Source organism: Carboxylicivirga mesophila, from assembly GCF_018271975.1.
In the GTDB taxonomy this organism is placed as follows: Bacteria; Bacteroidota; Bacteroidia; order Bacteroidales; family Marinilabiliaceae; genus Carboxylicivirga; species Carboxylicivirga mesophila.
In genome coordinates this window covers 1-115343 of sequence record NZ_JAGUCN010000007.1, presented here as the reverse complement: position 1 = coordinate 115343, position 115343 = coordinate 1, and the positions used below count along the sequence as shown (strand labels likewise).

At 40.2% G+C, this 115343-nt stretch carries 62 protein-coding genes and 1 tRNA gene (1 of these 63 running past the window's edge); 3 read left to right on the top strand and 60 right to left on the bottom strand.

What is annotated here, in order from left to right; all coding sequences use genetic code 11:
- The 5 genes from KEM09_RS07935 to KEM09_RS07915 form a co-directional block, all read right to left on the bottom strand.
- Nucleotides 1-992: the 5' portion of an efflux RND transporter permease subunit gene (locus tag KEM09_RS07935; protein WP_212227415.1), read on the bottom strand. The gene continues 2107 nt to the left of window position 1, outside the view; 992 of the gene's 3099 nt are visible here — the first part of the coding sequence; the start codon lies at nt 990-992; the stop codon falls past the left edge of the window.
- Nucleotides 993-1070: 78 nt separating this feature from the next.
- Nucleotides 1071-2156 (bottom strand): efflux RND transporter periplasmic adaptor subunit, encoded by a 1086-nt coding sequence (locus KEM09_RS07930; RefSeq protein WP_212227414.1) that lies wholly within the window; start codon nt 2154-2156, stop codon nt 1071-1073.
- A gap of 32 nt (nt 2157-2188) precedes the next feature.
- The gene (locus KEM09_RS07925) at nt 2189-3661 is read right to left on the bottom strand and encodes a TolC family protein (protein ID WP_244824910.1); all 1473 of its coding nucleotides are present in this window, start codon (nt 3659-3661) and stop codon (nt 2189-2191) included.
- A gap of 183 nt (nt 3662-3844) precedes the next feature.
- Nucleotides 3845-7180: a golvesin C-terminal-like domain-containing protein gene (locus tag KEM09_RS07920; RefSeq protein ID WP_212227412.1), complete on the bottom strand. Its 3336-nt coding sequence runs from the start codon at nt 7178-7180 to the stop codon at nt 3845-3847.
- Complete coding sequence (locus tag KEM09_RS07915) at nt 7177-8073, bottom strand: ABC transporter ATP-binding protein (protein ID WP_212227410.1); 897 nt, start codon at nt 8071-8073, stop codon at nt 7177-7179. The genes KEM09_RS07920 and KEM09_RS07915 overlap by 4 nt, the downstream gene beginning before the upstream one ends.
- A 430-nt stretch (nt 8074-8503) precedes the next feature.
- Here KEM09_RS07915 and KEM09_RS07910 point away from each other — a divergent pair.
- Nucleotides 8504-8577, top strand: a tRNA-Arg gene (locus KEM09_RS07910).
- A gap of 286 nt (nt 8578-8863) precedes the next feature.
- Nucleotides 8864-10060 carry a site-specific integrase gene (locus KEM09_RS07905; RefSeq protein WP_212227408.1) on the top strand — a complete coding sequence of 399 codons (1197 nt, stop codon included), beginning with the start codon at nt 8864-8866 and terminating at the stop codon, nt 10058-10060.
- 764 nt (nt 10061-10824) lie between these two features.
- On the opposite strand, the gene KEM09_RS07900 is transcribed toward KEM09_RS07905, so the two are convergent.
- The 3 genes from KEM09_RS07900 to KEM09_RS07890 form a co-directional block, all read right to left on the bottom strand.
- A complete protein-coding gene (locus KEM09_RS07900; protein WP_212227406.1) occupies nt 10825-13920 on the bottom strand; it encodes a glycoside hydrolase family 2 TIM barrel-domain containing protein in 3096 nt (1031 codons plus the stop codon).
- 84 nt (nt 13921-14004) lie between these two features.
- Nucleotides 14005-16479 (bottom strand): beta-galactosidase GalB, encoded by a 2475-nt coding sequence (gene galB / locus KEM09_RS07895; protein WP_212227404.1) that lies wholly within the window; start codon nt 16477-16479, stop codon nt 14005-14007.
- A 5-nt stretch (nt 16480-16484) separates the two neighbouring features.
- Nucleotides 16485-17978: a hypothetical protein gene (locus KEM09_RS07890; RefSeq protein ID WP_212227402.1), complete on the bottom strand. Its 1494-nt coding sequence runs from the start codon at nt 17976-17978 to the stop codon at nt 16485-16487.
- Between the two features lie 384 nt (nt 17979-18362).
- On the opposite strand from KEM09_RS07890, the gene KEM09_RS07885 reads away from it, so the two are divergent.
- On the top strand, nt 18363-19802 hold the full coding sequence (locus KEM09_RS07885) for a T9SS type A sorting domain-containing protein (RefSeq protein ID WP_212227400.1): 1440 nt from the start codon (nt 18363-18365) through the stop codon (nt 19800-19802).
- A 75-nt stretch (nt 19803-19877) separates the two neighbouring features.
- Here the strand turns inward: KEM09_RS07885 and KEM09_RS07880 are convergent, their stop codons facing one another.
- The 52 genes from KEM09_RS07880 to KEM09_RS07625 all read right to left on the bottom strand — a co-directional run.
- Nucleotides 19878-23924: a hybrid sensor histidine kinase/response regulator transcription factor gene (locus KEM09_RS07880; RefSeq protein WP_212227398.1), complete on the bottom strand. Its 4047-nt coding sequence runs from the start codon at nt 23922-23924 to the stop codon at nt 19878-19880.
- A 68-nt stretch (nt 23925-23992) separates the two neighbouring features.
- Entirely contained in the window at nt 23993-26317 is a 2325-nt protein-coding gene (locus tag KEM09_RS07875; RefSeq protein ID WP_212227397.1) for a T9SS type A sorting domain-containing protein, read from the bottom strand.
- Nucleotides 26318-26678: 361 nt separating this feature from the next.
- A complete protein-coding gene (locus KEM09_RS07870; protein ID WP_212227396.1) occupies nt 26679-27134 on the bottom strand; it encodes a DUF4625 domain-containing protein in 456 nt (151 codons plus the stop codon).
- A 29-nt stretch (nt 27135-27163) separates the two neighbouring features.
- Nucleotides 27164-28558 (bottom strand): sulfatase-like hydrolase/transferase, encoded by a 1395-nt coding sequence (locus KEM09_RS07865; RefSeq protein WP_212227395.1) that lies wholly within the window; start codon nt 28556-28558, stop codon nt 27164-27166.
- Between the two features lie 5 nt (nt 28559-28563).
- Nucleotides 28564-31278 (bottom strand): sulfatase-like hydrolase/transferase, encoded by a 2715-nt coding sequence (locus KEM09_RS07860; protein ID WP_212227394.1) that lies wholly within the window; start codon nt 31276-31278, stop codon nt 28564-28566.
- A 12-nt stretch (nt 31279-31290) separates the two neighbouring features.
- On the bottom strand, nt 31291-33459 hold the full coding sequence (locus KEM09_RS07855) for a sulfatase-like hydrolase/transferase (RefSeq protein ID WP_212227393.1): 2169 nt from the start codon (nt 33457-33459) through the stop codon (nt 31291-31293).
- A gap of 88 nt (nt 33460-33547) precedes the next feature.
- Nucleotides 33548-36799 carry a T9SS type A sorting domain-containing protein gene (locus tag KEM09_RS07850; RefSeq protein ID WP_212227392.1) on the bottom strand — a complete coding sequence of 1084 codons (3252 nt, stop codon included), beginning with the start codon at nt 36797-36799 and terminating at the stop codon, nt 33548-33550.
- 1 nt (nt 36800) lies between these two features.
- A complete protein-coding gene (locus tag KEM09_RS07845) occupies nt 36801-38534 on the bottom strand; it encodes a family 43 glycosylhydrolase (protein WP_212227391.1) in 1734 nt (577 codons plus the stop codon).
- A 14-nt stretch (nt 38535-38548) separates the two neighbouring features.
- Nucleotides 38549-40543, bottom strand: coding sequence for a T9SS type A sorting domain-containing protein (locus KEM09_RS07840; protein WP_212227389.1), 1995 nt, complete (start codon nt 40541-40543; stop codon nt 38549-38551).
- Between the two features lie 88 nt (nt 40544-40631).
- Nucleotides 40632-42542: a LamG-like jellyroll fold domain-containing protein gene (locus tag KEM09_RS07835; RefSeq protein WP_212227387.1), complete on the bottom strand. Its 1911-nt coding sequence runs from the start codon at nt 42540-42542 to the stop codon at nt 40632-40634.
- Between the two features lie 571 nt (nt 42543-43113).
- A complete protein-coding gene (locus KEM09_RS07830; RefSeq protein WP_212227385.1) occupies nt 43114-44265 on the bottom strand; it encodes a glycoside hydrolase family 43 protein in 1152 nt (383 codons plus the stop codon).
- Nucleotides 44258-44830, bottom strand: a complete 573-nt coding sequence (locus tag KEM09_RS07825; protein ID WP_212227384.1) for an RbsD/FucU domain-containing protein — start codon at nt 44828-44830, stop codon at nt 44258-44260. The genes KEM09_RS07830 and KEM09_RS07825 overlap by 8 nt, the downstream gene beginning before the upstream one ends.
- Nucleotides 44831-44860: 30 nt before the next feature.
- Nucleotides 44861-46291: a sulfatase family protein gene (locus tag KEM09_RS07820; protein WP_212227383.1), complete on the bottom strand. Its 1431-nt coding sequence runs from the start codon at nt 46289-46291 to the stop codon at nt 44861-44863.
- 29 nt (nt 46292-46320) lie between these two features.
- Nucleotides 46321-48270, bottom strand: a complete 1950-nt coding sequence (locus tag KEM09_RS07815) for a sialate O-acetylesterase (protein ID WP_212227382.1) — start codon at nt 48268-48270, stop codon at nt 46321-46323.
- A 48-nt stretch (nt 48271-48318) separates the two neighbouring features.
- Nucleotides 48319-50913 carry a GH116 family glycosyl-hydrolase gene (locus tag KEM09_RS07810; protein ID WP_212227381.1) on the bottom strand — a complete coding sequence of 865 codons (2595 nt, stop codon included), beginning with the start codon at nt 50911-50913 and terminating at the stop codon, nt 48319-48321.
- Nucleotides 50914-51070: 157 nt separating this feature from the next.
- Nucleotides 51071-52468 (bottom strand): sulfatase, encoded by a 1398-nt coding sequence (locus KEM09_RS07805; protein WP_212227380.1) that lies wholly within the window; start codon nt 52466-52468, stop codon nt 51071-51073.
- Nucleotides 52469-52523: 55 nt separating this feature from the next.
- On the bottom strand, nt 52524-54992 hold the full coding sequence (locus tag KEM09_RS07800; protein ID WP_212227379.1) for a glycoside hydrolase family 2 TIM barrel-domain containing protein: 2469 nt from the start codon (nt 54990-54992) through the stop codon (nt 52524-52526).
- A 15-nt stretch (nt 54993-55007) separates the two neighbouring features.
- The gene (locus KEM09_RS07795) at nt 55008-56447 is read right to left on the bottom strand and encodes a sulfatase-like hydrolase/transferase (RefSeq protein WP_212227377.1); all 1440 of its coding nucleotides are present in this window, start codon (nt 56445-56447) and stop codon (nt 55008-55010) included.
- 32 nt (nt 56448-56479) lie between these two features.
- Complete coding sequence (locus KEM09_RS07790; protein WP_212227375.1) at nt 56480-57988, bottom strand: sulfatase family protein; 1509 nt, start codon at nt 57986-57988, stop codon at nt 56480-56482.
- Between the two features lie 392 nt (nt 57989-58380).
- Complete coding sequence (locus KEM09_RS07785; RefSeq protein ID WP_212227373.1) at nt 58381-59883, bottom strand: right-handed parallel beta-helix repeat-containing protein; 1503 nt, start codon at nt 59881-59883, stop codon at nt 58381-58383.
- A 92-nt stretch (nt 59884-59975) separates the two neighbouring features.
- Nucleotides 59976-61250: a fibronectin type III domain-containing protein gene (locus tag KEM09_RS07780; protein ID WP_212227371.1), complete on the bottom strand. Its 1275-nt coding sequence runs from the start codon at nt 61248-61250 to the stop codon at nt 59976-59978.
- A 26-nt stretch (nt 61251-61276) separates the two neighbouring features.
- Nucleotides 61277-63022 (bottom strand): RagB/SusD family nutrient uptake outer membrane protein, encoded by a 1746-nt coding sequence (locus KEM09_RS07775; protein WP_212227368.1) that lies wholly within the window; start codon nt 63020-63022, stop codon nt 61277-61279.
- A gap of 17 nt (nt 63023-63039) precedes the next feature.
- On the bottom strand, nt 63040-65844 hold the full coding sequence (locus KEM09_RS07770) for a SusC/RagA family TonB-linked outer membrane protein (RefSeq protein WP_212227366.1): 2805 nt from the start codon (nt 65842-65844) through the stop codon (nt 63040-63042).
- A 37-nt stretch (nt 65845-65881) separates the two neighbouring features.
- The gene (locus KEM09_RS07765; RefSeq protein WP_212227365.1) at nt 65882-67777 is read right to left on the bottom strand and encodes a RagB/SusD family nutrient uptake outer membrane protein; all 1896 of its coding nucleotides are present in this window, start codon (nt 67775-67777) and stop codon (nt 65882-65884) included.
- A 9-nt stretch (nt 67778-67786) separates the two neighbouring features.
- Complete coding sequence (locus tag KEM09_RS07760) at nt 67787-70822, bottom strand: SusC/RagA family TonB-linked outer membrane protein (RefSeq protein WP_212227364.1); 3036 nt, start codon at nt 70820-70822, stop codon at nt 67787-67789.
- A gap of 661 nt (nt 70823-71483) precedes the next feature.
- Nucleotides 71484-73124: a right-handed parallel beta-helix repeat-containing protein gene (locus KEM09_RS07755; protein ID WP_212227363.1), complete on the bottom strand. Its 1641-nt coding sequence runs from the start codon at nt 73122-73124 to the stop codon at nt 71484-71486.
- A gap of 52 nt (nt 73125-73176) precedes the next feature.
- Complete coding sequence (locus KEM09_RS07750; protein ID WP_212227362.1) at nt 73177-74625, bottom strand: sulfatase; 1449 nt, start codon at nt 74623-74625, stop codon at nt 73177-73179.
- A gap of 163 nt (nt 74626-74788) precedes the next feature.
- Nucleotides 74789-76249 (bottom strand): sulfatase family protein, encoded by a 1461-nt coding sequence (locus KEM09_RS07745; RefSeq protein ID WP_212227361.1) that lies wholly within the window; start codon nt 76247-76249, stop codon nt 74789-74791.
- A gap of 198 nt (nt 76250-76447) precedes the next feature.
- Nucleotides 76448-77998 (bottom strand): sulfatase family protein, encoded by a 1551-nt coding sequence (locus KEM09_RS07740; protein WP_212227360.1) that lies wholly within the window; start codon nt 77996-77998, stop codon nt 76448-76450.
- Nucleotides 77999-78041: 43 nt separating this feature from the next.
- Nucleotides 78042-79481, bottom strand: coding sequence for an arylsulfatase (locus KEM09_RS07735; protein ID WP_212227358.1), 1440 nt, complete (start codon nt 79479-79481; stop codon nt 78042-78044).
- Nucleotides 79482-79496: 15 nt separating this feature from the next.
- A complete protein-coding gene (locus KEM09_RS07730) occupies nt 79497-81407 on the bottom strand; it encodes a sulfatase family protein (RefSeq protein WP_212227356.1) in 1911 nt (636 codons plus the stop codon).
- 122 nt (nt 81408-81529) lie between these two features.
- Nucleotides 81530-84655 carry a beta-galactosidase, LacZ type gene (gene lacZ / locus KEM09_RS07725; protein ID WP_212227354.1) on the bottom strand — a complete coding sequence of 1042 codons (3126 nt, stop codon included), beginning with the start codon at nt 84653-84655 and terminating at the stop codon, nt 81530-81532.
- Between the two features lie 423 nt (nt 84656-85078).
- Nucleotides 85079-86701 (bottom strand): sulfatase, encoded by a 1623-nt coding sequence (locus KEM09_RS07720; protein WP_212227352.1) that lies wholly within the window; start codon nt 86699-86701, stop codon nt 85079-85081.
- Between the two features lie 214 nt (nt 86702-86915).
- On the bottom strand, nt 86916-89279 hold the full coding sequence (locus tag KEM09_RS07715; protein WP_212227351.1) for a right-handed parallel beta-helix repeat-containing protein: 2364 nt from the start codon (nt 89277-89279) through the stop codon (nt 86916-86918).
- Nucleotides 89280-89440: 161 nt separating this feature from the next.
- Nucleotides 89441-90847, bottom strand: a complete 1407-nt coding sequence (locus KEM09_RS07710) for a sulfatase (RefSeq protein ID WP_212227350.1) — start codon at nt 90845-90847, stop codon at nt 89441-89443.
- A gap of 11 nt (nt 90848-90858) precedes the next feature.
- Entirely contained in the window at nt 90859-92397 is a 1539-nt protein-coding gene (locus tag KEM09_RS07705) for a sulfatase (RefSeq protein WP_212227349.1), read from the bottom strand.
- A 295-nt stretch (nt 92398-92692) separates the two neighbouring features.
- The gene (locus KEM09_RS07700; RefSeq protein ID WP_212227348.1) at nt 92693-93568 is read right to left on the bottom strand and encodes a CE1 family esterase; all 876 of its coding nucleotides are present in this window, start codon (nt 93566-93568) and stop codon (nt 92693-92695) included.
- 15 nt (nt 93569-93583) lie between these two features.
- Nucleotides 93584-94444 (bottom strand): hypothetical protein, encoded by an 861-nt coding sequence (locus tag KEM09_RS07695; protein ID WP_212227347.1) that lies wholly within the window; start codon nt 94442-94444, stop codon nt 93584-93586.
- A gap of 120 nt (nt 94445-94564) precedes the next feature.
- Nucleotides 94565-95605: a prolyl oligopeptidase family serine peptidase gene (locus KEM09_RS07690; protein ID WP_212227346.1), complete on the bottom strand. Its 1041-nt coding sequence runs from the start codon at nt 95603-95605 to the stop codon at nt 94565-94567.
- A gap of 231 nt (nt 95606-95836) precedes the next feature.
- Nucleotides 95837-96925 carry a sugar kinase gene (locus KEM09_RS07685; RefSeq protein WP_212227344.1) on the bottom strand — a complete coding sequence of 363 codons (1089 nt, stop codon included), beginning with the start codon at nt 96923-96925 and terminating at the stop codon, nt 95837-95839.
- A gap of 105 nt (nt 96926-97030) precedes the next feature.
- Nucleotides 97031-97705, bottom strand: coding sequence for a bifunctional 4-hydroxy-2-oxoglutarate aldolase/2-dehydro-3-deoxy-phosphogluconate aldolase (locus tag KEM09_RS07680; RefSeq protein WP_212227342.1), 675 nt, complete (start codon nt 97703-97705; stop codon nt 97031-97033).
- Nucleotides 97706-97722: 17 nt separating this feature from the next.
- Complete coding sequence (locus KEM09_RS07675; protein ID WP_212227340.1) at nt 97723-100212, bottom strand: family 78 glycoside hydrolase catalytic domain; 2490 nt, start codon at nt 100210-100212, stop codon at nt 97723-97725.
- Nucleotides 100213-100286: 74 nt separating this feature from the next.
- A complete protein-coding gene (locus KEM09_RS07670; protein WP_212227338.1) occupies nt 100287-103220 on the bottom strand; it encodes a glycoside hydrolase family 2 protein in 2934 nt (977 codons plus the stop codon).
- 11 nt (nt 103221-103231) lie between these two features.
- Nucleotides 103232-104362, bottom strand: coding sequence for a mandelate racemase/muconate lactonizing enzyme family protein (locus tag KEM09_RS07665; protein WP_212227336.1), 1131 nt, complete (start codon nt 104360-104362; stop codon nt 103232-103234).
- A 37-nt stretch (nt 104363-104399) separates the two neighbouring features.
- Nucleotides 104400-105422: an L-rhamnose/proton symporter RhaT gene (locus KEM09_RS07660; protein WP_212227334.1), complete on the bottom strand. Its 1023-nt coding sequence runs from the start codon at nt 105420-105422 to the stop codon at nt 104400-104402.
- A gap of 42 nt (nt 105423-105464) precedes the next feature.
- Nucleotides 105465-106901 (bottom strand): NAD-dependent succinate-semialdehyde dehydrogenase, encoded by a 1437-nt coding sequence (locus tag KEM09_RS07655; protein ID WP_212227333.1) that lies wholly within the window; start codon nt 106899-106901, stop codon nt 105465-105467.
- A gap of 205 nt (nt 106902-107106) precedes the next feature.
- Nucleotides 107107-107991 (bottom strand): AraC family transcriptional regulator, encoded by an 885-nt coding sequence (locus KEM09_RS07650; protein WP_212227332.1) that lies wholly within the window; start codon nt 107989-107991, stop codon nt 107107-107109.
- Nucleotides 107992-109041: 1050 nt separating this feature from the next.
- Nucleotides 109042-110589 (bottom strand): sulfatase family protein, encoded by a 1548-nt coding sequence (locus KEM09_RS07645; RefSeq protein WP_212227331.1) that lies wholly within the window; start codon nt 110587-110589, stop codon nt 109042-109044.
- 33 nt (nt 110590-110622) lie between these two features.
- Nucleotides 110623-112533: a sulfatase family protein gene (locus KEM09_RS07640; protein WP_212227330.1), complete on the bottom strand. Its 1911-nt coding sequence runs from the start codon at nt 112531-112533 to the stop codon at nt 110623-110625.
- Between the two features lie 609 nt (nt 112534-113142).
- A complete protein-coding gene (locus KEM09_RS07635; RefSeq protein ID WP_212227329.1) occupies nt 113143-113652 on the bottom strand; it encodes a tetratricopeptide repeat protein in 510 nt (169 codons plus the stop codon).
- 378 nt (nt 113653-114030) lie between these two features.
- Nucleotides 114031-114423 carry a hypothetical protein gene (locus KEM09_RS07630; protein WP_212227327.1) on the bottom strand — a complete coding sequence of 131 codons (393 nt, stop codon included), beginning with the start codon at nt 114421-114423 and terminating at the stop codon, nt 114031-114033.
- Nucleotides 114424-114762: 339 nt separating this feature from the next.
- A partial coding sequence (locus tag KEM09_RS07625; RefSeq protein ID WP_212227325.1) for a T9SS type A sorting domain-containing protein occupies nt 114763-115343 on the bottom strand: 581 nt, incomplete at its 5' end.

Here is a 115343-nt window from a genome sequence, read left to right as displayed (position 1 = left end):
AGTTTATAACCAGGTAAACGCTGTTGAATACTAACAAAAGCTTCTTCCAGCTTTTCAACGGCCTCAACTGTATTAAAGCGTGTTTCCTTATAAATAGAAATGCCCAGACAGCGCTGTCCATTTAAGCGCACAATACTTTCGGGTTCGCGGTTCTGAAGCATCACTCTGGCTACATCTTTCAGCAAGACCGGTGAAGACTGACTGGCTGAGCCTGCTTGTTGAGCAGTATTATCAGCACTACCTGGCTGGTTCAGTTTTACAACCAGGTTTTCCACATCGTTAAGCGCAGTGAGTGCACTTAAGCCTTTAATAATATATCGTTGTCCCATCTCTTCAATGGAACCACCCGATACATTCTGATTAAAATTATTGATGGTTGTCAACACAGAAGCAGTCGTCAGACCATTGGCATCCAGCAATTGCGGATCAGCCACCACCATCACTTCAGCCTCTTCTTCACCTGAAATACGGATATCAGCAATCCCCTCTATACGAATCAGCTCATTGCGGATGTAGTTTTCAGCCACTTTTCTAAGGGCATTCATATCCTGCACATCATCATTGCTGAAAGCCGCTTTGATTACAGGTGATGCATTAGGATCGAAGCGCGAGATATTTAACTCTTCCACATCTTCATCCTGACTGATTTGGGTCAATGCTTTTTGAAGATCAAGAAATGCCTCATCAATATCTTTTCCCCAGTCATATTCAACAGTTACTACTGCTGAACCAACACGACTGACCGATGACACATTCAGCACACCACTTTGGCGCACCGCAAGGGCTTCAACCTGCTCAACAAAACGCTTTTCTATTTCTTCAGGCGACCGTTCACCGGCTACAATCTCGGCATATATTTTTGGATTTTGTAAATCGGGAAATAGATCTGTACCCAGCCGCGTTAACGAAATACCGCCCAATAAGATGATACCCAAAACTATCATTAGAACGGTAACCGGATAGTTGACAGAAAATCGAGAAATTGCTCTCATATATTTTCAAATTAGAGATTTAGGATTTGCACTTAGGTGATGTTAGTTCCGTAATGCAACTTAAATCCATTGCGTTATTTACTTAACTACTTTCACTTTAGACCGATCTTTAAGCGTCTCAAAACCTTTAACAATAAGCCTTTCATTCACTTTTAATCCTTCCGTCACCTCAATCTCTGTTAATGTTTCAATCCCGGTACGTATATATCGTTTTTCGGCAGCTGAATTTTTGGCAATAAACACCATTTTTCGGTTCCCTTCTGTCAACACCACGTCTTTGGGTATTACCAATGCACTATCGCGCTGTTCAACAACAATCTCGGCCTTAACAAACATTCCAGGTTTTAACAATTCCTGCTTATTAATCACCCTGATACGCCCTTTAAATGTGCGGGCCTCCATATCAATTGCAGGTGATAGCTCTGTAATTCTACCTTTAAGTGTATCATCGGGCAGAGCATAATTCATGATGTTGGCTGGCTGATTAATCTGCACTTGCCCCATCAGGTTTTCGGGCATGCTTAAATCCAACAGCATGGTAGAATAGTTCATCATGCTTAACACTTCCTGCCCGTTTTCGATGCGTATACCTGGCGAGTAATAAGGCAAGTCAGTGATTATACCTGAAAAAGGAGCCCTGATACTCAACTTGGCAATGCTAAGCTCAGCATTTTCATAGGTCTGTTTGGACGTTAGCAAGGTTTTTTCTGAATTGACCAATTCGCGTTTGGTAACACCACCTTTCTCATACAGAGCCTGCTGCTTCTCATATTCCATTTCTGAAATTTCCATATCGAGCTCGGCCCCTTCAATATTGGCGTTGTTACTGTATTCCTTGTCTTCCAACAGAATTATCAACTGGCCTTTATTTACAAAATCACCCATTTTATAAGGTTGACCGGTTTTTGGGTTTTTCTGCAAATAGTAATTAGCTGCCAGCTCTGTTTTTACGGCAATTTCCAGCTCAGGCTTGATAGAACCAGTGGTTATTAAAGTCTGCTCAATTGGCTTTTTCTCCACCTCTTGTACAGAAACGTTTACAGCCACATCAGTATTGAAATTAGTGGCTTCATTCTTACAAGCTGACATTAACAGGCCAGATAGTACCACCAGAAAAACGGCCTTGTACATGTTTGCTACGGGAAAGTATTTAGTTGTTATCATGATTATATTCTTTCAATAGTTAGTAGTTGGTATTACTGAATCATTTCATATTTCATTACATCATCAATGATGCTGCGCTGCTGTTCAAAGTCGTAAAGCGTTTGTAGCTTCATATTCAACAGCTCCAGCTTATAACTTATCAGTTCGGCTGTAAGCGCATTTTTCTTTTGGGTTAACTGGTTTTGAAACAGGTTCAGATCCATACTGGTCAAGTCACCATTGCGATATTTCTCCAGGTTGATTTCGTAGGTTAACTGGGCATTTTCTTCGTTCTTGCGGGCAATATCAATCTGTATCAATGCATTTTTGATACTGCGATCTATTTTACGGATATCCAGTCGGATGGTCTTTTGTTCGTCCTGCAAATTATATTCACTGGTTTGCAGTGATGCTTCGGCTGCCCGCATACGAGCTTTTTTCTCACCCCAGTCAAATAGCGGTATTTCCAGACTAAAGCGGATATCCTCATTATCGTTGGGATTATCATAAATACCTTTTATCTTTTCATTCTCACCAAACAGACCCACCGACACATTCAGGTTACCTTTGAACTCATTGGTGGCATTGGTTTTTATCAGCTCAAACTGCCCGGTTTCAATATCAATCTGTCGTTGACGAATCTCCATGCGGTTGGCCAGCGCAAAATTGGTGGCCATACTTAAATCAATATCCACTGGCAACACAGATACTTCGGCTATCACCATTAGCTCTTCCGAAAGCGGCAAGCCCAACATCTGCTTAAAATTATCTTTGATATTCTCCAACTCAACCTCATTATTCTGAACCGTTGATTGACTGGTCATCATATCTAGTTCGGCCTGTAACATTTCCTCTTTGGCGGTAAGCCCGGCTTCCACCTTGTTACTGATTATCTCAAAACTTTTCTTGCGATTGGCATATTCCTCACGTGATGTGATCATTTCCATCTGCTTTTGATAGATTTGATAAAAGTATTGCGTAATCTGTCTCTCTACATTTAATGCTTCAAGTGCGTAGTTTAGTTTTGCATTTTCATGATCAAACTCCAATTCTTTCAGCGTCATCTTAGTACGATTATAGGTAAAAAGAGGCTGATCGATACTCAGGCGCAGGTTATTGCTAAACCCTTCAAAAGAGTTGGCTGATGAAGTACTGTAGTTATCCCGGTATCCAAAAGTATTTTCCAAAGAAATAGTACCATCGGTCCATATCACTGGCTGCCTCACACTAAATGTTCCGTTACTTTGGGTACTCTCAGAAGTAAACCATTGCTGGTTGAACTCGTCATACTGCCGGTTATTGGAATATATATAAGGATTGAGATTAAGCCGGAAGTTAGAACGTAATGCGGCACGCTGGGCAGTCAGTAATTCACGTGTTCGTTCCAAACCGAGTCTCATCCGCACAATCTGCGGGCTATTTTTTAAGGCCTCGTCAACCGATTGTTGCAGAGTCATCAGGCGTTGCGCATTGCCCGATAGCGAGCTCAGCAACACCAGACATAATGCAATTAAGACTTTTTTCATCTGTTTAAAATTTATCTTCATTTGTCAGATGGAACTCACGATGAATTTTAGTCATGCTCAAGTGTGTAGTTTAGCATACTAAAATTCATATTCGTTTCATGTGACTTTATTATTATTCGTTCTTTAGTTTCTTAGTTGTATTTATTTCATATCCAAACATGGCCGTAATCAACTCTTCATTAATTACTTTCTAACCCACTTTACAGCATCGCCTATTACAAACTCATTACTGGTGTCATCTGATAATAAGACTTGAGCATTGCCTGCTGAAAAATAGTATTCGCCCAGGTATTGCCAGCCATCGTTATTGCTACCAACCGTAATGGTCACTTCATCCTGACCGTCATCGTGCGACACGGTAAACTTGTAATCGGCTTCTCTGTTGTCATTACCCCCTCTTCTTCGACCAAAACGGAAGCCAATGTTAGGCACATAGGCATATACTGCATACGAACCTGGTTGTGGTATTTTTGCATTCCAGCTCACATACCCTTCACCCGAACCTTTGCGCTTATATACACCTGATTTGAGGTATTCTCCAAAGAATTTATCACCAGCTACTGGTTCCCATTTCACAGGTGGATTCCAGAAACGCACCATCCCGTATGTTCCACTATCCTCCTCTTCATTTTGCATACTGGCCCACCAATCTTTAACAGTGCGGCTTTCACCTGTATTTACCAGCGAGAACCCATCATCCTCATTATCTACAATAATTTCGTTGGACAACTGAAAGTTAAGCCCCTTAGTTGTTTCCCTGGCTCCTTCGAAAAAGTCAATGCGTTTATTATTTCTATTCACCTCTCTAATGATGAGTGTTTGATTAGATGGAATATTTTCAGCCAGGAAGGTATTAACACTAACGTCCCTTGGTTCTTCATCCAACAAAAATCCTATCTCATAAGATTTACCGGCTTCAACCAGGTAACTTTGCTCATTATCCTGCTCGGCATCCATTTGGAAGCGACCACGAAAACGTCCTCGTCCACCCCCTTGCATGCCTTCCCTAACGGTAAAAGCAATAATTCCGTCGGCGTCACCTTTATTGGTAACCGTTACTTTTAAAAAGTAGCGAACACGATTGCCGTCCTTTACCTCATTAACATCCACAGAACTGAATAAAAAGGCCGGATTATAGGCCGCATTTAGCCAATTGTCATAGATAGGTTTGAAGTCAACTTTTGTAATATGGTTAATATCTGTCGTAAAATCGCTCACTGATTGATTCTCAAACCTTGTCGACTCAAGTAGTTTATCCAGCTGCTTATCAAAGTTGCTCTGTCCCACATTTACTTTCAGGTTAGAAAACAGCTGATGACCTTTTGATGCAAATACATTCCCAAGGGTATTCACATCCTCTTTGTTAATTAACTCCCTCAGACTGTTCTCACGCAATTTCAGAATAACCTCGTCGTTGCTGGATAGACCGCCCAGATCGCGTCTTCGGCTTGTACTCAAGCGCTGATGCAGGTAGTTCTCAAGCGCTATGGTCAACAATGGATATTCTGACTCGCTAATCCGGTTATTATATGTAAAATACATCGGAAATACCTGGTAACGTCCCCAGTTTTCAACATGACGCTCTCCTTCTTGCCGTCGACCAAAGAAGAAGCGCGATGGACTAATAAAGTTGTCGCCCAAATAGCTTTTTAGTACCTCTATTTGCATTTCCTTATCAGATCGTTCCTCATTTGAAAACTCTGTTCGACGCTTTACTCTGTTCTTAATATTGGCTAAATCGTTCTGCCACACTCCACCACCATTTTCTGGGAACAACACCATCTCAGGCATGATATTTTCTGTAGCCAGGGTCCAGTTCCGCAAATACGAATGCATATTAACAGGCACCTCTACCACTGAAAACCGTTTGTAAGGATAGCTTAGACCAAGTTTACGCTCAAAATCACCTTTGACGTTTTTAATCACATGGGAGATTGTATCATTGAGTTCGGTGAAATACTCTTTATAGAAGGTGTGCTTTTTGTGGTGGTATAGACTAAATTCGATGCTATCAATGGTTGTAGTGTATTTTTCAAAATCGCCAATAATGACACTATATGCATTTAATGGTTGCTCAGAACGAAAGCGATATTGACCATTCGACAGGCTGTCGCACATCCCTTGAGACACTACCGTGAGCATAGGCTTAGTACTCACCTCCAGTTCCATATTGGTAAACGGATAGCTGGTCCAGTACTGTTTATCAGCCACTACCGGATACCAGTTTGATTCGCGTGTAAGCAACACATAATCCGACTGAACAAAACTATATTGCTTACCTGCCAGCAAGGGATCCTTTCGATTGTCCGCCGCTTTCACTTCCTCACTTATATCTGCATATACCGCATCATCAGTTGTTGTTCCCGAATATTCTAATGCTAAACGGATGGTATCATCTGACAATGGCGGCAATTGTATAGTTATCAGATGAGCTTCCTGCTTATAGTCAAGCTTTTGACCATTTAAATGACAAGTAGTCACTTTCAATCCCGGATTAAGAGCCAATATCACTTCTGTATCAGTGCTATTCGCTAAACTCAGGTCCAATTGAGCTTTGCACGCTATTGTTTCCCCTTTATGGTTCAATTGCAGGTGATATTCATCTATTTGATAGTGTGCTTTTTTCAATCCTTTATTTAAGGTTTGAACATGACTCAAGAGCTTATTGGCCTGGTAGGAATTATTGATAACCTGCCAGGCGCTTCCAGTACTTATTACTAAAAACACAAATATACCACTCAGCAGAAATGGTTTATTAAATCGTTGTTGTTCAAGGCGTGGCAAACGCCATACGGTTGACATTATTAAAACAACACCCATACATAAATACATAGCGCGCTGGGCGAACGTTATAGAAAGGTTCGGAAATCCCGTAAAATCGGAGCGCATAAACGGCGTGTAGAAGCCCAATACATCGAACAAACCGTAGTACTTATTGCGCAAATAGAACAAGGATAGCGCCAGAAAACCTAGTAACAAAACAAAGGTAACAGCCTGGTTGCGTATCAGCGTCATGGTAAAAAAGGACAGGCCAAGAATAAAAATCAATGTTGGCAATGCCACCAATAGCGGGTAAATGAAATAGGATGACAATGGTATGCTCACTTCATTGGCAATAAGTGTAAATAAGAAGCTACTTAACATGACCAGGAAATTGAGCAACAGAAACACCTTTAATACACCAATGGTTTTGCCCAATACATAATCTGAGTTTGACATACTGCGCACATAAAAAGCCTCTGTGGTATCCAGCTTTTTATCCCTTCCCAGGAAATCGGCCGATAAAAAAACAGCAATAACGGCCTGTGCAATATTCAGCAGCCACATGTTAAAGTATGGTGCGCCCGAAGGCAATAAACGCCCGGGCCAGCCACCATCAGCTATACCTGTTAAACCAAAAAGGTTAAACATGATAATGAATCCCAGAATAATCAATGCAAATATGCGAAAGAACCAGCTCCTGAAGAGTGTTTTGGACTCAAAGCGAGCCACTGTTTTAATATTAAATAAGGACATCATTGGTACTGGAATTTTTCATTAGCAACATATTCCATAAAATACACGTAGGCATGCTCTAGATTGGGTTCAATGAGTGTGGTTTCCCAACCATTCACTTCATCTGCCACAAACTCGATTTCATAGCCTCCGGCACCTGGCACCGAAGTAATAACCGGGTATTGCTCACTTATCAGCTTCATCTGCTCAAAGGAAACACTGGTTTTAAAAACATGACCTGATGACTGTTTCACAAATGCTTCAGGTGAGCCTTGGAAATGCACTTCTCCCCGGTTAAGTAAAGCCATTTGCCGGCAAGTAGAAGAGATATCTCCCACGATATGAGTGGATAATATGATGATAACCTCCTTTTGACTTAGATTAGACAAAATGTTCCGGAAACGGATGCGCTCTTCCGGATCCAGACCCGTAGTAGGCTCATCCACAATAATTATTTTGGGATCACCAATTAAAGCCTGAGCGATACCTAATCGTCGCTTCATCCCACCAGATAGCTTATTGGCATAACGGTTTCGTACATCAAATAAGCCTACTTGCTCCAATAGCTCATCAACAGCAGCCAAGCGCTCCTTTTTCTTTTTTATACCCGCCAATGAAGCAGCATAATCAAGGAACTCCCAAGTACGTAACTTTGAGAAAAAGCGGAAATCCTGTGGCAGATAACCCAGATATGATCGCACCTCGGCACGATTCTTTGATAATGGCATACCATTAACAAATACCTCTCCATGCGTTGGTTTCAGCAGTGTCACCAATATTCGCATGAGGGTTGATTTACCTGCTCCATTTGGCCCTAATAAGCCAAACATCCCAGATTCAATATCCAGATTTACCTTATTAAGTGCCCGAAAGTCATTTTTATATACCTGACTAAGGTCTTGTATTTGAATATTCAAAACTATTGAGTTTAGGTTAACTGCCTTATTAACTAAAATTATACCATCACTACTAGTATCTTATCTTTAAGTCAGTTATGCATAACCAGCCTGTCCAATAATGTCCGCTTACGTTACATTTTGTACGTAATCGTACACCCTCAACTGCTTTCTTACGGTTTTGACTAAAGATACGAACTAACATTAACAAATGCGTGCGATAACGTACATCCCTGAATAATGGGGTCATTTCGCAGCATCATTTAATCAGACGCTATAAAAAAACTAACCCTGCGAAAAAAAGCGATTCTTTTTTACTACTGAAACATTGGCAATTAGCCAAGCAGCACAGCATTCAGGACAATTAATCTCGCAAAAACATGTTGTTTTATTTGATTAGAAGAGTGGAATAACTATCTTTGCATCGCTTTTGAGAAAAAGCACTAAGGATGGTCCCGTAGCTCAGCTGGATAGAGCAACAGCCTTCTAAGCTGTGGGTCGTGGGTTCGAATCCCGCCGGGATCACTTTTAAGATATTCAAAAACAGTAAAAAGCGCTTAAAATCAATATTTTAAGCGCTTTTTGTTTTTATCTAAATGTCAAAAAATAGCATAAAATAAGGTATCAATCGAGACTAAATCGAGACCCATTCCAAAACCGACAAAATAGGTCTCGACATATTGTAACATTCTGATATTTTGAAATTTAAATTGGTGTGTTTTGATACTCTTTAGGTTTTGAAATAGTAATTCACCTACATAACTTAGAGACCATCAGGACACAGAATCTTTAACTTTTAAAACTGTGTGTTATGAGAATTACGACAAACTTCCTTTTTAAGGCATCCAAACAAAAGAAAGATGGCTCTCACCCATTGTATATAAGAGCCACCTTATCAGGTCAAAGAATTGAACTTTCAACAGGCATTTTTATTAAGGCTGAATTTTGGGATAAAGATGGACAGCTTGTAATTAGTAAACATCCCGATGCGAGATTATTGAATAAGCAGCTCAATAGAATAACCTCAAAAATTCATGAGGTATATTATAAGCTAGAAGCTCTCGGCGATGATTATGACATTTCTACTATAAAAGAGCATCTAATTGGTGCTAGTTATTACTATCTATTAGATGTATTTAAGTTGGTTATACAAACAATTGAAAAGAAAGTTGGTTTTGGCTATGCAAACGGTACATATAAACACTATAAAACGACCTTAAAAAGACTACAATTGTTTCTCAAAGAAACCAAGTATAAAGATGACATCCCTTTGCACAAAATTGACTACAATTTTTTGAACGCTTTTGATACATACCTAAAAGTTAAGCATCACGTAAGCGATCATTCTGTTAGCAAATACCACAAGCAATTACGAAAAATCTTAAACGATGCAGTGGCTATGAATCAATTGGATAAGAATCCCTATTCAAACTTTAAAATTAAATATTATAAAGGCAAACGAGACTATCTTTCCCTACAAGAGATTAATACCTTAGAAACAAAAACATTTGATATTGAGCGCGTTAGTGTCGTCCGAGATATTTTTATATTCGCTTGTTACACTGGGCTTTCATATTCTGATATTGCGAGCTTGTCAAAGAACAACCTAATTTCAGGTGATGATGGTGAATTATGGATAGTTGTTGACAGAATTAAAACAGGTACACGTTGTCGCATCCCAATACTGCCAAAAGCTAAAGCTATTATAGATAAATATCAAAATCATCCAGTAAGCAATCAGAAAGGTAAATTATTGCCAATCAACTCTAATCAAAAGATGAATTCATATCTAAAAGAAATTGCTGATATCTGCCAAATAAAGAAACAATTAACTATGCATGTGGCTCGACATACATTTGCTACTTCGATTACGTTAGCCAATGGAGTACCTATTGAAACCGTAAGTAAGATGTTAGGTCACACCTCATTAAAAACTACTCAGATATATGGGAAAATTATTGATTCTAAAATCAGTCAGGATATGAAAAAACTGAGAACACTGCTTTAAAAATTGATTGGATTTTCACCTCGTTATTAGGGTAACAAATGGTGAGGTTTTTCATTGACTCTCGTAGAGCAAGCATTTCGTTTTTAGGTACCTAAAAGCACATCTTGCATCCACTTCGTAAGAGTTTAATTTAACCATTGTATTAGCACAGTTTCAATGTCTGAAATAAAACTTAAATCGAACTCGACTAAGCTTCGTAATAACTTTTTTTCTGATATAAATTGAGGCTTTTGATATCGCGTAAGCCACCTATTAAACAGGGTTGGTGTCATTTGCAAAAGGAAGCGACTGGCAGCGTAATACAATGGATGGGCATGCCCTCTAAAGGTGGAAAACTTGGCTGTATTTCCACAAATCGTCAAAGAATAATCAAATGGCTTATAGACAATAGGAAATACAGCTGTATTTTACCCGTGTGCTTAGGACATCATGCTCATCCATTGAGCAATCAGGCGTCGCTTTTGCTAATCACACCGCCCGTCATACCTTTGCGATTGCGATATCAAAGGCTATGGCTTAAAAACTTTATTAGGCCTCAGCCACCTAATCCGTCTTTCTGTTGAATTGGCAAGAACAGCTTGGCTATTTAGAATGAACGGTAGTGGTGCGCTCCATCTAAAACCAAGCATTTAAATGTTTAAGACCTTAGCTTTAAAACGCCATGAAAATTATCTCAATAGCAATAGATGTTCAAAACTTACTTAGATACAAATTTTAAAAGCAACGAAATTCATCGCTCCTTCGAATCCTTGAGAACTAACAGGCTAATCCAACGGCTCTAAACGCAAATAAAAGTTTCCACCATCCACATTTGTAAAGTATTTTTTCATTGGGATTGGTCCACAACTTCCATTACCGAGTGCTCCGTGTTCAAAATCGATATTTAAAATAGTAAACGGATTACTTTTAAGCTCGTATGGATGTGAAGCATCATCTAACTCTTTTGTCGTATACCTGCGCATTGAAAAATTAAATGGCATTTTTGATTTGACTGCTAATCCTTCAGAAGTTTTGGTTTTGGCTTCAACCCACCTTATACCTGATTTATTACCATTTTCCTGCGGACGAGCGTAATTAACAAAGTGCTCATCTACATTGGCTGAATAAATACCCAACTGCATTCCGGCATTTCGGTCCTTATATGAGCTGCCAGGCCCTTTTCCATACCACGTACTTTCGGTGATATTGGCAGGTAATTTTACCTCATAGCCAATACGAGGTAAAGTAAAAGGCTTAATCTCACCAAAATAGTCTACTTCAAGATTGATATCAACTGTTCCATTAGAATACACAGTTATCTTTTCAATAGTGTGAAATCCACTATGATTATTCTTCGCCTTGTGCCTTTTGGCTACCTCAATCAAAACCATAGTTTTGGTATGTCTCACATCACATGATATGACTTCAGTTTTAAGATTCAGGAGATCAATGGCATCCCACTGCGAACGCATTTTGTTAATCTTATCATTATCAATGTATGCCCGTGCGAATGAGATGGCACAAGCTCCATCAATTATAACATTCTTATTTTTAGTTAACTGAATAATTTCTCCTTTCGCTTTATCAAAGACCAATTGACCATCCTGAAAGAAAATATCAATATAATGCTCATTGCGCTTCTTCAGCTTGAGCTTTTGACTGAGCTGAGGTACAGGTAAGTTCAATTTTGCTGGCTGAATAACGAACTCTTCCCAAGCTACCAGATGCCCGGCATTAGCCCATAGTGAGTTATTTTTAGTAAAGGCTTTAACCTGTAGTACGTATTCAGCATCAGCATCTTCGATATTATTCCAATTGTGCATCTTAAACACCCCCTTTTCTAAACCAGCCAAATTCACATCCATGTTTCCATTATTCACGGGATAACCATTCCTTAATAACTGCCATTCAAAGGAAAAATTTGATAAGTCCGTCACATGAAATTTATTACATAGTTCCAGGAAGCCTTTTTTACTGTCTAATAATTTGAATGCAATGTTCTGATATGCCTTTTTTACTTCTATTGTTTTAGGAGTAGGCGTTAGATCTGACATCATAATGCCATTCATACAGAAGTTACCATCATTAGGTGTATCGCCAAAATCGCCTCCATAAGCCCAATAGTAGTCGCTTTCTGCTTGCAAACAGGCCTTGTGCGCTTCCTCCACATCTTTGATTTGATTACCATAAGTACCATCAATATGTTTTGTTATGCCCTGATCTGCCCAATCCCAAATGCATCCACCGATTATATGGGGATACTTTTCAAATACATCAATATATTCTGGCAAATTGCCAACACTATTGCCCATTGCATGGGCATACTCATTCAGTAAAAATGGCTTATCCAATTCCATTTCACCAATACGAATCATATCCTCAACAGACTGATAGCGACCAAAGCTATGTTTCTTACCTCCTTTCCAGATGCCTCCTCCATAGGTGTCATAAGAAATAGGTTCTTCACTCGAATGGTAATGAGTTGGACGTGATATATCTATTTCTTTGGTACGTTTTTGCATGGCTACCATGTTAACACCATTACCGGCCTCATTACCAAAAGACCACATAATTACGCACGGGTGATTTTTATCGCGATGCACCATGGCTTCCATACGCTCAACATGAGCTTTTTCCCAATTAGCATGTTTAGCCGGCGAATTGGCTCCATATTTCATCCCATGTGATTCTACGTTAGCTTCATCAATCACCAATATACCATACTCATCGCAAAGTTTATAAAAATATGGTGAAGCCGGATAATGTGCCGTACGAACGGTGTTTATATTATTTTGCTTTAGAAGCTTAACGGTTTTTTCGATGCGTTCCTTAGGAATATACTTGCCGTAAACAGGATCATGTTCAACAATATTTACTCCTTTTATGATTAGTGGCTTTCCATTGAGTAACAGTTCATTTTTATCCGAGAAATCTATTTGACGGAAACCTACCTCTGTAGAGATCCGATCAATTTCCAGATTATTCTTTTTCAGCTGTAAATGCAGTGTATACAGATAAGGTGACTCATGCGACCATTGGCTTACATGCTTAATTGTTTCCTGAATTGATACATTCCACTTATTATTGTTTAAGCCTACTGATCGATCAGCATCTATCAGAACATTTCCTGCGGCATCCTTAAGTACATAACTAAGTGTATAACTCTTCAAGTTTTCCTTGTCTCTGTTCGCTACTTCTACCTGAATATCAATTGCAGTTTCACCATTTTCAAGTTGTGGTGTAGTAACAAAATAATCATACAGATGGACCTTTGGCTTTGTTATCAGGTAGACATCTCTGAAGATACCAGACATACGCCACCCATCCTGATCCTCCAGGTAACTGCCGTCGCACCAACGAAACACTTGCATGCGGATGGTGTTATTACCTTCCTTCAGATAGGAGGTAATATCAAATTCAGCTGGAGACCAGCTATCCTGGCTGTAACCAACTTTCTGATCATTAACCCACAGATAAAAAGCCGAAGACACACTCTCAAAACGGATGGTGTAAACCTTATTTTCATTAAATTGCTTAATGGCAATCTCACGTTGGTAAATTCCCACCGGATTTCCGTTCGCACCACTGATATACGGTGGATTTGCATCAAAAGGATAGGTAATATTGGTATAAATCGGCTTGCCATATCCTTGCATCTGCCAGGCTCCAGGAACTTCAATTGAATTCCATTTATCGGGAATCGCATTGCTCGGTACTTGCGAAACATCACTATACCATGCAAAATCCCATTGTCCGTTTAAGGATTCTACATCATCTGATGTTGCGTCGTAAAACAAAGAAGCTCGCGGAGCCATTTTATTTATTTGGGTAATCTGTTCATTTTCCCAATCGTTCTGTGCGCTTACTGCACAGCAACTCATACAAAACGAAACTATTATAAGATAGACCTTATTCATTGTAGTTTTTCTATTCTTATTAAGGCTGTTAATGATTCTGTCTTCATTTTACTTTACGACAACTACGGTAATTACAGAGTTTAATCCTTCTGAAGTGGCTTTAATTTTTATGACACCTCTCTGACCTGATTCACTTTTAATAACAAGCATACATAAACCATTAAACGCTTTGCGATAATCAGCCTGAAACGGTTCTGTCGTGGCAGCATTTCCATTTCCTACCGCAGCAATACTTGCTGGACCTTCCACATCAAATTTAACCATATTATCAGCTAAAGAGCATAAATTACCATTCTCATCTTCTATTCGCACTGTGACAAAAGACAAATCATAACCATCTGCACTAATTACTTCTCTATCTGGCAAGAGCCTTATTTGATACGGTTTTCCAGCAGTAACAATCGTTTTTTCAGCTACTGCTTTCCCATTAATGTATGCCACAACTTTTAGTTCGCCCGGCTCATAGGCAACATTCCAATTCAAACGGTAAGGCGAATCCCATGTTGTTTCCGGCTTTTTCCACCACACGAAATCCGCAGGGATGGTTGTTTTATCCTCTCCCATCACTTTTTTACCAAGTGACTTACCATTTAAAAACAGTTCAGCTTCATCACAATTGGTATAACAGTACACCGGTATTGTTTTGTGAGGTGAACCTTCCCAGTTCCAGTGTGGCAGAATATGCACCATTGGTTTCTCAGTCCAGATACTTTGGTAGTAATAGTAGCGATCCTTTGGAAAGCCACATAGGTCAACAATACCAAAGTAAGAACTGCGCGATGGCCAATCTCCAGTCCATTTGCCGTGTGTCATATTGTCTTTGCCATTATATGGAGTTGGCTCGCCCAGGTAATCAAATCCTGTCCATACAAATTCCCCCAATGAGTTTGACATCGTTTCCTGAGCATAAGTCTCAAAATCTGGCGGGTATGCCCACGGCGGACTTACAATATCGTAGCTGGTTACCTGCAGTGATTCATGCTTTTCATAGGCTTCATTTGGCAAATGGTAAACACCTCTCGAACTCACTACAGAGGAAGTCTCAGAGCCATACACAATATAGTCCGGGTTATACTGGAGGATATTCGTATACTGAGTGGGCTTATAATTTAAGCCAACCACATCAACAGCATCGGCCAATCCGTTTGAAATGCATTGCGGATACTGACTAAGACCTGCGGTCACAGGACGCGTAGGATCTTCATCATGACAGATATCAACCAGATGTTTAGCCAATTTTCCGCCGTTCTTTTTTCGCTGCTCCTTTATCTCGTTTCCAATGCTCCACATCACTACTGAAGGATGGTTACGATCGCGTTTAATCATATCTCGTAAGTCTCTTTCATGCCATTCATCCCAGTGTTTATTATATCCATTCTCTACTTTTGCCAGCTTCCATTCATCAAAAGCTTCTACCTGCACTAAAACCCCCATCTTATCACACAACTCCAATTGTTCAGGAGATGGGGGGTTATGGGCAGTGCGAATAGCATTGACGCCTATCTCTTTCATAATCTCCAACTGACGTTCTGTGGCCCTGTAGTTAACCGCTGCTCCCAAAGGGCCCAAATCGTGATGCAGGCAAACACCTTTAAAGCGTACTTGCTTACCATTTAACAAGAAGCCTTTATCTTTTTTGAAGGCAATTGTCCGAATTCCGAACGAGTTATTGTAATTATCAATGCATTCGCCGTCCTTCATCAATTGAAATTGTGCCTTATACAAATAGGGATTACTCAAATCCCACAGGATTGGCTTCTTAACAGATAGTGTTTGCTCAACTGTAGTTTTCTTCCCCTCTTTGAATAAGACCATACTTTTTGCATAAGCCACCTTATTTCCTAAAGTATCCACCAAAAAGGTTTCCAACGCAAAATCGCCTTTCTGCATCTGGCAATTCTCAATGGTTGTTTCAATTAGAACAATGGCTTCCTCCCCATCAACTACAGGAGTCGTTATATATGTTCCCCAATGCGCGATATGCACCGGATGTTTTATCTCGAGCCAAGTATTCCGGTAGATGCCAGCTCCTGGATACCAGCGTGCCGATAACTCTTCTGGATTAACACGCACTGACAATATATTTTCTTCTCCGAACTTGATGTGGGGTGTCAAATCGACTTCAAATCCAATATATCCAAATGGCCGTTCGCCAACTTTGTTTCCATTTAAATACACTTCTGCATTGTTCATAACGCCATCAAATTCGATGGTTATACAGTTACCTTGCTCCGCTTTGTCTACAATGAAATGCTTGCGATACCAAGCAGTTCCGTATACGGGTAATCCCCCGGTACGTGCATCATTTGACTCATCAAAAGGCCCTTCTATGGCCCAATCATGAGGTAAACTCAGCTTTCGCCAATCGGCATCATTAAATTTACACTGATGCTCCTGACCTGTTTCGCCTTTGCAAAACAACCAATCTTCATTAAACGATTCTCTCGAACGAACCTGAGGTGATGAGCACGAATGGAATATGGTGATCAGCAAACATATTATGAATAAACTTATATAACGCATGTTTATTATCTTTTTACAACGATTTTAGTTAGGGAGTTTTTAGGCAAATGTAGAATCAAACGATCGTCTTCCACTTTGACATCGATTCCTGCCAGATGACTTTCTGACATCATCGTATCTACAAAAGATATCGCATTGACTGTTCCTATCTCATAGCCCTTTATTTTAATCCCTGTCGACAGCGATTCCCCTGAATCCTTTTTGTTCAGTACATAAATGATCAATTGGTCATTGACATCATCACGAATTGCGATGTCATAAACATCACTGATCATTGAACGGCATTCAACCTGTTCCGTTCCCATGGCATCGGCAAACAATTCAAACATGGTAACTGAAGGATTCTGACTATAATCATCAGTTGGGTCAAGCAAATATCGATTCACAGTATTTGTTCCTTGTTCTGCAAGTGGCCAGTATGCACCCCAAAAGCAAGCCATGTGCATACCTGCATCTATGTATTGCGAAAACATTTCTGATTGCATTAACGCGGATTCAAATTTAGATGGATGTGAGGCTTCGGATGCTGAAGGACCAATATTCCATTCATTACTTGCCAGCTTGATGTGAGGATATCCCAATGAGTTCATTAATGGTTTAAATGCCATTATTTCATCAGCATAAGAACCACCATTATACCATTTGTTTTTAGTACTCATAGGGCTGTTATCTTTCCATAGATTAAAACTTGATTCACCCCATTGCCAGTACCAGTGAACTTCTACTATATCGATATGTATGCCGGCTGCTTCAACTAAAGTAATCAGCGAATTATTCTCACTTGTAATATTATGTTTCCAGTTTACTATAATTTCAATATCCGGATTTATTGCTTTCATTGCAGGCACATACAAATTGATCTGTTCGGCATATTCTGCGGCCGTCATCTTATAGTTGGCTCCATCATGATAAGGTTCATTATCCAGATACCAGTACCTGACAGCATAGCCATGTTCTTCACAATACTTTACTAAAGCCACAGCTTCATCAATTCCATCCTGCACACGGTCATATTTCAAACCTGATCCCATATTGATTCCGAGCATTGGTTCTGCATCAATTGCCTGCACATTCATCATGTACTCATCAACATCCATATACTCGCGCGGATCCTTATCATTGGCGGTATCGTAGTTTGGATTCCAGTTATCTTTCCATCCTTCTCCGTTTAAGTTATTCCAGTGATAACGGTTAACCAGGGCCCCACCAGGATAACGTAGGATTCCGGTATTAAAACGCTTTAACATGCTTGGCATCAGACCTTGTCCATTCTGCCACATCTCATCCTTCTCAAATGAATAGATCGTTCCAAATCCCATGAGGAGTGGGCTGACTCTTCCTTTTGGTGAATTGGCATCCACCAGAATATCGTAAATCGTTTCTGTTGAGTCAGGTGGTAAGCTCACATTATTATTACCTTCCCTACAAGCCACAAAAGCTAATATGAGTATCAACATGACACGAATGTAGATGAAAGAATATTTCTTATTATCATTCATAATAACAATTTAGACGGTTATAAATACACCTTGAATAAGATGCGCAGCAAAAAAATCATGCCTCCGATTAGCAGGATGACAATCAATGCCTCAATCCAATGTTTATTCACTAAGGTCTTCTTCATTTTTTTTCAATTCTGTAGAAACAAACATACAGACTTGCTATTGTTTAGCTTTTCATATAAAGGTCTATTAATAACACATAGGCATCATGCTATATATGTGTTACATCTTGTCGTATTTGTGTTACTTAATTGCGTTATGCGCTAATTATATGTAACATACAAAACACCCACCTTCTGATAGTTAGTTATTTTTAAAGTGAACGATCGCATATTTACGATCACTCAAAAAATTCAATTAGTTTAACTTAATTCAATCTTTATGAAACAATTTCAACTTCTACTCCTATCTCTTTTTTTTGCAGTAAGCACCGTTTCACTTGCCCAGACAACATGGTATGTTAATGGTGCAAGTGGAGACAATGGTAATGACGGTCAAAGCGAATCCTCAGCTTTTGCCACTATCTACCACGCAGTTGATCAGTCATCGGATAATGATATGATAAAAGTGGCTGCCGGTACATATACACAACCTAATATCTTGATTGATAAAAGCATTACCATTAAAGGTGTGGATGACGATGCCAATGCTGTGATCATTCAGGCTCAGGCTAACGAACCTGATTATATTGGTACAGGTGCAGAATCAAATAAGCGAATAATAAGTCTTGGATCATCAGCCGAAGTAACTATTAAAAACATGACTCTCAGATATGGAAACAGTACCACGGCAGGTGGAGCTATTGCTGTATATGCAGGGCAATCGATCACCATTGATCACTGTAACCTATTAAATTGTTATTCGGGTGCAAATGGTGGAGCTATTATATCATGGGGCAGCATAAACATCACCAACAGTTGCATTGCCAATAACGTATCTGGTGGTTTAAAAGGTGCTGCTATATTTGGACAATCCTCTAATGATACCCAGCTTAATGATATCACGATCAATAATTCTGTTATTTACAACAATTCTGTAACTGGTTCAAACAAGGATCAGGGAGCAGCAATCTTTTCTGAAAATGCAGATGCTACTAAAGGCACAATTACAATGAATAGCTCAACGTTGGCTTATACAAAAATTATTAATCCGGCAAATAATCCAATGGCTGTAGGTATTCGTTTTATAAAAGGGAAATCCCTTACCCTCACCAACTCTATCCTGTTTAATTCACTAGAAAATAAATGGGGCACAGGTCTTGATATTGGTGGAACAGATCCACAAGTGTTTGATATTATAGAAGGAAGAGGCATCAATCATCACAATATCATCTCTAATGCCTATGCAAATGCAATTGGAACAGACTGCATCGCCGGAGAAAGCGCCACAGAAGCCGCCATTAGCTTTGGCACATTTACAAAAGGCGCAAATGGCGTTTACACCTTACCGTTGCTAGCAGGTAGTGTTGCCATTGATGCTGCTGATGCCACAACTGCTGTATCAACTGATATACTGGGCACAAGCCGTGGTAGCGCACCTGATATGGGTTCCTTTGAATATACTACTGCAACAACTATTCAAAGAGAAGCAATGGAAGTATCGATAACTCCTAATCCAAATAATGGTGCATTTAAAGTAAAAATCGCCAATTCAGACAACAGTCTGCTTGAAGTGTTTGCATTAAGTGGCCAAAAACTCTATTCGAGCCAGCTGGTTGCCGGAACAAACAGCATTGTATTACCATCTGATATAAAAGGCATCGTATTGGTTAAGCTTATTGCCAATGGACAAACCTGCACTCGTAAAATGCTTATTAGATAAAAGCCTGAAAAGTTAAAACAAGAAAGTTCTGGATGTAATACATTCAGGACTTTCTTTTGGCACTAATAGTTGTGTTTACTTATATTCTTTTGGCGATACGCCATACATGGCTTTGAAGCTTTGTGTAAAATAGGAACGGTGCGAAAAACCAACCATATACATCACTTCACTCACATTTAACTGACCTGCTTTAAGAAGCTGGGCTGCTCTTTTCAGTCTGATGGTACGAATAAATTCTGTAGCAGTTTGTCCTGTCAGCGCCTTGATTTTACGATAAAGATTTGTGTGACTCATTCCCATCATTTCACTCATTGTTTTAACATTGAGTTCAGGGTTATCCATATCTTTCTCAAGCAAGTTCATCAGATCAGACAGGAATTTTTCATCCAATGATGTTACTGTTACCTCTGAAGGCTCCAGGTTGGTTTGCTTTTGATAGACCTTCTTAAGTCGTTCTCGCTGTTGCCACAGATTCTTGATACGTACCTGCAAATAGGCCATACTGAATGGCTTTTGAATATAGTCATCTGCACCTGTTTCAATACCTTCAGTTTTACTTTCCAATCCACCTTTTGCTGTTAACAAGATAAGGGGAATATGGCAAGTTCTGAGGTCATTTTTAACCTTATTGCACAATTCAATGCCGTTCATTTGGGGCATCATCCAGTCGGAAATAATAATGTCAGGCACTTCTTTGACAGCCAACTTTTGCCCCTGAACACCATTTTCGGCCGAGATTACCTTATATTGCTTCTTTAAACCGGAAATAATATACTCACGCATATCATTATCATCCTCAACCACAAGGATAAGTATTTTTCCACTTTCCTGCTCCAGGTTAACTTTAGCGATCTCTTCGGAGGCGCTCTGTTTAGCTTCAACCTCTTCTGCTTCTGCTTCTATTAAGTCAATTTGCTCTTCATACTTATCAAACTTATTTCTATCGAGAGGAATGGAAAAAGAAAAACAACTACCACTATCCAGTTCACTTTCAAGCTTGATTTGTCCACCGTGCATAGTAACATACTCTTTTACCAGTGACAAGCCAATACCTGTACCTTGTTGATTACTGTAATTAGGGGAAGCCTGAGTATTGAATCGATCAAAAACATCAGATTGAGCATGTTTACTGATGCCACAGCCATCATCGGTGATGGCGATCTGCACTTCATTCAATTTGCCTGCCAGCTTCCTTGCATCCTTCACTTCAATTCGGATAAATCCGCCATCAGGCGTAAACTTAAAGGCATTGGAAAGTAAATTGACCAATACTTTTTCCAGTTTCTCCATATCGAACCACATCATTAATGATGATTCGCTGGTATTGTATTGCAGTAGCATATTACGCCGCTCAGCTTCCTCTTTAAACTGACCAATAACACGATCGCAAAAACGAATAATATCGTACTCCTGAACGGATAACTTCTCTCCACCCCTTTCTATCTTACGAATATCAAGTATTTGGTTGACAAGATTCTTAAGCCTGTCGGTATTTCGCTTAACCAACATTAATGACGATTTAATCGGTTCATCAGGCTCCGATGCTAACAAGTCATCTACCGGGCTACTGATAAGTGTTAGTGGCGTTTTTAGTTCATGTGAGATATTGGTAAAAAATCGTGTTTTTATTTCTACCAGTTCTTCACTTTTTTGGCGCTGCATCGTTTGGAATCGAATATCACTGTTCGCTTTCTCCCTAGCTATAAGCAACTTTCTGGATATGACAAACAACATAACTAGAACAACAACATAGAATATTATTGCCCACAAAGACAAGTATAAAGGAGGTTTAATCCTAATAGCTATTTCACGCCATTCATCATTGAATAATCCATATTTATTCGATGCTTTTACTTTCAAAGTGTATTTACCTGGGCGCACCTGTGTATATGACACATAGGCCTGGTTTGGCAAGGTCGTTCGCCATTCTTTATCATAACCATCTAGCAAGAACATATAACTGCAATCTTTACCATGGCTATATTGCAATGAAGAAAAATCTAAACGGAATGTATTCTCACTGTATTTCAGCTCTATATTCTCCATTTCATTGATACGACGATTGATCACATATCGGTCATCACGCATTCTGAAAGGTTTAATATCTTCACTTAGTATTGAGAAGTTGGTCCAGTTGACTTTAGGGATATTTGTATCAATTTCAACATCATTCATATTGAAAGTCACAAATCCCTCTTTCCCATAAAGGACAAGTTTATCATCCTCGAGGATTTCTACATTTAAAATTGATCTAAGGCCTAAATCTGCATTGGGAATGCGCAAAAGTTCGCGACTTGATAGATCAAAGAAGTAGAAGACATTATTTGAAACCAAGTACACTCCTGATCCCACAACTGCTACAGATTGAATATCAAAGGTAATCTCTTCAACTTTTTTGAACCTTACCTCATCGGTGTCAGTATAAAACAAACCGTGATATGTAGCAATCCAGAGTGTATTACTTTTATCAATAAACAAATCACCTACATACTGATTATTCGCATTAGGGATAACATTTAAACGTTCCACTACACCTCTTAATTCATCTATTTTATTAAGTCCCTTACTGGTTGATATCCATATATTATCTTTTTGATCGGCAATTACATCAGTTACCCTGTCCGAATTGATCGAATTTCTGTTATTAGGCTGGTGACGGAAATTATGAAATTTAAGCTGTCCTTTTTCATCTTTTACTACTTTATGCAGACCTTTATCGTATGAACCGATCCATATTGCGTAACTACTTTGAGCAAGAACATGAATATAATTTGTTTTTAGCGCATTAGCATTATGAACATCAGCCTCATAACTTTTAAAGTCAGCTATTCGACTATCATAAGTATTTAAACCTCCTGGAGTCGATATCCAAAACATCCCGTTATTGTCACAAAGCACATCACTAATTTTATTGTGCAGTAATTTGGGAGGCAAGTATCTTTGATATTCATTATGTTTTTTATTATACTGAATCAAACCTTCCCTGGTGGCTAACCATACATCTCCATTAATTGTGCCACATAAGCCTGTGACATTTAATTCTCCTTCCAGCACTTTCGACGACTCATAAAACCTATTGAGCAATACCTTACTACTGCGCAAGTACATCTTATCAATTCCATTGTCAGTTGCCAGCCATAGGTTTTTCTGTCGATCGACAAATACCTGGTGAATGACGTTATTTGCTATTGAAAAGGTATTTCTATAGTCGTGGAAATAATTATAAAACCGCTCTTCAGTTGTATTAAACAGATTCAGGCCCAGATCAGTTCCCATCCACACATTAGCTCCATCTACGCAGATTGACTTGATCACATCATTACTAAGGGAATTTTTGCCTTTAACATGCCGGAAGTTTGAATACTCACCAGTTACAGTATTGAAAACACATAAACCTGTTTCAGTTCCAACCAATAATATACTATCCGAATCCTGATAACGCGGTTGAATACTTAGGATCAAGTTGTTATTTTTTAAACTTGATTCAGGCTGCAATCTGTATTTCTTTACTTCTTTCTTCTTCCTGTCCAGGCAATTCAATCCATCAAAGGTTCCGATCCATATACGCTGACCTTTATCTTCATAAAAGCAACGTACCATATTATGACTTAAACCACTTCCCATTTCGGCCTGGTGAAGATAACGCTCCTGATACCTCCCTTCGTGATCGTAAATAAAAAAACCAACTGCCGTGCCGATAAAAATCTCATCATTCGATCCAATATGGATAGTGCGACACTGAACTCCCCTTAGGTATTCATCATCAATTCGTTTTGAAGTTTCTGTGGTTTTATTGTATATAAAAACACCATTTTCAGTACCAATCCATATTTGTTGCATCTTATCTTCAGCCAGAGCATTTATGGAGCCAAATGACCCTGGTATTCCATCAGATACTAAATCAACCTGCCTTAGGTAATAGGCATCATACATGGCCAATCCGTTGGAAGTGCCAAACCACATAAAACCTTCTGAATCTTCTATCAGGCATTTTACGGTAGAATTAATGCCAGGTGGCAAAGCCAGGTGTTCGAAGCGAACATTTTCATTGGCTTTAGATAAAAAACCTATAAGTAATAAGCTTAAACTTACTATGTAAAAACACTTTTTCCCTTTACTCATAATTCAAAAATACCATTTTTAAAAGATAATTGAACTTAAAAAGTCAGGTTGGCGGCTATTGGGTCATCTTATCGGTAGATCACTACTTTTTTACTGACATACTTACCTTTTTCCTCGATACTTAAGATATAAATTCCGTTGCGCAAATCAGGATCAATAGTCATCTTCAGTTGGTTAAAATTAGGGTTTATATCCATTTCTTTTTGCTGTAACAAAGTTCCTTTTATATCAGACAAAACAAGCGATACTTTTCCTTTTTTTACGCCATGCACAGTTACTATCACCTGATCTTCTACAGGGTTGGGATAGATAGTCATCGACTCTTCTAGAACTAACTCAAGATCATGTATGCCCACATAGGAATTATTTCGATTATCGGCACCTATATTTGGGACTGAATCTGATACGCCAACCGGATTGCCAAACATATCTACATTGGGTGTGATTGCAATATCCTTGAAAATTCCCTTACCGGCCATTGGAAAAACAGGTTCAGGAAATTGTTTTCCTGCATTAATAGCCGGACTATCATCAGTAACTCTATAGTCTTCACTTGTTAAACCACCTCCATTCACATATAAGGGATTGCCATTTACAGGACTACTATCATAATTTTTAAATGTACTAGTAATGTTGCCGTAATATAGGTTATTTGACATGTACAACTGGCTGCCTGGCTCAATTTCCATTGTTACCTCCTGTCCGATAGTAGCAGCTCCGGTAGCTTGAAAAATATTATTATAAACGAAAATATTTTTTCCTACAAAGGAGATATCCGGTGTAATGGCCGCATCCACATATACCGAATTATTATAGATAAAGCTACTATCAGATAAAATGTCACGATCTTTACCAGCATAAGCCGATACCCATAAGGTATTCCCTTTAAAATCTCTAAAACCATCATTCACACTCACATTAAAACGGTAGGTTGAATTCACATTTTCTCCCAATATTTCCACAAAACCACCTTCACTATCCTCGCTATAATTGTACTGCATAATAATATTGCGATTTCCAAAATCAATATGCTGACTGTATGAGTCGGCATATCCGCGAACACTATAGCACTTGTTATATTGTGAGATGCCATTGCGGCTGCTGAAAAACCAAACACTACTCCCCCGGTTGGCCATGCGTGGATCGGCATCTGACCCTGGCTCTTCAAAAATATTGTGTTCGATCAGACAGTTGTAGGTTTTAGTAGGAAGAATACAAGTTCCGCCGGTTTGGTAGAAATGATTGTTGCGAAACACTAGGTTCATATTTCGGTTGATGGAATCATTCCCTACACCTTCATCTCCTCCGGCATGACCGGTTTTTATGCCTAAACGGGTAGTGCGGGCGATATAACAATTCTCAACCAAAACATCCTGAATATTACGTTCTTTACCTACTTCCGTATTTTTGCTTGTGAAAAAGTTAATAGCCGAAACTTTTATAGCGTTAAAATCCTGATTTTCTGTAGTTGGCGCAAAAATATCACGAACGGTCAGATCATGAAAATGATAATTTCGCAGCGTATCAGGACCTGTATTCTGAACATCAATACCATAGGCCAGGTTATCAGACACGCCGGCACGAGAGGTCTGACGATTATTGGTAATTTCGAGAAACGCCAATTCAATATTATCCTGATTGGTGATTGCAACCGTCGTTAAATGTGCACCACCTTCGGCTAATGCACCGTCCAGGACAGGCAAATCTCCTTCACCATATTTTCCAAAATACAATGGCATATCTTTTGTTCCGGAGCGATTGATTTGCAACTGACCAATAAAAGTATCGCCGGATTTAAACAGAACCGAATCACCCGGGTTTAAGAGTTGATCACTGGCACGTGCCAGACTGGCCCATGGATTTTCCGAAGATGTTCCTGCATTAGTGTCGTTTCCGAAAGAGCTACTAACATAGTACTTCTGTGGCTTAAGGTCGCCTGACTGATCAATAAGCACCAACCTGTCAAGCAATGGCGAGCCAAGACCTTCCTCGGGCCTGAGCAATATGGAATTTGTACCCACTGAAAGCTCCACATCAAAAACTGTTTCGATGGCACTCCCCTGATAACACCAGACACCCGCCGGAAACTCTTTTGTTCCCAGCGAATTACCATTCACCTCTATTACTAGATCCACAGGACTAGCATTAAAATGATAAACCGATAGTTTGTAGTTACCTGCTTTGCTTAGCTCAATATTATTAAAGCTAAGGGTATTACTGGCTTTATTGGATAACTTAACAAAGAAACCACCCGACGCATTGGCACAGCCTTCAACAACCTCAGTTGCTCCGCTCAATGTTCCATCTTCGGCTTGGGCTTGCCATACCACTGTTTGGGCTGTTAAGGCTAAACAAAAAGTTAAGCCTGCCAATATGAATATACCTTTCATCATCTTATATGTTTTGTCACAAAAATATCCATCTCCAACAATACACATTAACACATATCTGACAACGATTAGCAAATTTATGCAAACATCAAGCCCACTACACAAACCCAATCATCACATTTACAAACACTAAGGCACAAACACACATTATTATTCAGAAGTTATATTCAATCATATTCGATTCATATTGCAATTTCCGTTGGGTATAAAAACAGAATTAGTATTCGATAGTTACAAGGAGAATTGATCAGGTAGATGAATTATTTTACAGGGGACTTTAAGCGCTATTTCAATTAAAAACAACTCTAAAATAAAACTGGCAACCAAGTTTCCCCAGTTGCCAGTTTACCCTGTTATGTTACAATTATCCTTCAATAACAATATTGATTTGCTTGCTTATTGACTTTCCTGCCTTATCTTTTAATTCAAGAGTCAAAAGGTATTGACCGCCTTTACAATCGGCAGGAATATATTCTTCAAACAATTGGTGGTTGGTTACTTCGTCTTCCTTTCCAGTTAAAGCAATTAGCTCCGGATTGTTGATTGGTTCCCATGGATCTGTTATACCATTTGATGATTTAGTCTGATTAAAGCTCAAAGTTATGGTTAGACCTTCTAGTTCCATATCATCAGTAAAAGTACCAGATAAATCCAGACTATTTCCCTTTAATACAGTGGCCCCTTCCACAGGTTTTGTTATTGTCATTTCAGGATTCATAACATCCTTTGGCTCCGGTTCCACTTCGCTACCGCTGCCACCGCATCCTACTGCAATAAACATTACTAATAAGAATACACTGACTTCCAAAATCTTTTTCATAATAGTAGGTTCTAATATTTATTTTTGCGTTAATCTATCCACCATTCATCACCCCCAAGTGTCGTAAAAACACGATCTTTCAATTGTGCATTCCACTTTTCCCATTCTTCCAGAAGATGATTTGATAATTCTTCATTTTCGGCTTTTATATTCGTCTGCTCATTTATTTCATTCTCTATATTGTACAATTCCGGCGCACTGCTATCCTGATTATTATTAGCTACCAGCTTATTCATACCGTGGCGAATAGCCATGGCATTTTGCTCCCACTTGCGCCAGAATAGATAATCATGCGGTTCTTCTTTTGATTCACCCGTCAAATAGGGAACTAAATCAACACCATCCAAAGGGCGCTCAGCACTTATTTCAATGCTGTTTTGTGCAACAATGGTTGCCATAACATCCATTGAAGAAATGGCTTTATCATAAGTTTGCCCAGCTGGAATAACTGCAGGCCAACACATGGCAAAAGGCACCCGTATGCCACCTTCAAACAAGTCGCCTTTTAATCCTCGCAAAGGTCCGTTATCAGATGCATTATTGTGTGCGCCACCATTATCTGACAGAAATACAACAATGGTATTATCATTAATGCCTCCGTCTTGCAATGCTTTTAAAACCCTACCAACGCCATCGTCAACGGCACTGACCATTGCAGCGTATGTTTTTCGCTTTTTATCCTCGATATTTGGAAAGCGTGACAGGTACTTTTCTGTGGCTTGCAAAGGAGTATGCGGTGCATTATAGGCCAGGTAAAGCATAAAGTGCTCGCTTTTATCTACTTTTTGATTGATAAAGTTTACAGCTGCATCGCTCAACTCATCCGTCAGGTAATCGTCCGTTTCAACCTTTTCTCTGTTTTCAATGATCTTAGTTCGATACCACTCCCATTTTTTTGTCACTTCCGAGAGGTCATTCAGATACAGTTCATCGTGGAAGTAATTGTGCCCACCCGATAGAAAACCATAGAAATAATCAAAGCCACGTTCCAGAGGATGAAAATTTGGATGTGTACCCATATGCCACTTACCTACTATGGCGTTTTTATAACCGGCTTTGCGCAATACCTGAGCCATGGTTTCTTCTTCCACAGGCAAGCCGGAAATAGGATTATTTGGATCAATTGATGGATTTGTTGTGAATCCAAATCGATCTTGATAACGCCCTGTTAAGAAACCGGCACGACTTGGTCCGCAAACAGGAAAAGTCACATAGCCCTGAGTGAAACGAACGCCTTGATCAGCTATTTTATCTATATTGGGCGTTGGAATATCGGTACAACCATTAAAGCCAACATCGGCATAACCCATATCATCGGTCATAATCACAATTAGATTGGGTTGCTTAGGTGCATTTTTATCTGCCGACATATTGCATGAAATAGCTATAAGTGGCATTAATAGTAAAAGTAGATGTTTAAACATGAGTTTTATTTTAATACGATTTTCTCAACATTATCTTTATCAATTACCAGGTAATACATACCCTTAGTATACCCTTGTAAGTTTAATAACGGACCTTTGGTATCTTTAATAAGCCTTCCCATTGAATCATACACCTTATAGCATGGCTCAATGCCATCTCCATCAATGTAAAAAGTACCATTGGATGGATTGGGATAGATTTTAAAATAGGATGCCTTAAGATCCTCAACGGAAGTATTTTCTTTAATATCTAATTGTACAGTAGTAAATACATCCTGATGTTTGTATAAGCTTGCTGTAATAGTAATAGTCCCATAATCAATAGGTATTAACAAACCCGTTGTTTGGCTAATAATGGCCTTGCTCTCATCGTCAACACTCCATAATACGGGGATATCTACTTCAGGATTAAGAGTGGCTGTTAATTGAGTTGGCTCATCAACCTTTAAAGCCTTCTCAATATCAGAAATTGTAAGTATTGAAGTAACTGCCTCATCCCAAATAAACACATCTGTTGTGCAATTTACCGACGGGTAATTTTCCATTGTAGTCACCACCTGAACACTTCCTTCAGAAATAGCATTTAATAGTCCATTTGTATTAATAGTAGCTGAACCGCTGCCTTCAATAACCGACCATTTACAGGCTTCCCTTGCAGGAGTAGCCATCGCTTCAAACTGATAATCATTACCTGCTATCAGCACATTTTCATTAAAGCCCTGTGCAGTTATCTTAAGGTCAGCAGCATAAAATGTAAAACTATCAACTGCCAAGGGTTTATTCTGTGCCGAAGCAATAAATAAATTCATGGCCACACCTTCTGCCCAGGAATCCTTGTTGGGCCTTAACGGCACTGAAAAAGTGTGCCAATCAACACACTGATGCCCGGTAATGGTATTTGGCGTAACGGCTTCCCACGAACCGGCTGTTACACTGCTTTCCGTTCGTGTTGATGCTTCAAAAAAATAAACTTTGCCAGGTGTCAGATCTTTAACGTTTTTTCGCATACTGATGGCACTCCCGTTAACCGACACATTTAATGCAAATTGGTTTTCTTCTTCAAGCGTCAAAGTTGTTGTGGTAGCTTCTCCGTTTTTCTGTTTATAACCTTTGCTTAATAAATCATCTCCTTCCTGGTAACTTTCAAAGTCATCGTAAAAGAGATATGGTATCGCACTTGTTTTCTCAAAGCTTATTTCAGGCACCATGTATTTGAGCTGATCGCGCAAATCCTGAGCTATCAATGCATAATGTTCATCAAAAATCACATTGGTCCATTCATTCTTATCGGTCGACAGATCATACAGCTCCTCTTCTCCTGATGGATAAAGGATGTAACGAAAATTTTCGGACCGCACTGCATAATTTTGTTTTCCAATTTCTTTGCTTGCAGGGTTAACAACCGATTCTAAAGCCACCTGTGGTCCGGCCCAGCTATTAGTATTCGGATCTTCCAGAAAAGCACGAAGACTAAAGCCATCCAATTCGGCCCCTTGTGCATTTTTTGGGGTTGCTCCGGTCCATTGGCAAAGATCTTTAAAGGTTGGATAAATATCAATCAAGCCTACGGGATGAGTAACGACCGAACCTGCCGAAGAATTAAAACCCGGTGCTTTAAGAATAAATGGAATGCGTGTACTTTCTTCCCACAAAGTATTTTTTGCCAATCGAAATTTTTCACCCATATGAAAACCATTGTCACCACACAATATAATGGCTGTATTATTGGCAAAGGAGCTGTTCTTTATGGCATTATGAACCACTCCAACCAAACTGTCGGCAAAAGTGATACAGGCTAATTTGCTTTGCACATAACGACGTAGTCCCTCTTCTGCTGTAGTGTAAGATACCAGCAGGGAATCATAGTCGTTAAAGCCGGAAGCACTAAAATGATGACCGTAAGTATCCTTTAAATCATTCTTTAATATCTCCGGTATCATCACTTTATCCAAGGGATACATGTCGAAAAAACGTTGCGGGACCACGTGGGGTGTATGCGGTTTCACACCTCCATAGGCAATAAAAAAAGGTTTATCACTGCCCTGAGCTTTTAATGTTTCATGATCATCAATCCATTGCTTTACAAAATCAGCACTCTTTTCATCACACATCTTATCGCGTTCATCAGCCGATATATAATTAAAAGCAGAGTTGGCCGTTGTATTATTACGCCATCCTCCCGGGGGCACATCCGAGAGCGGAGCAAACGATCCGTTTAATAAACCTACATTCCGAAATGGCTCCGGTACTGACGGGTGGCCAATGGCATTGGTTCCATCCCACGCATAGGGTCCCTGGTCTTGCTTCTCTCCCTTTACTTTTGATGGATCATCCCCGCTTCGATGAAATATTTTGCCGGTACTATAAGTTTCATAGCCGTTTTCCGCTGCATATTCCATAATAAACTTGGAATTACTCAACACATTATTTTCAGCTATATGATCAAATCCAAAATTTCCGGTGGTTGATGGATATAAACCGGATAAGAAGCTGGCCCTGGATGGGGCACAAATTGGAGCATTGGCATGTGCATTCGAAAAGAACACACCCTCATTGGCCAATTGGTCGATATTGGGTGTTTTGGCCTGGGGATGACCTCCCATTACGCCAATGTAGTCGTTCATATCGTCCAGAACAATTAGCACGGCATTCATCCTTTCCTGTGCATTACCGCCCAGACAAATCAGTCCCAATAAAAGTATAAATACGCCTCTTAACATCTTATATCAATTTTAGTTCCTGACCAGTATTTTTTTTGTCTGCACCATTTTATCTGTATTCATATTGATAAAGTACAAGCCATTCGCTAAGCCGCTCACATTCAAAATATACTGACGAACTCCTTCCAGAGCCTTTTCCTTAACCAACTGTCCGGAAACATCATAAAGCTGCATATAGACTTTGGGCTCATTCATTTTAAGTAAAATAGTGGCCTGTCCGTTCACCAGTGGATTTGGATAAACCGAAAAGAAATCAGCCTGTACCAAATCATTATCAAAAATTCCGGTATCTTCCTGGTAGTCTTCTACATTAATTTCACACTCAGCAGATATGTTTGGACTGCCAATTACCCAAGCTGTTATAACTGCCTGCCCCTGATGATGTGTTAGAATCTGTCCATGCTCATTAACCGTTGCAACAGCCATATTATTGCTGCTCCATTCAATGGCATAACTGCTGCTGGAATTAACTTCTGCTGTTAGGCTGGCAGGCTTGCCTGTGGTTAATGTCAGCACATTATCTGAAAGTGTGATGGTACTGGCTTCATCCGGACTGCCAACTTTAACAACACATTGCTTAAATACTTGTCGACGATCTACAACCCGAGCCGTAACAATGGCATACCCCTCACTAAGAGCTGTGACCATACCGCTTTCATTCACCGATGCCACAGAAGGGTTATTGCTGTTCCATTCTATCACATCATTAAAGGCATCATTGGGCAAGATGGAAGCCTCTAGCTGGTATGTATCATTGCTATTAAGTTCAATATTCTCACGAGACAAGGTCACTTCCGTTGCCCACACCAGCTCATCATGTACCAAACCTAAAAATCGTGGATGAAGTAAACCCTCTTCCCATTCGGCTTGAATGGCTTGTAATTCATCTCGCTGGGGCTTATAATCAGCATTCCAGTATAGATTCTGTCCATCTGCATCGCTTTCACTGATATTTGTATTCAAATTGTATAACCTTGGATTAGGACTCTCAGCCATAAACCGTATGTATTTCATATCGCCGTAACGCACGGCATGACGATCCTGATCAAACTTACGGATATGAATTGTTTCGTGCGGCCGCTTACCATTCTCACCCACCAGGTATGGGATTAGATTCACTCCATCCAATGGCTTCTCCAGATTAATGGGAGAATCAGAAAGGGCAGATAAAGTAGCAAAGATATCAAGTGAAGAAACCGGGTAATCATAAGTTACACCACCATCAATCTCACCTGTCCATTGCATGGCAAAGGGCACCCGGTATCCGCCTTCAAACACATCGCTTTTGCCACCGCGAAGAATGCCGTTATCAGAGGCATTTTTACTTTCTGGACCACCATTGTCAGACAAGAAAAAGATAATGGTATTCTCCTCAATATTTAGCTCCTGTAATTTATCAAGCACTTTACCAACACCTCTGTCTACCGCATTTACCATAGCCGCATAAATTTTCCGTTTATCAGTTAACGACGGAAATAAAGCCAGATCTGCATCTGTAGCCTGCATAGGCGAATGTGGTGCATTGTATGAAAGAAACAGAAAAAAGGGATGCTCTTTATGACGACTGACAAAATTTACAGCCTCATTGGAAAATTCATCGGTGATATATTCGTCTGTTTTTTCAGGTTTATGGTTTCTTAAAATCCATGTCAGGTAGCTTTCTTCCTCATTGGTTGCTGCATAACTATCTTCAATAGTCAGGTCTTCCGGGAAATATCGATGCCCCCCACCCAGATGACCATAAAACTCATCGAATCCACGATTTAACGGATGGTTGGAAATATGGGCTCCCAAGTGCCATTTGCCTATAATACCGGTTTTATAGCCTACCTGTGATACGGATTCAGCAATGGTCATTTCATCGAGTGGCAAGCCCATATACGGATCATCAACCCGATACAAGGGATTACGCTCAAAACCGAAGCGCTGTTGGTAGCGCCCTGTAATAAAACCAGCCCGACTCGGACCACAAACGGAATAAGTGGTATAAGCACTGGTGAATTTAATACCATTGTCGGCAATGCGGTCGATGTTGGGCGTAGGAATTTCAGTAGAGCCATTAAAGCCCACATCGGCATAACCCAAGTCATCGGCCATAATCACAATAACATTGGGTTTTTCCTGACCACTTGCCATCAAATTAACCAGCAATAAAACAATCAATACAAGACACTTATTCATATAACTTAGATTCATTTTACTAATCATCAATAAAGCATTCAAATAAAGTCAAAGACTCATCATTACACTGTAGGTTTATTACCAACTATCAATCACATATTACCAATTTGGCCAGCTGGAATTTGTTGCCTTGCATAATGTGCATAACATATACTCCCGGTGACCAGCTATTTACCGGAATCTGCTGATGCGCGCTCACTAGCTGTAATTGCTGTATCTTAGATCCAGTTGCATTATAAATGGCCACATCCGCCTTACTCCCGGCAAAGTCTTTCATTTCCACATTTACCAATTTATTGGCAGGATTTGGATACACCTTTATTAACTCTGCTTCCACCCTGTTAATGCCAACATCCTTGGTGGGTAATTCGCTTAATTCGATCTTTAAGAATCGGGCTAATCCGGCCGGGATTGTGATACGCAGCTCATCTGTAGTTGATGATAAAGTTCCAATAGCTTCAGAACCTCCCACCTGATCGAAGACCTGACAATCGCCATTGATGGATGTGCCTGCCTTTAATTTCACAGTGCGCTCCACAGGCGATAATTCGTTATTATCCATTAGAAAGGCAAAGTAAGTATAAGGATCATCCTTTTGTTGCGTGAACTGCCAAAAGCAATCTCCCTCCACATAAAAATCAAGGTTATTACGCTGAGACAGCACCTCAGTACTTATCGTTTCTTTGGCTTCATACAGTGACATATCGTTCCAGGTATCACCATTGGTTTGATAAGCAGCATTACACCATGAATTGGCTTCAATATCAGAGGCCTGAGTGGAAGGTATAATGGTTACAAATCCTCCGGGTGTAGAAGGAAACAGATTTTCCCAGCGACGTTTTGTTCCATACAGGTAGGCGGTTGCATCGGTTTCCGGAATATCAGTATAGGCATTCCAGCAGGCCAATCGATTGAAAACATGGTTATCTGTTTCGGGCTGATAAGGGTAATGATCGTGATTAATGCTTTGCTCGGTGAGACGGTTACTTCGATTATAAATGCCTACCGATACCGGAGAAATGCCTTTTATTTGGTCAACATCAGGTGAATTCGGATAAATCCCTTTGTCTACCAGCTTCAGAAAATTTAAAATTCCTTTCTGAAAGACCTGTGTCCATTGCTGGTCTGCGTCGCTGACATCACCACGTTCGTATAACGGATTATTGAGTGCCGTGATTGATGTTGTACGGAATACTTTTGCTCCGAGGCTATATTGCGATAACATTTGACGCAAAACGATGTGGGCATTTCGCATACCACCCCATTCAGCTACACGGTTAGCCGACAGGTTGTCGCCAATCACGTTACACCCCCAGCCCTCTACATCGCCATTCATCCATAAACCAACGCGCTCGGCCAGACTAATGTCCAATTCGGTCACATTTGAATTTTCGACACCAGGAACTAAAATATCTTTATACTTTGGAAAATAGCTATCAGCCAGATTTTGTGTTAAAGCGGTAAACGTTGCGCCCTTGGCACATAGCATCACCATTGGTGGCTCTGCACCAATTTGTTCAGCACGAGCCAATAAAGCATCAAGGTGAGGAATATAAGATTCAAAATCAACATGTTCGTTTAATTCACGAGTGCGCGCCATCATGTAACATTCGCCATCAACAACTGATGCCTCATAACAATCTGCTAAGTCTTCTGGGGTGATAAAAATATGAGGTCCATGCCCTATTTTCAGACAGAAATAAGCCCCTTTTTGAGCCAGGGCTGCACAAAAATTCTTAACCCCTTCAGCAGTGACACTTGCTTTATCACATTCGGTAGCCATTCCGTAAATACAGGAATTGACACTGGCTGCCAGGCGTATTTTTGTTGAACGATAGTTTTCCTGCCCCCCAATTTTATCGTACCACTCTTGCTGTGCATCATACACCTTTTGTGCCTGTACAGCGCTATTTTCTGGCGTCATCTCCCACCATAAGCCACTGGCAAAATAATCGAGGTACCAGATGGGTTCATCACCTGTGGCTAGGGTTCCTGTAAACTGATCAATCTGATCTGTCAGTTGGTCTAAATTCCGGTCTACCTCACCTAATTTACCTAAACCGTTTATTGTTCGTGCTTGAATTTTCCAATTCGGGTTTGAGAAATCCACCACGTAAAAATGATCATCTCCATTGATAGGGCCGGACAAAACCATTTTATCAGCCCCACCATTTCTATTCTCCAAACAAGCACCATCTGAAAAATGATACATACTATGGGCCCAGGTGTAAGCTGAAATAGTTAGTGTTTTTGTGGAGGAGTCATACTGAGAAAGAAACAAATCATCGCCATAAATAGTAAACAGCTCGGCTTGCCTATCGCCATCAAAATCACCAGGCACCCCATGTTGCATCAGGTATTTACCTGTTGCAGTTAGATCTACCTTATCTGATTTTTGAAAGCCATGGTTTTGAATTAAGAAGTTCTTTGCAAAAGTTCTGTAGGCACTGAGCGGCATTTTTTCATTATCCGCCAACATCGTTGAAAATGTTTTGGTTCGGGGACCATCCTCTGGATGAAAAACACCCCAATGCGCTACCAGCTCCGGACTGCCATCACCATCCACATCAAATACGCGAGGCAACTGTTTATCGGTAAAGCCTAGGCCTGACACCACATTATCAGCTACAGGATCGGCATCACCATTCCAGTATGCCGGTCGTTCATATGTAGCCAGGTCGATGATGTCAATAAAATTATTGCCTTCAAAACTCTTGCGATTGACAAAAGCAACTACTTCATCGGTTCCGTTTCCATCAAAATCACCGGCCACCACATGGCGCACCAGGCCCGACACACCTGCTGCTTTACCAGTTTCCGGACGAAAACTTTTCAACAAAACTCCTGCATCATTGAGTATATAAACCAGCCCATCAACCCCGGAAGTTACAATGACTTTTTGTCCACCCACTCCTGTGGCAACGGTTGCTGAATACAAGGCACCGGTGCTGATTTCTTTATCCAGCAGCAATTCGCCTGCTGATGATAGTATACGTAGATGTCCGTCGGTACCTGGCAAGAGAATTTCATCGCCGGTATTTTCTGAATACACCTCATCAGCAACAACTCTCAATCCCATGGTTGGAAGAGCTGTATATTCCCACAAACGATTATCGGTTGAAGGATCCGTAATTAGGTCCGGACGATTGAAAGCGATTACCTTTCCCTCTACCGTCATAGCCACCACATAATCTTTTGCACCAACGCCATCGAAATCAGCAGTAGCAATATGAATCAAATTATCACCTTGTGTATTGTATGGCTGAAAAGCACTTTGGGCATTTAATATACCATTAAATGCTACAGCAGTCCAAACCAAAACATAACGTAATCGCTTCATCCTAAAGTTTTAGTTTGTTAATCCTCCCATTTTCATCAAAAGTGAGTTCATCAAAACAGATGGAACGTCGGTAGTTATTGTTCGATAAATCCATGTTGTGATAGAACACGTACCATTTGTCCTTAAATTGAACAATAGAGCCATGCGAGGTCCAGGAACTCACTACATCCATTACCTCTCCTTGAAAGTTAAAAGGACCCATTGGTTTTTTACTGGTGGCATACACCAAAGTGCTGGTTTTACCCCAACCATTAGAATATAACAGGTAATAGGTATCCTTGCGTTTAAATACCCAGGGCGCTTCACCATAAAAACCCCCAAAATGCTCATTATCGCCTTCTATCCCTTTTATTTTTAATTCCTGTACATCTCCTTTTAAGGCCATCATGTTCTTTTTCAACTTTACCACTTTGGGTTCGCGGCAGCCAAAGTACATATAAGCTTGTCCTTTTTCGATTAAGACAGAAGGATCAATAGGTTCCTTGCCTATGTGTTCAACCTGACCTGTATTATCAATCAAAGGCTTTCCCAACACATCTTTAAATGGTCCAATGGGCGAATCACTGACTGCTACTCCTATTTTAGCTCGTTCAACAGGATAATAGAAGTAATACTTTCCATCACGTTCAACACAATCCGGTGCCCAGGCCCACTTATCAGCCCAATTAATATCATCAAGACTAAAAACAGCTCCATGGTCGGTCCAGTCCACCATATTTTCAGTTGAAAAAACGTGCCAGTCTATCATATTAAAATAAGAGGCAGTATCTTCATCATGTGAGGTGTACACATACATTTTATCGTTGAATACATGTGCTGAAGGATCTGCTGAATAAATGTGCTTCACAAAAGGATTGTCCTTTTTTTTGAAATGTACTTCCCTAAATGACTGTAAGGTTGACGGCTCTCCTGCTAAGTACCCAAGCGAAATTAAAAAACGATCTACATCAATCATGGTCTGATAATACATCTCTTCACTTTGCCCCTTGTTAAAGAAAGCATGTCCATAACCTTGGTAGAATATCAAATCACAGCGCAGCCCCATGTTTTCCATTTTCTTTTTATAAGCCTTGGCCATTGGGGGCGTAAATAATTTATCCTCAGTGCCCACCATAATAAGCGTTGGTGGTGTATTGATGTGCAGATTATGGTGTGGGGAAAATTGCTTATAAAAGTCGCCTACTCTTTCGTAGCCATAACCGTCAGGGCCGTTATTTAGAACTGGATTAAACAACACAAGGGCTTTAGGTACACAAGAAACAGAAGTATCTTCATCCGCTTCATTAAATCCGGAGAGCACAGCTGTAGAGGCTGCAATATGGCCTCCTGCCGAGCCGCCACCTGCCACTATTTGCCCTTTGTCAATACCAAAAACTGTCGCATGTGAATATACCCAACGTATGGCTGACTTACCGTCTTTGATGCATTCTATTGGTGATGTTCCATTGGCTTTTTCAGTTCTGTACTGGGCACTAATAGCCACCATGCCTCTAGAGGCAAGATATTGACACTGGCCGTAAAAATGCTCAGGACTGCCTGACTTAAAGCCACCACCATGAAAAAAAACAATAGCAGGTTTTGAATCATGGCTGGTATGTCCGTCAGGAAAGAACACGTGCAGACTTAAGTCGACATCATCAACGGTTTTATACACAATGATTGTATCTGGTTTTATAACAGCGGTAATGGCAGAAGAAAAAACAAACAACAGACTAATAATCAGACTCATTTTCATAATCGAGGTAATTTTTAACGGTACAATACAAAACGCTCTGTCTGAAACACATCTGCATTGGCCATTCTGATAAAGTAAATGCCATTTTTTGCATTTCCAGGTAGATTTAATTTCAAGATATTCAATCCGGCTTTCAAATAACCTGCAGTTACTAGCTGACCCTGAATTGAGTAGACTTCATAGCTTAGCTGTTTACCTATTTCGCTTAAATTTACATTTAGTAGGTTACGCACCGGATTAGGATAAATGCTAAATAAATCACTCACTTGTTTCAGATCTTCAATACCCACCTGATCACCGGAATTATGAGCATTACTGGCACCTATATTCGGTATAAGGTTTTCGATGTCTATCGCATTTCCAAAAACATCCTTCGAAGGAACAAGCTGCACATCTGCAAAGATACCCTGACCAGCCATTGGAAATGTTGGTTCCGGAAATGACAAACCTTTATCGATAGCAGCACTGGTCGATTGAATATCAAAATTATCGTAACTTCCATTAGACGAAACAGGCATACTAAAAAGAGGGTCTCCACTAACTTTTCTTGTATCCAGATTAGAGAAAGCTGTTGCAATATTGCCATAAAAAAGGTTGTTGGATACTTTCAGTTCTCCACCATTCTGCATTTCTATCTCCACACCACCTGAGCCTATCTGGGCACCATTCATGGCGTAGAATATATTGTTGTATATATAGGTATCCTCAGCAAAAATAGAAATATCGGGTTTACACTTTGGATCATCCAGATATACAGTATTGTTGTGGATGTAGTTTTCATCCGAAGGAACCGGTGTTATATCTTTTCCGACCCAGCCCGATAACCAAATGGAGTAGCGATGATGACCATTTGCCCGATGCCCATCGTTTACACTGACGTTGTAGCGGAACGTACTGTTTTCACAATCACCCAATATCTCCACAAAGCCTCCTTCGGTATCTTCGCTATAGTTATATTGAAAAATAGAATTCTTACAAAAGAAATCAATATGTCCTGCGGCACCGTATGTATCGCCAAAACCTCTTGCTCTGTACTGTCTGTTGTATTGTACAATAATGTTATGCGAATCCCAAATCCAGCACCCTTCACCTCTTCCGTAATAACGGTCGGTTGACGACGTATGATCGCCCCATCCTAAATCAATAAATTCGTTATTCTCAACCAGTCCGTTGCACACCGAAGCAAACACAACGCCATCGCCACCCAATTGTTCGAAGGTATTGTTTCGGATTACAAAATTGCAATTCCTCCCTTCTTCACTAACCGGATTATTTGGAGGATTCAGGTTTCTGGCACTAATTGCTGTACTTCCCAGATTATAGAAATAGCAATCTTCAATTAACACATCTTCGAATCGTACTTCCTTAACGGGCATTACGGTGTCATCATTTTTATCCGAATCAAAAAAGATACCCTTGGCATTGTAGTAATCCAGGGTGAACTTTCCTTCCCAGTCTATCATATCATAGCCAAACACATCCGTTATTTTCAGATTTCGAAAGGTCAGATCTTTACTGATGCCTCCCCATTTATTGGCAATAACCTTTATACCATAAGATGAATTGGTTCCCCATGTAATATCGCCCTGGTACTTACGATCGTTTTTAATCCATATCCCATCCATTACAATATGGCTGGTATTGACCAGTTTCACCGCTTCAATAAAATCGCCGGATGGTATATCACCTGAACCACTTAATATTGGCAGCTCACCATCTCCATACTTACTAATTACAATGGGGTTATCGTGTGTACCTGAACGGTTAATCACCAATTGTCCTTCGAAAGTATCACCTGATCTGAACAGTATCTGATCACCAGGTTGAATAAACCCGCCATTTTTATCATTGGCACCCGCTTCTGATACCTTTGCTAAAGTTTGCCATGGTGTAGATTCCGTTAATCCATCATTATTATCATTGCCCTCAGCACTTATATAATAATTGGTTGCTAATAGTCCCGGAGTAATCATCAGGACAAACAAGAGAAATATAAAACGTGTTTGCATAGTTTACATCAATTTCTGAACGATGTAAAAATAGAGGCAGACAAATAAATAAAAGGGCATATAATGAACAATGCTTAGCGCAAATTTGCTATTTATGGATTATTGATTCCACCTCCATTGCGCCTGTCCCATTCATTCCTTCTCCATAAAGCTTACTAACATCACTTTCACTTAGTGCACTGGTCCAGATTGCCACATCATCGAGCAAGCCAATATAATTGTGCATTCCCATTTCTTTGATGTAATCTATTGTATATTTGCCTCCTTGAGTTGCTATAGCCACCCAATTGGCTTGTGAGGTGGAGATTTTGGCTGTAGGCTTTTTCATTTGCACATCTTCAATACGCCTACCATCCACATATAACATCAAATCCTGCAACCTGGCATCTTCGGGCATAACCACGGTCAGGTGATGCCATTGATCATCATTAACTATCTGCTTATTTGTTGTTATGTATGCATCCGGTCGAATAGCCACCTGCAAATTCCCATTATCGAGTGCCAGATTAAAAAACTGCCCTGATTTGCCCCAGAACGAACCGCTATTAAGAATCAAGCGCTTACCATCAGCATTGGTTTTTACCCAGCACGAAACAGTGCGCGCATAAGATGAATGAAATGGCCCCATAGGTAAAACAAACAGTTTGCTGGACTCTGAAATGGCAATGGCATTTCCAATAATACCTTTTACTATTTTGGCATCGGTTCCAATAAGGGAGTAATCCTTATTAAATCCACCACCATTAGAATAGACATTAGGATTACTTATTTCAGACAAAAACACATTGTGCTTACTCTTTTGGGGAAAAGTACCATCAACACTACTTTTATATTGCTGCTCATTCAATTGTTCATCAAAGCTCCAATGAATCTGTAATCCCTCAGGATGAATGGGCTTTAACAATCCATTTCCTTCTATAGAAGTTTGGTCCCTTGACTTATCAATGGTTAAACTGCCCAAACGATCGTGATTCCAATGAAAAGTATTAATCGATAGTTTATCCGACTCCACATCCACCAAAGTCATATTGCTTAAATTATTGCCTCGGGCCACTAACTGGATTAAATCGGATTCAGGATCTTTGGTTACCGTATTCATGTGCACTTCACCGGCCAGGTATAAATCCACCTTATATTTTCGAAGCACATTTAAAATCTTTTCACTCTCCTTTTTATCGACCAGCATACCACTACTCGCATATTTACGTACCGGATAAATAATGGGTAAATGCGATTGCACCACAATGTGTTTAATGGAGGCGATATTTTGAGCTTCTGATAATACCGACTCGAACCATTGCAGATGCTTTCCATCTATATCGCCCGTAACAACGCCTTCACTTCCTAATACAATATCATCGGCATCGTAACGAAACATATCAAGCGTCACAAACAGCAAGTTTTTATACTGAACCGCATTGGAGGTGTGTTCATATTTTGTTCCCACAGGCCTCGGGAGTGCCTTACCGATTTTCTCTGTAAAGCGTGACTGTCCATCATCTTTTAAGGTAAATGTATTGACAAATCCTTGTCGGAAAGTTGAGATATGCTTAACTACCTCAGTGCTTTTCTGCCATGGGTTATCGCCTAATTCATGGTCGCCCACAGCCATTAAAAAATGCTCATAACCACCATCGTGAACCATATCCCACAACCCACTGTAACATAAGCGTGAGGCTTCTAAAATAACCTCCTTGGTGCTATAATTGGTATAATCAGGATGAGTTCTGAATGGCTTCAGGTATTTTGGTCTGTACCAATGTCCGCCGTTACAATCGCCCGGCATAATGATTAATTCACCGCCATAGCGCTTTTTCATCTCTTTGAACAGCTCTGTTTGCTCAGTCAATCTTTGCTCACGCTCGGGTATATTTCTGGATAAGCCTTCAGCATTGTGATAATCGGGGATATTGATAAAACGCCAGGTATCAAATTCTTGAGCAACACTGTAACGACTAATGACAAGGATACTTATAACTATTACAAGATAATGTTTCATATTTCTGATTTTACTTCTAATAACCATCTTTACTTAATATCAGGATAACCAATCAAACCTTGGAATGAAACCTGGGTAATCGTTGTCTTTCCAAATTCCGAAATGCATTCACAATACTGTTCTATCAACTTATTTTGCGCTACAGATACAGGTCTAATAAGTTGAAGTAAAAAAACCGTGAGATTTTTACAAGTGTTCATATTCTGCTATATTAACAGATTTAAACTACGCTAAAAGTACATATTCATCGAAGCATTAATGGGCATAAACTAGACAATGCTTAGCGCAAATATGCCTATGGACTGAATCAAATCACTTAAGGATGAATATATCCTTCCTATTGGCAGGTTATAATTCCGATTGAATTCATAAAACAAATACAGGGAAGGCACAAATTGCCAGTTGACAGCCTCTAACTAACAGGGGAATATATAAAAGTTTCGAGGGAAGGGTGTGACCAGCCTCAGATCTAGTAGAATAAAGGGTTACAGCATTTTTTATTAAACCATTCATCCTGTGAAACCAAACGGCTGAACAAATACGCAAAGGCTTATTTCAAGCATATCAAAGCCTAAAACTGACCAGGTAATTCTTTCAAACGCCATTCGTCAAACCAACTAATCACCGGCTTGTCGTGTTCAAATTCAATGGGCAACCAAATGTACCTGCCATCGATGGCATTTTCAGGTGTCCATCTGTCACCCATATAAATAAAGGCATCTTCCTTACCCTTCACTGGCAATACATAAGTACTTTGTGAGTGAAAAGTTGTTTTAACTTCTTCATCGGTTCCTCGACACGGATTACCCAACTCTGTCCATGGGCCAAATGGATGATCAGCCACTGCTGAACGGGCAGCATTTGGTTTCCAGCCGGTACAACCGGAGGTGATCATGTAATACTTGTCGCCTCGTTTAAATACAGCTGGTGCTTCATTCATCTTACCCTCTAAAGCACGTGCAAAGTATCCTGTAAAACTCAGGTAATCGTCGGCAAGTTGAGTAATATGAAGTGTGGCATTCTCTTCAGATGAATGGATATGATAGGCTTTACCATCATCATCCACGAACAAGGTCATGTCGCGGGCCATTTGACCTTTTTCCTTATCTCGCCTTAGCCATGCTCCATCAACCACCTCTTTTTGCCATGCCGCTGACCATTGCTTTATGGTGTCCATATCCACCGTTTTACGCTTTAATGAATCGGCAAAATTAACAGGCCAATACTCCTTGTTTGGGTTAACACTTTTGAGGTAGGTATAAGGACCAGTTACCTTATCGCTCACAGCCACACCTGTCATAGCCGCTTTATAGCCCATCCCTTTTAACTCATGGTGAAACCACATGACGAACTGCTTGTTTTTGGCATTGTAAATCACTTTAGGGCGCTCGATAATGCATTCCTTTACCAGCAGACTTGTTGTATCATCAACAACTGACAACGCAATGCCTTCATCATGCCAGTTGTATAAATCACCGGATGAGTAACAGTGCACACCCACATAGGCCTTATTACCAGCCTTGCCTTCAATTTTATGCTCCCCAAACCAGTAGTATCTGTTACTGTGGTACAATACTCCTCCACCGTGAGCGTTGATGTGCACACCCTTATTGTCGGGCCATAATTCGCCGGGCGTAAATACCTTATTCGATTGCGTGCATGCCATTAAAACACATCCAACTATGGCAATAATGCTTCCATGTTGTTTTATCGAATTACTCATTACTACTCATTTTATTTCTAAGTTCCTTTTCTGCTTTACCATTCCAATAACCACATTCCAACTGAAAAAAGACGGAAGAATAAGGAACTGCAAAATTAGTTTTAAGAATGAGCACATTGAATAAGGCTGCTGAGTTATCTAACTCTCGGATAATATCTTCGTGCAATTTGACATTAATACTCTTTCCGTCCAGTAATTGCATTAATCTGGTTCGATAAAACCCAATTGCTTTTGAATCTGCCTCCGAAACAAATGCTAATTCTTCATCTATAAACACATTTGCATCCACATGACCCGCCTTGTCTATTAAGCGATTCACCAATTCAACTGCCTCTAACTGTGTAGCGTTAATGTTAATTGTTTTTATGGCCGGATTGCTTTGTTTGGGATAGGCAGCATCAGCAATCACTATCCAGTTACGATGACCAAAAACTTTTATGGTTTGCTCAAGCTCTGTTTTCCAATCTTTTACTTGCGTATTATTCTTAATGCATGTCTTTTGATTACTATCTATAGAACATGACACGACAAGGAGTAAGACGAAGGCAAAGACAATTATTTTCATATTTAGGCTTTATTAGTTGTTGAATTATTCTTAATTATTTCTTTCCCATTCATGATATATTTGAATCCGTTCAGTCTTTGGTTCATCATCAAAGAAACGAGCACCTTGACCGATTTGGTTGTTATCACCTAATTCTTTGCGACCTTCTTCAATCATTTTCATTAACTTCTTGACCTTCTCAGGATATTTATCTGCAAGGTTGTGCTGTTCTTCCTTGTCTGTTGACAAATGATACAACTGAATTTCGTCTACCTGATCAATCTTCCTGCCTCTCCACTTCATATAACCCGGTTTCTCTGCACGTGGTAATACTAATTTCCACTCTCTGTCTCTTACGGCCTGTAAATGAGTATAGGCATAATAGTAGAATCGATCGTGTTGACTTTTTTCTCCTTTCAGAATAACATCCCTGAAACTTTTTCCGTCAATCGACAAAGCATGGGGTAACTCAACATTGGAGAGTTCAGAAAAAGTGGGCAGGAAATCCATGGTAGTTAACAATTCATCATTAGTGATTCCTTCAGCAATATGCCCTTTCCATTTCATGATACAAGGCACACGTACGCCCCCTTCCCATGTCTGTGCCTTGGCTCCTTTTAGAGGATAAGCACACCCGCCATGATCGCCAATCTTTTCTTCAATCCAGGGGCCGTTATCCGAAACAAAAACGACTAATGTATTTTTTTCCAATTCTTCTTCTTTCAGAACATTGAGAATCTGACCCATACTCCAATCCAGCTCTTCAATTACATCGCCATAAAAACCACCTTTCGACTTTCCTCTGAAATTTTCAGAAGCGCCCAATGGCACATGTGGCATATTGTGGGAAAGGTATAAAAAGAAGGGGTTGTCTTTGTTTTGCCGTATAAAGTCAGACGCCTCATTGGTATACATCGTAGTGAGTTGCCCCATTTCTTCCACTGTATTGATAATCTTTAGCGTATCATGATATCTTAATATGCGGCATCGGTGTTTCGACTGGTCTATCAGTTTTGAATTACCATTATACTGTGGCGTACCAAAATAATAATCGAAACCCTGGCTTAGCGGCATTTGTTCGGGTTCCTCACCCACATGCCACTTTCCAATACAGGCAGTCTGGTAACCCTGAGTTTTTAGAACTTCTGCAATGGTTATTTCCTTTGGATGCAGCTTAGTATGAAAATTTTTATTGTTTTGAGGCTCTGCGATACGAATAGGGTAACTCCCTGTGAGCAAAGCTGCCCTGGAAGGCCCACACAATGGCTGGGCATAGAAGTTCGTAAATTTCATACCTTCATTTGCCATCGCATCAAGGTGGGGCGTCTTAATTGTTGGTGAACCAAAACATCCAACATCATTGTAGCCCTGATCGTCGGTCAGGAAGATGATAAAGTTAGGTTTAGCTGGTCTTTTGCTGGTCGAGCAGGAGGATATAGCAATAATCAGCAGGCTAAATATTAGTAGATGTTTTTTTTTCATTTTATAAGGCACTTGAAGTTAAACTCCTATCAATCATCAAACGACTTACCATCTGTCACTCCCTCCCAATCATCGGTTCTGAAAGGAGAAGCCGGTAAGCCCTCTTTATTGTATAGGTTGAATTTAGACGGATTGCGTGACCATGCAAAGCGCACAGCTACTGGTTGGTCGACATTATCGGACCAGACAATCACCTTATTGCCTTCTATTTGTGCTTGAGCCCAATGGAATTGTTTATCCTCACCTGCCATTTCAAACTCGTTAACGTAACCATGCTTGCTCTTCACCAACAAACCTGAACCGACATGATCAAAGCTAATAATGGCTTTATCGCCATCTATCTGCATGGATTTAAATAAAGGACCAGAGTAAACTACATCCTTAGCATAAGCCACATTAAGAGCTGATAGCATCAAACGGTGACCAACATCCTGCTTGTTTTTGGGATGGATATCATGAGCCTCTCCAATATCTATAGCAACAGCCATACCTGTATTTTTTACACCAAGTGTTTTAGTCTGGCTTTCGCGCAGTTCAGCCCAGGCATCGTCTTTGGCCATCTTTTGAGCTTGTTGATAGTTAGCCAACTGCACAAATAAGAAGGGAAAATCACCCTGTTGCCAATCCGCGCGCCAATTGTTAATCATGTTTGGAAAAGTAAGGGCATACTCTTTCGCCCGAGGTGTATTAGACTCGCCCTGGTACCAGATAACACCTTTGATACCATAAGGAATTAGGGGATGAATCATGGCATTGTACAACAAGCTAGGAGCATCATTTGGAAACGGGTTAAAATCAGGTATAACAGTATCAACTTTAAATTGCCAGTCTCCACTTAAAGGTATTTTCTTTTCCCCAAGTTGGAAGAACATCTTGTCAGCCTTACTGGCAAAACCGCCTTTGTAATACTTGTCTTCTACACGAACTGTAATATTGTTTTGACCCGTTTTTAATAATTGCACTGGAACAGGGTAAACACGTTCAACTTCGTTGGCCCAATTCATTCCTCCCACTTTTACACCATTCACCCATATAATATCCGAATCATGAATTTGTCCCAAATGCAATTGGGCAATGCTGTCTAATTCTAGTTCTGTTAAACTACAATCAAAGCTAAACCACACGCGGCCATTCAGGCGATTATACCCCGCATTTTCCCATAAAGTTGGTAGAGTCATACTCAACCATTCGCTTCTGTCCGTATCGGGCTTCATCCATTGTTCGGCCATGCCCACTTCCTTTTCAGGAAATCCACCTAACGCTTTCTTTAGGTCATCTTCATATTTTTGAGCTACCGTGTTTACATCATAATTATCAATCCTTTCTCCAAATTCCTCATATTTTGGCAGCTTTGTGATGAATGCTCTGGATGTCCATGTCTCTGCACAAGTACCACCCCAGGATGTATGTATCAGACCAATGGGTAGATCTATCTCCTTTTGTAAATCCCTGCCAAAATAATAGCCAACAGCAGAGAAGTTCTTAATCATTTCAGGGCTACATTCCTTCCATTTGGCATTGGGAATAGAATCAACAGGAACATTGCTGACACTGCGCGGCACATCAAACAAGCGGATACTTGGGTAGTTGGCCGCTTTGATCTCCTCTTCTGCATTAATTGATTTTGACACCGGCCATTGCATATTGGATTGCCCGGAACATACCCACACATCGCCAATCAAAATATTTTTGAGAACCAATTCATTTTTTCCTTTGATGATCATTATAAATGGTCCGCCAGCTTTCATTGGCTCTAAAACCACTTGCCATTCTCCCGTTTTATCAGCTTTTGCTCTCAGCTTTTGTCCGTTGAAACTCAGCATCACTTTTTCACCAGGCTCAGCACTGCCCCAAACGTTCACATGCAGGTTCCGCTGTAGTACCATGTTATCCGAAAACACATCAGCCAGCTTCACATCAGCTTTTCCAGGAAAATTACTGAATACGATGGCTATAAGGATTGTAATTACTTTGTTCATATCATTAGATTAAAAAGGCTTCAACACAGAAGCACAAAGACACTGAGTTTAATAATTAAACTCAAGCTTTTCGTTTGTACTGATTACATTCGCTGACTTAAAATTGTGAACTTTGTATTCCTCCAACTGGAAACTCTGCAGCTCAACGCTGCCATAAAGCACTTCTAAAGTAACCCTATAATCTTTCCCCTCCTTTGTTATTTCACACATCCCCCATGCCGAACCATTCGACCAAAAATATTTTCCAGGCTTATCGGTAAATTTGAATGACTTGTCAACAGCTGAATACTGAAATCCACTTTCGGCCAACAGGCTTGCCCACGATGCCATAGCTCGCGCATAATGATGCCCACATTCGGCTTCATCAAAGGGGTTTCTCTTCTGTCCATCGTAACGATCACGGATGTTCTTAATGCATTCCAAACCTTCCTCTTCCATGCCTTCATATAGCATTCCGATGGCAGCCGTATATTCAAAACCAGTCATTACTTCCGCCCAATAGGGGAAAGGTACGGTTGGCCGTCCTCCATTGGGCCAGCTGGCCATTAATAAGGCTTTTTCATCCCCCATAGCATACGAACGCATGTTGTTGAAATGCTCAAACATATTTTCCCGCCCGTTATACTTCAGGATGCTTTCTAATGCAGTCTTTACATTCTCTTCTTTCACCAGGTAACCTAGACCCAATACGTGCGCCATATATTGTCCCACCAGTTGATCAACCAAACAACCTGTTTCTAACTGAAAATCCGGATTCACTATATCTTTACTTCCCATACTAGACATTAAGCCTTTGGCAATGTGCTCTTTGCTGACAGGAATTTGAATTTTATGGAAATAATACTCGCCATTAAACAGGTGTTCATCCGCCCAGGCTGATCCGTATTTATAAAGTTTATCACATTTCTTTGCAAAAGCTTTATCCTCTTGATGAAGTGCCATTTTTTCGGCGGCTTTCAATGCTCCCAAGTACCATATTTGCATTTGTGGATTAGGACCAAAATACTCGACATCCATGGTATTGTGTTGCACACCTTCCATTACACCATCCACATCACCATCCCAGCCATTCTCTACCCAGGCAAAGGCTAAAGCCGTTTTTACTTTTGGCCAGTAGGTATTCAGGAATTTATCATCACCTGACAATTGCCAGTCGCGATAAAACTTCATGATAGTACCCATTTGCCCATCGGCAGCCGCCACATCAATTCCTGAAGCTCCTTCTTTTAAAGGCAATTTGGTTCTGAATCCCATATGACCATTTTTTTTCATGGCATATTTAAACTCCACTTCGCGCATGCCTTTGGCCAAATCGTTAAATAAAAAGGCAGTGGCCTGCTCGTAATTCCATACATGTGTACAGGACCCCATACACGAACCAAAGCGGTCCATCACGCCTTCCCAGCCAAACAGATAGCCATCGGCTGTACGAAAGACCGTTTGAGAACGCAAAGTACTAAGGTTGAAAAGAGCTGCTTCTTTTATAACTTCCGGGTAAGAACTTTCTTGTAAGGCATTTACAAAAGTCAATGTCTGCTCTGTTAATTCGGGTAAGCGCTCAATCTCTTCTTCTACTACGTTCCAGGCATCAGCGTATTGCGTTGCATAATGGTTTGTCAATTTCTCTGATGACCAGGCATAACGATTGGGAAAGTGCCAGCTTAGGTAAAAGGTAAAGGTTTTAGTTTCTCCGGCTTTTAAGGTCTTTTTTACCGCCAAGGACGCCAGAGGGTCAATATCTGCAGCTTTTTCTTTTTCTGTTAAGAGACCATCGGCACTAAAATCATCCCATAAATCTAGTGTACTGTTGTACCATTTATTCTCAACAGAACTGGTTCGATAAGAAGTTATTCCCTCATTTGCAGGTGTTGAAATGGCAAAAGTACCCCAGGCCGCATCTTCCTTATCCACGCCCTCGGAATACATGTAAATGCCTTGAAGCTTATTAGTCGATTTGTATTCATTTTTATTCTCCTTAGCTCCTATTGGTATAAAGTCACCTTTCCAGTCTGATTTGTGCTTGCTTCCATCCTTACCAATAAAATTGCGTATATTACCAGAAACAGCTACTTCTAGTTCTGCGTTGCTGGTGTTGGTTACCTCGTATTTTAATATTGCCATTGGAATACCTGAGGCATCAGCGTCCGCAGGAACCAATGGATTATAACCTACGATTTTCACATCCAACGGCATGGTTTTATCCGCCAGATTGACGATACCAAAGGGATAAGTGGTTTCGAACGAAGCTTCACAGAAACGGGGAAAACCATGGTGATCAACCGAGCGTCCTTCGTAATGCTGATAATCGGCATAATGAATAGGGCCTAACAGAGCTTTTGTATTCGGCTTCTCATCTTTCTTTTTAGTATAAATGGCAAAGAACGGTGCATCATTACCGGTAGTAACGGTACTGTAGCCTTTTGCCGGTACGTTCATTACTTCCCAGTCTTGCAGTTGACCTGTACCTCCCAACGAAACGGTTCCTGTACCAATGCCACCCATTGGCAAAGCGATGCGGTATAGGTGGTCTTTATCGTATTTTTTTAAGGGGGTTATCTTATTGCTTAATAATTCTGTTTGAGCTGATGCATTCACCACGCAAAGAATTGAGGTGAGTAACAGCAAAGCGTTAAATAATTTCATTGTTTGATTGTTTTATTGCAGAGATCATACATAGACGTCACCCCAATATCATAAAGCTTATATAAAAGACAATGCCAGATTGCCAACTCTGTTTGTGTTTTGATAATGCTTATCAAAGTGAGCTGGCAATCTTGCATATGTTGCGCTATTTATGATTCTACGGCTGTACCAACTGATATTTCCTGTCGTACAAATCCACCTGCTCACGTCTCCATTTGTTTCCTTCCAGGTACAATACCTGTGGACGTGAAATATCCCAATCACCCAGCTTTTTTAGCATCAATTCAACTAACTCCCGGTTTTCATCAGCTACATTGTTTTGCTCAGCAATATCTTTTGACAGATCATAAAGCATTGGTAAACGATCCGGCAATCGTACCAGTTTCCAGTTTCCTTCACGAATACTGGCACTGATGGTGAAACGCCAGAGCATTTCGTCATGCGGACGTCCCGCCTCTTCTCCATTAACATACGGGAAGATATTTACGCCATCCAGTTTGGCTTTGGCATCAATGCTACCACCGGCTAAAGCAACAAAAGTGGGTGTTAAATCAAGACTTGATATAGGATGATTAAACTCAGTACCTGCCTTTAAGTGCTTAGGCCAAGTCATCGTAAATGGCACACGGATACCACCTTCTAACAAGGTACCTTTTGCACCACGTAAGGGCATATTTAAGGATGCATTATGGTGGCAAGGACCGCCATTGTCACTAAAAAAGACAACGACGGTATTCTCATCTATCTTTTGCTTTTTAAGCTCCTTCATGATGCGGCCAACATTTACATCCAGACGATGAGTCATGGCACAGTAGGTACGGCGCTTTTCATCTTTTATATGTGCATACAATTTTAAATCTTCTTTAGTAGCTTGCATGGGTGCATGCGGTGCATTAAACGAAGCATACAAAAAGAACGGTTCATCTTTATGACGACGGATAAAATCCACACATTCATCACCCTTATCATCGGTAATATAAGTGATGGGTTGAGGCTCTTTATAGTTGCACAGAATCTTATACGGGTATGGTTCACCTTTCGGATTCGTTGGCACATAATTGTGACCACCGCCCAGGTAACCCCAAAACTCGTGAAAACCTCGCTTTAAGGGATGAAAATGCTCTGCTTCCCCCAAATGCCATTTACCAATCAAACCATTGACATAACCCAATTCAGCTAAGCGATCGGCAATAGTGGTTTCGTTAACAGGTAAACCAACGAAATTTTCATCAAACTGAGGCAGGTCAACGATTGGGTTGTTATCAAAACCAAAATTCACCTGGTTACGACCTGTCATTAAACCTGCTCTTGATGGTCCGCAAACAGGTGCCGATACGTAGCCCTGCGTAAAGGTTACGCCGGCGTTGGCTAACGCATCAATATTTGGCGTTCTAATTTGGGTACTGCCAGTAAAACCAACATCACCGTATCCTAAATCATCAGCCAGAATAATAATGAAGTTGGGTTTATCTGTTTTTCCTTTTGCATTAATATTCAAATTCAGGCAAACCAGTAAGAAGACACTGGAGATAATTGACAACTTGTTGCGTACCATATTTTTGTTTTAAATTAATCTTCTTATACTTATCTCTTTCTTCCGTATGTCTTTGTTATTTCGTTTTAATTGTAATGCTTGCTGTTTTCAGACCTTCGCTCTTAACTTTCAGCTGAATATCTCCTGTCTCGTTCATTGATTGAACTGTCACTACCAACTGACCATTAAAAGCTTTCATGGTTGGCTTATGAAACATTTCCAATGAGGTGGCATCGCCATTACAAACGGCTTTAAATTGACCGGCTCCTGACACTTCAAATTCCAATTGATGATTGGCATACGGACACAGATTGCCATCTATATCAACCACCGAGACCGTCACATAGGCAAGGTCTTGCCCATCGGCATGAATGTTCCTCCTGTCTGCACTTAATTCGATGTGATGGGGTTTGCCTGCTGTATGCACTTCTTTTTCAGCTACAACTTTGCCATTATCATCAAAAGCCACCACTTTAATGGTTCCCGGTTCGTATTTCACATCCATCCACATTAAACGATAACGATGTTGCAAAGTCTTCCCCTTGCCTTTCGTTTGAATACCCTGACTAACACCATTGACAAATAGCTCAGCACTGTTATAATTAGTATAGACAAATACTGGTGTTGTTTCGCCTTCGCGGCCTTCCCAATTCCAATGTGGTAGGATATGTAAGGTTTCATCCTCGGTATTCCAACGACTACGATATAGATAATAACGATCTTTGGGTATGCCTGCTAAATCGCAAATGCCAAAATAGGAACTGCGCGATGGCCAAAACTGGTCGAAAGGTGTTGGTTCACCAAGGTAATCAAACCCTGTCCATACAAACTCACCAATTACCCAAGGCTTATCATCCTGCAACACGAAGTCATCCTCCGGTAAATTAGACCAGCCACAATACTCCAGGTCGTATGACGAACATTGATAGGTATCTCCATAAATAGCTTCTTTCTGTGCTATAGAGGCATTGTAATCGTCCTTAATTGGTTTTACCGGAAAGCGGTAAAAACCTCTGGAGCTGACAGTCGAAGCTGTTTCAGAACCCAATAGCATGCCTTGTGGAAATTTCTCATAAGCTTCATCATAAAGGTGAACGCGGTAATTCAAGCCAGGTATATCCATCACAGCTCCAAAGCCACTTTTCATGGTTGCTTCTACCTGATCCATCCCCACCGTCACCGGGCGCGTCGGATCTTCGCGATGAAAAATATCCTGTAACCATCTTGCTCGCTCCACACCTTCTTTGCCCCATTGGTCTGGCACTTCATTACCTGCACTCCACATTACAATACAGGGGTGATTGCGTGTTGCGTGCACCAAGTTCACCACATCTTTTTCAGCCCACTCATCAAAAAACAAGTTATAGCCGTTTTGCATCTTTGGCTTTTTCCATTCATCAAAACTCTCTGCCAGAAACAGGAAGCCCATCTCATCGCATAATTCCAATTGCTCAAGTGATGGCATGTTATGGGATGAACGAATGGCATTACAGCCCATATCTTTCAGGATAGTCAATTGGCGTTTTAAGGCCGCCTTATTGACTGCTGCACCCAAGGGCCCTAAATCATGATGCAAGCACACCCCTTTAAATTTGGTGACCTTATCATTCAATAAAAACCCACCTTTATCAGCATTGTATTCTATTTTACGGATACCAAAACGAACCGTCTCCTGGTCCTTCAGCACACCATTTTTATATAAGTTTAGCTCGGCGTAGTAAAGGTTTGGCGTATCCACATCCCAGATAGCTGGATACTGCACCACTATCGTTTGCTCTACTTCATTACCATCGGATACCTCGGATTGATGCCTGGCAACTATATTTCCGTCTGCATCTTTAATAAGCGTTTTTACATAAACACCTTTGCCGTTCAGGTTGCTTCTGATATTGACGGTCGCACTTTCGTTAGAGACTTGTGGCGTGGTTATAAAATGCCCCCAATGCTTAAACGACACCTCATCTTTTACAATCAATTGCACTTTTCGGTATAAACCAGCGCCCGGGTACCAGCGCGATGAATAGGGCTGGTTCTCCAATCGCACAGCTAAGAGATTATCACCCGCCTGAACAAATTGACTGATGTCGAAATAGAAATAGTTATAACCATTTTTCCATTCTCCAGCCTTTTTCCCATTAATAAAAACCTGAGGCTGACTCATGGCTCCGTCAAAGGTTAAGAGCACTCTCTTGCTTGCTGTATAGTCCGGCACGGTAAAGGTCTTGCGATACCACCCCACTCCAACATGTGGCAGAGCCCCTGTTCTACCTGTCTTTTGAGTGGCTATCTTTTCATTATTCTGTCTGATAATTCCACTTTGCTTATCAATGTCTTCATCAAAAGGCCCTTTAATAGCCCAATCGTGTGGAATCGTAACGATTTCCCAATTATCCGTATTACAATCTAACAGTTCAGCTCCGTCAATATCCTCATTGATAAACTGCCAGTTGTTATCTAATAACTCCACCCTTCGTCCTCCTGCCTGCTCCATGCAACTGGTACTTATCAATCCCAGAAAAATTAGTTGAATGATAAAATGCTTCATAATTCTTCTGTATTATTATTTATCCGTCGATTTATACCGGTCTGAAGGTTTATAATCCTGTATAACACCCCCATTAGGAAAAACCGGGTTTTCTGTTCGGTTTTTAAAGACTTCTTCCATTTGTTTCACCAAGTCAGGATGTTCATTGGCGACATTGTGCTTTTCTTCGGCATCGGTCTCCAAATTATACAACTCAGTCTTGCTATCAATGCCATAGCGTACACCTTTCCAGTTGCCAATACGAGCCGACTGACGGAATCCTCCCGTAGGCATGATTCGATACCAGCCATCCAGTTGTATTTCCCAATTAAGGAATTCATGTTCCGTTTGCCCCTTTCCGGTTAGTACTGGTAGAAGTGAAAGACCATTTGAACTTTCAGGAAGAGAAGCCCCTGCCAATTCAGCAAATGTTGGCATCAAATCCTGCGCACTTCCAATATGACCTGATAGGCTGGAGGGTTGGATTTTACCTTTCCAGCAGGCTATCATCGGCACACGGATGCCCCCTTCATACAAATCGCGTTTAATACCTTTAAACCGGCCATTACTTTTAAAGAATTGAGGACTGTGACCCCGTCCCTCTTTGTGCGCACCATTATCGCTGGTGAATACTATCAATGTATTATCCAGTTCTCCCATCTCTTCCAGCTTGGCCAACATACGTCCAACCTGCTTGTCCAAAAGCGTGATTTTAGATGCATGTAAGCGCTCTGCTTCCGGCCAGTCCTTATCCTGATAAAGGGTGTTATTACCAATGGTATATTCATGCCCATGCGGTGCACGGTACGACATAAATAAGAAAAATGGTTGATCAGTATTGATAGTATCCAGCCAGTTAAAAGCCAGTTTAGTTCTGAAATCATCCTTACATTCCCACTCATTAACATGATAATAAATCGAATCTTTCTTCCCATTAACCCAATGCATCTGCTCGTCATAAGGTTCTCCCCCAAATCGAGAGCTCCACTGCTCTTGCACAGCATAATCAAATCCACGATTAAAAGCCCAGGTTGATAAATCGTTAGGTGCACACAAATGCCACTTACCTACAAATCCGGTTTGGTAACCTGCTTCACGCAGCATCTCGGCCATGGTTACATCGCTATTTTTAAGTGCTACCCGCATCCATTGGTCATCACCATAATATCCGCTATTGCCACGTATGGTGTTATAGGATGAGGACTGACCAGTCATCAATACAGCCCGTGATGGCGAACAGACTGCGTTACCCGCATAAAAATCGGTAAAACGCATGCCTTGTTCCGCCAAACTATCCAAAACAGGTGTTTGTATCTTCTCCTGACCGTAGCAACCCAATTCGCCATAGCCCATATCATCCGCCAGCAATAAAAGTATGTTGGGTCGTTTATTTTCTTGTTGAGTTTGTGTCTGACTACCACATGAGGCAAGCAGGCTAAGTATCAAGATTGACAATAGTAATTGCAGATTCTTCATTGATGTGATGTTTTATACAGTTTTAAACACGCTTAACGTGTTACTTCGTTGTTTTTAATTCGAGCTATTTCGGCCTGCATCATTTTAACCAGCTTTTTATTCTTTGCCGCTATATTCACCTGCTCACCCACATCGCTTGATAAATCAAATAATTGAGGTTCGGTGGATGTACCTGCTTCAATGTTTTTTTCTTCTTTTATCCAGGCTGCTTTTTTATTGGTTGGATGGATGTACTTGTAATGACCATGACGCAAAGAAAGAGTAACTGATTCCTCCAGTAGAAAATCACGTCCTTTATCCGATTGGCCCGTAAAAGTTGACCACATGGCTTCACTGTCGGGCGCTTCTGTGGCTGCTAGTTCATGTCCGATTAATTCAGCGAAGGATGCATACAAATCTGTCTGAGTAACCAAAGCATCACTTTCTTTTGCTTCAATGGTTCCTGGCCAATACACGATGGTTGGCACGCGTGTACCAGCTTCATAGGCACTGTATTTATTGCCTCTGTATGGACCTGCCGGTTGATGTTTTCCCTGTAAATCAACCGCTTCATCGGAATAGCCATCATCAAGCACCGGTCCGTTATCGCTTGAGAAAACAATGATGGTATTATCACTCAGACCACGCTTGTCCAGATGTTTCACCAACTCACCGGTGATATAGTCCATCTGTACAATGGCATCGCCCCTTACGCCCATACTGGTAATCCCCAGAAAGCGAGCATCCGGTAAGCGAGGAACATGAATATCGTGAAAGGCAAAATATAGAAAAAAAGGTTGATCCTGATTGTCATCGATAAACGTACGTGCTTTATGAAGCATTTGATAAGGCACCGTTTCATCTTTGAATCGAGCGGCATTTCCTCCTGACATATAGCCTATACGGCTTACTCCATTAACAATGGTTTTACCATGAAATTGATCTGAAGGATAGCGCAATAATTCAGGATTTTCTATCCCTGTAGGGTCGGTTCCCACCTTTTTTTTGTAATTGATTTCAATGGGATCTTCCGGATCAAGGCCCACCACGTGATGATTCTCAAGCATAACAGACGGCACACGGTCGCCGGTTGATGGTATCAGGTAGCTGTAATCAAAGCCGATTTCAAACGGGCCCGGAGCCACCTTGCCATTCCAATCTACATTTCCATTACCCAACCCCAGGTGCCATTTACCAATAACGGCTGTGCGATAACCGTTCTGTTTTAGCATACCTGGCAGAGTTGGTCTGCCGGTACTAATCAATAAGGGGGCATCACCGGGTAATACTGCTGCATCCTTCCGGAAAGCATAACGTCCGGTTAGCAATGAATAACGAGATGGTGTGCAGGTAGCAGCCGAGCAGTGTCCATCCGTAAACATAACACCTCCCTTGGCTAATTTATCTACGTTGGGTGTTTGCACCTCGGTAGCACCGTAGCTGCTTAAGTCGCCATACCCTAAATCATCCACGTAAATGATAACGATATTGGGTTTAGTATTCTGAGCTCTAACAAGACTAATAAGCAGCAGGCTCAATATGATTAAAGATAGTTTCTTCATCTCCGGTTCTAAAAATTTGACATTTTATCAATTTTAAAACTAGCTATAAAGCATGTTAAATATGTCCACAGATTAATCAATGGCTATCTGATATATGGCAAAGACTGTTTTGTGTTAGTTTTAGTGTTAATTTGTGCACCTTTTTCGATAAGCCTTATGGCCTTTTTATTGATTTACAACACAATAATTCGTTTTGACTGTTGCTTACCTAATGTGACAACCTGCAAAGTAAACATTCCACTTCTATGATTAGTACGCTTGATCTCAACTCGTTTACCCGACAGCATTTTGTTAATTTCTTTGATTCAGCTAATGAACCATTTAATGATATTAGCCTTAATCAGATAAAATAGCTTGATAATCACACATATTTTATCTGATTATATTATTAATTATCTATTTAGAATGCTCTTCATCTCCTCATCATTCTTAAAAAAAACTTCAATCATCTTCTCTTTCCAATTTTCATCATAATCGTTCATGTAATCCTTTGCCCAAAAAGGAATTTCAGTACTGCTGTTTAAATCCATCATACTAGTTTCAAAAGTATTATCGATACAATAAGTTTGTTTACTTTCGCCATAGAACATACGATACGGCTCAATGAATTTCATATGGTTATTGGCAACTAATGTTTTATTGGCCCAGGGACCGCCCCAATTATCCATTTGTATAAATGTTCGGTCAATATCAGCACTTTCTTTCTTTGTGAATACAAACACATTATGGTGGATGTAATTGTTCTCAACTGGACCTGAAATGTGCATACAAGGCGAGAACCAACCACGACGCTCTGTCTGATATGGGCGGATGCCATCGTTGACACTTATATTATAGCGTACAATGGTGTTCTTCGTCCCCACATTGGATGGGGTATTGATCGTATTGCCTTTGTTACAAATCAATAGGAAACCACCGTAATTATCGTGACTGTAATTGTATTGAATAGTCGTATTAATGCAATTCCAGTCTGAATCAAAACCTTGTCCATCCCATTTGGCAGTATGGCCTGATACTTCATTAAACTGTATTAAAGTATTATCAGCACTCCATGGCCAAATACCTGCAGCTGCTTCTGCATGTGATAGTATATCCGGGCAATCGCGTATTACATTATATTCAATTAGCGCGCCATCGGTTCCTATAGGTACAATGCCATCGCCAGGGATACCTTCAAGGAGATTATTTCTAATGATTACATTGGTAGATGGATGCCAATTATCTCGCCGCGTATAACCACGGGCATTAATCCCGTTACGGGCACAATCCTTTAAATGGCAATTTTGAATTATGAGGCTATCAAACTTGGTAAGATATTTATCGCCATGGTTGCGCCACAGGATGGCAGAACCGCCACCTTTACTTTTAACCAAACTGCCATTTACATCGTGAATAAAAAGGTTATCGAGGATGATATGTTTGCATTCACCACAGTTCTCCGCTTCAACAATTACTCCTCGTCTTCCATTCTCACGCTCTGCTCCGCTATTGGTAATCTCAAGATCACGCAATTCTACATAAGCCATATTGTAAAGATGCACGGCTGCTTTATGTTTGCCCTCACCGTTTATTTTAGGCCTGTCTTCACCGCCGTATTTTGAGATAATAATCGGATTACCAGCCTTCCCAAGCCCTTTAGGTTTTAATTGTCCACTATAAGACGTACCACTTTTAAATAGCACATGTGTACCCGCTGATAAGGTAAGTGAATTGACTTTTTTAATTGAAGCAAAGGCCTGATCAGGTCCGGTACCTCTGTTAGAATCATCACCGGCGTTGGCATCAACATAATAAGTAATGAAAGCCTTTTCTGCTTGTTTGACATTATCTTTTGTATAACAACCAAGACAAAGAATGGCAATCACTAATAATGATATATAATATGAAATCTTCATAATCTTAATAGTCAAAATGTTTAAGAAAAGAATGGCAGATCTTTTTGAGATCTGCCATTCAAATGTCAATTAACTATAATTGAATAAATCCATTACTTAATCAATTCAATTTTTAAATCATCGATATAGATTGGAGGATTTTCTCCATTTGGAGCACCCCCTTTAGCAACCCAATATTTAATCGCTATAATTGGATTTTCCTGACCTTCCTGAATGGTTGTTGGTGTCCAACCTGAAGTGTCCGGATCTACATCTTCATTACCAACACCAGTAGCTGGGAATTCGTAAGAAACCGTTTTCCAATCGTCTGAACCTCCTACAAAAATACCTTGAGGTGCCTTACCATTTTTAATGAAACAAGGTGTTAGATATCCATCTTTATCAGGATTTTTAAGCATTCCGTCACCATCTTGATCAACTGCAATGTGCAACCTGGTTTGTAACGGACATTTAATCTTATAAGAAATACGGTAACGTTCTCCAACTAGCAGATTGAAGTTTGTAATACCAAATGTTACAGCACCAGCCTGATTTAGATTATTAGCCGGGTTATCATATGCCAGTTTAGCACATTTTGCACCACTCACTGAAACATCTTCAGAAACATTCAGATAACCAGGACCTGGATTAGAATACTGAATTTCCTGATAAAATAAAACCATTGCACTTAGACTTGTTCCTGTAGCATACCCATCAAAATTCTCATTAACAGGGAAACGGAAAGCAATTAATGGATCGCAATAGCCAGTAGTTGTTACTGGCGTTGACTCTCCACAAACGCTCACTGCAATCAAACTATAATCTGTTGCTTCAGTAGGTGCATTATCTGAATCAGAAAAAGTTGTACCAATCACTGCATCGCTTAATACCACATCACCACGTTTAACAATGTAATGCTGAGCAAAATCAACAGCATCCCATGATAAATCAACTTTCGATTCATACGCTCCGTCGGTAGCTTGAAAGTTGGTTGGTGCAGCAGGTGTTGCTGCCATTCTACCAACCGTCATTGCCGATGTTTCAGAATCACCATTGGCATTTACAGAATAAACGGTGTACTCGGTATCAACAGTCATAGCTTCTGTATCAACATAAAATGTATCCGTTAATCCTGCAGCTAGTACTTCACCATCTTTGTAAACATCATAAGCTGTTGTACGAACTGTTGGCATCCAGTTGATTTCAACTTTGTCACAAAAGTCATCGTACGAAGCCACAATTGCAGCTGGTGCTATTGGACCATCTGTTCGTGGTCCAGGTGTTAGCGTCACATCTGTTTCAAAATCTCCAATTGTATACTGTTCTTCACAACCTGCAAAAACCATTGTGGCAGTCAGCAGGGTAAGAAATATATTTTTGCGTATCATATTCAAAAATTTTAAATGTTCATATCCTACCAACCCGGGTTTTGTCCAAGGTTTGTATTAATTGTCGTTTCATTGTAAGGAATCGGGTATAGATACATCTTGTCATCCCACAAGCGATCATCCACCAACTTTTTGCTATAGCTTAATGTACCACCATTGTTGGTAATATCTATACCATAAATATCTTCCGTCACATTGTCCGAATTACTACTATCAAATAATCTCCAACGACGTACATCCCAGAATCGGTGATCTTCAAATGCTAATTCCACCTGACGCTCACGGATGATTGCTGCACGTAATTCGGCTTGTGTTAAACCTGACAAAGCAGGTAAACCTACCGCAGCACGTGTACGTACCATGTTTAAAGCCGTTGTTGCATCCATGGCAAAACCAGCAGGTGCACCTGTTGGGCCATAAGCTTCATTTAAAGCTTCTGCCAGGTTTAAATACATCTCCGACAGGCGGAAAATCACCCATGCATGTTCTTTGGTATTTGTATTACTACCAGCAATTGTAATATCCTCACGTACATATTTTTTCAGATAATAACCTGTAGGTGTGGCATCGGCTAATGGTAAACCATTGGCTCCATCAGTAAATGTTTCAACTGTGGTTGATTTCCATGTACTACCATTCACAATAATCGTTTGTTTTAAACGAGGATCACGGTTATCATACGGATTAGCAGGATCAAATACTGAACTACCCGGTGCCGACCAAACGCCATTGTCTAAAATAACATCATAACCATCTGCAGTTTGATAGGCATCCACCAGATTCTGACTTGGACAGGTGGCATTACCATTGGCACCTTCAAAACCCATTGGGAAATTAGCTTTCTCAAAAGCATTTGAATTGGCTTCCCTTCTTTCGAAAATCAGTTCAGCACTGGTACGGTTATTAAATGAACCCTTTGCCATATCACTACTGTTGTAATATTGCGGATCAAAGCCATATGCAAAATCCGGGTTAATCAAAAAAGCATTGGCAGCAGTTGCTGCCGCTTCCCACTTTGTCACATCGCCAGAGGTATTATGCAGAGGACTCGCCGCATATATTAAAGCCCTTGCTTTAAGAGCATATACAGCACCCCTTGTAACACGACCAGTTTCTACAAATACCTGGTTGCTCCAGGTAACAGGCAGTTCTTCTCCAATCGCATCACATTCCGAAACAATGTAATCAATTACATCCTCAAAGCTTGAACGCTGAATGTTATTGATTGCGTCCACATCGTTTACGACACCATCAGGCATTGGAATATCTCCATAACGCTTAGCCAATTCGAAGTAAAAGAAAGCTCTCAGGAAACGAGCCTCGTATTGAAACTTGTCATAACGCTCCTGCTCTTCTTCATAATCTTCATTGTACTTGTAATCGTCGAAGGTACGTCCATCAATCTGGTCCAAAAATAAGTTAACTGAACGAATACCGGTATAGTATTTAGACCAGTTGTTGTCCAAAGCGTTAAACGCAGACCACTGACCGTTAGTGAATTTCTGGACATCATGATTCTGCTTAACATACTCAGCTTCGTCTGTCGCAGCCGATCGCATAGCCTGATTGGCCTCATCCTTTTTAATGCCGTCATAATCATAATCCGATGGCAAAGTGCTATAAATATCAGCAAGAAATTGTCGGGTACGGTTATAGGTACTAAAGATGGTTTCCGGATCATCGTAAAACGAGTGTTCTGTGTAGTCCAGGAAATCATCACACCCAGTGAAGAGTGTTACCAGAAAAATTGATAATATAATATTTCTAATCATGTCTACCTTTTTTAAAATTAAAATCCTACGCTTAAACCAATATTATACGATGTGAGCGTTGGGTAAACGGCTCCTATTTCCTCAGGATCCATAATCTCAATATTATCTACAGAGAATAAGTTCATGCCTCTGAAGAATACTTTCGCTCTTTTCAACTTCACTTTTTCGACCAATGTCTGTGGTAAGTGATAGTATACTTCTAAAGTACGCAACTTAAGATAGGAAGCATCGCGCTGCCAAACGGTACTGGCACGGTAGTTATTCTCATTCTTCTCAGGTGTTAAACGTGGTAATGTGGCTGTTGAAGCTGTTGCCGGTGTCCAACGGTCATTTGAGAATTCAGAGATGTTGTTGTTATTATACAATGGCCAGAATATACTTGGTGTATTCAGCATAACAGAGACATTGCTGGCTCCCTGAAAAATGGCACTAAAACCCGCACCTTTATATTCTGCACCCAATGTTAAGGCATAATTCACTTCAGGTAACCAGTTCTTACCAATGGCTACAACATCAAACTCGTCAATTCTGTTGTCACCATTCTGATCGACATACTTCACATCACCCGGTCTTAATACCTGTGTAAAGGTATATTCAACGCCGTTATAGATATTGTCAACCTCATTTACTTCTCCTTCATTAAAGAAACCAGCATCCTGCAAACCAAATACTTGATCAACTGAATGACCTGTTCTGCTCAGATAATCCCATTCACGGAATACTTCATTCTGTTCAATAATCTCGTTCTGTGCCATTGAGTATTGCGCACCAATGCTATAACTAAAGTCACCTATCTGATCATGCCATAAAGCACCTACTTCAAAGCCTTTGTTCTCTACAATACCATCTGAAACCATAGTGGCACCAACACCTATGACATTAGATGTTGAATTGGCTTCAGAAATCAGAATCTGACTTCGTTCTTCATAGAATACATCTGCATTAAGGCTTAAGCCTCCAAAGAAACGGGCATCCAAACCTACGTTGACTTGTGTGCTTTTTTCTGGTAATACATTAGGGTTGGCACGACGACTCTCCTGTAATCCTCCTAATTGATTATTATTATCACCATACCAGTATTTACCACCACCGCTGAACTTCTGACGGTGCAAATGCTGTTCATTCTGTTCTAAGCCAACTAACCCAGCTGAAGCTCTTAACTTTAATAAGTTAATCGCATCAACACCACTTAAGAAGCTTTCTTCTGATACTACCCAACCTAATGAAACAGCCGGATAGAATTGGAACCGATTTTCCTCAGAAAGGATGTTGTTTCCACTGTAAGATGCTGTTAACCCTGCTAGATACTTTTTGTTATAGGCATAATTAACCTGCGCTGCATAATTTACGCGGTGGAATGTGTTGTTTTGACCAAAGGTTGTTTCACTATCAACATGAAATAAACCAAACGCATTGACTTTATGCTTACCCCATTGTTTGTCGTAGTTTAACTTTACAATTCCGTTAGCATGGCGCGCTTGCCCACCAACACTTGTTGTAAAATCTAATGCGGTATTCTCACCACCTGATGTTGATGTAAAATCATATAATTCACCATTTACTTCATCAATTTTTGCCGTTTTATAAGCGTAGGCATAGAACTTTGATTTGTTGTCCCAATAAGAAACATTGTTATCAAAAGATACGGATGCTGAAATTGATAAACCTTCTGTTAATGCACTTAAATCCTGCTCAAGCGTAATATCACCATAGAAAGTACGTTCATGTGAAATAGCATAACCAGTTTCATTCACATCTGCAATTGGGTTATATGGGTAGGTTGGGGAACCTCCATATACTCCATTGATATACTGAACCGGGTAGGCATTGGCCGGTGTCCCATACAAACGTCCGAATAACTTTTCAGAAGTTGCTTTACCTGGTCGATTTGTACCAGAAATACGTCCGGCCAGGTTAATTTTCATCAAGGTACTTTTGGTTAATTCAATATCCAAATTAGTTCTCAAATTAGCACGACGATAATTTAACTGTGTTGAGAAGCTGTTCTCATTCCGATCCTGCTTTAACAGACCGTTACCGTCCATGTAGTTCAAACTAACAAAGTAGCGCGTACGTCCTTTTCCTCCCTGGAATGTTGAATTAAAATCATGTACAAAACCGGTGTTCTGCAATACTTCATCCATCCAGTTGACATTAGGAAAATACTCAGGGTAAGTACCGTATTTATAGGCATCCAATTCTTCAGCAGAATACAGGTAGTCCTGTCCATCCAAAGCAAGCGCTTCATTCATAGCACTGGCGTAACCATAGGCATCCAGCATCTTCGGCATTCGGAAAGCTTTATTGGTACTGTACTCATAAGAGAAATCCACCTTCATGCCTTCATCTTTTCCACGTTTGGTTGTCACCAGAATTACGCCATTGGCACCTCTTTGTCCATAAATGGCAGTAGCTCCTGCATCTTTTAATACAGTTACGCTTTCAATCTCGGCAACAGTTATTGTGGCCAGATTACGTTCAAATCCGTCAACCAATACCAATGGTGCAGAGGTGTTATCTAAATTTGCCTGACCACGAACAAACAGAGTTGCACCCTGGCCCCACCAGTCGCCTCCATTCTGCATAACGGTTAAACCAGGAATTTGTCCATACAAAGCATTAGTCGGGTTAATAGCAAAATACTTTGATAAGTTTTCAGTGGTCGCTACGCCAGTGGCTGAAGTTATTTCATTAGCCGCCCGCGTCACGCCATATCCAAGATTCACAAGCGTTGAATCTGATTCTTGTGCAGATATTTGCCCAATGGTCAGCAAGCTGGTGCAGGATACGAAAAGAGCTCTTATTATATTTTTTATATTCATATTCTAACTTTTTTCTGTTTTACATTCTTCCCATTGGTTACCATCCAGGATTTTGTACCAGTCCATATCCTTTTTGAATTTCATTCATAGGGAATGGTAACAAGTACCATTTAGATTCGAAGAATGTCCACCACAGTCGGCTATTGACATTAATTTCAGGATAAGAATAACTAAATGTGCCATCGGCATTCTTAGTAATCCATACATTATGCAATGTCTGGTTAAATGCACTTTCTAATTTATGACGGGTCATATCAAACCAACGCACCTGCTCAAAACCGAATTCACAAGCTCGTTCTGTCAATATCTGTTGAACTAATTCATCGGGTCCCCATGCTTTAACGTCTTCAATATTTTTTAAACCTACACGGTTACGTACCTTATTAATGTAGGTATAAGCTTCCCCCATATTACCAAGGTGCGCCATGGCCTCTGCATATGACAAATAAATTTCGGGTAAGCGAATGTATGGGAAATGATGATCATTTATAGGATAAAAACTTCCGGCCCAACCCGGGATAAATTTACGAATAACAGTACTTCCTGAACCATTAGTACGACGTGGCCCTGCAACATGCTTCGCCCATCCGCCCTGGTTGTTTTTCCAGTTCTGGACTTTTTCTCCACCCCAGTCATCATTTAAACACTGCATAGTTTCATATAAACGAGGATCACGGCTAAACGTGCGGTTTTCACTTCCCAATGGATCGACTGATTCATCCCAACCTGAAGAAGGATCAGTAATAGGTGTACCATCAGCCATTGGGAACATACGCATAAACTCGTTGGTACAGGTACCACCACCATAGTTAAGCATGGAGTCGTACATACCACCCCCCCAGCGCTTTTGACTTTCGTAGCCATCTCTGATGCTAATCAACACCTCCGTACTACGACGTGAAGCACTGGTACTAAAGTTACCAGCAAAATAATACCCACGGCGATACGCATCGCGGTAACCCCAAACATCTTCTGTTTCGGGCATCTCAAGAGCATAACCACCTTCTATATCAATTTTATCAATTAACGCTTTGGCTGCATCAGCAGCTCTCTGCCAACGGCTGTCGTCGTAGTTGCCATACCACCATAACAATTCTTCTTCAGAATTAGCACCTGGCATATATGGTTCTGAACTGTTAAACAGCGGACTAGCAGCAAATAATAATAAACGTGTTTTAAGTGCCATAGCACCGGCCTGTGTAAAACGACCTGCCAATGAGCTCATATCTGCCTCACTGAATTGCCATGGTAAATTAGGTATAGCCTTATCCAATAAGCTAACAATTGAATCTACAGTCGCTTCTACTGTCATGCGCGGATTTGTAAAATCGTCATCGGGCGTATATACCTTGCCAATCATTGGAACTCCACCATAGTTGCGGAATAGCTCCGTCATATTATAGGCAATAATCACTCTTGCTTCCGCCTTTAGTTGCTCACGGTAACCTTCTGACATATCGGGCACTTTGTGAACATGGTCCAAGAAAATATGACAATTACGTATTGCTTTAAACGTCGTAATCCCTTTATTAGGTGTGTCTCCGTATGGCAAAATACACATAGGTGCTAACCATGCATCCGGGTGATTAGAAGATACATACGAGTTGGCTGAGTTTAAGCCACCTGCATAATAAGTAGTCATCGCCGTTCCCCATGATTTAAAGGTATGCGATAAATCAGTAATGTCTTCCTGAAGATCTTGTCCGATAGCATGACTTCGTCCATTTTTTAGGATTCCTGATCGTAATGAACGGTAGGAATTAAATAATACCCGTTCAGCATATTCAGTTGACGAAAAGATGGTATCAATGGTCACATCCTGTCCTTCAGGCTTCTCTAATGCACCCGGCCCAATATCTTCGCATGATGCTGAAAAGATGCCAATTACAATCGCCAGCAAAGCGAATTTTAAATATGTTATATGTTTCATCATCGCTCCTATTTAGAAATTAAACTTAACACCCATGTTATACATTTTAACCATAGGGTAGAGACCATTTGATCCCGGATTTGACTCAGGATCATAGATGTCAAAATCACTAAATGTCAAGAGGTTAAATCCATTTGCATATACTCTAACATCACGCAGTCCAGCGCGTTTAAAAAAGTTTGCTTTAATAGTATAACCTAGCTCTACACTCTTCAATCGAATAAAAGAAGCATCCTGGTAATATAAATCGGATACCTGGTAATTATTATCCTTGCTTGCCAATGATAAACGCGGATACTCAATGTGCGCGCCTGCATCAGCTTTTTCCTGTGTCCATCTACCATCATACAAGTGATCGTATAAAGCTCGGTTTTGTCCTGCAAATGGTTGGCGCAATACATTAGGTAATAAACGATAGGTATTGGCCACTCCCGACCACGTCATCGAGAAATCAAAATTCTTCCAATTAAATCCTGTATTCAGACCAAAGTTATACTCTGGCACATTAGGTGAGTATCCGATTGCTTTCTGATCCAAATCATCAATCTTTCCATCTCCATTTAAATCCTTATACTTCACATCACCAGGAAAACGATAGCCTTGATTTGGATAATTCGGATCAATATCTGTATTCACCTCTTCGGTAAAGAAGCCATCACTGATGTATGCAAAAGGCTGTCCCTCAGGCTTACCTGTTCTTTCCAGGTATGCATATGGCTGAGGCACCTCGTCCATATAAATAATCTTATTACGTGCGAATGAAAGGTTGGCATTAATGTAATATCTAAAACCACCGGCATTATCATCCCAGCCTAATTCAATTTCGTAACCTTTGTTTTCACGCTCTTTGAGGTTTACTGCTGGTAATACGGCAGCTACATAGTTGGGTACTGTTTGACGTGTTACCAACATGTCTTCTCTACTCTCATGGAATAAATCAAGACTGGCACTTAAACGCGCATCCAGGAATTTGGCATCCAAACCAATATTCTTTTGAGTGATTGTTTCCCACGTTACATTTGGGTTACCAATACGCATTTCAAGAGCACCCTGATCGATATAATCAGATTCATATCCAAAACTATAACCGTCAGCATCATAATTCCATGCATCAGGCTGATATAGAAAACGACCACCACCAATACGGTCATTACCCACCAGACCATAGGACGCACGTAATTTCAAATAATCAAAAACGCCTATATTATCCATGAAACTTTCCTCTGTAATAATGTAACCTAATGATACTGCAGGGAAGTAGTCAAAACGTTTTCCTTCAGGAAAGTTTTCGGAACCGTTATACCCAAGGTTAAAGTCTACCAGGTATTTGGTCTTATAGTTATATGTCATACGTGCCACCAAACCTAATGTTCTGTTAGGAATATCAGTGAATTGTGAAGGATAATAGACCGTACGTTGGTTATATAATAATAAACCGCTAACATCGTGATTACCAAATTTACGATTGTAGTTTAATCCACCTTCCACATACCAGTTACGTGCTTTGGTTGGATCCGGCTCGTTATAGCCCAGAGTACCTTCATCATTGATCTTTCTGAATACAATATTATCAGGATCCATTGGATCTTTAATGGCTTCATAACGGTCAGGGGAAGAACTGCGCGTTTTAGAATGCGTATATGTTGTATTGTACGATCCTTTTAATCGTAATTTCAAACCACGTGTCACGAAGTCTAACTTTTGAATAACATCCAGGTCCATATTTAACACAGCCCTTGTCTGATTTTCGTTACCACGACCATAAAAGGCATTCAATGGATCTTTCATTTCAATAGATACATTGTCAGCAGAAGTGGTGACCCACTTTCCCTCAACAATACCTGAACCCGACATTGGTTGCGCCCAGCTGGCCTCTTTCCAGATACCCTCTTCTGCATCTTTAGCTCTTGGTTGATTGCGCACTTCTGTACGACCACCCAAACTCAATTTTAGCAAGGTTGATTTTGTTACATCAATGTCCAGGTTAGTTCGATAGTTGTATCGATCGAAGGTAAAGTTCTCATCAAATCGTGGGTCCAGGTTTTTCAATAAACCATCCTGTGTTAAATAACCTAAAGCCACAAAGTACCGAACACGGTCAGTTCCACCTCTCATGGTGAAGTTTGTTTTGCTCTGAAATGCCTTGTCTCTAAATAAGTATTCATTCCAATCCATATCAGGATATAAGAGATTTCCCCCATTGGCAAAAGCCTCAAGAGCCTCAGGCCCAAAGACAAAATTCTCCTCAGGTGTACCATCATTGGCAGCTCGTTCGTTATGCGCCATGGCGTAGGTATAACTATTCGATTTCTCAGCTAACATGGTTGGCTGCTGAAAACCTATTGATGAAGAAACCGAAATCTTTGCACGACCTTTTTCACCACGTTTTGTAGTAACAATTAAAACACCATTACCCCCACGTATACCATAAACGGCCGTTGCGGATGCATCTTTGAGTACAGATATACTTTCAATTTCTTCAGGATCTATCTGCGAAAATGGTCTTTCAACACCATCCACAATCGTTAAAATATTTCGGTTACCACGAATGGCCAATGCTGCTTCGTCCGCTCCCGGCTGACCAGTATTCTGTACTGCCGAAATACCAGAAATTTTACCAGCCAGCGCATTCGTCACGTTAGCTGTTGGTGATTTTAGTAATTCCTCACTGTTGATTGTCGATACGGACCCTGTTACTGTCACTTTCTTTTTCTCTCCAAAACCAATAACTACAACCTCGTCCAAACCTATATCCTCACTGACCAGTTGAACATTAATTGTGGTTTCACTCCCAACCTGAACCTGCTGGGTTGTAAATCCAATAAAGCTAATGCTTAATGTTTGTCCCGTTTCAACCCGCAGGTTGTACACTCCGTTAAAGTCTGTAATGGTTCCAGTTGTTGTTCCGTCGATTACAACCGTGGCCCCGACTATGGGATCACCTTTATCATCGGTCACAACACCAGTTACATTTTGCTGAGCAGAAGCCGATATGGCTATTGACAGCAAGGTGCAGACAAAAATGAATGTTTTAAAGAATCTTTTCATACACTTTGAATTAATATTACTATTTACTCTCTCTTCGTTATTTTGTTCTCCCTTTCTGAGAAAAATTACACTCAAAACTACCTCTACAACACATATTACATTAACACATTTTCACATTTACATTGACAGTAATTAAGACATGTCCATTATTTGTTATTATTTGTTGTTTTTGCGTCAAAAACCAACTCCAACCACTGCTTTTCAGTCTATTAGAAAATTTAAAACCCTGTGGTACAATGCTAATTTTATATATATAATTGTCGGTATACTATCTATAAAACTGATGTTTTAGGATGAGTTTTTAACAGTTATTTACATTTCAAATATAGGAGGAAGCCAATACTAAAATTCTTCATTAATTATCCAATACTGACCACATATTGCCACATTAACTATCAGGGACAAATCGGGAAGAATACTCACTTTAAAATTTAATTGATCGGATTGTAATACTATCGGGTTTATTCTTAAACACCTCGTCATTTTTCAAATCACGCAATAAGCAAGTTTACGGGCACAAACAATATATTTGATTAACCATCATTCATATCCCTTAAACCGCAGATAGTCATAATAAAAAAAGTGAATCCATTAAGAGGTATACTTTCTATTTATTACCTTCTTAAGAATTCACTTTTTCAATTGTTGAAGTTGTAGACCGTTATTCTATTTCAATTGCACCTATATCTGGCCGTCCATTAATTTTATTACCAAGAATATCTTTTTCAACTTTTAATCCTACGAATAAACCCTCTTTATCATCAGGTATATTAACAATCTGAATTCCTTTATCCTTTATTAAAAGCACATGCTTAGGAACAAAATCTTCAGCTGTATTACCATTAACGTTTGTGAACATAGGATTACCTATTATCGGTGCCTCATCCTGAATTAATACATCTACAGGCCAGTTATCCGCTTTCAGAAACAGGTTATTCTTAAAAAATACATTCTTAATGAGGGATTTGCCAGTGGTAGCAGGTTTATACTGATCGCCCAATACCAGTTCACTCTCCCCTTCGATGTAAAAGATATTATTGGCCAATAAAGCGCCTTGCGCAGTTCGCGTTACGGCCATTTTTGCCACAATATCATTTTTCACGTATATAGTATTATTATAAAAATACGAGTTAAATGGCCCATTATGTTCTTTTCCCTTACCATTGAAACCACTCAGCCAAAATATTTTACCTTCCTGAAAAGCACCGTTTACCTTTTTAACCCGGTGTCCATCATTAATACTAATATTATAACGGTAGGCACAATTATAATTATTTCCCAAAATTTCGCAGAAACCACCAGCGTTTCCTTCACTCACATTATATTGAACGATAACATTGTCACAGTTAAAATCAATGTGACAACCTGCAGAATCGGCAGGACCGTTAGCGAATCGAAATGAGTTGTGCTCAATCAATACGCGTGAACATCCCCAGGTCCACAAACCGCTACCTCTGCCCCATTTGCGTGTATCGGTTGTGCTACCAGAGTAAGTGATGGTATTGCCTTTGACGTGTCCATCTAATATACCACTCATCTGCATACCAGGTCCTCCGGTATGTTTAACCGTATTATCATACAACTTTAAACCCTTTATGCTGTGCTTTCCTCCTGTGGCTTTAATACCGGTATGCCCAACATTCTCAACATGACAATTTTCTACCATCATATCTTTCAAAAGCGCTCCTTTGGTACGATTAATCAACCGGATGCCCCAACCATAAGCCTGCGTTCCGTTGGCCGAATTGGTTTCTTTCTTACTGCGAACCACACTTTTATCGGCGTAGAATATATCTATAACATTTAACAGTGATAATCTGACATTTTCGTATTCTGCGGCATTATCACAAGTAATCAGTACGCCACAGCGCATATCGTCCTTTATAGATGTTCCGCCAGGTACTCCACCTGCATCAGCGGTTATCTGCAGATTACTCACATGGATATGGCTACAGTTCATCAATAACAGTCCGTTACGATAACCTTTTGCATCAATAATTGGTAAGTTGTCCAGGTCATTTTTACTGAGTGAATAATTGGACACGATAATTGGGTGACTTTTGCTACCGCTAACATTCTTTAGTTCCAAGCTTCCCAAAAAGACCTGCCCATTAGCCAACAATAGATTATCACCCGCTTTTAAAGGCAATGCACTGGCACGTTTTAGGCTTTTAATGGCTGCATCTTTTGATAATCCATTATTGGAATCACTTCCATTATTGGCGTCAACATAATACGTACTGGCCCAAAGAGGTAAGCTTATTAATAAAGCTATGAGAACTATGCTTAGTTTTTTAATCATCCTATTCTATTTATACCATTATAAATAACGGTTAAGTACTTACTATCTAATACTATTTCTTCTTTGTTTTCCCTTTTTCTTTATCAACGCCATATACACTCCAGGGAGAAATATACTCCTGGATAGTTTCAGCATCTTGTTTGGGCAGCCTGGCAGCCAACATTTCTTTAACCTTTTGGTATTGACTATCATTGGCCAGGTTATGCCACTCATTGGCATCTGACTGGTGATTATATAACTCCTCAGTGCCATCGAAGTAACGGATATAACGCCATTCTCCAGTTCTAATAGCATAGTTGCCTCTACCCCACGATGTAATAGTCGGTTTAGTCAATTCAGTATCTGTATTTTCCAAAACTGACACTAAACTTTCACCATCGACATAAGCGGGAGCTTCTATTCCTGCCATGTCGGCCAGGGTACGATAGATATTTATTAATGAAACAGCCGGTGTGTAGATTTGACCACCTTGATGTGTTTTATTTCGCGCATCGTATATAATAAAAGGCACACGAGTGGCTTCTTCCCAAAGGGTAAACTTTTTAAAGCTCATCTTCTCACCCAAATGAAAACCATGGTCAGACCACAGCACCACAATGGTATTATCAGCGTAAGGACTTTGCTCCAAAGCATCTAATACACGGCCAACATTGTAATCGGTCCAGGAAATACAGGCTAAGTAAGCACGTCGAACCTCTTCCCAGGCTTTATCCTTTTTAAAACGCGTGTCATCACCCGCTCTTCTGAAACTATTACCCTCGACAGGTATATCTTTCAAATCGTCTGCCCAAAGCGCTGGGGCCACTATCTCATCAGGCAATGCATTGAAGAATCGCTCAGGACAATCAAAAGGTAAATGAGGTTTTACAATTCCAACAGCCAGAAAAAATGGCTTATCATGTTCGCTTTGTAGAATATCAACTCCGTAGGATGCCACCTGGTAATCAACATGTTCATCATCAGCATTCACTGTTGGCCGAAAGGAATTCTTTTTACTATTCCCAACCTGATAGCCTGCTCCTGCTTTAAATTCTTTGTTGGAATATTTCAATTCAAAGTAGCCTGTCCACTCGCGCTTATCATTCTTCAAACCATGGTGTATCTTACCGGCACCATAGGTATTGTAGCCATTTTCTTTTAACAGACGTGGCAATGTGATGTAGCGATCCATCAACTGCTCATGAATATCATGTTCATAAAAGGGATATAAACCAGAGTTAAAAGGCTCCACTCCATATAACAATGCATTACGACTAGGTGAACAACCTGGTGCTGAACAATGGGCATTTGTAAAATTAACACCTTTAGCGGCAAGTTTATCCATGTTAGGTGTTATGGCCTGAGGGTGTCCGCCAAGGAAGCCTGTCCAGTCATTCATATCATCAATGGCGATGAAAAGAATATTGGGTGCTTTTTCGGCCGATTTCTTTTTATTAGATGCAGTAACACATGCTGATGAAGTGATTAGCAGCAGTAGCGATATTGTTATTATTAGCTTCATAACTACAGTTGAATAGCTTTTCATAAATGACTAAGGCAGTTATATTCTTAAAATAACCACCTACCAACGTCGTGGTATTTCTCCTTCAAAATAAATAAAATGTTGCAAAACCTTCCCCTTATGAACTTTAGTCTGAGTGGTATAATATATTATTATTCAATTACTATCGAATAATGGTCCCTTCATTTAATAATGGCTCATCAAAGTCCTCCATTTGCTTGTATAATTCATTCTTCAATCGCTCCCCAATCTCCTTATATTCGGGCTGATCATAAAAATTAACTAACTCATCCGGATCTTTTTCCAAATCAAATAACCAAGGTTTATCAACAGGTGATAATACCAATTTATAACGATTATCAACCGCTGCCACCCAACGAGCAAATGCATTGGTAATATAAACGATACGATCATCATTTACCAATATAGATTTATTCGTGAAACCCTGTGATAAATCCTCACCATGAAAATTATAGGCAGAATGATCCACATTCATTAAACCAAGAATTGTTGGTGTAAAATCTGCCATTGTGAATGCTTTTTGAATGGTTTTACCAGGTTTGACTGTTCCTGGGTATTTAAGGATAAAAGGCACACGAGCCGACATCTCATATGGTAAGCCTTTATTATGCTTACCGTGCTCGCCCATCAGGTCGCCATGATCGGATGTAAAAACAACGATGGTATTTTCACTCAATCCTTCCATTTCCAAAAAATTGAGGATGCGTCCTACATTGTCATCAATGCATTTTACCATGCCGAAGTAATCAGCCATTTGGTCTTGCTTTAATGACAATGCCCGATTCTTTTTCCCTTGTAAATTCAACCATTTGGGCGACATTTCCGGATCGGGATGCATGGTTCGTGGATCTTCGAAGTGCATATGATCAAACATAGTGTCATAGGGAGCTCTTACCTGATTAGGTCCATGCGGATCTGGGATGGATAGCATCAAAGCAAAGGGTTGATCCATATCTCGTTTGATAATTTCCAAGGAGCGATCAACAAGGAAATCAGTTGTGAAAGACTCTTCAGTAACCTTTTCTACATCGAAAGCCACTCCCTTTTTTGTAATAGCCTGGTCTACGCGTAATCCTTTGTCATCTTCTGCCAATGCCTTCCAGTGTCCCCGGTTAAACATGTATCGATTATCTGAAAAGCCAAACTGACGCTTTGGTGCAAAACCAGGTTTATCATCACCATCGAGATGCCACTTACCGACGTAGGATGTGGCATACCCATTGTCTTTTAATATTTGTGCAAAAGTAACCAGCTCATCTTTTAAGGGCAAATCATTACGGTACGAACCCGTTGCAATGGGATACAAACCACTAATCATTGAGGCACGAGAAGGTGTACAAACTGGTGAGGTGGCATACCAATTTTTGCATAAAACACCCTCGCTGGCAATTTTATCCAAATTTGGTGTTTCAACAATGGTCTTTTGGCCCCACATCAAAGCTTGTTCATCACTCATGGTTTCGCGGTAACAACCTAATGTACGCAGGTTATGCTCATCGGTGTGGATGATTACCAGATTTGGTCGTTGCTTATTATTACTCTTGGCATACACTTGACAGGTACATGCCACTACTAAGGTGAATATTAATACTAAATTCTTCATTTGTATCGATAATTAATTGTTCGAAGATACACTCGTCTTATCACGTAGCTGACCACATATCGAACGATTATTAACAGATTTTTATTTTTCTACTCATCAACGATTACGAATGAGTGCTAAACTGCCATATCCATTCTATTTCAAATAAAAAGTCTGATCAAATCAATTGATCAGACTTTTTATTAAACTAATTGTCGCTTACTTCAACTCTAACTTCTGGGTCTTAGAGTAGTTTTCGCCACGTATAGCTTTAAAGGCATCTACCATTTCAGCTAATTTTTCCGGGTTACTATCAGCCACATTATTTTGCTGACCGATATCCTCCTTCAAATTATACAGCTGGAACACTTCGTCGTTACCCAACTCAATATTCACATGATTATTCTTTTTAGCTCCTTTGTATGGCGGGATCATTAACCAGTCACCTTTTCGCAATGCGGTGCGGGTGGTGGCTTCAATCACTAATTCTTCACGGCCATCAGCACTTTTGCCCATCAACACATCCATTAGCTCTTCACTATCGGTACTTGTTTCCTCAGTTCCGGTTAACTTAGCCAATGAGGCCAATAAATCCATCTGGCAAACTAAGGCGTCTGATACACCTGGCTGAATGGTACCTTTCCAATATGTAATAAATGGTACACGTGTACCAGCTTCAAACAGGCTGTATTTGCCGCCACGTAATGGACCGGCCGGAGTGTGCTTACCTAGTTTCTCAACCGCGTCGTCGTAATAACCATCGTTTAGTACTGGGCCGTTATCACTTGAGAACACGATTAATGTATTTTCAAGGATGCCTTCTTCTTTAAGTGTTTTCATGAACTCACCGATACACCAATCAGCCTCCAGGATGACATCGCCACGAGGTCCCATGCCTGATTTGCCTTCGAATCGAGGGTGAGGCGTACGTGGCACATGCGGTTGTTGCATGGCATAGTATAAGAAGAACGGTTGGTCCTTATGCGTCTTCACATAGTCCTGCGCTTTATCCAGAAAATGGTCGGCCATATCAATATCGCTCCACTTGGCTGCTTCGCCCCCTTTCATATAGCCAATGCGCGGTACCCCATTCACAATGGTTGCATTGTGCCCATGGTGCCACATCATGTCGCATAGCTCCGGATTGTCCTTGCCTGTTGGCTGACCTTCAAAGTTGTTATTGTAATCCACTTCAATCGGATCATTGGGATCCAGTCCTTCAACCATGCCATTTTCAAGATAGACAGTTGGCACACGATCCTGTGTGGCTGCCATATAATAGGCATAATCGAAACCTACTTCGTTTGGACCTGGTGATACGGCTTCGTTCCAGTTAACATGACCTGTGCCCAAACCTAAGTGCCACTTTCCAACCAGTGCTGTTCGGTAACCTTGTGTCTTTAGCATTTTAGGCAAAGTAACCTGTGCCGTATCAATAATTAAAGGAGCTGTACCGGGTAGTATCTTTGCATTTTTATTTTTCCATGGGTAAACACCCGTTAACAAAGCGTAGCGACTTGGCGTACATGTGGCCGACGATGCATAACCATTGGTGAACTTAACTCCTCCGTTTGCCAAAGCATCAATGTTAGGCGTTTGCAATTCTGTAGCACCATATGAACTTAAATCGCCGTAACCCAGATCATCGAGGTAAACAACCACAATATTTGGTTTTGGAGATTCACTTTTTGTTGCTTTTTTTTCTGGTTGACAAGCTGTAAAAAATATGGTTAGCACCATGAACAAGCTTGCTAGTTTTGTTCTTATCATCACTTATAATTTATATTAGCTTATGTTTCACTGTTTTCTTAATCTATTTCTTCTTTTTGTATGGATTGGAACGTTTTGTTAATGGAAATTGAGGATGGGTTGTACGCGCCTCTTTCAATATAACCAGTAGCTCCTTGCACTTAGCCGGGTATTGTTCAGCTACGTTTTGTATTTCAGACATATCAGTTGTGATTTTATACAATTCCACCTTGTTTTGAGCTACAAAACGAAGCAGTTTCCAATCACCTTTTCTAAGCGCCTGTACCGGTCCTTTGCTTTCGTTAAACTCCCAATACAAATAATTGTGTTGCTCTTGCTCTTTAGCGTTACCTGTTAAAGCTGGCAAAAACGATAGACCATCAATACTCTTATCACTAGGTTCCAGACCGGTAATTTCGCATACCGTTGGCAAAAAATCCCAAAAGGCACTCACATGGCTCGAAGTTGTGTTTGGCGCAATGTGCTTTGGCCAACGGGCTGCAAACGGCACTTTAATGCCTCCTTCGTATAAATCGCGCTTTCGTCCTCTGCCATCCCCATTTGAGTTAAAAAACTCATCCGTTAAAAGGTCGTATTCGTGTCCGTTATCACTGGTAAAAACCACCAATGTATTCTCAGCAATCTTTAATTCATCCAATACATCCAATACTTCACCAATCTGACGATCGACATCACTCACCATGGATGCATAGGTAACATGACCATTTTTATCATTCAGGTAATGTCCTGCTTTCATTTCGCGCAGAGGCCAGTCTTTATCCTGATACAACGCTTTGCGTTCTGCTGGAATCGTCAACTCATAGTGAGGGGTTGTATAGGCCAGATGCAGATAAAATGGTTGTTCCTGTTTAGCGACCTGACGAATATACTGTTTGGCTTCCTGAGTAAATAAATCGGTAATGTACTGCCCTTTCTTTTCGACCGTAACATTGCCCTCAATGCTTATTAACTCTTCGTTACGATAGACTTGGTCGGGATAATAATGATGTGCAGGCAGATGACGATTAAACCCATAGAAATAATCAAATCCTTGCTGGTTTGGTCTGCCATGACTTAAGTTCTCGGCCAGCCCCCATTTGCCGATAATTGCTGTTGCGTAACCAGCTCTCTTTAACTCCTCGGCAATGGTTACATCCGACAAATCGATATCAACGGGATTTCCAGATAAGGACCAACGTGGATTGCCACGGACAGTGCAATGGCCCAAATGTTTACCGGTCATCAGTACAGCACGTGAAGGCCCACAAACAGGGGCACCGGCATAATGATTGGTAAAGACGATGCCTTCCTTTGCTAGCTGATCGATGCGCGGCGTTAATATCTTATCCTGACCATTAAAGCCCACATCGCCATATCCTAAATCGTCGAGAATAATATAGAGAATATTGGGTTTGTCGATTTCCCTTTTCTTCGTTTTCGCATATGACTGACAGCCAATTGAGGTTGCAAATGTGATGATTATTAATAATGGAACCAGCTTCATAAATACCAATTTAATTTATTGACGGTACGATGGATTATTAGGAACTAAACCTAAACTACCTAAAAAATCAACAGCGGCTGCCTTAGGATTATAGGTTCTGCCTTTCATCTCGCGCGAAGCTCTTACTGTTTCTGCAAAAGGCTGCTTATTATCCACATACATTAAGTAATGAATCGTCAATAAGGCCAGCATATCATTTTCGTGAAGCAAATAGCTCTTTAATACTGATTGTGCTTCACTACTATCAAACTGATTATAAGCCATGGCTGCAGCTGTAATGGCCACCGGTGCATATTCATCAGACATCGCTTGTTTTATCTCTTTTTCAAAAGGCTGCAATTGTTCTTTTGATTGAGACCGCAAACCTACTGCCGCCCAATAACGAACAATTTTATCAGGATGTGATAAATTCTGCACTTGCTTTGTTGCTGCTTCTTTGCTTCTATCGCCGGATAACCAGGCACTCGCCAAAATATCATTGATGGCATAACTATCACTTAATCGATATTCGTAAGGAGCCTGTTCTTGAGCAAGAATCTCCAGCTCATATTCGGGCAACAGCATCACATCTTTTGCATCCAGCATTTCCTGTTTAAGCAGTTGTCTCATCTCATTGAGTAACTCCTGATGCTTTTCATCGTCAACCAGATTGTTCAACTCCCACACATCATCTTCAATGTTGTAAAGATACTCGGCAGGACGTGCTTCAAACAGTCGTTTTTGTACAGGATTAAGCAGATTTTGTTCATAATCGCGACGCATCTGCTGCTTGATATCGCTTATCTCCATGTAACGTATGTACCTGGCTTCAGGGATAAAAGGCATAAAATTACGCGAATAAATGTACTTTCCATTGGTTACTGTTCGAACCAGGTCAATGCCATTATCCGCTCTATCGGACGACAACACCAAATATTCGGCTCTTTTAGATCGATTATCGCCCATCATAATACGACCTGTCATGTGCTCAGGAATTTCACCACCCGCCAAACTAATAACAGTTGGTGCTAAATCTTCAAAACTAACCAACTCATCGGTAACCACACCATTGGTTCCCCAGGGAGATAAATGTTTATATTTTTCAGGAAACCAAATAATAAACGGCACCCGATAGCCCAGGTTGATACCATTGGTTTTACCTCGTGGAATACCTTCACCATGATCGGCATAGAAAATGATAATGGTATTTTCCTTTAATCCATCAGCTTCCAATCGTTGCAATAAGGCGCCAATTTTATTATCAGTCAGCTTGAGGGAGTTATAAACCCGGGCAAACTGCTTACGCATAGCAGGCGTATCGTTATAAAATGGAGGCATATCAAAGTCATTCTCACCTATACGTTCTTCAGCAGCCAACTCATTTAGTACCTGTTTCTTATACCAAGAATAAGTATGCGTCATGGTGCGCGACTGGTGTGAATCCATAAAATTGAAGACTGCAAAGAATGGTTGCCCCTCTGCCCTGTTCCACCAACCTGCTGTATCAGCACTCTCGTGCCAGGCTTCAGCGGTATAGGCTTTTTCGTCGCCTACATTATAATCAGTCTTTTTATTGTTGGAAGTATAATACCCTTGTTGTTGAAGGTAGTATGGAAAACCTTTCATATAATTTGGTACCGCAATAGCACTGCGATGATTTCCAGTTCCTGTTTTGTAAGTTTTCACGCCTGTAATGATGGCCGTGCGGCTTGGCGAACAAACGGTTCCGGTTGAAAAGGCATTGTTAAAACGAACACCATCCATGGCCAGATGATCAATAACTGGTGTTCGGGCATCATCATTACCATAACAGCCGATAAAATGTGGCGAAGTATCTTCAATGGTTATCCAAAGGATATTGGGTTGTTCTAATGGCTTAGTCTGGCATGATGTAAACATCCCAAAAAGCATTATGAGCATTAAAGGCAAAGAACTTTTTAATAGCATCTGGTGGTGTTTTGGGTTAAATGTAAAAGTATAAATAACCACTCCTTATAATGGTTATTTATACTTAATACAAATCTAAAATATATGAAAAAAGGTACTCTAACTATCTTTATTAAATATGATTATTTAATTGGTGAAAGACGGTAGATAAAACTATAGTCTTCACTTTTTAAGCGATATTCTTTACGTGGAAAAGCATTATCCATCCAGCTTGTTGTGCCACCAACACCCATTTGTTTATGGTCAATATTCAGGAATACTTCAGCATGCTTTGTTAGCTCAAACGAGTATTCGGCACGGTGCATTTCGGCTTTAGGATAATGAGTGGCACCAAAACCAATGACCTCATCACCTGTAATTTTAAGTCCTTTACCAGATGCATTCGTCATTGTTACCCAACGAGTATTAGAGCGATAGCCATTTTCCTGAGGACTTGAGTACTCCACCCAAAGTTTATCTACCGTTGATTGATAAACACCTACTAATTCATTGTTGCGGTCGTTGTATGTTGGTCCTTCCGTTCCAAACCACTCAACATTATCGTAACCAGCTGCCAATACCAACTCTGTTCCCTGACGAATCATCATCGGCAACCTGGTTTCGCCAGCGGTGTAACTGCAAGCTACATCCACTTCACCATTGCCATACACTGTATAAGTTTGAGAATATTCAGCATCAATGACCGGTAAGTTACCTTTGGCCGTAATCACAATGGTATTGCCTACTTCTTGCTCGGTAAACTCATTAATTAACCATGCATTGGCTTTCTCCCAGGTATATAACTTAGGCACTTTGGCAGATGCGCCTTTAATACCGCCACGGTCATTATCGGTTAAAGCTCTCCAGAAATCAGGATGTGCACCTTGCCTAATAATCTGTTCATCGTTGATGTAATATTTCTCTAGTCGTCCGGTTAATTTATCAAATACAATAGAAAACTCATCGCCCCAAACATAAACCTTACGTCCGTTAACACGCATTTTCGGTTTTGAAGTTGTTTTCAGCTCTGATAGGTTTGCCAATTGACTCTGTTCCAATTCAAACTGGTCCCAGGCTAATAAATGACCGGCGGCAGCATAAGGTGAAGCATGTTTTGCCTCAAACTTAAAACTCACATGGTACTCCGCATTTTGCTTCGCGTTGAAATTAACCAACTCCAAAGTAAATTCTTTACTGCTCCGAGCTTCAATATCTAGCTCCTGAATCAGACCAGATTTAATCACAACACCATTCTCAAGTAACTCCCAGGCTCCGGTCACCAGGTCCTTGGTGTTTGAAAAGTCGAACCAGTTAGTGATTTTAAAAGTGTTATTCTTTTTATCAATTACTTCAACATGGATGTTGCGGTAATGATACTTAATGGCATTTAAACCCGGATGCGGCGTCCAATTGGCTGCTAATAAACCATTCATACAGAAGGTTTCATCGTGATAGATACCACGTGCTGTTTCCCACCATCCACCATAAGCATAGAAATGGTCATCTTGAGCAGTGGCTCTGTAGTTAGCCGGCACAGGCTGCTTCAAGCCCTGATCCATCCAGTCCCACACAAAGGCGCCCTGAAAATTATTATCGGCATAAATCTGATCCCAGTATTCTTTTAAGTTACCGTTACTATTTCCCATCGCGTGTGTGTACTCGCATAGGATAAATGGCATATCGGCATGTTTCTTTATTATCTGGGCACAACGCTCAGGCGTTCCGTACATTAATGAGAAGATATCAGCTGTATTGTAACCATGAGCTGATGTTCCCTCGTAATGGAAAGGACGAGTAGGGTCGGCCTTTTGCACCCACTTGTAAACATGCTCTACATTTGGTCCGTCGCCACTTTCGTTACCAAACGACCAGATAATAACAGATGGGTGATTACGATCCCGATATACCATTCGCTTCACACGGTCGAGATGTACTTCTCTCCATTCTGGATCATTCGACAAACGGTTTTTCTTATTGTTGTCGAAAGCATGGGTTTCAATGTTTCCTTCATCGATAAGATAAAGGCCATGCTCATCACATAAGTCGTACCACTCAGGTACATTTGGATAATGACTTGTACGCACGGCATTGATGTTATTTTGTTTCATCAACACAATGTCGCGCATCATATCATCGGTAGTAACATAATGCCCCGTTTCAGGTGAATGCTCGTGACGGTTTACACCCTTAAATAATACCTGAACACCGTTAACCAATAACTTGCCATCTTTAATTTCAATGCGACGAAAACCAACTTTCTGTGGAATTACTTCCAACACATTCCCGCTTTTATCTTTCAATGACATTAAAAGCATGTATAAAGTTGGCGACTCAGCGTTCCAGCTAGTAATATTCTTTAGCGTGTGCTCGTCGGCCTTAAAAGTGGTTATTCCATTATCTGCAACTACATCAATAGAATGTTTTAGTAGCTCCTGACCTTCAGAGTCTAATAATTGATATTCAACAACTACTGCATTTGCTACGGTTGAAACAAGTTCGCCCTCTAATTGCAAAATACCATTCGTATTTGATTCATCCAGAGTGGCTGTTATATTAAAATCGCGGATGTGTGATGATGGTGTTGACCACAAATACACATCGCGGAAAATACCACTTAAGCGCCAAAAATCCTGATCTTCTAAATAAGAACCATCGCTCCAGCGATACACTTCAACAGCCAATTGATTATCACCTACCTTTAAGTATTGAGTGATATTAAACTCGCCTGGCGTACGACTGCCCTGACTGTAGCCAACCTTTTTGCCATTGACCCAAACGTAAAATGCCGATTGAACACCATCAAAATTGATGTAAACCTGCCGGCCATCCCAATTAGTTGGTAATGTGAAGTTACGACGATATGAACCAACCGGATTCCATTCTTTAGGAGCTTCCAGATTTTCTTTATCAAAAGGATATTCAATGTTGGTGTAAATTGGTACACCGTGGCCTTCCAGTTCCCAGTTTGACGGCACAGGAATGGTTCCCCACTCTGCATCATTAAATGTGCTTTTATAAAAATCAACCGGGCGCGATGATGGGTTCTCCGACCACTTAAACTTCCATTGACCATTTAAACACTGGTGATAGGCCGATTGCTTTTTATCGAAACTAAGAGCCGCCTGTTCCGAACCATACACCATCATGGTAGCATGCGGTTTTTCTCGGTTAATCTGTAATACTTTTACATTGTCCCAATCTGCTTTCTTTGCAGAAAATGCACTTAAACTGACAAGTAATAATAAGTGCGCAATGATTAACTTCTTCATCTATATGATTGATTTTTCAATGAGTATTAAATGCTTAATGCACGCCTAAATATGCAATGGCAAGATGTAGTTTTTATAGGAAAAAGAGGTGCCTATTTTATCCAAAGAATAGCACATTTTTGCTTAATTCTGTGTTTTTTCATTTTTACCAATAAGTGCATTATCATGCACTCATAAAGTACAGAATCCTGATTACCTGATACATATAAAAAGTTAAAAGTCTACAGGAAATAGTCATTAATATGCTCATCAAGATGCAATGACGGTATATTACTTTTATTATTAGCTACCTCATAGGTTTTGATTTAGAAATAAAGGATGGTAGTTTTTTATCCAATACTTTTTTTGTTAGTTGGTCATTCCATGTGCTTCATCTTCGTGTTTCCCAAAGAACAATACACTCGTACATGATGGTTGATTTATCTACCGGCCATTGATAATCTCATTCACTTGCTTTTTTAGTTCGCTCAATGATGGTGCATATGCTGGATCGTTTGCCAGATTATGCCATTCAAACGGATCATTATTTAAATCATACAATTCCTCTGAACCATCAGGATAAGTAATATACCGAAACTCTTGGGTACGATAAGTAAATGTTTGTGCCTCTATGTTGTAATCAACAACATCGGTAGCAATGGCCGTGAGTGCACCTTTCGGTCCATTCCAATCATCAGAAGTTGGATCATTTAACAAAGCCTTAAAACTATATCCACCCAATGGCAGACCCTCTTCATTCTTTCTATTGTGATTGCCCAGATTACAAATATCAATCAAGCTCGGGTAAATATCGACCAATGAAACAGGTTGTTCCACTAATGTTCCTGGTTTAACTCCTGGCATATTCACAACCAGAGGAATACGGGTGCTGTTTTCCCATGGTGAGTTCTTAAACAAGTATTGCTTTTGCCCCATCTGCCAGCCATGATCACTGGTTAAAACAACAATCGTATTTTTAGCAAACTGACTATCGTTCAAAGCATCCAGAACAACGCCTACCTGCTCATCAACAAAGGCAACACATGCCAGGTAAGCCTGCAGAAAGTGTTTTAAGCCTTCCTCCTCATTATTACCGTACGACTGAGTAAGCATCTTTGAGTACACCTGCCCTTTTGAAGTGTTGGTATACCACTTATCATCCTTGGTTCTTTCAACCGGATAATTGCATTTGTAATAGGTATCATCTGCATCACCTTCTTTAATAACCGGCAATTTCAGCTCTTCAATGGGGAACATGTCGAAGAAGCGCTTGGGCGCATATAGTGGTGTGTGGGGACGAACAAAACCAATTCCCATGAAAAAAGGCTGATCATTTTCTTGCACATCCATTTCTTTGATTCGTTTGGCCGCCCATTGTGCATGCAGTTCATCAGGCAATAAGTCACGGTTTGTTTCATCAATGTAGTTAAACACTTTTCCGTCTTTACCGGAATAAGTCCATCCTACGTTCTCCCCTTTTACTTCATCGTCTTTAAACTTGGGTATATCAGATAACGGTGCATAAGAACCATCGATATCACCAATGCTGCGGAATGGTTGCGGAACCGATGGATGACCGACCTGTTTCTCGCCATCATAAGCGAAAGGGCCATAATTATTAATTTGAACACCCCACTCATCCCAAAGATGTTTTTGATTGGAATGCAATAGTTTACCGCTCCCCATGACGTAATAGCCCTTTTCTGAGAATTGCTCCATGATGGTTTTATTATTCTTAAATAGCTGTTTGGTCGATTTAGTATCTAAGCCAAAATTACGTGATTGATGTGGATAGACACCTGTAAATAAGCTATTGCGTGAAGGGTTACACAAGCCAATATTGGTTTGAGCATTGATAAAGCGCACACCTGATGCTGCCAGTTTATCAATATTGGGAGTGTGGGCTTGCGGATGACCACCAAAAGCGCCCTGGTAGTCGTTCAGGTCGTCACACATGATTAGGATAACATTTGGATGCTTTGTTAATGATACCGTATCTGCCTGTTTACATGTAACGATTAACAAGGCTAATATTATTATGGAGAAACACCTTTGAAATAAATTCATATCCATTTGTAATTTTACACTTTACATGAAAAGTAAAAATACATGATTAACAAATGCAATAAAGCGCTAATATTATCTGATAATGGGCAATAATTATCAGGTCCAGCTCCAAGGCATATTAACTCAGGATGCATTTACTTGGAAATTCATAAGCCTTGGGTGTAAAAAAGGGAAGTCATTAGACCTCCCCATAAAAATTGGTGTAGTGTAGTATTTATTTAATCATTAATTTCATTGGTTGATAACCGTCAAGCAATAGCACATACAAGCCAGAATCAATGTGTCCGACATTCATTTGTTTTATCACATTTTGTTCCAACACTTTCCTTCCTCTTAAGTCGAATACCCTTGCACAACTTTCCTTTTCAATCCCGTTTATGAACACCAATCCAGTAGATGGGTTAGGTGAGATATTTAATTTGGGTAAATGGGCATAGTCGCCAATATCCGATATTGTTTCCTTTACATTACAGGCTCCTATGTTTGGTGTTTCGTTATTAAAATCGATAGGATTACCATAAAAATCTACTGTAGGATATTCTGGTATATCCTTAAAAATACCTTCACCAGCTCCGGGAATTGGCGGGCCTAGTTTAGCGACCCCGGCATTAATGGCAGGACTATTAGATTTTACCTGGTATTTGTCAGAAGCTTCGTCTTCTTCCGTTGTGAATAAAGGGTCACCTGTAACTGGGGCAGCATCCAAACTCATAAAGTTTTGCGCCACACCTCCAAAGAACAGATTGTTCGCCATAAACAGCTCTGTGCCATTATTATTCATGACCATCTGTTTGGTGCCAATGCCCGAACCATTACTTGAGTAGAATATATTATTAAAGATGTGCGTGTTTTTTGCATTCACATCAATTGCAGTTGCGTATGGTTGGTCGATAACAACTGTATTATTGTAAATGTAGCTATAGTCGCAATAGTGTGTGCCCGATGGTGCATTTTGATTAATCCAAATGGTATGATTGCTGTTCTTCCAATTGGGGTTATCGCGCCACCCATCGTTCACACTCACATTAAAACGATAGACAGCATTAACGTTTCCGCCCAGAATCTCAACAAAACCACCTTCACAATCTTCCATATAGTTGTACTGTACAAAGGTGTTGTGGTTTTCATGATCGATATGAATACCGTGTGAATCAAGGTAACCTCTGGTGCTAATGCAACGGTTACGCTGAATAACAGTATTGTAACAACGCCAGGTCCAAACCGAGCTGCCACGGTTAGGCATGCGCGGATCAACATCGGAACCTGGGTGATTAAACAGGTTGTCCTCAATTAAGCAATTGTATGTTTTTGTAGGTAATATGCATGTTCCACCTGTATAATGAAATTCATTATTACGAAAGACCAGGTTCATATTTCGATTAATTATTTCATCACCAATTCCGTCGGTTCCACCAGCATGCTTCATATGAACACCTAAGCGCTGTAAGTCGGTGAAATAACAGTCTTCCATCAGAACGTCCTGGATATTCTTTTCCTGACCAGCAACGGTGTTTTTGGCTGTATAGAATCGAACAGCAGCCACCTCTAATCCATTAAAAGCATCTTCACCCTCACCTTGTAAAATGGGCTTTGGCGCATATACATTCTGGAAAGTCATGTTTCGGAAGACAAAATTACGCATGATTTCTGCTCCGGTATTTAAGACATAAATACCATAGGCATCGGTTTCATCCACGCCTGTTCGGTTGACTGTTCGTTCATTATTAATCTCCAAACCATCAAAAATAAGGTTATCGTGATTCTCCACTAAAATAGCTTCCTGATAATCGCCACCGGCTGCAGATCCTACTTCCCCGGTAATAATTGGTTTATTACCTTCTCCGTATGAAGTTATGGTAATGGGATTTTCCAATGTACCTGAACCATTTACAACAAAATGACCATCGAAACGATCCCCACATTTAAAATTAACGGTATTACCGGGCTTTAGTGGTGCCTGACTAATTCTTTCTAAAGATTGGAAAGGTGCATCTATGGTGCCATCGTTGGCATCGTCACCTTCTGAACTACTGATGTAATAATCGCTTAACTCGGTAAATGCTACTTCCTCAACTTTTATTTCATCCACTAATAGCGTGCCCGACCAATTGTGGAAGACACCGACGTACACCGTATTCATACCGGCTCCTGCTGTAAATGTCATCTCATGATCTATCCATTGCGTCTTCTGTTCTTCTGTTGGCGTAAAATCCTCACCTTGATTTAATAATGTGATGCCATCGGATTGATAAACGCGTAAATGACGTTTAAATGGACTGGTTGTTTTAATGCTCAGCTTGTATTGTTTGCCTGCAGTAACATCAACTTCCTTACGCAGCTGCATGAGGGTCTGACCGTTTTCGCTGGCTACACAGGCAGCGTAATGATTGCCATTGTTGCTCTGAACAGAGGTGCTAATAGTTCCTGGATAATCTGCCTTTTTAATAAAGACATATCCAAGTGTTGCTAACTCATCATTAAGAGCATATGATTCAAAATCATCAGAAAAAACAACTGTCTGTGCCATAACGCCGCTAGTCATTACAGCCATGTATATTAACAAAACAACTCGCCTCATATTAAATTACTTTTTTAACGGTTAAAAGCCCGGTTTGAGCAATATTCAAAAGTACTGGTTTACTGATGATTGGTTTGAGCGTTTATTATCCAAAAATAACCAGGTTTTAACCAAACTCCTTATTGATTCTTCAGGAGAATTTGTTAATTCCTAGTTTAATTTCACTTAGCCTTACGCCCTTGCTTCTTCCAGGCTTCAGAATGTATCAGGCCAAGAAAAGTAGGATCTATCAATTCAGAGGTCCACTCATTTAGTATTAATTCCAATTCTTTCACTTTCTCAGGCATTTGGTCAGCTAAATTATTTTGCTCTCCAATATCCTCACTGAGGTTATACAATTCCTTTGTTTTCCCATTATTATGCATAACTAATTTGTAATCACCATCTCGTACACAATAACGTTGCTGATCAAACTTTCTTAAATAGATATTTTGATGTGGTGCTTTATTGCTATTTCCAGTAACATACGGAATGAGGTTAACGCCATCCAAGGGTTTATCCTTATTAATGGGCGATTTAGCCAATGCCGAGATAGTAGCAAAAATATCGAGTGATGATATTGGAAAATCATAAACCGTTGCATCAACCTGACTTTTCCAGCGCATAGCAAATGGCACACGGTATCCACCCTCATAATGTGAGCTTTTTCCTTCACGCAGAGGCCCATTATCGGATGCATTCTTTGTCTCAGGGCCGCCATTATCCGATAAGAAAAAGATGATTGTATTATCATCAATGGCTAATTCTTCTAATGTTTCAAGCACGCGACCAACACCATCGTCCAGAGCACTAACCATGGCGGCATAGGTTTTACGCTTGGTATCTTTAATATCAGGAAAGCGCTGAAGGTATTCATCCGTAGCTTGCAATGGTCCGTGGGGTGCATTGTAGGATAGAAACAGGAAGAAAGGTTCATTAGCATGACGTTTAATAAAGCTGACCGCTTCATCAGAAAACTCATCCGTCAGGTATTTACTTGTTTTTACAGGCGTATGATTTCGCATTATCCAGGTGCGATAGCTATCATGTTCACCTGATATGGCATAACTATCTTTGATGGTTAATTCCTCAGGAAAATAACGGTGTCCTCCGCCCAGGTGCCCGAAGAATTCGGCAAAACCTCTGTTAAGGGGATGATGTGTTGCCTTATGAGCTCCCATGTGCCATTTTCCAATGACAGTAGATTGATAACCTACCTGAGCCAATGATTCCGCTATGGTCATTTCATCGGTGGTCAGTCCCATATCAGGATCATCAGGACGATATTGCGGGTTACGTTCAAAACCAAAACGCTGCTGGTAACGACCTGTTAAAAAACCAGCACGACTAGGACTACATACCGAATAAGAAGTATAACCATTAGTGAACTTCACGCCTTCGCTGGCTATTCGGTCAATGTTAGGTGTTGGAATATCTTTACAACCATTAAAGCCCACATCAGCATAGCCAAGGTCATCGGCCATGATAACAATTAAATTGGGTTTAAGCTTTTTTACTTTTGCGTAAGTATCTATGGCTGATGAATAAACTACAGCAAGAACAATAGCTACAATATTAATAATTTTCATAATCTCTGTTTCTATAGTTTTACACCTAATATTTCGCAAACCTCTTTATACAAGCTAAGTTTTACCATCTTGTACTTATTATCATCAACTAAGTTCTTCCACTCATGAGGATCATTTTTATGGTGGTACAACTCTTCCGTACCATCTGCATAACGAATATATCGCCAATCTTTTGTACGGTACGAATAATGTTGTTCTTCAATAGCAGTCGAAGACCCGATATTTCCAACAATAGTTAATGCTCCCCTCGGTCCACGCCAAATTGTTTCCTCATCATTATCTAACAAGGGCACCATGCTATAGCCTCCTAATTTCCCACCTTCTTCATTAATTGTGTTACTTCCTGATAAATTACAGTAATCCAATAAGGTTGGATATATATCTACCAAAGAAACAGGCTGCTCAACCTTTGCTCCAACATGGGCATCAGGTGCCATTATCACCATTGGCACACGGGCACTTTCATCCCATGGCGAATTCTTAAACAGGTAATTTTTCTCTCCCATCTGCCAACCATGGTCAGCTGTCAGAATCACTATAGTGTTATCCTTAAATTTGGTTTTTTCCAAGGTATCCAACACCTTTCCAATCTGTTCATCAACAAAAGCCACACAAGCCAGGTAAGCCTGTAAGAAATGCTTTAATGCTAACTCACGGTCGCCATTATAAGACTCAAGCATTGAACGATAGTATCTAAAGCCTTTGTTATTAGGATTGATATTATCCTTCAGGAAGGTATCTTCAGCATCATTTTCTAACCAGGGAGCCAGCTCCAGTTCCTCAATTGGGAACATATCAAAGAAACGATCAGGTGCATGTATGGGAGTATGCGGATTGACAAATCCAACACCCATAAAAAAAGGCTGAGAACTATCTTTCGCCTCCAGTTCTTTCAGCTTATTACTCGCCCATTGCGCATGCAACTCATCCTGCATCAGGTCACGCTTATCATCACTCTCATAATTAAATGGCTTCTTATCCCTTCCATATACCCATGAATCACAGGTTGATAAACGGCCATATGAGCCATCAACAGGTCCAATTGACTGATAGGGCTGTGGCACTTTCGGGTGGGCCACCATTTTCTCACCATCAAAAGGAAACGGTCCATAATTGTGCTTGGTATTCATTCCCCACTCATCCCATGATTTTGGTTCGTTATTACCGTGTAGCAATTTACCGGTTCCAAGCGTGTAATAGCCATTCTCCTGAAAAAGCTGCATTAACGTCTTATTATGCTTTAATACCGGCTGTTTAGTTCGACCTGTCCAGCCAAAATCGTTTGATTCATGAGGATAAACACCTGTGAAGAGGCTGTTGCGTGACGGTTGGCAAACCGGCACATTGGATTGCGCATTGATAAATTGCACACCGGTAGCTGCCATGGCATCAATATTGGGTGTTTGCGCCTGCGGATGACCACCAAAAACACCTTGGTAATCGTTCAGGTCATCGCACATAATAAGTATGACATTGGGCTTATCAGTCTGGCTATAGCTCTTACTGAAAAAGCATAAAAGAAGAAATAGTAATGGTATTTGATATCTCATAATGCTTAATTAAAAAAGTAAAATTAGGCTTAACATTTCTGAAGCATGGTCAAATATCGGTCTGGTAATGACACTTAATTAACATTTTTCTTCATCTTACAAAAAAACTAAATCGATTGCGAAGAGGCTATACAGAGATTACCTGGTATTGGTTGAATATAAACATTGGTAAAGAAAGTGTAGACTAACTTTGCAATGAACAAAATTACATAAGGATTAACCTGCCCCACCTCAGATATTCAAAAAATGCCGGACATTTGCCCGGCATAATTCTAAAAAAAATGATTAATATGATTTATTCGATTTTACCATCAAGATCAAAGATTTTTAAAAAATTCCAAACCTCTTCAGAAGCATTAATATCCATATTTCCTTGATATCCCGGCCATTGATGACCGCCACCAGTAACTTTCAGGTGGTGAATTTCTACGCCATTATCACCATTCAAATACTCAAATCGTTCCACTGTACTGCCGTCTTCTGTATCGATATCCGGAATAGCGGATACAGTGGGAATGTTGTCGGTATTGTTATGCTCGATCCAAAAATCCAGACCTCTTTGCACAAATGCATAATTCGCTATTGGATCTTCCGTGCCATGTATATGAAATATAGACAAAGGTCTTGTTGGAATGCAATCACCAATAGCAGTTTGAAGCATTAGTCCTGTTACTGAGGCAATGGCGGCAATTCTATTACTGAGTCCACAAGCCAAAGTAAAACTAAAATTACCCCCGTTTGACATTCCGGTACTGTATATTCGCTTAGATTCTATTTTATAATCCTTCTCCAAATGGTCTAATATAGCTTCAATAAAATCAATGTCCGGGTTATTGTTTTCGCTTAGTGTCCATTTATTATCAATACCATTCGGATGAACAACAATAAAATTTTCATTTTCTGCAAGTTCATTAAACTTTGTGTATGCATAATTAAACTCCATATTGCTCGTCAGGCCATGAAACGACAGCAATAGCGGAAGTGAGCTTGTACCCATATAACTTTCAGGAACGTAAATAATATACTCTCTGGTGGTTCCGTTTACAACAAGTTCTTTGGTCATTTTTCCTGTCTGAACTTCATCTGCAGGAACATCTGGTGTTGCTTGCTGCTCATCTTTTGAGCAACAAGCAAATAGTATTACCAATAAAAATATGCTGATTCTGTGCATTATAGTTTTAATAATTTACTGTTTGTAATTGGGGTCATGGCTGTCCATTATTTGTTTCGCAATTTCATGTAAGTCAGTATTAAATCCGGTTTCATAGGTATTGGTACTTAGATCTACATTATAGATACTATTCAGCCACAATAGCGTACCTGTTTCAATTACTATTTGTCCCTGGTGCCCTTTATAATCCGTAAATATGGATGTTGCTTTGGGACCTGACATTGTAATATCATCTGACAATAAATCATGTTGCTGCATTTGTGCTAAATTAATTGCAGCCCATCCTGTAGGAATGGTAAAAATATTGGTTGAAGGAAATTCAATACGTAACCGATCTACCATCTCATGATGAACCATCTCATTGACAAAATAACCATAAAACTCTTGTATCGAATTGTATCCATGTTCTTGAACGAAAACATCCCATTCTGAAGGATAATCAACTGTCGGTATAGCTATAAAAACGCTTATGTCAGGATTGTTCCGTAATGCATATTCAATCCATGCACGGTGTCCCTCAATACGATCATCCGGGTTTTCATAATCATGCCCGGAAGTCATCCCGAAAAGTTCAACATCGCCTTGATCAAGAACAGCTTTTATTTCTTTATGTTCATTGCTTTCTAAATCGTTCCAAAGATTTATTGGTTGTCCATTTGCACCTCCCCTGAAAACTATAGTAGCATTGTGATTCTCAATACCGGCATCCAACGCTAACACTTCTAAATTATTCGCATAAGGTTTAAAAAAACTATTGCCTATCAGTAGCATATTATAACCTTCAGGTGGTGAAGGGTCTTGTATTGTATTATCATTTTTACTGCATGATAAAAACATAATCATCACAGCGACTATCAAAAAATTTAACTGAATCATTCTATTCCCTTATTTATTCTTTCGGACTATTCTTACTTAATATTCTTCGAAGAGTTTCTATACCTGTCATATCAGAAAATGTGCTGAATCTGTATCAGGTATAATTGGTATTGTAGTTTTTTACTCAACCCTCAAACTTTGCCTCTCAACTATAAAATCATACGACAATTCGAATAGGCCTTTTCCGTTTACTGTAGCATCCCAGGCTCCATGACCAAAGCCTTCTAAAGTAACAAGCTTACTATAAATACCTAAATTGTCATATATACCCTGCAATTCTATTGCTTCTTCAAAAGGCGTAACAGCATCATACTGATCGCCATGTGCCATAAATAATTCTGGGTCGTTGGCATCATATCTGTTCAATCCATATACCGATTCAAACACATCTAATTTTATATTCGATCCCCAGAAATAAACCATACTTCTTACAGTGTAAGTCTCATTTAGGTTTGTAGTAGAAAGTGTAGGGTCGTCAGTAATAGAAATTTCGTCTCTAAAGTCTTCCTGATTTGAAATTCCTAAAGCTATGGTAGTAATTGATCCAGCTGAAGCACCACCAACCGTAATAAAGTCAGCATTTATGTTATAAGTGTTCGAATTGGCCACAATCCAGCGAAGGGCCGCTTTAGCATCTCTTTGGGTGGTGTACATAGCAATGCTTTGTTGAAGCTGCTCTATCGTTTCTGCTCCCTGAAAGGCATTCTCCATCCATTCTTGCGGTGCAATTCCTTTATAAAACATTAATACTTCTTCCCTTGACATTCCATTTATTGAACCTAATTCCTCAACAGTTCTATAATCTATCGAAACAAACACCCATCCTCTTGAAGCGTAGTACTTCCCCATCTCTACAATTTCAGGCTTAGTCTTTGTTCCGCCTTTAAATCCACCACCATGAATAAACATAAAAACAGGTCTGTTGTCGGAATTATTATCGGGGTAGTACACATCTAGTTTTTGAGGTATTGCCATAGGAGAAGTACTTGTGCTATTATGACCAAGCCCATCTGCATAAGTAATATCTTCATCTGTCAAAACTGTATATGAAGATTCAGATTTAACCACAGGTATTACATTATCCGGCTTAATTGATTCTTCTTTATCACAAGCTGTAAACAGTAAGACAGTCAAAATCGTTACGTAAACTATTTTATTCATATCAATCAATTTATTATCTCTATTACTGTGTTTTCGTATACATTCATAACTTACTATGATAACCCCATTTACCCCTTAACCGCATAAGTTTAAGTTTACCCTACCCATTTCTTAGTTTTTTTTATGTCTTTTACGTAACTATTGAGTATTAAGGATCAAGGCAGTAATATTAATAAAAGCAAAAGCCACTTTCAGTGAGTGAAAATGGCTTTAAACTATTATTCTTAAATCTTATCGTACCACCCTACCGGAAGCACTACCGCCCATCAAGGCTTCCACTTCTGATCTGGTTAAAAAATTAAAGTCTCCTTTGATTGAATGCTTTAAACAGGATGCAGCAACAGCATATTTAATGGCTTCTTGTGGCTCAGACAATTCAGGTGTTGTTAATGCAAAGATCAATCCACCTGCAAAGGAATCACCACCGCCTACCCGATCAACGATATTCTTTATTTCATATGATTGATAATTTCCATCAGCATCTACAGGTGCAAAGAATGAAGTATCTGACTTGGCATCGTAAAGCATAGCACCCCAGTTGTTGTGCGTAGCAGACAGGCTCTCGCGCAATGTAATGGCCACCTTGCTCACATTTGGGAACTGTTGAACCACCTGGCGTGCCACATCCGGATAACGAGAAGTATCCAATGATCCTGAGTGTACATCAGTATCACCAGCCTGAATACTTAACACATCGTGGCAGTCTTCCTCATTGGCAATCACCACATCGATAAATGGTAATATCTCACGCATGGTAAGCTGAGCCAGTTCTCGTGCTGATTTGGCAGCATCCCACTTCCACAATTTGCCACGGAAATTCAAATCAACAGACACAATAGCGCCTGCTTCTTTGGCTTTTTGAGCTGCTACCAACGTGGCTTCTGCAGCATTTTTTGATAGTGCAGGCGTGATGCCACTTAGATGTAACCATTGTGCTCCATCGAAAATACCGTCCCAGTCATATTGGTCAGCTGCTGTAATAGCCAACGCTGAATCCTCTCGATCGTATATAACATTGCTTGGACGCTGATTGGCACCGGTTTCCAAAAAATAGAGTCCTAAACGTCCATTGTCGGTACGCAACACATAGCTTACGTCAACACCAACGGCTCTAACTGAATCCATTGTTGCTTCAGCTAATGCATGCTTAGGTAAAGCCGTCACATAACGTGCTTTTCCACCAAAATTACATATCGAAGCAGCCACACTGGCTTCAGCACCCGCATAGGTAACTTCAAACTCTCGAGTCTGACGTAATCTTAAATTATCTGGTGAGGCCATGCGCCCCATTATCTCGCCAAATGTTACTATTGTTTTCATAATTCTAGCATGAGTAGTGAGAATTAATGAAATGAGTACGAGATAAAACAATTTCATATTCCTGTCATTTCACTCATTGCTCACCTCTCAATTATCTCTTAATCTTTAAAATCTTCTAATATCTTTAATCAACTGACTTATTTCATGTGCATTTTGAGTTATGGCTGCCCATTGTTCGCCCCTAATCAAATCCTGTTTGGCAATCCATGAACCACCAATTGCAGTTATCAATGGCGATTTAAGGTATTCAGCAGCATTATTAATACTTAAACCTCCAAGGGGAATAAACTTGAGATTCAAATAATTGTATGGAGCGACCATGTTAGTCAAGTGCTTCATACCTCCTGAAGTTTCTGCCGGGAAGTACTTTAATATACGGCATCCCTGCTCCAGTGCCATTTCAATATCACTAGGTGTTACAATTCCGGGAGCAAAGGATAAACCGTAATCCTGTGCTGCGGCAATCACTTTGGGGTTACAGCCCGGTGCCACGGCAAAATCAGCTCCTACTTTTGCGGCATTTTGGACTTGTTCAACCGTTAGTACCGTACCAAAACCAAGGGTAATCTCAGGCAGCTCATCTTTAATAGCATTGGCAGCCTCCCAGGCTACTGGCGTTCGAAGGGTTAGTTCAATGGCTGACACCCCACCTGCCAATAAGGCTTTGGCAACAGGCATCGCATGCTTCACTTCATCAATTACCAGTACGGCAATAACGCCGGCATCGTCTACTTTTTTTATGATATCAGGCGCCATGGCCTTTTGTGCAATTGGCTGCATCTTTGTAATTGTAATGATTAGAATGTAATGTTATACTCTCCTTCTGTCAGGTTCATTGTTGTTGCATCTCCTCGTAACTCCTGCTTATTTACCCATACAGTCCCCTTTGCATCCAAGCTTTTTATATCCACATCAATTTGAATACCCTGAGGAATGACCAACTTGAGACTTTGCTTCTTGCCAACCTTCCACTCAATTTGCATTTGAGCATTTCCAACCGGTATAACCCCCTTCAGATTTTCGACACCCGAATCGATGTATTTTAATGCCCATCTCTTCAGTCCTGGCTCAACAGGTTCCAAGCCAAATAAATACCCGGCAAACAAGGCTGGCGGAAAGGCACTCTCAGTTTGGGCATCACTGCGGGTTTTACCAGGCATAAACTTGCCTGTTCGACCTGAGCCATGCAACCACCACTCTTCCCAAAGTGTTTGGTTGGTATTCTCAGCCAGCATGTGGTTAAAGCGCTTATTTAACAGCTCAAACGATGCTTTCACAGAGCCATATTCACATAGACCTTTGTGTAAATAATAGGACATGGCCGGTGTTACCGTGGTCATGCCGGAATTTCGCTTCACAAAATCATTGTCCTCCTCTACTATGTTTTGTGAAATCTTATTGCCTTGTTCCTGTGTGGCGATGTGCAATGCAAGAGCCATAGCATTGGCGTGTTCGCTGACTTGCATTGATTGTTTTCCGTCGACAACTGCATCCACGAACAAACCGGATTCTTCATTCCAAAACAGCTTTTGAAGACTACCTCGTAAAGTCTTAGCTTTTGACATATAGCCATCGTAACTTTCCTCTTTTAGCCAATTCAATAGCTCTGAATAATTCTCCAGGGCTTCGAGGTAGTGAGCATTCAAAGTGAAATTAGCGCCACTACGATCATTGACTGCATGATCGAGCCAATAGGCATAGGGCGGATTATCAATCAAACCATGTTCATTCGTAAAACCATGTAAGAGTTCTAAAAGACGTTCTGCTGCTGGCAGTAACTGCCTAACAGTTTTTTCATCACCACTATACAAATAATAGTTCCATAAGCTTTTTAGCCAAAAACAATTAGAATCCAATATTACCATATAGTCGCTTGTTGCCAGTGGGGCATACGCCGGCATAATACCATCGGCCATTTGCTCCTGAGCAATCTGTATCAAATAACGGCGCTGCAAAGCCATGCCACCAAAGATGTAATAATTGCCCAAGGCACCATAATACCCTGTTTGGGCATACTGGCGACGCTCGCGATAGTTATCAGTAATGGCATCCGTGGTGCAAATCTCAATCGTTTTGGCTGAAGCTGTAAAGAAATCTTTTACCCATGGGGCATCTGCTGATTCCATGAGTCCTTTCTGTTCAAAAGGGTATGAAATATGTCGCAATGCTATTTGATTTATTGTGACCGGATATCCGGAATTCTCTACCCAGACGGCCATATAACGACATGGTTTGAAATAAGACGCCTCCCATAAGTCCCTCTTCCCTGATAGTGTGATGCGGTCTTCGTATTTTGCATCCACCAGACTGGCACAAAAATGGTTATTCAACACATATGGTGCACATAATACACGTATTTGTGTTCCGGATATCCCCTCAATGTTAATTAAGGGAAAGCCATTCATTACTTTCCCAAAATCAAAGAGTAGCAGGCGGCCTTTCTCATCTTCCTGAAAAACCAATTCAAATCGTTCTTTTTTGCTAATGCCTCTGCTAATGGCTTTATCAACTGTCCCATCCAAAAGGACTTTTTCACTAACCAATCCTTGAGGATATTCTAAGTAGTTTTTTGTAAGAATAAGTGTTGGCTTCAACAGCAACTCTTCCTTTAACATAGGAATATCGCGCTTGACCAACTTAATCCATGGATTTATTGAAGCAGTAGCTCGTACACCTTTCTGATGCGCTGGCCAACCTGCATTACGCATCAGTTCATGGGCGAAAGACCAAGAAGAGTCATCAAAGTCTCCAGTAAACCAAGCATGGCTGTAGGATCGCATATCTACATTATCACATACATCACGCTGAAAACGGCTGATGACAGGAGACTCCTTATCCCAGCTACTATCTTCCATCAATCGCCATGAATCATCGGAAACAATCACCTGATTGTCCACCTCCATCTGCACCAATAAGCCGGCCCGTGCTTCAAACTGATAGGATTGAGCGCCAGGTTCAAACACCACTCTAACAGCTATCAGGTTTTTTCCTTCCCGTAAAAAACCTTTAACATCAATACAATCATAGGACTGATGATGAGCGGCACTGCGCGCAGCTCCCCGATTGACATATTGACCATTGATGTATAGTTGATAAAAATCTGAAGCTGTAATTTTCACTATTGCCTGCTTAGGAGAGGTACCCAGCTCAAAACTCTTGCGAGCCATAACAGCTTCAGCCTGCAGCTCCTCCTCAGCCCAAATCCATTTAGCTGCCCAATGCTTTTCAATAGCTGATGCCTTGAAAAAAAGAAGGCTAAATAGAATATTAATAAAAAAATATCTCACTATTAATTTATTTTTTTAACATCAATGCTGCACCATAGCCACAGCCATATACAGCATTGTGTTATTATTAGTAATTATTGCTGCGCTTCACCTGCTGCATAATTCATGATATTAAACAGTAGCTTTTCGGCCACCGGGTCTTTGTCCAGAAAATCGATAATGCGTAAGGTTGACATCAGCATTTGTCCTTTTCCAATGTTGGCCTCCATTACATCTGCTGCCCACCATACTTCGCCCGGCCCGTTATAATGGCGCACCATTATGTCATTGTTGGGAAAATGGTCGTAACCAATCATACCCGCAATATATTGCCCTTTAATTTTCGACATGGATTCAACAGGATGTACATTCTCATACACACCATGCATAATCATATTGGTGGACAGTCCATCAAACACCGGATGCTCAGTTACGATATGTGATTTAGCTGCCCAGCCGCCACGTGTGGCCCACTTGGCATGCAGTTCAGCACTAAGCGGTAAAGCATCCACCTCCACTTCGTGCAGTTCCCGGTCGAACCCAGGTATTTTATTGCCAACGGTTTCTAAAAACACAGCATATCCCCCTTTCTCAACAAAGGCTTTTACATCCATGGCAGCTTTCTGATAGCGCTTATCCTTCTTTTGACCTTTACCTACCAAGACCGGAATAGATTTATCCAAGTTTTCTGTAAACTCAAGGTATTGAACTCCTTTAGCATCCAGGAATGCCTTCAGACTTCCTTCAAAATCGACCACCGCCACATTAGCTACAGGTGTTGCTAACTGAACTTCAGTAAAGACATCAAAAGGCTGTGCATTTTTGGTAATCACCTCTCCATCTTCATTAATTACGTTTACTTCTACCGTATAGGTGCCAGAGTAATATTTGGTTTCCAGTTTAACATCCATAAAAGTCGAAATACCGGATGTGAAAGTGATATTCAGCTTCTCTGACAACACCACCTTTTTACTGGTATCCAGAATCTGTACTTCGACAACAGCCTTTTCATCTACTAACTCACTTACACCAAATACCTGCAACTGCGCTCCTTTTTGTGCATAAACATTACGCGGTAAAATGCGTATTGGAGCTATCTGTGGCTGATTAGCTGCTTTGGTCATATCATAAACCAGAGTCTTTGGATTTCGCCATAAATCAAGCAAACCGGCGCCTAACACCCAGTCACCTCCCACTAGTGCATGCACACAATAGCCCTTAACGATTGAATTTAAGCGGATAGCTTCTAACATGCGCTTATTAGCTATTCCATGTATTTTTTGTTCTTCCAAATAAAGGTCGTGTACATTTGAATAAATCTTATCAAACCCAACCTTCTTTAATGCTGTCACATAGCCATCATTCAGTGCTTTATGGTAGACCGGTGGTGCAACTATGGGATTACCTTTCTTATTAAACTCCTCACTATTGCTAATCAAATCCGGCGTGCTGCCATAACCTACCTCTGACAGATAAGTCATCATGCCAGGTACCACATGTTTCCCGTAGCCTTTAGCATCAATTATTCCAGAATTTTCCTTCTCCTCTTTTGTTTTAGCGGTAGCCAGGTATCCATTAAACTCTTCCTCGCACACCTGTGAGCCACTGTAATGGTGAATATCGTTGAATTTCTTTGGTATACATTCATAAGGCAGATAAATATTGGCACCTTCACCCCAGCCTCCTGACTCATCGAGAATCATACGGGTAGGATCCAGCTCCCTCGCCAAAACCGACATTGAATTGAGCATCTGCGTTAAAATAGGGCGGTTAATCTCGTTAAACAACTCCCATTGCACAATACAGGTGCGGTTACGATTATTGAGAATGGTTTCTCTTAGCTCATTTTCAACCACATGAGATAAACGCGGTGTTGATATTGGCCTGAGCATACACTCAGTCACTAAACTTCCTACAGTCAGAACACCAAGCGAGTCACACAAGTCCAACCACATAGGTGGGGCCGGCTTTCGCCAGGGACGAATCATATTAAACCCAGCTTCTTTGGCGAGAGTAATTTCCTTAATGGCCATCTCGCGGCTATCCGGATAGGCCAATTTGACAGGATAAAGTCCCTCAAAAAAGGTGGCTTTCAGATATAGTGGATTACCGTTTAAAGTGAACTGATCATCTTTGACAGAAAACTCGCGCATCCCAAATTTAACCGACCACTTATCTTCAAGTACTTTGTCATCCAATACGCTAACATTGGCCTTATATAAGTAAGGATTATCCATTGACCAATATTTGGCATCCTCAATTTTCATTGACCAGCTCAATTTGTTTTTACCGGGTAAAGCCACGATGCTCTCTTTCCTGTAAGCAACAACGTTTCCTTCTGAATCTTCTATGCTAACCTCAACTAATTTGTTGTTTGTAAAGGCATCTGCATTATTAACGGTCATATTCAATACTGCCTCATTAGATGCAATACGCGGCTCAATAAACACATCGGCCAAATGCGTATGTCCCTTGGCGCTCAGGTTTACGCCTTGCCAGATTCCACCAGTGATGGCACCACGCCACATGGGCACTTCCTGACGGCCCATGCCATCAATGCGCTTATCGGTGAGAATGATGGGACTCACCACCCTGACCATAATGGTATTTTCCACACCGAACTTGAGGAGTTTATCAATACGGAAGCTGAAAGGCGTGTAACCACCTTCGTGAAAACCTACCACCTGTTCGTTTATCCATACTTCTGAATAATAATTCACAGCATCGAAATCAATCTCCACAATTTTACCTTCCCAGTTGGCCGGAATGGTAAAGTTTCTGGTATAAAACCCAACTCCTTCGTAGTTTTCCTCTGTCTCCTCCCAACAAGAGGGAACCTCAATGTGCTTACTTTCCAGCTTGCTGAATTCTTCATTCAGAAACCACTTCTTCACTACTCCTTCATTTGCATCATCAAAAACGATGTTCCAGGTTCCATTTAAAGAAATGGTATTGCTGTTGTTTTGAGCGCATGCCGCTGATGAAATTAATAACAGCAAGGCAACAATATTTGTAAAGTACTTTATCATCAGTCATTTAATTAATCAACTACGTATTTGGCTAATGCATCCGCATTCACATCCACCCCTAAACCTGGTCGGTCAGGCACCTGCAGATAGCCATTTTCGGGCACAATCAAGGGTTCAATCAATACATCGCGCAACTCATTTTCTGTTCTGTCCAATTCCATCCATGGGGTTGAATCGAACATACGACCAGGAATTACATCCAGATTGGCAATTAAATGCATAGCAGCATGCAAAGCAATGCCAGTACCCCAGCTGTGAGGCACTACTTCAACACCAAAGGTATTGGCCATGGCAGCAATTTTTTTCACCTCTGTCAACCCTCCGGCCGCTGCAATATCAGGCTGTGCGATGTCCACAGAATCATTCTGAAATAACTGTAAAAAACCGTATCGTAAGTATTCACATTCGCCACCTGCTATTGGGATATGGGTTTTGTCGCGCAACTGCTTATAACAGTTATAGTGCTCAGGAGAAACCGGTTCCTCAAACCAGGCAATATCCAGGTGCTCAATTTTTCGTGCCAATAACGTGGCTTCTTTCAATGAATAGGCATGATTGGAATCAATCATCAGCTCCATATCCTCTCCAATTGCTTGACGAATGGCTGTCACATACGCCACATCTCTGGCAATGCCCAAACCAACCTTCATTTTGAGTCCTTTAAAACCTTGCCGCTTGTACTCAATCGCCTCATCCACCAATTCCTGCATTTGATTATTACATTGGGTGAAATACAGACCTGTAGCATATGGCTTTATCTTTTCGCGCTTTCTGCCACCCAACAAGCTTGAAATGGGCATATTAAAATGCTTTCCTTTAATATCCCACAACGCAATATCTATTGCACTTAAAGCTGCCAGGATAACACCACGTCTTGCATAATCCAGTGAACGACGGTACATCGTTTGCCACACTGTTTCATGTTCCAGTGCATTCATTCCTGTAATAAACGGTTTAAAGAACTCTATTCCGGCTTTTACCAAATGAGCAGGACCATACCCTTCCCCCCAGCCATAGGTACCATCTTCGGCAGTTACTTTAACCAAACAGATAGTGCGTGTTTTGTATTCCCATTGAGAGAAGTAAAACGGTTTATTTAGTTCCTGACTAACGACATAGGGTTCTATTTCAACTATCTTCATCAACTTATTTTCTTGTTATTTTCAGGTGAGTTCCTTCTTACACCATATTGGCATATCCAAGGATTATACTTGCAATAATTAGTACTGCAAGTCCTATTAATAATAATCGGAATGGCTTAGCCGCCCCATTCCACTCTCCGGCCCTATAGGCCCAGAAATTACTTACAATTAAGGACAATCCAAGTAACATGGGCCATCCTATTACACCGCCAATAGGACCAATTAATGCGGCTCCCTGGCCATATATCCCCAGCGCTCCAAACCAAAAAACACTTGCTAATATGGCCCAGCGATAGGCTTTGCCTGAACCCTCAACCTTGAAAGATCTCCATGATTTATTTTTGACCAGCAAAAAGATGGCATATCCCGCGTTCATAATAAAGGCCCCCATTAATACAACTACCCAAGCTGCCAAACTGGCATTTCTGTCGATGGCCCCCATGCTTTCTGCAAGCTTTGCGATGGGAGCAGCTTCAACGAAACCGACATTTAATAAGGCCGATAGAACACCACAGCTAACAGCAATCAGTATTCCTTTCAGAATATTGGATTTATCACCGGATGCTTCCGAAGTCAACTTATCTTTATCAATACCTGCTTTGGCGGTAATAGTTACGCCTACGAGGGTAATAAGCAATCCGGCTATAACATAAGGGAATTGAGGTAAAGAAGTGGAATTTTCCATTCGTAACAATGGAATTAAGGCTCCAACAGAACCGGCTAGCCCCATAACAATGCCCATGGTTAGTGATAACCCAATGTAAGGCACACTAACACCGAATAAGATTCCGCCAATTCCCCACAGAAAACCAAACAACATGGCAATAAATACAACACCTTGCATATCAGGATTTGAAAATGAGTTACCTAAAACATCAAATAAATCCGGCACAGCGATGCAGGCCCATCCCATAGGTAAAATAATCATGGCAATAATCACGTGAACCAGCCACCACGACTCCCATTTTAAGGGAGCCATGTATTTCATCCCCAAACCAAATGATCCCTGAAAAATACTGGCAAATACTATTAATAAAAAAGGTAAGAACATTGCTTCCATAAGGTAATTCTTTAACGGTAGATTTTATGAGTTGAATAAGTTTTATTTGGCAACAGACACTCGTTTTTTCACGAGGTAATCATCCAATGCCAGGTGAGAGCAATCATGACCAATTCCACTATTTTTAATACCTCCATGTGGCAGATAAATAGAGTATTTAACACCGTTAACCTGTACCTCTCCAAACTCCAATTCGGCACTGAATCGTTCGATACGTGCATGGTTATTGGTGAAAATGTAAGATGCCAAACCGTATTCGGTATCGTTAGCCATTTCAAGCACCTCATCGTCTGTAGAGAATTTATACAGAGCTGCAACCGGACCAAAAATCTCTTCCTTCGCCACACGCATCTTTGTGTTCACATTTGATAGAACCGTTGGCTCAATCCAGTTCCCTTTCTCTTTACCTTCCGGTATTTTAGCACCTGTTTCAACCACAGCACCCTTCGAAACAGCCTCATGAATCAAGTCGAACATCCTGTCACGATCTTTGAGCGTTACTACAGGTCCCATATCTGGTTTCTCATCTTTTCCAAAACCAAGTTTTAGTGCTTTTGCCTGTTCAACATAAGCAGATAGAAACTTATCGTAAATGTCTTCATGCACAAATATGCGATTGGCTGCCACACATATTTGTCCGCTATTACCAAATTTTAGCCCTATCGCCAAATCCAATGCTTTATCAAAGTCAGCATCTTCAAAAACAATAAATGGTGAATTTCCTCCCAACTCCATGCTTAACTTCTTGATGGATGTTGTGCTATCGGCAATCACTCGTAGACCTGTTTGCGTGGATCCAATCATCGTCAACACATTCGTTTGTTTACTTTTAGTTAATATATCTGCTACATTATCAATGCTTCCGGCAATAATATTTACAACCCCAGCCGGGAAGTTGATGTCATGCATAATCTTGCCTAACAAATAAGCCGACAATGGTGACAAGGAAGAAGGTTTAATAATCAAACTGCATCCGGCGGCTAAAGCCGGCCCTAGTTTAAAACCGACATTTAATAAAGGGAAGTTCCATGCCAGGTAAGCCACCGCCACACCAGCAGGTTGATGCACCATCTTATGCGTATGTGTCCCTTCGTAATCCGGAATCTGCTCATCCCGCAAGTTTTTCATGGCGTTTGGATACCATTCTAATCCATTAACCACCGCCTCAATATCCTCCCAGGCACCTTCATAGGTTTTTCCCATTTCGTGAACCATAGCCTGACGCAGCAGTTCTTCATTCTCCAATACAGCCTGACGCAACTTCATCATCCAATTGGTGCGTTCTGTCAATGGTAACTTTGACCAGTAAGAAAAGCCTTTACGGGCGGCTTCAATAGCTCTTTCGGTATCTTCTTTAGCTGCTTCTGCGATTACCGCAACCGATTCTCCTGTAGCCGGACAAATTACATCCGTTTTAAACTGTTTACTGGAGTCGATTAGCTCGCCTCCTATGTATAATTTCTGGTATCCAAAATTCATTATCCCTAACTTTTATATGTTTTCTCCGTTTTTACCACGAAACAAATGTACACTGTAGTCCAGGTCGATACTTTGCATTTTTTATCCAACAATAACCAGTTATTAACCAGATAAAATAAATCAGACTGGCGGATTCATTAGAACTCGCCAAAAAATCTAATTTGCAATCCAAACAAAACAACTCTTCTAAAAAACATCCTGTTTATCAAGCAGAACAGGCTTTAGTTTGACATTCCTTATTGATCGGATAGTATCTGCTTCGAAAATCCCTTGGCGTAGTTTTCTTGATTTCCTTAAAAACACGGTTAAAGCTGGTTAACGAATGAAAACCTGATTCGTAACAGACCTCAGAGATAGTCATGTTTCCATTTATAAGTAATTCACATGCCTTACCTACTCTAAATTCATTAATAAACTGAAAAATCGTTTTATTTGTCCGATCCTTAAAAAACCGACATAACGAATTTGGTGTCATGGCAGCTTCTCTAGAAATTTCATCTAATGACACCTGCTGTAAATAGTTATTTACAACATAATCAATTACCTTACTGAGACGTTGGTCATCAGATTTTGAATCCGATATTATAAAGTGAGTAGATGCCAATAATTCTTTATCAATCCCATCGGCCAGTATCGATAAAATCTTTAACAAGGTTATGATACGTATGGCTCCACCGCATGAAGAAATTGCAACCAGCAATTCACGTACTTTGGAAAGCGTCACATTTCCAAATCTGATTCCTCGTTGAGCTAAATCCAAGAGCCGCCTTATATTGTCAAATTCTGGTATCGATAAATATGCACCTTTACTGAATTCTTTACCAAATTTAAGAACAACGACATCCACATCATCAGAATCATCCTGCATTTTCCACAGATGAGGAAGACCAGAACCAACAAGAACCAAATCGCCATCATTAAATTTTTCCAAATGGTCACCAACCATTCGGATTCCTTTCCCTTTTAAATGATAAATCAACTCAAATTCTGCATGAAAATGCCAGTTTTGTTCACTATGAGGCAGTTTGATACGCTCAATAGAAACTGATTGATTGATAACACAATTAGTCGATTTATATTTTAGCTTCATGTTGAATTGATTAAAAAGAATTGCTAATAAAATTACCTCTTCCCATAACCAATCGATGTTAAATTTACATTAGAATATAACACAAAACATACAAATTCAATTTGTGCTATCGTTTGTTAATTTTCTGTTCATTCTTTTTTTATTGAATGGGTAAGACGATAACTTCATTCTATTAGCATTAACTTTCTTATTTAAACAATCTTATAAATCTTATTATAACAGGATTATTAGTTATTTCTGCCTCACACAACCTTTAGATTACCTGAGATAAATTAACACTGATATACTACTAAATTACTTAAATTATAAATAGGAAACTCAAGACTTCATCGCATCAGAAACTAGACAGAATAGCCATTTATTTAAAGTATCAATATCTCTTTTTACGCGATAGTCAGCAGGTAACGTTTGGGCATGTTTTGAATAGATTTCAACTTTATTAAACAAAAATCATATTGTTCCTGCTCAATCAAGTATCCTTGATTGTGCGATAAACCATCTTCAACAAATAAAAAGCTTAACTGATAATTATAAGATGCGGAATAAATTAACAAATAATAAAACAAGATGATTCCAAAGAGTAGTACCCTTATCTTTAGCATCATATTTTCTTTCGGCAGTGGTTAATTTCGTTTAGAAGGTTAAGTAAGCAGTGTACCATTAATATGAATATATTCAAATGTATTAAGTATATGGTCTTATTACCTTCTTACGACTAAACCTATTAAATAAAACAGCTATTTGCATTACTCACTATAATTATTGACATTTGTTTTTATTTAATAAATATCAGAAGAGACGATATCGAGACCCTTATTTTTAAGTGCTTTATAAAAGACTGATTTAGAATATTATATCAATTAAGATACGATCCCGCCGGGATCACAAAAAAGCCTGTAAATCGTTTGATTTACAGGCTTTTTCTTTTTATTCATTGTGCAATTAATCAACTAAAATAAGCTAATCTTCAAATACGCCTAATTGAAAACATAAAAAAAGCCTGACCACAAAAAGATCAGGCTAAATAGGAAATATCCCCTATACAGTATTTTATTTCAACTCCAGCTTCTGTGTCTTAGAGTAGTTTTCACCACGTATAGCTTTAAAAGCTTCTAGCATCTCGGCTAGTTTATCCGGATGAGATTCTGCCACATTATGTTGTTGACTGATATCCTCTTTCAGATTATACAACTGAAATACTTCATCGTTACCCAATTCAATATTAACATGGTGATTCTTTTTAGCTCCTTTGTATGGCGGAATCATTAACCAGTCACCTTTTCGCAATGCGGTGCGGGTGGTAGCTTCAATAACAAGTGATTCGCGACCTTGTGCACTTTTGCCTAATAGCACATCCAGCATATCCTCACTATCGGTAGTTGTTTCCTCTGTTCCGGTTAACTTAGCCAATGAGGCCAGTAAATCCATCTGGCAAACTAAGGCGTCAGACACACCTGGCTGAATGGTACCTTTCCAGTAAGTAATGAATGGTACACGTGTGCCGGCTTCAAACAGGCTGTATTTGCCACCACGCAACGGACCGGCTGGCATATGCTTACCTAACTTCTCAACTGCATCGTCATAGTATCCGTCGTTTAATACTGGTCCATTATCACTTGAGAATATAATGAGCGTATTCTCAAGAATGCCTTCTTCATCTAAAGTCTTAATAAATTCACCAATACACCAATCAGCCTCCAGAATAACATCACCACGGGGCCCCATGCCTGATTTGCCTTCAAATCGCGGATGTGGTGTACGCGGCACGTGCGGCTGCTGCATGGCATAGTACAAGAAGAACGGTTGGTTCTTATGCGTCTTCACATAGTCCTGTGCTTTACCCAGAAAATGGTCGGCCATATCTACGTCGCTCCACTTAGCCGCTTCGCCCCCTTTCATATAGCCAATGCGAGGTACTCCATTCACAATAGTTGCATTGTGTCCATGGTGCCACATCATCTCGCACAACTCAGGATTGTCCTTGCCTGTTGGCTGACCTTCAAAGTTTTTATTGTAATCCACTTCAATCGGATCATTGGGGTCCAGTCCTTCAACCAAACCATCCTTTAAATAAACAGTAGGTACACGATCCTGTGTAGCCGCCATGTAATAGGCATAATCAAAACCTACTTCGTTTGGACCTGGTGATACCGCTTTATTCCAATCTACATGGCCGGTGCCTAAACCAAGGTGCCATTTACCCACCAATGCTGTTTGATAGCCTTGCGCTTTCAGCATCTTAGGCAACGTTACCTGGGCCGCATCAATAATCAATGGTGCTGTGCCAGGCAGTATTTTGGCATTCTTATTTTTCCAGGGATAAACACCTGTTAGCAGGGCGTATCTACTTGGTGTGCAGGTAGCCGATGACGCATAGCCATTGGTAAATTTAATTCCTCCATTGGCTAGGGCATCTATATTTGGGGTCTGTAATTCAGTAGCTCCATAGCTGCTCAAGTCACCATAGCCCAAATCATCGAGGTAGATCACTACCACATTGGGCTTTTTAGCTCCCTCATCACTAATCTCTTTACTAGTTGGTTTGCATGCTATTAAACCAGCAATAACAATTAGCAAAAATCCTTTTAGATAGTTCATTTGAATCTTTTTTATTATTGATAATTAAATACTTTATTGTCTGTATGATGGATTGTTAGGCATTAAACCCAAACTACCCAGAAAATCAACTGCAGCAGCTTTTGCATTGTAATTGCGTCCTTCAAGCTCACGCGATGCTCTAACCGTTTCGATAAAAGGTGTTTTATCATTGATATACATCAGGTAGTGAATGGCCATTAGTGCCAGGTTATTATCCGGATGGAAACAAAACTCCTTGAGCAATCCTTCGGCCTTTTTGTCGGCCCATTGATTCCAGGCCATGGCGGCAGCTGTTATGGCTACAGGTGCATATGTATCATCCATAGCCTTTCTGATAGCCTCAGCGTGCTTCAACAATATATCTGCAGGTTGTGACCTAAGTCCCACAGCAGCCCAATAGCGAACTATCTGATTGCTATCTGATAAATTTACCACTTGTTCTCCGGCTATCATATCCCCCCTGTTACCGGCCAGCCATGCGCTATTCAGTATATCTTCAATGGCGAATGCAGTACCCATACGATACTCATAAGGCGACTGTTCTTTCGCAATCCTCTCCAGCTCATATTCGGGCAACAGCATCACATCTCTTGCATTCAGCATTTCCTGTTTAAGCAGTTGTCTCATCTTATTGAGTACCTCCTGATGCTTTTCATCGTTAACCAGGTTATTCAACTCCCATTGATCATCATCGATGTTGTAAAGATACTCGGCAGGACGTGCTTCAAACAGTCGTTTTTGTACAGGATTAAGCAAATTTTGTTCATAATCTCTACGCATCTGTTGCTTGATGTCACTAATCTCCATATAACGGATATACCTTGCCTCGGGGATGAACGGCATAAAATTTCGGGAGTACAGGTATTTGCCATTGGTAACAGTGCGTACCATATCAATGCCGTTATCTGCCCGATCGGATGATAATACCAGGTAATTAGTTTCATCGGAGCGGTTCTCCCCCATCAACACGCGCCCGGTCAGATGCTCAGGTACTGCACCCCTGGCCAGGCTAATCATCGTTGGCGCCAGGTCTTCAAAACTTACCAACTCATTGCTTGTCACTCCACCTGTTCCCCATGGCGACAAATGCTTATATTTTTCAGGAAACCACATAATGAAAGGCACCCTATAGCCCAGGTTGATACCATTGGTTTTACCTCGTGGAATGCCTTCGCCATGATCGGCATAAAAAATGATAATGGTATTTTCCTTTAATCCATCAGCTTCCAATCGTTGCAATAAGGCACCAATTTTATTATCGGTCAGCTTAAGGGAGTTATAAACACGGGCAAACTGCTTACGCATAGCAGGCGTATCGTTATAAAACGGAGGTATTTCGAATTCATTCTCCGCAATGCGCTCATCTACATCCAGCTTATTTAACACTTGTTTTTTATACCAATCATAGGTATGAGTCATGGTACGCGATTGGTGCGAATCCATAAAATTGAAAATCGCAAAGAATGGCTGTCCGTCAGCCCTGTTCCACCAACCAGCGCTATCCGAACTTTCATGCCAGGCTTCAGCAGTGTAAGCCTTTTCATCACTTACATTATAGTCTGTTTTCTTATTATTGGTAGTGTAATAGCCCTTCTGCTGAAGGTAATAAGGAAATCCTTTTATATAATCAGGTATCGTTATCGTACTGCGGTGATTGCCGGTTCCGGTTTTATAGGTTTTAACACCAGTTATAATAGCTGTGCGGCTAGGCGAACAAACTGTACCCGTTGAAAAGGCATTATTAAAATGCACTCCTTCACCGGCCAGCTGATCGATAACAGGCGTGTTAGCGTCTTTATTACCATAGCACCCAATAAAGTGAGGCGACGTATCTTCAATGGTTATCCAAAGGATATTGGGTGGTTCAACAGACTTTACCTGACAAGCAGCAGCAAGTGCCAGAATAACTATGCTAAACCAGTGCAATCGGAGGTTTTTTTTCATTATGTTGCTTTATCGTGATAGATTTTGAGTTTACTACCGCAAGTTGCAACATCTCTTTTAAAAGTACGAGCCAATTTTAATCAGAAAATGGTACATTATCATTCTTTGATAACGTACCACAATTATCATATAGGAGTGCATAGAGAACCATATCGGTTATTATCCTAACTGTATATCTGCATTTTATAACATCCCTGTTGCAAAGCTACTCAACTCATTCACTCAACAGAGGATTTAATCAATTATATGGTCATTCTCATAATCCTGTTGAATGTACTTCGCCACTCAATTATAGAACAAGATTAAAGATTGCCAACTTCCAGATTTTGTTTTAAGAATAATAATAAGTCAGAAACCTTGAAAAGAAGCACTACAGACAATGATAATATAACCAACTTCATATATGTCAATTTTACAGAGAGAAAAGTAGTCAGTCATACAGAATAACTGATTAACCTGTGAGAAGCTTGAGAGGAATTGAATCTGGAATTGATATAAAACAAAAGCGAAGCAGACTGCTTCGCCTTCTTAAGAAATTATATTTCCTATCTAATTATTTTTTAGAAAAAATAGTTCACATCTTCTTATAATAAAGATGCCAAGTTATCGCTATATTCTTTTCATCATGTGTTCAACCTCACGAATCTGAGCAGTCAATAGGTTTTGCTTATCCAATTTCTTAGCATCCAGCAAATAGATTTTTGCCAGCTTTTTATTTCTCTTCGACAGGTAAAATCCCGATAGATTCAACTTTGCCATCGCCTGATCACTTTTGAGGCGTAGCCCGGTTGAAAGTGCTTTCTTGAAGCTTTTTTCAGCTTTGGATGGCTGATTGGTTTGTGCTTGCGTTAGGCCTAAAAGGTAATAGTAATAAGCCTCCTGAGTCTTAATCATATTTTCAGGTTGCTTCACTCTTGAAAGAATGCGTTCTACTGTCTGAAATTTGCTTTTTCGAATAAAATAAAACGCCAACAGGTTCATTTCATTCTTAAAATGAAACAAAACAAAAAACAATGAGATAATAACTGTAAGTACTCCCCATCCAACAATGCCATTAACAAAAAGAAAAACCGATAAAATAGTTAGAATGACGGCCGCGATTAATCGTATATATTTCATGATGCTTTTTAATGATTTAAGGGCACAAAACAATGCATTTTATGCAATAAAACAAGCGTTTCATCACTATCATTTTCTTTGGTATCGTTATTACATTGTAAAACAACGCAGTAAAAAATGCATTTTTTAGTATATAATTAGAACTGCGCCTTATCACATGTCAACCTTCAAAATGAATTTGCTGACTGTTTAGTTTGCCGCATAACTTTTATACCTGTAACAAAGTCTTGAACTCTACTATTTCAAAGCATTTCTTTTGATATGCTTTGCTTGTTGTGAGCGCAGTTTGAATTATCTCTGACAAAATGAGCAACGATTTTCGCCAGCATATCAACATTTAACCTTTAATTCAAGGTGATTCTTTCCGTAGGATAAAACCTATTTCTTCTTTTTATATGGATTTCTTTTGGTCAAAGGAAACTGAGGGTGCCCGGTTCTGGCATTATTCATTAAATTCAGCAGCTCCTGGCATTTTTCAGGATGATTATCAGATACCTCAACACACTCCGACACATCAGAATACATATGGTACAATTCAATCTTATTATTCAGCACAAACCTAAGCAGTTTCCAATCTCCTTTTCTGATTAACTGCACAGGTCCTTTACCTTCATTAAATTCCCAATACATATAATCATGTCGCTTTTGATTAATGGAATCACCCAATAAAGCAGATAAGAATGAGATACCATCAATTTCATTATAAGTACATGTTTGACGCGTCATTAATACTTTCAGGGTCACAATTCCAATAAAACTTCCAAGTTTCATTTTTGTCGTTAAATTAGTACCTATATTGAATTATAAAGAATCAAATCAGCTGCAACATAGCAATATGTAATTATACAATAACCAGCACATTTTTGGTCTTTTGTGTTCCGACAATTAATCAGCCATGCGGGTGTTTACATTCACACATCTTACCATATTCATTGGGCTGCAGTGCTTTAATAGCTGCCTAAAGCATCAGAAATACCGAATAACAACATTCAATTGAATTATGAATAGTACAAAGCATTAGGCCATAATAAAAGGAGCCCTCAATTGAAAGCTCCTTGTGAAATCAAGTAATTATTGTAAATGATTATTTCACAAAACCTGTAATACTGGTTAGTTTTTAATGAACTTTATTGTGTGATTGAAACCTGTTGCCTGGATATTTAAAATATAAACACCTGGTGATAAGCCGGAAATATCCATCTTCATAACAGATTCGGCAGTTTCATAGTTATCAACCACTGAACCATTACTATTTATCAGAGAAATAACCACTCTGCCTTCAACAGCTCCCAATTCAACATTAACAAAGCTGGAGGCCGGATTTGGATAGATGGTAACAGGCCTGTTATTTAATCTACCAATTGCCGTTACTGTTACATTAACCGGTTCAGATGTTACTGAACCACAGGTTCCATTCGTAATTATTACCGAATAATTGCCTGTTTTAGTTACTGTGTAGCTTTGGCTTATAGCTCCATCAATTGACGTATTATTACCATCAACATCAATCCATTGATAGGTCATTCCGTCTTGATTAGCTGTTAATACATTTCCCTCTACTGATACGGTATTATCAATAATGATGGCAACCGGCGCTTCTGCAAAAACAGATACGCCCATATCGTTGGCACAATCAACTGTGGCTGTACCCGTTACCGGTGTTTTGCAGGCCTTGCTAATTGAGTATGAAT

Excerpts from the sequence above, each read along its gene's own strand:
- KEM09_RS07930 (WP_212227414.1), bottom strand. The coding sequence starts at position 2,156 with ATGATAACAACTAAATACTTTCCCGTAGCAAACATGTACAAGGCCGTT.
- KEM09_RS07925 (WP_244824910.1), bottom strand. The coding sequence starts at position 3,661 with ATGAAAAAAGTCTTAATTGCATTATGTCTGGTGTTGCTGAGCTCGCTA.
- KEM09_RS07920 (WP_212227412.1), bottom strand. The coding sequence starts at position 7,180 with ATGATGTCCTTATTTAATATTAAAACAGTGGCTCGCTTTGAGTCCAAA.
- KEM09_RS07905 (WP_212227408.1), top strand. The coding sequence starts at position 8,864 with ATGAGAATTACGACAAACTTCCTTTTTAAGGCATCCAAACAAAAGAAA.
- KEM09_RS07900 (WP_212227406.1), bottom strand. The coding sequence starts at position 13,920 with ATGAGTTGCTGTGCAGTAAGCGCACAGAACGATTGGGAAAATGAACAG.
- galB (WP_212227404.1), bottom strand. The coding sequence starts at position 16,479 with ATGCGTTATATAAGTTTATTCATAATATGTTTGCTGATCACCATATTC.
- KEM09_RS07890 (WP_212227402.1), bottom strand. The coding sequence starts at position 17,978 with ATGAATGATAATAAGAAATATTCTTTCATCTACATTCGTGTCATGTTG.
- KEM09_RS07885 (WP_212227400.1), top strand. The coding sequence starts at position 18,363 with ATGAAACAATTTCAACTTCTACTCCTATCTCTTTTTTTTGCAGTAAGC.
- KEM09_RS07880 (WP_212227398.1), bottom strand. The coding sequence starts at position 23,924 with ATGAGTAAAGGGAAAAAGTGTTTTTACATAGTAAGTTTAAGCTTATTA.
- KEM09_RS07875 (WP_212227397.1), bottom strand. The coding sequence starts at position 26,317 with ATGATGAAAGGTATATTCATATTGGCAGGCTTAACTTTTTGTTTAGCC.
- KEM09_RS07870 (WP_212227396.1), bottom strand. The coding sequence starts at position 27,134 with ATGAAAAAGATTTTGGAAGTCAGTGTATTCTTATTAGTAATGTTTATT.
- KEM09_RS07865 (WP_212227395.1), bottom strand. The coding sequence starts at position 28,558 with ATGTTTAAACATCTACTTTTACTATTAATGCCACTTATAGCTATTTCA.
- KEM09_RS07860 (WP_212227394.1), bottom strand. The coding sequence starts at position 31,278 with ATGTTAAGAGGCGTATTTATACTTTTATTGGGACTGATTTGTCTGGGC.
- KEM09_RS07855 (WP_212227393.1), bottom strand. The coding sequence starts at position 33,459 with ATGAATAAGTGTCTTGTATTGATTGTTTTATTGCTGGTTAATTTGATG.
- KEM09_RS07850 (WP_212227392.1), bottom strand. The coding sequence starts at position 36,799 with ATGAAGCGATTACGTTATGTTTTGGTTTGGACTGCTGTAGCATTTAAT.
- KEM09_RS07845 (WP_212227391.1), bottom strand. The coding sequence starts at position 38,534 with ATGAAAATGAGTCTGATTATTAGTCTGTTGTTTGTTTTTTCTTCTGCC.
- KEM09_RS07840 (WP_212227389.1), bottom strand. The coding sequence starts at position 40,543 with ATGCAAACACGTTTTATATTTCTCTTGTTTGTCCTGATGATTACTCCG.
- KEM09_RS07835 (WP_212227387.1), bottom strand. The coding sequence starts at position 42,542 with ATGAAACATTATCTTGTAATAGTTATAAGTATCCTTGTCATTAGTCGT.
- KEM09_RS07830 (WP_212227385.1), bottom strand. The coding sequence starts at position 44,265 with ATGAGTAATTCGATAAAACAACATGGAAGCATTATTGCCATAGTTGGA.
- KEM09_RS07825 (WP_212227384.1), bottom strand. The coding sequence starts at position 44,830 with ATGAAAATAATTGTCTTTGCCTTCGTCTTACTCCTTGTCGTGTCATGT.
- KEM09_RS07820 (WP_212227383.1), bottom strand. The coding sequence starts at position 46,291 with ATGAAAAAAAAACATCTACTAATATTTAGCCTGCTGATTATTGCTATA.
- KEM09_RS07815 (WP_212227382.1), bottom strand. The coding sequence starts at position 48,270 with ATGAACAAAGTAATTACAATCCTTATAGCCATCGTATTCAGTAATTTT.
- KEM09_RS07810 (WP_212227381.1), bottom strand. The coding sequence starts at position 50,913 with ATGAAATTATTTAACGCTTTGCTGTTACTCACCTCAATTCTTTGCGTG.
- KEM09_RS07805 (WP_212227380.1), bottom strand. The coding sequence starts at position 52,468 with ATGGTACGCAACAAGTTGTCAATTATCTCCAGTGTCTTCTTACTGGTT.
- KEM09_RS07800 (WP_212227379.1), bottom strand. The coding sequence starts at position 54,992 with ATGAAGCATTTTATCATTCAACTAATTTTTCTGGGATTGATAAGTACC.
- KEM09_RS07795 (WP_212227377.1), bottom strand. The coding sequence starts at position 56,447 with ATGAAGAATCTGCAATTACTATTGTCAATCTTGATACTTAGCCTGCTT.
- KEM09_RS07790 (WP_212227375.1), bottom strand. The coding sequence starts at position 57,988 with ATGAAGAAACTATCTTTAATCATATTGAGCCTGCTGCTTATTAGTCTT.
- KEM09_RS07785 (WP_212227373.1), bottom strand. The coding sequence starts at position 59,883 with ATGAAGATTTCATATTATATATCATTATTAGTGATTGCCATTCTTTGT.
- KEM09_RS07780 (WP_212227371.1), bottom strand. The coding sequence starts at position 61,250 with ATGATACGCAAAAATATATTTCTTACCCTGCTGACTGCCACAATGGTT.
- KEM09_RS07775 (WP_212227368.1), bottom strand. The coding sequence starts at position 63,022 with ATGATTAGAAATATTATATTATCAATTTTTCTGGTAACACTCTTCACT.
- KEM09_RS07770 (WP_212227366.1), bottom strand. The coding sequence starts at position 65,844 with ATGAATATAAAAAATATAATAAGAGCTCTTTTCGTATCCTGCACCAGC.
- KEM09_RS07765 (WP_212227365.1), bottom strand. The coding sequence starts at position 67,777 with ATGATGAAACATATAACATATTTAAAATTCGCTTTGCTGGCGATTGTA.
- KEM09_RS07760 (WP_212227364.1), bottom strand. The coding sequence starts at position 70,822 with ATGAAAAGATTCTTTAAAACATTCATTTTTGTCTGCACCTTGCTGTCA.
- KEM09_RS07755 (WP_212227363.1), bottom strand. The coding sequence starts at position 73,124 with ATGATTAAAAAACTAAGCATAGTTCTCATAGCTTTATTAATAAGCTTA.
- KEM09_RS07750 (WP_212227362.1), bottom strand. The coding sequence starts at position 74,625 with ATGAAGCTAATAATAACAATATCGCTACTGCTGCTAATCACTTCATCA.
- KEM09_RS07745 (WP_212227361.1), bottom strand. The coding sequence starts at position 76,249 with ATGAAGAATTTAGTATTAATATTCACCTTAGTAGTGGCATGTACCTGT.
- KEM09_RS07740 (WP_212227360.1), bottom strand. The coding sequence starts at position 77,998 with ATGATAAGAACAAAACTAGCAAGCTTGTTCATGGTGCTAACCATATTT.
- KEM09_RS07735 (WP_212227358.1), bottom strand. The coding sequence starts at position 79,481 with ATGAAGCTGGTTCCATTATTAATAATCATCACATTTGCAACCTCAATT.
- KEM09_RS07730 (WP_212227356.1), bottom strand. The coding sequence starts at position 81,407 with ATGCTATTAAAAAGTTCTTTGCCTTTAATGCTCATAATGCTTTTTGGG.
- lacZ (WP_212227354.1), bottom strand. The coding sequence starts at position 84,655 with ATGAAGAAGTTAATCATTGCGCACTTATTATTACTTGTCAGTTTAAGT.
- KEM09_RS07720 (WP_212227352.1), bottom strand. The coding sequence starts at position 86,701 with ATGAATTTATTTCAAAGGTGTTTCTCCATAATAATATTAGCCTTGTTA.
- KEM09_RS07715 (WP_212227351.1), bottom strand. The coding sequence starts at position 89,279 with ATGAGGCGAGTTGTTTTGTTAATATACATGGCTGTAATGACTAGCGGC.
- KEM09_RS07710 (WP_212227350.1), bottom strand. The coding sequence starts at position 90,847 with ATGAAAATTATTAATATTGTAGCTATTGTTCTTGCTGTAGTTTATTCA.
- KEM09_RS07705 (WP_212227349.1), bottom strand. The coding sequence starts at position 92,397 with ATGAGATATCAAATACCATTACTATTTCTTCTTTTATGCTTTTTCAGT.
- KEM09_RS07700 (WP_212227348.1), bottom strand. The coding sequence starts at position 93,568 with ATGCACAGAATCAGCATATTTTTATTGGTAATACTATTTGCTTGTTGC.
- KEM09_RS07695 (WP_212227347.1), bottom strand. The coding sequence starts at position 94,444 with ATGATTCAGTTAAATTTTTTGATAGTCGCTGTGATGATTATGTTTTTA.
- KEM09_RS07690 (WP_212227346.1), bottom strand. The coding sequence starts at position 95,605 with ATGAATAAAATAGTTTACGTAACGATTTTGACTGTCTTACTGTTTACA.
- KEM09_RS07685 (WP_212227344.1), bottom strand. The coding sequence starts at position 96,925 with ATGAAAACAATAGTAACATTTGGCGAGATAATGGGGCGCATGGCCTCA.
- KEM09_RS07680 (WP_212227342.1), bottom strand. The coding sequence starts at position 97,705 with ATGCAGCCAATTGCACAAAAGGCCATGGCGCCTGATATCATAAAAAAA.
- KEM09_RS07670 (WP_212227338.1), bottom strand. The coding sequence starts at position 103,220 with ATGATAAAGTACTTTACAAATATTGTTGCCTTGCTGTTATTAATTTCA.
- KEM09_RS07665 (WP_212227336.1), bottom strand. The coding sequence starts at position 104,362 with ATGAAGATAGTTGAAATAGAACCCTATGTCGTTAGTCAGGAACTAAAT.
- KEM09_RS07660 (WP_212227334.1), bottom strand. The coding sequence starts at position 105,422 with ATGGAAGCAATGTTCTTACCTTTTTTATTAATAGTATTTGCCAGTATT.
- KEM09_RS07655 (WP_212227333.1), bottom strand. The coding sequence starts at position 106,901 with ATGAATTTTGGATACCAGAAATTATACATAGGAGGCGAGCTAATCGAC.
- KEM09_RS07650 (WP_212227332.1), bottom strand. The coding sequence starts at position 107,991 with ATGAAGCTAAAATATAAATCGACTAATTGTGTTATCAATCAATCAGTT.
- KEM09_RS07645 (WP_212227331.1), bottom strand. The coding sequence starts at position 110,589 with ATGAACTATCTAAAAGGATTTTTGCTAATTGTTATTGCTGGTTTAATA.
- KEM09_RS07640 (WP_212227330.1), bottom strand. The coding sequence starts at position 112,533 with ATGAAAAAAAACCTCCGATTGCACTGGTTTAGCATAGTTATTCTGGCA.
- KEM09_RS07635 (WP_212227329.1), bottom strand. The coding sequence starts at position 113,652 with ATGAAATATATACGATTAATCGCGGCCGTCATTCTAACTATTTTATCG.
- KEM09_RS07630 (WP_212227327.1), bottom strand. The coding sequence starts at position 114,423 with ATGAAACTTGGAAGTTTTATTGGAATTGTGACCCTGAAAGTATTAATG.